The 111,924-nt window shown below is 68.3% G+C and carries 103 protein-coding genes and 1 pseudogene (1 of these 104 cut by a window edge); 55 read left to right on the forward strand and 49 right to left on the reverse strand.

Annotated features, from left to right (window positions below):
- From AC07PZ_RS06480 to AC07PZ_RS06490, 3 genes are all read right to left on the reverse strand, one after another.
- A protein-coding gene (locus AC07PZ_RS06480) for an MFS transporter (protein WP_495294225.1) crosses the window boundary here: on the reverse strand, window positions 1-748 show its 5' portion. It extends 497 nt beyond the left edge of the window; 748 of the gene's 1,245 nt are visible here — the first part of the coding sequence; it begins with the start codon at window positions 746-748; the stop codon falls past the left edge of the window.
- Between the two features lie 147 nt (window positions 749-895).
- A complete protein-coding gene (locus tag AC07PZ_RS06485) occupies window positions 896-1,999 on the reverse strand; it encodes a pirin family protein (protein ID WP_495294226.1) in 1,104 nt (367 codons plus the stop codon).
- Window positions 2,000-2,166: 167 nt separating this feature from the next.
- On the reverse strand, window positions 2,167-2,634 hold the full coding sequence (locus AC07PZ_RS06490; protein ID WP_495294227.1) for a winged helix-turn-helix transcriptional regulator: 468 nt from the start codon (window positions 2,632-2,634) through the stop codon (window positions 2,167-2,169).
- A 130-nt stretch (window positions 2,635-2,764) separates the two neighbouring features.
- On the opposite strand from AC07PZ_RS06490, the gene AC07PZ_RS06495 reads away from it, so the two are divergent.
- The 3 genes from AC07PZ_RS06495 (at window position 2,765) to AC07PZ_RS06505 (ending at window position 6,413) form a co-directional block, all read left to right on the forward strand.
- Complete coding sequence (locus AC07PZ_RS06495; RefSeq protein WP_495294228.1) at window positions 2,765-4,063, forward strand: D-amino acid dehydrogenase; 1,299 nt, start codon at window positions 2,765-2,767, stop codon at window positions 4,061-4,063.
- A gap of 17 nt (window positions 4,064-4,080) precedes the next feature.
- Entirely contained in the window at window positions 4,081-5,157 is a 1,077-nt protein-coding gene (alr, locus tag AC07PZ_RS06500; protein WP_495294229.1) for an alanine racemase, read from the forward strand.
- 164 nt (window positions 5,158-5,321) lie between these two features.
- On the forward strand, window positions 5,322-6,413 hold the full coding sequence (locus AC07PZ_RS06505; protein WP_495294230.1) for an alpha/beta hydrolase: 1,092 nt from the start codon (window positions 5,322-5,324) through the stop codon (window positions 6,411-6,413).
- Window positions 6,414-6,472: 59 nt separating this feature from the next.
- Here the strand turns inward: AC07PZ_RS06505 and AC07PZ_RS06510 are convergent, their stop codons facing one another.
- On the reverse strand, window positions 6,473-7,783 hold the full coding sequence (locus AC07PZ_RS06510; protein ID WP_495294231.1) for an FAD-dependent oxidoreductase: 1,311 nt from the start codon (window positions 7,781-7,783) through the stop codon (window positions 6,473-6,475).
- Between the two features lie 4 nt (window positions 7,784-7,787).
- On the reverse strand, window positions 7,788-8,819 hold the full coding sequence (locus AC07PZ_RS06515) for a Bug family tripartite tricarboxylate transporter substrate binding protein (RefSeq protein ID WP_495294232.1): 1,032 nt from the start codon (window positions 8,817-8,819) through the stop codon (window positions 7,788-7,790).
- Window positions 8,820-8,939: 120 nt separating this feature from the next.
- Between AC07PZ_RS06515 and AC07PZ_RS06520 the strand changes: the two genes are divergently transcribed.
- Window positions 8,940-9,836: a LysR family transcriptional regulator gene (locus AC07PZ_RS06520; RefSeq protein WP_495294233.1), complete on the forward strand. Its 897-nt coding sequence runs from the start codon at window positions 8,940-8,942 to the stop codon at window positions 9,834-9,836.
- Between the two features lie 37 nt (window positions 9,837-9,873).
- Here the strand turns inward: AC07PZ_RS06520 and AC07PZ_RS06525 are convergent, their stop codons facing one another.
- Window positions 9,874-10,791 (reverse strand): LysR family transcriptional regulator, encoded by a 918-nt coding sequence (locus AC07PZ_RS06525; RefSeq protein WP_495294234.1) that lies wholly within the window; start codon window positions 10,789-10,791, stop codon window positions 9,874-9,876.
- Between the two features lie 114 nt (window positions 10,792-10,905).
- Between AC07PZ_RS06525 and AC07PZ_RS06530 the strand changes: the two genes are divergently transcribed.
- Genes AC07PZ_RS06530 through AC07PZ_RS06540 form a run of 3 tightly spaced genes read left to right on the forward strand, consistent with a single transcriptional unit; the run spans window position 10,906 to window position 14,545 of the window.
- Complete coding sequence (locus AC07PZ_RS06530; RefSeq protein ID WP_495294235.1) at window positions 10,906-11,808, forward strand: shikimate dehydrogenase family protein; 903 nt, start codon at window positions 10,906-10,908, stop codon at window positions 11,806-11,808.
- Between the two features lie 36 nt (window positions 11,809-11,844).
- Window positions 11,845-12,828: a tripartite tricarboxylate transporter substrate binding protein gene (locus AC07PZ_RS06535; protein ID WP_495294236.1), complete on the forward strand. Its 984-nt coding sequence runs from the start codon at window positions 11,845-11,847 to the stop codon at window positions 12,826-12,828.
- Between the two features lie 52 nt (window positions 12,829-12,880).
- Window positions 12,881-14,545 (forward strand): FAD-dependent oxidoreductase, encoded by a 1,665-nt coding sequence (locus tag AC07PZ_RS06540; RefSeq protein WP_495294237.1) that lies wholly within the window; start codon window positions 12,881-12,883, stop codon window positions 14,543-14,545.
- Window positions 14,546-14,569: 24 nt separating this feature from the next.
- Here AC07PZ_RS06540 and AC07PZ_RS06545 read toward each other — a convergent pair whose 3' ends face one another.
- The 5 genes from AC07PZ_RS06545 to AC07PZ_RS06565 all read right to left on the reverse strand — a co-directional run bounded on the left by AC07PZ_RS06545 (window position 14,570) and on the right by AC07PZ_RS06565 (window position 24,041).
- Entirely contained in the window at window positions 14,570-16,240 is a 1,671-nt protein-coding gene (locus AC07PZ_RS06545) for a Na+/H+ antiporter (RefSeq protein ID WP_495294238.1), read from the reverse strand.
- A 179-nt stretch (window positions 16,241-16,419) separates the two neighbouring features.
- Entirely contained in the window at window positions 16,420-17,934 is a 1,515-nt protein-coding gene (locus tag AC07PZ_RS06550; protein WP_495294239.1) for an efflux transporter outer membrane subunit, read from the reverse strand.
- Between the two features lie 29 nt (window positions 17,935-17,963).
- Entirely contained in the window at window positions 17,964-21,152 is a 3,189-nt protein-coding gene (locus tag AC07PZ_RS06555) for an efflux RND transporter permease subunit (protein WP_495294240.1), read from the reverse strand.
- Between the two features lie 9 nt (window positions 21,153-21,161).
- Window positions 21,162-22,430, reverse strand: a complete 1,269-nt coding sequence (locus AC07PZ_RS06560) for an efflux RND transporter periplasmic adaptor subunit (protein ID WP_495294241.1) — start codon at window positions 22,428-22,430, stop codon at window positions 21,162-21,164.
- Window positions 22,431-22,802: 372 nt separating this feature from the next.
- On the reverse strand, window positions 22,803-24,041 hold the full coding sequence (locus AC07PZ_RS06565) for a dienelactone hydrolase family protein (protein ID WP_495294242.1): 1,239 nt from the start codon (window positions 24,039-24,041) through the stop codon (window positions 22,803-22,805).
- A gap of 383 nt (window positions 24,042-24,424) precedes the next feature.
- On the opposite strand from AC07PZ_RS06565, the gene AC07PZ_RS06570 reads away from it, so the two are divergent.
- Both AC07PZ_RS06570 and AC07PZ_RS06575 read left to right on the forward strand, forming a co-directional pair.
- On the forward strand, window positions 24,425-25,540 hold the full coding sequence (locus tag AC07PZ_RS06570; RefSeq protein ID WP_495294243.1) for an AraC family transcriptional regulator: 1,116 nt from the start codon (window positions 24,425-24,427) through the stop codon (window positions 25,538-25,540).
- A gap of 162 nt (window positions 25,541-25,702) precedes the next feature.
- Window positions 25,703-25,936, forward strand: a complete 234-nt coding sequence (locus AC07PZ_RS06575) for a DUF2789 domain-containing protein (RefSeq protein WP_495294244.1) — start codon at window positions 25,703-25,705, stop codon at window positions 25,934-25,936.
- Window positions 25,937-26,080: 144 nt separating this feature from the next.
- Here AC07PZ_RS06575 and AC07PZ_RS06580 read toward each other — a convergent pair whose 3' ends face one another.
- From AC07PZ_RS06580 to AC07PZ_RS06620, 9 genes are all read right to left on the reverse strand, one after another.
- Window positions 26,081-26,722: a hypothetical protein gene (locus tag AC07PZ_RS06580; protein ID WP_495294245.1), complete on the reverse strand. Its 642-nt coding sequence runs from the start codon at window positions 26,720-26,722 to the stop codon at window positions 26,081-26,083.
- Window positions 26,719-27,288, reverse strand: a complete 570-nt coding sequence (locus AC07PZ_RS06585) for a hypothetical protein (protein WP_495294246.1) — start codon at window positions 27,286-27,288, stop codon at window positions 26,719-26,721. Before AC07PZ_RS06585 ends, AC07PZ_RS06580 begins: the two co-directional genes overlap by 4 nt.
- A gap of 115 nt (window positions 27,289-27,403) precedes the next feature.
- Window positions 27,404-27,997, reverse strand: coding sequence for an Lcl C-terminal domain-containing protein (locus tag AC07PZ_RS06590; RefSeq protein ID WP_495294247.1), 594 nt, complete (start codon window positions 27,995-27,997; stop codon window positions 27,404-27,406).
- Window positions 27,942-28,649: a hypothetical protein gene (locus tag AC07PZ_RS06595; RefSeq protein ID WP_495294248.1), complete on the reverse strand. Its 708-nt coding sequence runs from the start codon at window positions 28,647-28,649 to the stop codon at window positions 27,942-27,944. The genes AC07PZ_RS06590 and AC07PZ_RS06595 overlap by 56 nt, the downstream gene beginning before the upstream one ends.
- Window positions 28,591-29,160 (reverse strand): PAAR domain-containing protein, encoded by a 570-nt coding sequence (locus AC07PZ_RS06600; protein ID WP_495294249.1) that lies wholly within the window; start codon window positions 29,158-29,160, stop codon window positions 28,591-28,593. The genes AC07PZ_RS06595 and AC07PZ_RS06600 overlap by 59 nt, the downstream gene beginning before the upstream one ends.
- A 276-nt stretch (window positions 29,161-29,436) precedes the next feature.
- The gene (locus AC07PZ_RS06605; RefSeq protein ID WP_495294250.1) at window positions 29,437-30,231 is read right to left on the reverse strand and encodes an SDR family oxidoreductase; all 795 of its coding nucleotides are present in this window, start codon (window positions 30,229-30,231) and stop codon (window positions 29,437-29,439) included.
- Window positions 30,228-30,818 carry a cysteine hydrolase family protein gene (locus AC07PZ_RS06610; protein WP_495294552.1) on the reverse strand — a complete coding sequence of 197 codons (591 nt, stop codon included), beginning with the start codon at window positions 30,816-30,818 and terminating at the stop codon, window positions 30,228-30,230. Before AC07PZ_RS06610 ends, AC07PZ_RS06605 begins: the two co-directional genes overlap by 4 nt.
- A gap of 32 nt (window positions 30,819-30,850) precedes the next feature.
- Window positions 30,851-31,387, reverse strand: coding sequence for an aromatic-ring-hydroxylating dioxygenase subunit beta (locus AC07PZ_RS06615; RefSeq protein WP_495294251.1), 537 nt, complete (start codon window positions 31,385-31,387; stop codon window positions 30,851-30,853).
- A complete protein-coding gene (locus AC07PZ_RS06620) occupies window positions 31,374-32,738 on the reverse strand; it encodes an aromatic ring-hydroxylating dioxygenase subunit alpha (RefSeq protein WP_495294252.1) in 1,365 nt (454 codons plus the stop codon). Before AC07PZ_RS06620 ends, AC07PZ_RS06615 begins: the two co-directional genes overlap by 14 nt.
- 252 nt (window positions 32,739-32,990) lie before the next feature.
- On the opposite strand from AC07PZ_RS06620, the gene AC07PZ_RS06625 reads away from it, so the two are divergent.
- Window positions 32,991-34,190, forward strand: coding sequence for an ABC transporter substrate-binding protein (locus AC07PZ_RS06625; protein ID WP_495294253.1), 1,200 nt, complete (start codon window positions 32,991-32,993; stop codon window positions 34,188-34,190).
- A gap of 36 nt (window positions 34,191-34,226) precedes the next feature.
- On the opposite strand, the gene AC07PZ_RS06630 is transcribed toward AC07PZ_RS06625, so the two are convergent.
- Both AC07PZ_RS06630 and AC07PZ_RS06635 read right to left on the reverse strand, forming a co-directional pair.
- The gene (locus AC07PZ_RS06630; protein ID WP_495294254.1) at window positions 34,227-34,478 is read right to left on the reverse strand and encodes a hypothetical protein; all 252 of its coding nucleotides are present in this window, start codon (window positions 34,476-34,478) and stop codon (window positions 34,227-34,229) included.
- A gap of 13 nt (window positions 34,479-34,491) precedes the next feature.
- Window positions 34,492-34,968, reverse strand: coding sequence for an FKBP-type peptidyl-prolyl cis-trans isomerase (locus AC07PZ_RS06635; protein WP_495294255.1), 477 nt, complete (start codon window positions 34,966-34,968; stop codon window positions 34,492-34,494).
- A 111-nt stretch (window positions 34,969-35,079) separates the two neighbouring features.
- Between AC07PZ_RS06635 and AC07PZ_RS06640 the strand changes: the two genes are divergently transcribed.
- From AC07PZ_RS06640 to AC07PZ_RS06665, 6 genes are read left to right on the forward strand one after another with little or no spacing between them, the layout of a single operon-like run.
- On the forward strand, window positions 35,080-35,865 hold the full coding sequence (locus AC07PZ_RS06640; protein ID WP_495294553.1) for an amino acid ABC transporter ATP-binding protein: 786 nt from the start codon (window positions 35,080-35,082) through the stop codon (window positions 35,863-35,865).
- Window positions 35,866-35,890: 25 nt separating this feature from the next.
- The gene (locus tag AC07PZ_RS06645) at window positions 35,891-36,844 is read left to right on the forward strand and encodes an aminotransferase class IV (RefSeq protein WP_495294256.1); all 954 of its coding nucleotides are present in this window, start codon (window positions 35,891-35,893) and stop codon (window positions 36,842-36,844) included.
- A 46-nt stretch (window positions 36,845-36,890) separates the two neighbouring features.
- Window positions 36,891-37,730, forward strand: coding sequence for a transporter substrate-binding domain-containing protein (locus AC07PZ_RS06650; RefSeq protein ID WP_495294257.1), 840 nt, complete (start codon window positions 36,891-36,893; stop codon window positions 37,728-37,730).
- A gap of 22 nt (window positions 37,731-37,752) precedes the next feature.
- The gene (locus AC07PZ_RS06655; protein ID WP_495294258.1) at window positions 37,753-38,433 is read left to right on the forward strand and encodes an amino acid ABC transporter permease; all 681 of its coding nucleotides are present in this window, start codon (window positions 37,753-37,755) and stop codon (window positions 38,431-38,433) included.
- Between the two features lie 6 nt (window positions 38,434-38,439).
- The gene (locus AC07PZ_RS06660) at window positions 38,440-39,108 is read left to right on the forward strand and encodes an amino acid ABC transporter permease (protein WP_495294259.1); all 669 of its coding nucleotides are present in this window, start codon (window positions 38,440-38,442) and stop codon (window positions 39,106-39,108) included.
- Window positions 39,109-39,136: 28 nt separating this feature from the next.
- Window positions 39,137-39,826, forward strand: coding sequence for a GntR family transcriptional regulator (locus AC07PZ_RS06665; protein WP_495294260.1), 690 nt, complete (start codon window positions 39,137-39,139; stop codon window positions 39,824-39,826).
- Window position 39,827: 1 nt separating this feature from the next.
- Here AC07PZ_RS06665 and AC07PZ_RS06670 read toward each other — a convergent pair whose 3' ends face one another.
- Both AC07PZ_RS06670 and AC07PZ_RS06675 read right to left on the reverse strand, forming a co-directional pair.
- Window positions 39,828-40,838 carry a virulence RhuM family protein gene (locus tag AC07PZ_RS06670; protein WP_495294261.1) on the reverse strand — a complete coding sequence of 337 codons (1,011 nt, stop codon included), beginning with the start codon at window positions 40,836-40,838 and terminating at the stop codon, window positions 39,828-39,830.
- 150 nt (window positions 40,839-40,988) lie between these two features.
- Window positions 40,989-42,224, reverse strand: coding sequence for an MFS transporter (locus AC07PZ_RS06675; RefSeq protein ID WP_495294262.1), 1,236 nt, complete (start codon window positions 42,222-42,224; stop codon window positions 40,989-40,991).
- A gap of 172 nt (window positions 42,225-42,396) precedes the next feature.
- Between AC07PZ_RS06675 and AC07PZ_RS06680 the strand changes: the two genes are divergently transcribed.
- The 14 genes from AC07PZ_RS06680 (at window position 42,397) to AC07PZ_RS06745 (ending at window position 58,193) form a co-directional block, all read left to right on the forward strand.
- Window positions 42,397-43,305: a helix-turn-helix transcriptional regulator gene (locus AC07PZ_RS06680; RefSeq protein WP_495294263.1), complete on the forward strand. Its 909-nt coding sequence runs from the start codon at window positions 42,397-42,399 to the stop codon at window positions 43,303-43,305.
- 274 nt (window positions 43,306-43,579) lie between these two features.
- Window positions 43,580-44,368, forward strand: a complete 789-nt coding sequence (locus AC07PZ_RS06685; RefSeq protein ID WP_495294264.1) for a class II aldolase/adducin family protein — start codon at window positions 43,580-43,582, stop codon at window positions 44,366-44,368.
- Window positions 44,369-44,484: 116 nt separating this feature from the next.
- Complete coding sequence (locus tag AC07PZ_RS06690) at window positions 44,485-46,053, forward strand: ABC transporter substrate-binding protein (RefSeq protein ID WP_495294265.1); 1,569 nt, start codon at window positions 44,485-44,487, stop codon at window positions 46,051-46,053.
- Window position 46,054: 1 nt separating this feature from the next.
- Window positions 46,055-47,026 (forward strand): ABC transporter permease, encoded by a 972-nt coding sequence (locus AC07PZ_RS06695; protein WP_495294266.1) that lies wholly within the window; start codon window positions 46,055-46,057, stop codon window positions 47,024-47,026.
- Window positions 47,027-47,140: 114 nt separating this feature from the next.
- On the forward strand, window positions 47,141-47,989 hold the full coding sequence (locus AC07PZ_RS06700) for an ABC transporter permease (protein ID WP_495294267.1): 849 nt from the start codon (window positions 47,141-47,143) through the stop codon (window positions 47,987-47,989).
- A 35-nt stretch (window positions 47,990-48,024) separates the two neighbouring features.
- Entirely contained in the window at window positions 48,025-49,665 is a 1,641-nt protein-coding gene (locus AC07PZ_RS06705) for an ABC transporter ATP-binding protein (protein ID WP_495294268.1), read from the forward strand.
- Between the two features lie 10 nt (window positions 49,666-49,675).
- Window positions 49,676-50,629 (forward strand): 2-hydroxyacid dehydrogenase, encoded by a 954-nt coding sequence (locus AC07PZ_RS06710; RefSeq protein ID WP_495294269.1) that lies wholly within the window; start codon window positions 49,676-49,678, stop codon window positions 50,627-50,629.
- A 38-nt stretch (window positions 50,630-50,667) separates the two neighbouring features.
- On the forward strand, window positions 50,668-52,038 hold the full coding sequence (locus tag AC07PZ_RS06715) for an aminotransferase (RefSeq protein ID WP_495294270.1): 1,371 nt from the start codon (window positions 50,668-50,670) through the stop codon (window positions 52,036-52,038).
- Window positions 52,035-53,093 (forward strand): histone deacetylase family protein, encoded by a 1,059-nt coding sequence (locus AC07PZ_RS06720; RefSeq protein WP_495294271.1) that lies wholly within the window; start codon window positions 52,035-52,037, stop codon window positions 53,091-53,093. The genes AC07PZ_RS06715 and AC07PZ_RS06720 overlap by 4 nt, the downstream gene beginning before the upstream one ends.
- Window positions 53,090-53,998, forward strand: coding sequence for a DMT family transporter (locus tag AC07PZ_RS06725; RefSeq protein WP_495294272.1), 909 nt, complete (start codon window positions 53,090-53,092; stop codon window positions 53,996-53,998). The genes AC07PZ_RS06720 and AC07PZ_RS06725 overlap by 4 nt, the downstream gene beginning before the upstream one ends.
- Window positions 53,999-54,037: 39 nt before the next feature.
- The gene (locus tag AC07PZ_RS06730; RefSeq protein ID WP_495294273.1) at window positions 54,038-54,766 is read left to right on the forward strand and encodes a GntR family transcriptional regulator; all 729 of its coding nucleotides are present in this window, start codon (window positions 54,038-54,040) and stop codon (window positions 54,764-54,766) included.
- A 22-nt stretch (window positions 54,767-54,788) separates the two neighbouring features.
- Complete coding sequence (locus tag AC07PZ_RS06735) at window positions 54,789-55,817, forward strand: histone deacetylase family protein (RefSeq protein ID WP_495294274.1); 1,029 nt, start codon at window positions 54,789-54,791, stop codon at window positions 55,815-55,817.
- Window positions 55,814-56,872 (forward strand): phosphotransferase, encoded by a 1,059-nt coding sequence (locus tag AC07PZ_RS06740; protein WP_495294275.1) that lies wholly within the window; start codon window positions 55,814-55,816, stop codon window positions 56,870-56,872. Before AC07PZ_RS06735 ends, AC07PZ_RS06740 begins: the two co-directional genes overlap by 4 nt.
- A gap of 22 nt (window positions 56,873-56,894) precedes the next feature.
- Complete coding sequence (locus AC07PZ_RS06745; protein WP_495294276.1) at window positions 56,895-58,193, forward strand: aspartate aminotransferase family protein; 1,299 nt, start codon at window positions 56,895-56,897, stop codon at window positions 58,191-58,193.
- Between the two features lie 26 nt (window positions 58,194-58,219).
- Here AC07PZ_RS06745 and AC07PZ_RS06750 read toward each other — a convergent pair whose 3' ends face one another.
- The 3 genes from AC07PZ_RS06750 to AC07PZ_RS06760 are packed head-to-tail and all read right to left on the reverse strand — an operon-like array spanning window position 58,220 to window position 60,193.
- Window positions 58,220-58,507, reverse strand: coding sequence for a cupin domain-containing protein (locus AC07PZ_RS06750; RefSeq protein WP_495294277.1), 288 nt, complete (start codon window positions 58,505-58,507; stop codon window positions 58,220-58,222).
- Window positions 58,504-59,820 carry an ArgE/DapE family deacylase gene (locus tag AC07PZ_RS06755; protein ID WP_495294278.1) on the reverse strand — a complete coding sequence of 439 codons (1,317 nt, stop codon included), beginning with the start codon at window positions 59,818-59,820 and terminating at the stop codon, window positions 58,504-58,506. The genes AC07PZ_RS06750 and AC07PZ_RS06755 overlap by 4 nt, the downstream gene beginning before the upstream one ends.
- Window positions 59,821-59,854: 34 nt before the next feature.
- A complete protein-coding gene (locus AC07PZ_RS06760) occupies window positions 59,855-60,193 on the reverse strand; it encodes a hypothetical protein (RefSeq protein WP_495294279.1) in 339 nt (112 codons plus the stop codon).
- 259 nt (window positions 60,194-60,452) lie between these two features.
- Between AC07PZ_RS06760 and AC07PZ_RS06765 the strand changes: the two genes are divergently transcribed.
- On the forward strand, window positions 60,453-64,211 hold the full coding sequence (locus tag AC07PZ_RS06765; RefSeq protein WP_495294280.1) for a PAS domain S-box protein: 3,759 nt from the start codon (window positions 60,453-60,455) through the stop codon (window positions 64,209-64,211).
- Window positions 64,208-65,236 carry a response regulator gene (locus AC07PZ_RS06770; protein WP_495294281.1) on the forward strand — a complete coding sequence of 343 codons (1,029 nt, stop codon included), beginning with the start codon at window positions 64,208-64,210 and terminating at the stop codon, window positions 65,234-65,236. Before AC07PZ_RS06765 ends, AC07PZ_RS06770 begins: the two co-directional genes overlap by 4 nt.
- Here AC07PZ_RS06770 and AC07PZ_RS06775 read toward each other — a convergent pair.
- The gene (locus AC07PZ_RS06775; protein ID WP_495294282.1) at window positions 65,233-65,811 is read right to left on the reverse strand and encodes a nucleotidyltransferase family protein; all 579 of its coding nucleotides are present in this window, start codon (window positions 65,809-65,811) and stop codon (window positions 65,233-65,235) included. The two genes, AC07PZ_RS06770 and AC07PZ_RS06775, sit on opposite strands and share 4 nt — an antisense overlap.
- 111 nt (window positions 65,812-65,922) lie before the next feature.
- Here AC07PZ_RS06775 and AC07PZ_RS06780 point away from each other — a divergent pair, with 111 nt between their 5' ends.
- Entirely contained in the window at window positions 65,923-67,086 is a 1,164-nt protein-coding gene (locus tag AC07PZ_RS06780; protein ID WP_495294283.1) for a YihY/virulence factor BrkB family protein, read from the forward strand.
- Here the strand turns inward: AC07PZ_RS06780 and AC07PZ_RS06785 are convergent.
- On the reverse strand, window positions 67,083-67,868 hold the full coding sequence (locus AC07PZ_RS06785; RefSeq protein ID WP_495294284.1) for a transglutaminase-like domain-containing protein: 786 nt from the start codon (window positions 67,866-67,868) through the stop codon (window positions 67,083-67,085). The two genes, AC07PZ_RS06780 and AC07PZ_RS06785, sit on opposite strands and share 4 nt — an antisense overlap.
- Window positions 67,869-68,041: 173 nt before the next feature.
- Here AC07PZ_RS06785 and AC07PZ_RS06790 point away from each other — a divergent pair, with 173 nt between their 5' ends.
- Window positions 68,042-69,367, forward strand: a complete 1,326-nt coding sequence (locus tag AC07PZ_RS06790; RefSeq protein ID WP_495294285.1) for an Nramp family divalent metal transporter — start codon at window positions 68,042-68,044, stop codon at window positions 69,365-69,367.
- 10 nt (window positions 69,368-69,377) lie between these two features.
- On the opposite strand, the gene AC07PZ_RS06795 is transcribed toward AC07PZ_RS06790, so the two are convergent.
- A complete protein-coding gene (locus AC07PZ_RS06795; RefSeq protein ID WP_495294286.1) occupies window positions 69,378-70,241 on the reverse strand; it encodes an SDR family oxidoreductase in 864 nt (287 codons plus the stop codon).
- Between the two features lie 86 nt (window positions 70,242-70,327).
- Between AC07PZ_RS06795 and AC07PZ_RS06800 the strand changes: the two genes are divergently transcribed.
- Window positions 70,328-70,786 (forward strand): winged helix-turn-helix transcriptional regulator, encoded by a 459-nt coding sequence (locus tag AC07PZ_RS06800; RefSeq protein WP_495294287.1) that lies wholly within the window; start codon window positions 70,328-70,330, stop codon window positions 70,784-70,786.
- 97 nt (window positions 70,787-70,883) lie between these two features.
- The gene (locus AC07PZ_RS06805; protein WP_495294288.1) at window positions 70,884-72,185 is read left to right on the forward strand and encodes a UDP-N-acetylglucosamine 1-carboxyvinyltransferase; all 1,302 of its coding nucleotides are present in this window, start codon (window positions 70,884-70,886) and stop codon (window positions 72,183-72,185) included.
- Between the two features lie 28 nt (window positions 72,186-72,213).
- Here AC07PZ_RS06805 and AC07PZ_RS06810 read toward each other — a convergent pair whose 3' ends face one another.
- The 9 genes from AC07PZ_RS06810 to infA all read right to left on the reverse strand — a co-directional run bounded on the left by AC07PZ_RS06810 (window position 72,214) and on the right by infA (window position 80,047).
- Window positions 72,214-73,233 (reverse strand): phosphotransferase enzyme family protein, encoded by a 1,020-nt coding sequence (locus AC07PZ_RS06810; RefSeq protein ID WP_495294289.1) that lies wholly within the window; start codon window positions 73,231-73,233, stop codon window positions 72,214-72,216.
- 62 nt (window positions 73,234-73,295) lie between these two features.
- Window positions 73,296-74,483 (reverse strand): ABC transporter substrate-binding protein, encoded by a 1,188-nt coding sequence (locus AC07PZ_RS06815; protein ID WP_495294290.1) that lies wholly within the window; start codon window positions 74,481-74,483, stop codon window positions 73,296-73,298.
- Between the two features lie 71 nt (window positions 74,484-74,554).
- Window positions 74,555-75,262, reverse strand: a complete 708-nt coding sequence (locus AC07PZ_RS06820) for an ABC transporter ATP-binding protein (protein WP_495294291.1) — start codon at window positions 75,260-75,262, stop codon at window positions 74,555-74,557.
- Window positions 75,249-76,025, reverse strand: coding sequence for an ABC transporter ATP-binding protein (locus tag AC07PZ_RS06825; protein WP_495294292.1), 777 nt, complete (start codon window positions 76,023-76,025; stop codon window positions 75,249-75,251). The genes AC07PZ_RS06820 and AC07PZ_RS06825 overlap by 14 nt, the downstream gene beginning before the upstream one ends.
- Window positions 76,018-77,058 carry a branched-chain amino acid ABC transporter permease gene (locus AC07PZ_RS06830; RefSeq protein ID WP_495294293.1) on the reverse strand — a complete coding sequence of 347 codons (1,041 nt, stop codon included), beginning with the start codon at window positions 77,056-77,058 and terminating at the stop codon, window positions 76,018-76,020. Before AC07PZ_RS06830 ends, AC07PZ_RS06825 begins: the two co-directional genes overlap by 8 nt.
- Window positions 77,055-77,924: a branched-chain amino acid ABC transporter permease gene (locus tag AC07PZ_RS06835; protein ID WP_495294294.1), complete on the reverse strand. Its 870-nt coding sequence runs from the start codon at window positions 77,922-77,924 to the stop codon at window positions 77,055-77,057. The genes AC07PZ_RS06830 and AC07PZ_RS06835 overlap by 4 nt, the downstream gene beginning before the upstream one ends.
- A gap of 243 nt (window positions 77,925-78,167) precedes the next feature.
- Window positions 78,168-78,338: a hypothetical protein gene (locus AC07PZ_RS06840; RefSeq protein ID WP_495294295.1), complete on the reverse strand. Its 171-nt coding sequence runs from the start codon at window positions 78,336-78,338 to the stop codon at window positions 78,168-78,170.
- A 36-nt stretch (window positions 78,339-78,374) separates the two neighbouring features.
- The gene (dbpA, locus tag AC07PZ_RS06845) at window positions 78,375-79,781 is read right to left on the reverse strand and encodes an ATP-dependent RNA helicase DbpA (RefSeq protein ID WP_495294554.1); all 1,407 of its coding nucleotides are present in this window, start codon (window positions 79,779-79,781) and stop codon (window positions 78,375-78,377) included.
- Window positions 79,781-80,047: a translation initiation factor IF-1 gene (gene infA, locus AC07PZ_RS06850; protein ID WP_495294296.1), complete on the reverse strand. Its 267-nt coding sequence runs from the start codon at window positions 80,045-80,047 to the stop codon at window positions 79,781-79,783. The genes dbpA and infA overlap by 1 nt, the downstream gene beginning before the upstream one ends.
- A gap of 407 nt (window positions 80,048-80,454) precedes the next feature.
- Between infA and AC07PZ_RS06855 the strand changes: the two genes are divergently transcribed.
- Complete coding sequence (locus tag AC07PZ_RS06855) at window positions 80,455-81,363, forward strand: gamma-glutamyl-gamma-aminobutyrate hydrolase family protein (RefSeq protein ID WP_495294297.1); 909 nt, start codon at window positions 80,455-80,457, stop codon at window positions 81,361-81,363.
- Window positions 81,364-81,414: 51 nt separating this feature from the next.
- Here the strand turns inward: AC07PZ_RS06855 and AC07PZ_RS06860 are convergent, their stop codons facing one another.
- The 3 genes from AC07PZ_RS06860 to AC07PZ_RS06870 form a co-directional block, all read right to left on the reverse strand.
- On the reverse strand, window positions 81,415-81,585 hold the full coding sequence (locus AC07PZ_RS06860) for a hypothetical protein (RefSeq protein ID WP_495294298.1): 171 nt from the start codon (window positions 81,583-81,585) through the stop codon (window positions 81,415-81,417).
- Between the two features lie 81 nt (window positions 81,586-81,666).
- Window positions 81,667-83,301, reverse strand: coding sequence for an acyl-CoA dehydrogenase family protein (locus tag AC07PZ_RS06865; RefSeq protein WP_495294299.1), 1,635 nt, complete (start codon window positions 83,299-83,301; stop codon window positions 81,667-81,669).
- A gap of 82 nt (window positions 83,302-83,383) precedes the next feature.
- Complete coding sequence (locus AC07PZ_RS06870) at window positions 83,384-86,323, reverse strand: DNA topoisomerase III (RefSeq protein WP_495294300.1); 2,940 nt, start codon at window positions 86,321-86,323, stop codon at window positions 83,384-83,386.
- A 141-nt stretch (window positions 86,324-86,464) separates the two neighbouring features.
- Here AC07PZ_RS06870 and AC07PZ_RS06875 point away from each other — a divergent pair.
- The 3 genes and pseudogenes from AC07PZ_RS06875 to AC07PZ_RS06885 form a co-directional block, all read left to right on the forward strand.
- Window positions 86,465-87,091: pseudogene (locus tag AC07PZ_RS06875) on the forward strand (SET domain-containing protein); the annotation flags it as partial.
- Window positions 87,092-87,234: 143 nt separating this feature from the next.
- Window positions 87,235-88,044, forward strand: a complete 810-nt coding sequence (locus AC07PZ_RS06880) for a biotin--[acetyl-CoA-carboxylase] ligase (protein WP_495294301.1) — start codon at window positions 87,235-87,237, stop codon at window positions 88,042-88,044.
- A 2-nt stretch (window positions 88,045-88,046) separates the two neighbouring features.
- A complete protein-coding gene (locus AC07PZ_RS06885) occupies window positions 88,047-88,229 on the forward strand; it encodes a sporulation protein (protein ID WP_495294302.1) in 183 nt (60 codons plus the stop codon).
- A gap of 443 nt (window positions 88,230-88,672) precedes the next feature.
- On the opposite strand, the gene AC07PZ_RS06890 is transcribed toward AC07PZ_RS06885, so the two are convergent.
- From AC07PZ_RS06890 to AC07PZ_RS06900, 3 genes are all read right to left on the reverse strand, one after another.
- Window positions 88,673-90,127 carry a sensor histidine kinase gene (locus tag AC07PZ_RS06890; RefSeq protein ID WP_495294303.1) on the reverse strand — a complete coding sequence of 485 codons (1,455 nt, stop codon included), beginning with the start codon at window positions 90,125-90,127 and terminating at the stop codon, window positions 88,673-88,675.
- Window positions 90,128-90,161: 34 nt separating this feature from the next.
- The gene (locus tag AC07PZ_RS06895) at window positions 90,162-90,836 is read right to left on the reverse strand and encodes a response regulator (RefSeq protein ID WP_495294304.1); all 675 of its coding nucleotides are present in this window, start codon (window positions 90,834-90,836) and stop codon (window positions 90,162-90,164) included.
- Between the two features lie 129 nt (window positions 90,837-90,965).
- Window positions 90,966-91,460, reverse strand: coding sequence for an Lrp/AsnC family transcriptional regulator (locus AC07PZ_RS06900; RefSeq protein ID WP_495294305.1), 495 nt, complete (start codon window positions 91,458-91,460; stop codon window positions 90,966-90,968).
- Window positions 91,461-91,524: 64 nt separating this feature from the next.
- Between AC07PZ_RS06900 and ilvB the strand changes: the two genes are divergently transcribed.
- The gene (gene ilvB, locus AC07PZ_RS06905; protein WP_495294306.1) at window positions 91,525-93,351 is read left to right on the forward strand and encodes a biosynthetic-type acetolactate synthase large subunit; all 1,827 of its coding nucleotides are present in this window, start codon (window positions 91,525-91,527) and stop codon (window positions 93,349-93,351) included.
- Between the two features lie 15 nt (window positions 93,352-93,366).
- On the opposite strand, the gene AC07PZ_RS06910 is transcribed toward ilvB, so the two are convergent.
- A complete protein-coding gene (locus AC07PZ_RS06910) occupies window positions 93,367-94,788 on the reverse strand; it encodes an amidase (RefSeq protein ID WP_495294307.1) in 1,422 nt (473 codons plus the stop codon).
- A gap of 128 nt (window positions 94,789-94,916) precedes the next feature.
- Between AC07PZ_RS06910 and AC07PZ_RS06915 the strand changes: the two genes are divergently transcribed.
- Entirely contained in the window at window positions 94,917-96,407 is a 1,491-nt protein-coding gene (locus AC07PZ_RS06915) for an ABC transporter substrate-binding protein (protein WP_495294308.1), read from the forward strand.
- Window positions 96,408-96,445: 38 nt separating this feature from the next.
- Here AC07PZ_RS06915 and AC07PZ_RS06920 read toward each other — a convergent pair whose 3' ends face one another.
- On the reverse strand, window positions 96,446-96,994 hold the full coding sequence (locus AC07PZ_RS06920; protein ID WP_495294309.1) for a MarR family winged helix-turn-helix transcriptional regulator: 549 nt from the start codon (window positions 96,992-96,994) through the stop codon (window positions 96,446-96,448).
- Between the two features lie 223 nt (window positions 96,995-97,217).
- On the opposite strand from AC07PZ_RS06920, the gene AC07PZ_RS06925 reads away from it, so the two are divergent.
- Genes AC07PZ_RS06925 through AC07PZ_RS06960 form a run of 8 tightly spaced genes read left to right on the forward strand, consistent with a single transcriptional unit; the run spans window position 97,218 to window position 104,807 of the window.
- Complete coding sequence (locus AC07PZ_RS06925) at window positions 97,218-98,243, forward strand: ABC transporter substrate-binding protein (RefSeq protein ID WP_495294310.1); 1,026 nt, start codon at window positions 97,218-97,220, stop codon at window positions 98,241-98,243.
- A 24-nt stretch (window positions 98,244-98,267) separates the two neighbouring features.
- Complete coding sequence (locus tag AC07PZ_RS06930) at window positions 98,268-99,350, forward strand: ABC transporter ATP-binding protein (protein ID WP_495294311.1); 1,083 nt, start codon at window positions 98,268-98,270, stop codon at window positions 99,348-99,350.
- Window positions 99,347-100,207: an ABC transporter permease gene (locus AC07PZ_RS06935; RefSeq protein ID WP_495294312.1), complete on the forward strand. Its 861-nt coding sequence runs from the start codon at window positions 99,347-99,349 to the stop codon at window positions 100,205-100,207. The genes AC07PZ_RS06930 and AC07PZ_RS06935 overlap by 4 nt, the downstream gene beginning before the upstream one ends.
- Window positions 100,204-100,995, forward strand: a complete 792-nt coding sequence (locus AC07PZ_RS06940; protein WP_495294313.1) for an ABC transporter permease — start codon at window positions 100,204-100,206, stop codon at window positions 100,993-100,995. Before AC07PZ_RS06935 ends, AC07PZ_RS06940 begins: the two co-directional genes overlap by 4 nt.
- A 28-nt stretch (window positions 100,996-101,023) precedes the next feature.
- Window positions 101,024-101,860: a polysaccharide deacetylase family protein gene (locus AC07PZ_RS06945; protein WP_495294314.1), complete on the forward strand. Its 837-nt coding sequence runs from the start codon at window positions 101,024-101,026 to the stop codon at window positions 101,858-101,860.
- Window positions 101,857-102,627 carry an SDR family NAD(P)-dependent oxidoreductase gene (locus AC07PZ_RS06950; RefSeq protein ID WP_495294315.1) on the forward strand — a complete coding sequence of 257 codons (771 nt, stop codon included), beginning with the start codon at window positions 101,857-101,859 and terminating at the stop codon, window positions 102,625-102,627. Before AC07PZ_RS06945 ends, AC07PZ_RS06950 begins: the two co-directional genes overlap by 4 nt.
- Window positions 102,628-102,658: 31 nt before the next feature.
- Window positions 102,659-103,411 (forward strand): SDR family NAD(P)-dependent oxidoreductase, encoded by a 753-nt coding sequence (locus AC07PZ_RS06955; protein WP_495294316.1) that lies wholly within the window; start codon window positions 102,659-102,661, stop codon window positions 103,409-103,411.
- A gap of 19 nt (window positions 103,412-103,430) precedes the next feature.
- Window positions 103,431-104,807 (forward strand): amidase, encoded by a 1,377-nt coding sequence (locus AC07PZ_RS06960; protein ID WP_495294317.1) that lies wholly within the window; start codon window positions 103,431-103,433, stop codon window positions 104,805-104,807.
- A 12-nt stretch (window positions 104,808-104,819) separates the two neighbouring features.
- Here the strand turns inward: AC07PZ_RS06960 and AC07PZ_RS06965 are convergent, their stop codons facing one another.
- Window positions 104,820-105,302: a MarR family winged helix-turn-helix transcriptional regulator gene (locus tag AC07PZ_RS06965; RefSeq protein ID WP_495294318.1), complete on the reverse strand. Its 483-nt coding sequence runs from the start codon at window positions 105,300-105,302 to the stop codon at window positions 104,820-104,822.
- Window positions 105,303-105,445: 143 nt separating this feature from the next.
- Between AC07PZ_RS06965 and recA the strand changes: the two genes are divergently transcribed.
- The 4 genes from recA to scpC all read left to right on the forward strand — a co-directional run bounded on the left by recA (window position 105,446) and on the right by scpC (window position 109,604).
- Complete coding sequence (recA, locus tag AC07PZ_RS06970) at window positions 105,446-106,570, forward strand: recombinase RecA (protein WP_495294319.1); 1,125 nt, start codon at window positions 105,446-105,448, stop codon at window positions 106,568-106,570.
- Window positions 106,571-107,029, forward strand: coding sequence for a recombination regulator RecX (recX, locus tag AC07PZ_RS06975; protein ID WP_495294320.1), 459 nt, complete (start codon window positions 106,571-106,573; stop codon window positions 107,027-107,029). It begins immediately after the preceding gene.
- An 80-nt stretch (window positions 107,030-107,109) separates the two neighbouring features.
- Window positions 107,110-108,051 carry a bestrophin family protein gene (locus AC07PZ_RS06980; protein ID WP_495294321.1) on the forward strand — a complete coding sequence of 314 codons (942 nt, stop codon included), beginning with the start codon at window positions 107,110-107,112 and terminating at the stop codon, window positions 108,049-108,051.
- Between the two features lie 56 nt (window positions 108,052-108,107).
- Window positions 108,108-109,604: a succinyl-CoA:acetate CoA-transferase ScpC gene (scpC, locus tag AC07PZ_RS06985; RefSeq protein ID WP_495294322.1), complete on the forward strand. Its 1,497-nt coding sequence runs from the start codon at window positions 108,108-108,110 to the stop codon at window positions 109,602-109,604.
- A 56-nt stretch (window positions 109,605-109,660) separates the two neighbouring features.
- On the opposite strand, the gene argC is transcribed toward scpC, so the two are convergent.
- Window positions 109,661-110,584: an N-acetyl-gamma-glutamyl-phosphate reductase gene (gene argC, locus AC07PZ_RS06990; RefSeq protein WP_495294323.1), complete on the reverse strand. Its 924-nt coding sequence runs from the start codon at window positions 110,582-110,584 to the stop codon at window positions 109,661-109,663.
- A 179-nt stretch (window positions 110,585-110,763) separates the two neighbouring features.
- Between argC and sucC the strand changes: the two genes are divergently transcribed.
- Window positions 110,764-111,924, forward strand: coding sequence for an ADP-forming succinate--CoA ligase subunit beta (gene sucC, locus AC07PZ_RS06995; protein WP_495294324.1), 1,161 nt, complete (start codon window positions 110,764-110,766; stop codon window positions 111,922-111,924).

Below are 111,924 nucleotides of genomic sequence, written 5' to 3' on the forward strand. Positions count from 1 at the left end.
GCCCGAGCCACAGCCCGCGCAGCGTGATGAAGGCGGCGTAGGTGACCGACGCGAGCGCGAGGATGCCCAGCGTGTGCGGCAGCGCGAACAGCGCGCCGTAGCTGCGCAACGCGCCGAGCACCGTCGGGCGCGCCGCACCGGGCGCGGCATCGGCCTTGGCCAGCACCGGCATCGGCGGTTCCTTCACCAGCCGGAGGATCGCCAGCCACGACAGCGCCGAGCAGGCGCCCAGCACCCAGAAGCCGGTGCGCCATGAGCTGGCATGCACCAGCCACGCGAGCGGCGTGCCGGTCAGCAGCATGCCTAACGAGCCGATGCCCAGCGTCACACCCGAAACCTGCGCGAATCGTTCCGGCGGAAACTGCCGCGCGATGAACACCGTGCAGACCAGGAAGGCCGGCGCGCAGCCGATGCCGATCAGCACCTGGCCGAGCACCAGCAGCGGGAAGTTCGGTGCCAGCGCCGACAGCACCGAGCCCACGATCGCCATCGGGAAAGCGGCCAGCACCGTGCGCCGCAGGCCCTGCAGGTCGATGCCGATGCCCATGAAGAGCTGCAGCGCACCGAACGAGAAATGGAAGGCGCCTGCAAACACCCCGAGCGCCTGTGCCGACAGGCCGAATTCGGCCTGCAGCGGCGGCGCGAGGATGGCGGCGATGGTGCGGTAGGCCTGGCTCAGCATGAAGGCGCTGGCCAGCACCGCCAGCATGGGCCAGGCGGCGGGAGGATGGGCGGAAGGCTGTCTCATCGTTCTTGGAAGGTGGCGCTGGCGCAGCGATGCGCGGATGCAGAGCCTACCTGCGTTGTCGCCATCCCGCCTGGCACCGGGGCGACGCCTGCGCGACCGCACGCGGCCGGTCGCGGCCGGTCGCGCAGTCGATGCCGGCGCGGCGGATCAGCCGGCGACGTCTTCAGCCGCGACGGGCCGTTCTTCGCGACCGCCCGGATGCCGCGCGAAGCGCGCCGGATCCCGGCCATGCACCGGCGCCTCGTCCGGCCACGGCCAGCCGCCGAACTGGGTGCGGCGGTAGTCCTGCATCGCCTGCATGATCTCGGCCTGCGTGTTCATCACGAACGGGCCGTACTGCGCCACGGTCTCGCCGATCGGGCGGCCCTGCAGCATGAGGAACTCCACGACCTCGTCGCCCGCGACCAGTTCGATCGCCTGGTCGGCCCGCACTTCGATGGCCGCATGGCTGCGCACGTCCTGCCCGCCGACGCGCACCGATGCGCCCTTGAAGAAGTACAGGTTGCGGCGCGTGCCCTGGCCGCGCGCGACCGGCAGCGTCCAGCGGGCGCCGGGCGCCATGCGGATCGTCCAGATCGCGACGTCGGCGTCGGCCTGCGCGGCCCACGAATCGGGCGGCGGTGCCAGCGGCGCGCCGACCGTGGCCGCCGCGCCTGCGGTGCCCTCGGGCGCGAGCCGACCTGCGACGACCGCGACGTCGGTCGTGCGGCCGGCATCGTCCGTGGCGCTGAGGCGCGGAATGTCCTCGGCCCAGAACATCGTGAAGTGCGGCGCGACCATCTTGTTGCGCGCCGGCAGGTTCAGCCAGATCTGGAACAGCTCCAGCGGGTTCGGTGCGCCGGTGTCGAGCAGCGGGAACATTTCCGAATGCACGATGCCCTTGCCGGCCGTCACCCATTGCACGTCGCCGCCGCCGAAGCGTGCAGCCGCGCCGAGCGAATCGGAATGGTCGATCAGGCCCTTGCGCACGATCGTCACGGTCTCGAAGCCGCGGTGCGGATGGCCGGGAAAGCCGGGCACGGTTTCGCCGTGGTACATGCTCCAGCCGTCCTTGCGGCTGAAGTCCTGGCCGATCTGGCGGCCGGCGAGCAGGGCGTCGTCCACGCCCATCGCGGCCGTGCCGGCCGGGTAGGCGTCGTCGTGGTACGCGCAGAACAGGAAGGGGTCCATCGTCACCCACGGAAAGCCGAGCGGCTTGATCTGGAGAACGGCGCAGGAGGCTGTCGTGGTGGTTGCGGAGGTCACGGTCATGGGGTTCTTTCTGCTGTGGGCGCCGGCCGGCCGAAGACTCGCCGGGCGCCGAAGTTGATACCGAGCATATGGGGACGACCGGCGCACCGCAAAGCGCGGCGCGGGCGACAGTCCGATCCACCAGCAGGACAATCGCACGCCGGCAGCGCGTCATGCCAGGAAGGGCGTTACAGCCCGACCGGCATCGCCAGCGTCTCCTTCACCTCTTCCATCACGATGTAGCTGTGCGATTCGGCGGCCACCGGCAGCTTCTTCAGGATGTCGCCGAGCAGCCGCCGGTATTCGCCCATGCCGCCCAGTCGGGCCTTCACCAGGTAGTCGAAGCTGCCCGACACCAGGTGGCATTCCTGCACGTCGGGCACGTGCAGGAGCTCCTTGCGCACCTTGTCGAACACCTCGCCGGACTTGGACGCGAGCTTGATCTCGACGAACACCAGCAGCGTCTTGCCCAGCGCCTCGGGCGACAGCCGCGCGTGGTAGCCGGTGATCACGCCCTCGCGCTCCATGCGCTTCACGCGCTCCGAGCAGGGCGAGGTCGACAGGCCGATCTGCTCGGCCAGTTCGGTCATCGAAATGCGGCCCTGGCGCTGCAGGATGTCGAGGATTTTCCGGTCGGTCCGGTCGAGGTCGGTCATGTCACTTTTCAGAGGCGGGATGCACCAAAAAATCAGCAAATTCCACTGCGATGCACCACAATTTCAGTCGAATTTACTGGATCGTTGCGCATAAATTTGCGGAAATCTACTTCACTCGGTGGTTTTCCCCATGAAAGTCATTGTCCTCGGCGGCGGCGTCATCGGCACCAGCACGGCCTACTACCTCGCGCGCTCCGGCGCCCAGGTCACCCTGCTCGATCGGCAGGACGGCCCGGCCCTCGAAACCAGCTTCGCCAACGCCGGCCAGGTGTCGCCCGGCTACTCCACGCCCTGGGCCGCACCGGGCATTCCGCTCAAGGCCGTGAAGTGGATGTTCCAGAAGCACGCGCCGCTCGCGATCCGGCTCGACGGCAGCCTCGCGCAACTGCAGTGGATGGCGCAGATGCTGCGCAACTGCACGCCCGAGCGCTATGCGGTCAACAAGGAACGGATGATGCGCGTGGCCGAATACAGCCGCGCCTGCCTGCAGCAGCTGCGCGCCGACACCGGCATCCAGTACGAGCAGCGCACCGGCGGCACGCTGCAGCTGTTCCGCACGCAGGCGCAGCTCGACGCCGTGCAGCGCGACATCGAAGTGCTGCGCGAATGCAACGTGCCCTATGAACTGCTCACGCGCGACCAGCTCGCGCAGGTCGAGCCCAGCCTGGCCCAGGCGCGCGACCGGCTCACCGGCGGCCTGCGCCTGCCGAAGGACGAGACCGGCGACTGCCACATGTTCACCAACCAGCTCGCCGCCATCGCCAAGGGCATGGGCGTGGACTTCCGCTTCGGCCAGACGGTCGACGGCCTGGTGGTCGAAGGCGGGCGCATCACGGGCGTGCGCTCGGGCGGCCAGGTGCTCACCGCCGACCGCTACGTGCTGGCCTTCGGCAGCTACTCGCGCGGCGCGCTGGCGCCGCTGGGCATCGACCTGCCGGTGTACCCGGTCAAGGGCTACTCGTTGACCGTGCCGCTGGTCGACCCGGCCTTCGCGCCGCAGTCGACCGTGCTCGACGAGACCTACAAGATCGCCGTCACCCGCTTCGACGACCGCATCCGTGTCGGCGGCATGGCCGAGCTCGGCGGCTACGACCTGCGACTCGATCCGCGCCGCCGTGCCACGCTCGAACTCGTCGTCAAGGACCTGTTCCCGGGCGGCGACGTGGCCCGCGCCAGCTTCTGGACCGGCCTGCGCCCGATGACGCCCGACAGCACGCCGATCGTCGGCGCCACGCGCTTCCCGAACCTGTTCCTGAACACCGGTCACGGCACGCTCGGCTGGACCATGGCCTGCGGCTCCGGCAAGCTGATCGCCGATCTGGTGACCGGCCAGCGCCCGGAGATCAGCACCGAAGGCCTGGCGATCGACCGCTATGCGCGCGGTGCCGGCCGCGCCGGCGCGCACGCCTCGGCACCCGCCGCGGCCTGAGCCGGAGCGAGCGCGACATGGCCCGCCCGTCCCGCGCGCGCATCGACCTCGACGCGCTGCGCCACAACTACCGCCTGGCCCGCCAGCTGCACGGCGGCCGTGCGCTGGCCGTGCTCAAGGCCAATGCCTACGGCCACGGCGCGGTGCGCTGCGCGCAGGCGCTCGCCGGCATCGCCGACGGCTTCGCGGTGGCTTTCACCGACGAGGCGGTGGCCCTGCGCGCCGCGGGCGTGACGGCGCCGATCCTGGTGCTCGAAGGCGCCTTCGACGCCGACGACCTCGCCAACATCCAGGCCCACGGACTCTGGACGGCCGTGCACCAGGAAGCCCAGTTGCGGCTCATCGAGCAGAACGCGCAGGCCGATGGGCTGCACGTCTGGCTCAAGGCCGATTCCGGCATGCGCCGGGTCGGCTTCGCGCTGGCGGAAATCGCCGCGGTCCACGCGCGGCTGGTTGCCAGCGGCAAGGCGTCGCGCATCACGCTGATGACGCACTTCGCGCGCGCCGACGAGCCCGACCAGGACACGACCGCGCGCCAGATCGCGGCCTTCGATGCCGCCACCGCCGGCCTGCCGGGCGAGCGCAGCGTGAGCAACTCGGCCGGCGTGCTCGGCTGGGCCGACGCCCGCCGCGACTGGGCGCGGCCCGGCATCCTGCTCTACGGCGCCGACCCGATGCCCGAGCCCGTGCACGGGCTCCAGGCGGTGATGACGCTGGAAAGCCAGGTCTTCGCCGTGCGCACGCTGCAGCCCGGCGACGCGCTGGGCTACGGCGGTCGTTTCGTCGCCGAACGGCCGGTGCACATCGGCCTGGTCGCGGTCGGTTACGCCGACGGCTATCCGCGCGTCGCACCGACCGGCACGCCGGTCGCGATCGACGGCCGGCTGTCGCGGCTGGTCGGGCGCGTGTCGATGGACATGCTCACGGTCGACCTCAGCGACCTGCCCGAAGCCGGCATCGGCAGCCGCGTCGAGCTGTGGGGCAAGCAGATCAGCGTGAACGACGTGGCGCATGCCGCGGGCACCTTGTCCTATGAGCTGCTCTGCAACGTGAAGCGCGTGCCGCTCGTGTACGAAGGCGCCGACGCGGCCTGACGGCGCAACGCGCAACGGGACCGCCGGTTGCGTTTCGTCACGCGCGGTGGCCGTCGACCCGCCGGACCGGCAGTCGGCCGCCTGTCCGACAAAAGTTCTTCATGGGTCTCGCAAGCCTGATCTTTTCGAATTCACCAATGAATTCACCAACGAAAGGATTCCAGATGAGCGAAGAAGATTTCGACCGCCAGTACGCCAACGACCGCAACACCGACCGCACGACCGACCGCACCAGGGGCGACGGTGAACCCAATCCGGTGCTCAATGCGTTGTCGAACGCCGTGGCCAAGGTCCGCGCCGACGACGACATGCTCGAACTCGCCAAGGCGCATGAATCGCTGAACCCGCGTGCCATCGAGAAGCTCAGCGTGGCCGATGCGCGGCGCGAGCCGACGATGGCCGATGCGGTGCGCAAGCTGCTCACGCAGCAGGGCCGCTCGACGCGCCCTGAAGATCTCGTGCCCGGCGTGCGCAGCGCCGCGGCGTCGGTCGACGGCGCCACCGGCCCGCTGCCGGCCACGGTCTACACGCCTGCGGGCACCGGCCCGTTCCCGGTGATCCTCTACTTCCACGGTGGTGGCTGGGTGATCGCCGACAAGGAGGTCTACGACGCCGGCGCACGCGGCCTGGCAGCCGAGGCGAACGCGATCGTGGTGTCGGTCGACTACCGCCAGGCACCGGAGCACAAGTTCCCTGCGGCCTGGGACGATGCCTTGGCGGCCTACCGCTGGCTCACCAGGAACGCGAGCTTCATCGGCGGCGACCCTGCGCGTCTGGCGCTGGCCGGCGAGAGCGCCGGTGGCAACCTGGCCATTGCGACCGCCATCGCCGCACGCGACGCCGGCCTGGCCGCGCCGCGCCATGTGCTCGCGGTGTATCCGGTCGCGCAGACCAGCCTGAACACCGAGTCGTACCTCGAGAACGCGATCGCCAAGCCGCTGAATCGCGCGATGGTCCAGTGGTTCGTCGACCATCTGATCCGCAGCGAAGCCGACCTGAAGGACACGCGCCTGCAACTGATCGATGCCGATCTGGCCGGCCTGCCGCCGGTGACCATCGTCAACGCGCGGCTCGACCCGCTGCGCAGCGACGGCGCCAAGCTGGAAGACGCGCTGCGCGATGCGGGTGTGCCGGTGGAGCGCCGCGACTACGAAGGCGTGCCGCACGAGTTCTTCGGCGCGGCGGCCGTGCTGCACAAGGCCAGGCAGGCGCAGGCCTTTGCGGGTCAACGGCTGGGTACGGCGCTGGCTGCCTGAGCACCGAAGCGCTTCGGCGCTCCAGCCATCGCTACCCAAGCCGTCGATGCCTTGGCGCCTCAGCGCAGGACGGCGCCGTCCTGCAGCAGCGCGGCACGCAGCGCATCGGTGTCGACGGCGCGCACGGTGCCGGGTGCGGCGCTCTGCTTCAGCGCCAGCGCTGCGGCGGTGCCTGCCGCCTGACCGACCGCCATCGAGATCGTCATGACGCGGATCGCCGCCAGCGCCTGGTGCGTGGCGGAGATTCCGCGGCCGACGACCAGTGCGTTGTCCAGCCCGAGCGGCAGCAGCGAGCGGTAAGGGATCTGGTAGGCGTGGTCGTCGCCCATCGGCACGTAGTGCAGTGCACCGCCGGACGCCGGATGGATGTCGATCGGGTATGCGCCGGCCGCGATGGCATCCGGAAAATCGACCGGCTGCATCAGTTCTTCGGCCGTGAGCACATGGTCGCCTTCGACACGCCGCGTCTCGCGAATGCCGACCTGCGTCGCAAAGGCGCGCAGCTGGCCGCCTTCGCAGCCGGGCACCGAGGCGGCGAGGAACTGCGCCGCCTTCCAGGCCTGCCGACGGCCTTCCATCTCCGCGGCGCCGAGCGCCATCGGATCGGTCGCGTCGATGCCGAGCCGGCTGATGTTGAACCAGCCGTCGTCCGAATACGGGTCACGGCTCGAATGCAGCGCCGCACGCGCCAGGTGGCCTTCGGCGTGCCCGCGTTTCGCCAACGCACCGATCTCGGCTTTCGAGAGTGCGTCGAAGCGCGTGAAGTCGATCGGCCCGAAGCGGAAGATCATCGTGGCCGGCTGCAATTGCTCGCCGGCATCGAGTTCGAGAAAGCGCGCGCCCGCGCGGTCCAGTGCGTCGATGTCGCCCGAGGCGTCGATCAGCACGCCGGCCTTCACGGTCAGCACGCCGCCCTTGGTCAGCACCCGGACGGCCGTGATGCGGCCGCCTTCGCAGTCGACATCGAGCAGGTTCGCATGCAGCAGCGGCTGCACGCCGGCCGCCGTCACCATGTCGTCGAGCACCAGCTTCAGCGCTTCGGGCGAGTATTCGACGCGGTCCATGTGGTGGCCGGTCGACATCACGAAGCTCTCGTGCGGCCGTGCGCCGCCATAGGCGCGCAACCGTGCCACGACCTCGTCGGCCAGGCCGGCGACCACCGTGCGGCCCTTGCCGGTCTGCCAGCTGTTGAACTGCGCGACGGCGCCAGCGGTCGCGTTGCCGCCGAGAAAGCCGTAGCGCTCGATCAGCACCACCGACGCGCCGTGCCGCGCCGCCGCCACCGCGGCCATGGTGCCCGCGACGCCGCCGCCGCAGACCACCACGTCGGCGTCCAGAACCTTGCCATCGATGCGTCGTGCCGTGCCCATCGGATCAGTTCTCCACGTGAATGCCGCGGGTCTTGATCACCTGCTCCCAGCGGCTGCCTTCGGTGCGCAGGTACTGCGTGGTCGCCTGCCGGTTGCTCGGGAAGGGCGCGAGGCTCAGCGCGGCGAAGCGCTTCTTTACGGCGTCCGATTCAAGTGCGGCGACGAGCAGGCCGTCGAGGCGCGCGAGCCCTGCGGCCGGGATGGTGCCCTTGGGCGCGACCAGCGTCGCCCAGCCCTGCACTTCGAGCGCCTGCAGTCCGACGCTGCGCAAGGTCGGCACGCCCGGCAGGTCGGGCGAAGGCTGCGCCGACGACACCGCCAGCGCGCGCAGCCGGCCCGAGCGGATGTGGACGATCACGCTCGGCAGGTTCAGGAAGCCCATCGACACGAGGCCCGAGATCAGGTCGGGCATCAGCGCGCTTTCACCCTTGTAGGGCACGCTGACCAGCGAGGTTGACGTCTGCAGCGAGAACAGCTCGGCCGTCAGATGCGCCAGCGTGCCGGTGCCGCTGTTGCCGGCGCTCAGCTGGCCGGGCTGTGCCTTCGCCTGCGCGATCAGGTCGGCCACCGACTTGGCCGGCGATGCGGCCGGCACGACCAGCACCAGCGGCTGCTCCGACACCATGCCGATCGCGTCGAAGTCGCGCGCCACGTCGTAGCCCAGCTTCGGGTTCAGCGACGGGTTGATCACCATGCTGTTGCTGCCCATCAGCAGCGTGTGGCCGTCGCGCGCCTGCGCCGCGGCCATCACGCCGATGGCGCTGCCTGCGCCCGGCTTGTTGTCGACGATCACCGACTGGCCGAGTTGCGGCGCCAGCACTTCCGCCAGCACGCGCGCCGAACCGTCGGCACCGCCGCCGGGTGCGAAGGGCACGATGATGCGCACCGTCTTCGACGGCCAGGCGTCCGCCGCCATGGCACGGCCATGCAGGCCGGCCAGTCCGCCGCCGAGTGCGACGGCGAGCGTGGAGAGTGCGCCGCGGCGCGTGAGGCCGGACGCGGCCGGGCCGGCGTCGGCGAGAGGTCGATGGACCATGTCTTGTCTGCCTTTGTTCTATGGAGGCGCCGATCGTAGGCAGCGCGGCGCAGACCTTCCAATACCAAGATCTGGGAGACTCATAACATCGCGTTATCGAGCGACAGCCACCGGACCGCCATGAACCTGAGACAGATCGAAGTTTTCCGTGCCGTCATGCTGGCCGGCTCCGTCACCGACGCCGCGCGCCAGCTGCACGTGTCGCAGCCCGGCATCAGCCGCATGCTGTCGCACATCGAGCTGCAACTCGGGCTGCGGCTGTTCGAGCGCCGCAAGGGCAAGCTGCTGCCGACGCCGGAGGCGCAGGCGCTTTTCGCCGAGGTGGAGCAGGTCTACCGCGGCGTGGCGCGCATCGACGAGCGCGCGCTGGCGCTCAAGAGCGGCCACATGCTCACGCTGCGCGTGCTGGCCAGCCCGAGCACCGGCCTGGAGATGGTGCCGCGCGCCATCGCCGCGCTCGGCCAGCGTTTTCCGGCGGCGCGCATCTACCTGGAGATCCTGGCTGCGCGCGACATGGTCAAGCGGCTGCTGAGCCACGAGGCCGACGTCGCGATCTCCACCTTGCCGGTCGACGACCCGCTGCTGCAGCCGCGCGCGATCGGGCAGTGGACGCTGGCCTGCGTGTTCCCCAAGGGCCATGCGCTGGCTGAAAGACGCACGCTGCGGCCGGCCGACATCCTGAAGGAGCGCTTGATCTCCTTCAGCGCCGACACGCCGCAGGGCCGCATCATTGCCGACTGGTGCATCCGCCATCGCTGCGAGCCGAACGCGCAGATCGAGGTCCGCGCGGGCCAGACCGCCTGCGCCATGGCGGCGGCCGGCGCGGGCATCGCCATCGTCGACGACCTGACGGCGCGCGGCTGCATGACGGATGCGCTGGCGTTCCGCCCGATCGTCGCTGCGCCGTCCTTCGACGTGTTCGCCCTGACCCACCGGAACGTGGCCGCGTCGCAGCTGTCCGAGGCCTTCGTCGCGCAGGCCGAGGACGAACTGAAGCGCCTGAAGCAGCCGGCCTGAAGGCGGCTCGCCCGCGCCGGCCGCCTTCGGCCGGCGTTCAGCCGTGGCCTTCCCAGGTCAGCGGCAGCGCCTGCAGCGCAGCCAGTTCCTCGGCCGCGAGCGACAGGAAGTTCAGGCCCAGTTGCGACAGCGGCCGGTTCACGTTGCTGACGCTGTAGATCGAGAACTGCGGCGCATCGGGCACCTCGACGAAGGCCAGGTTCTCCGGCCGGTGCGCACGTGCCGACAGGTCGTCGACGAAGGCGATGCCCGCGCCGGTCGCCGCCATCGCGCAGGCGGCGTAGCCCGAGCGCACCTCCACGCCGATCTGCGGCGCGATGCCGTGCGCTTCCAGCCAGCGGTCGATCGGCTGGCTCTGCGGCGCCTCGGGGCTGTAGACGATCAGCCGCTCGCGCAGCGCAGCCACCAGGTCGAGGGGCTGGATCGCCAGCAGCGGATGGTCGTGCGGCAGGGCGCAGAGCAACGTCCAGCGGCCGATCTCGCGCACTTCCAGCGCGGGATGGTCGAGCGGCGCGCTCGAGATGGCGACGTCGGCGTCTTCCGAAACCAGCAGCTTGACGATCTCGCGCGTCGGCAGCGCCTCGAAGAACACCTTCGACTGGGCAAAGCGCGCCAGCAGTCGCGCCGTGGCGCGCGGCACCAGCTGCAGCGCGGTGTTGGCGCTGGACAGCACGCGCAGCGTCGCGTGGTCGCCGAAGCGCAGCCGCGACGCCACGTCCTGCACGTGCGACACGCCGCGGTAGACCTTCTCGATCTCGGCGAACAGCGTGTGCGCCTCGGGCGTGGCGACCAGCCGGCTGTTGCGGCGCTCGAACAGCGCGACGCCCAGCTGCAGCTCGAAGTGGCGGATCAGCCGGCTCACGCCGGGCTGCGACACGTGCAGCAGCCGCGCCGCATGGGTGGTCGAGCCGGTGGTCATCACGGCGCGGAAGACTTCTATCTGGCGCAGGTTCATGGCGTCACCTAGTACAAGAACGTCGGGGATAACCCTATGAGATAACGCCATGTTATTGGAATCGCAGGCATTGGTATTGGCCCGAATCGACCGCGATCCCTAGCATCCGGGCCCATGACTTCCTCTCTTCCGCCGGCCGTCCGCGAGACATCGGCCTCGACCTCGGCCGTGATCTCCGGCAGCACGCTGCTGTTTCCGGTCGTCGGCAGCCCGATCGCCCAGGTCAAGGCGCCGCTGACCTTCAATGCGCTGTTCGAGCGGGCCGGCGTCGACGCGCGCGTGGTGCCGCTCGAACTGCCGCCCGATACCGTCGTGGCCACCTGCCGCGCGCTGCTGGCGTCGCGCAGCATCGGCGGCCTGCTGGTCACCGTGCCGTACAAGAAGACGCTGTTCGCGCTGCTCGACGATCCGGGCGCCACCGCGCAGGCCGTGGGTGCGGTCAACGCGATCCGGCGCACCGCCGATGGCCGCATCGCAGGCGACCTGTTCGACGGCACCGGCTTCCTGGCCGGCCTGCGCGCGGGCGGACACGAGCCGGCCGGGCGCCGCGTGCTGGTGCTCGGCGCGGGCGGTGCGGGTTCGGCCGTCGCCGCGGCGCTGGCGCTCGCAGGCACGGCATGGATCGGCCTGTTCGACCCCGACCAGGCCCTGGCTGCGGCGCTGGCCGCACGGCTGCAGCCGCGCTTTCCGAACTGCGCCTTCGTGCCGATGCGCACGCCCGACGGCGCAGCCTGCGACATCGTGGTCAACGCGACGCCGCTCGGCATGAAGCCGGGCGACGCCTTGCCGATCGATCCGGCCACGCTGGCCGCCGGCACGCTGGTGGTCGACGTGATCATGCAGCCGGCCGTCACGCCGCTGCTGCGTCTTGCCGCGGAGCGCGGCCATCCGACCCATCCGGGCCGGCCGATGCTCGACCACCAGATGCCGGCGTACCTCGACTTCTTCGGCCTGCCGACCGTGGCCGCGCTCGCCGCGGCCGAGCTGCGCGAGCGGGCCGCCGCCGGCGCCGCCTGACAACGCGTTCCCTTTCATTTCCCGACGGAGACATTCATGAAGAACATCGTTCATCCCCTGATCCGCGGCCTCGTTGCCGGCGCTGCCGCGATGGCGTTCGCCGCGACCGCGCTGGCCCAGGCCTATCCGGCCAAGCCGGTGACCATGGTGGTCGGCTTCGCGCCCGGCGGCTCGGGCGACATCCTGGCGCGCCTGGTGTCGCAGAAGCTGGCGCTCACGCTGGCGCAGCCGGTGATCATCGACAACCGGCCCGGCGCCGGCGCGACCATCGCCACGTCCTTCGTGGCCGCCGCGCCGGCCGACGGCTACACGCTGCTGTTCGTCACCAGCGGCTTTCCGGGCAGCACCGCGCTGTATTCCAAGCTCAGCTACGACACGGTGAAGAGCTTCGCGCCGGTCGCCAAGGTCGGCGCCTCGCCGGTGGTGCTGGTCGCGCCGGCCGATTCGCCCCTGCGCCGCTTCGACGACGTGCTGGCTGCCGCCCGCAAGGCGCCCGGCAAGCTCAACTACGCGGCCGGCGGCGGCGGTGCCACCACCACCAGCCTGGCGGCCGAGTTCCTGAAGAGCGAGGCCAGGATCGACATGCAGATGATTCCGTACAAGGGCTCCGGCCCGGCACTGACCGCGCTGCTGTCGAACGAGGTCGACCTGGGCTTCGACATTCCGTCGAGCGCGCTGCCGCACATCCGCAGCGGCAAGCTGCGCGCGCTGGCCGTGACGACCAAGAGCCGCTCGTCGGTGCTGCCCGAGGTGCCGACCGTGGCCGAACTCGCGCTGCCCGGCTTCGAGGTCACCGGCTGGTTCGGCATCCTCGCGCCGGCCGGCACGCCGCCGGCCGTCGTGGCGCGCCTCAACAAGGAAGTGAACGCCGTGCTGGCCCAGCCCGACGTGAAGGAACGCCTGGAGAGCCTGGGCGTCGAGCCCGCCACCGGCAGCCCGGCCGACTTCGGCAAGCTGATCGCCAGCGAGACCGCGCGCTACGGCGACGCGATCCGCCGGCTCGGCCTGAAGGCCGACTGAGCGCCGATCGCCTCCATCCGTTGACCCCGCCATCGAAAGAGAAAGCGATTCCGTGACCGCTCACCCCGCACACCCCGCACCCCTCGCCGCCGAACTCGAAGCCGATCTCGTCGTGATCGGCGGCGGCCTGGGCGGCATCGCCGCCACGCTGGCGGCGGCGCGGCTGGGCTCGCGTGTCGTGCTGGCCGAGGAACTCGACTGGCTCGGCGGCCAGCTCACGGCGCAGGGCGTGCCGCCCGACGAGCATCCGTGGATCGAGAGCGTGAGCGGCTCGCAGAGCTACGCGATGCTGCGGCACGCGATCCGCGAGCACTACCGCCGCCACCTGCCGCTGACCGACGCCGCACGCCAGAGCCTGCGGCTCAACCCCGGCCAGGGCAACGTCAGCACGCTGTGCCACGAACCCTGGGTCGCGGTGAAGGCCATCGACGAACTGCTGGCACCGCACGTCGCCGCCGGCCGCGTTACGGTGCTGCGCCGGCATCGCCTGCTCGACGTGCAGACCGACGGCGACCGCGTTCGCGCCGTGCGCGTGCACGACCTCGACGCCGGCCGCACCCGCGTGCTGCACGCGCCGATGTTCATCGACGCCACCGAGACCGGCGACATGCTCCCGCTCGCGCAGGTCGAGCACGTGTTCGGCGCCGAGGCCCAGTCGCAGACGCAGGAGCTGCACGCGCTGGCCGAGGCCGACCCGTTCGACCAGCAGTCCATCACCTGGTGCCTGGCCTGCGACTACCTGCCCGGCGAGGACCACACCATCGCCAGGCCGGCCGCCTACGACCGGCTCAAGACGCTGCAGCTCGACTGCTGGCCCGGCCCGCAGTTCAGCTGGACGCTGAGCGACTTCGTCACGCACCAGCCGCGCGAGCGGCCGCTGTTCGTCGGCCCGACCGATGCCGAATCGCTCTACGACCTGTGGCATGCGCGGCGCATCGCGTGGCGTAAGAACTTCACGCCCGGCGCCTATGCGAGCGACATCACGCTGGCCAACTGGCCGCAGATGGACTACTGGGAAAAGCCGGTGATCGGCGTGTCGCCCGAAGCGCAGGCCGAGGCGCTGGAGGAAGCCCGGCAGTTCAGCCTGTCGTTCTTCTACTGGATGCAGACCGACGCGCCGCGCCACGACGGTGGCTACGGCTACCGCGGCCTGCGCCTGCGCAGCGATGTGCTCGGCACCGCCGACGGCCTGGCCAAGCAGGCCTACTACCGCGAAGGCCGGCGCATCCAGGCCGAATTCAGCGTGCTGGAGCAGCACATCGGCGTGGCGGCGCGGCCCGGCCAGGCGGGCGCGGAACGCTTCCACGACAGCGTGGGCATCGGCGCCTACCGCATCGACCTGCATCCGAGCACGCGCGGGCGCAACACGGTCGACATCGACTCGTTCCCGTTCCAGATACCGCTCGGCGCGCTGCTGCCGGTGCGCGTCGACAACCTGCTGCCGGCCTGCAAGAACCTGGGCACCACGCGCATCACCAACGGCGCCTACCGCGAGCACGCGACCGAATGGAGCATCGGCGAAGCGGCCGGCACGCTGGCCGCCTTCGCGCTGGAGCGCAAGCAGCCGCCGCGCGCGGTGCGGGCCGACGCCACGCTGCTGACCGACTTCCAGCGCCTGCTGGAGCGCCAGGGCGTGCTGCTGGCCTGGCCCGAGTTCGGTGCGCTCACGCCCACGCGGCGCGTCGGCTATCAGCACGCCGCGCCGCAGCGCACCTAGCGCACGCCATGCGCGGCCGGCCGCTCAGCCGCCGGGCCGGCTGCGGATCACCATCTCCACGAGGTCGATCTCGTGGATCAGCGCACGCAGCGTTTCGTCGTTGATGCGGTGCGCCAGCCGCAGGCGATGCAGCTCGTCGCGCTCGGCCTGCAGCGCGTCGAGCCGCAACTGGCGTTCGAGTGCCAGCGCCTGCTGCACCTGCGCGGCCGAGTCGCCGGGCTGGCCCGGCTGATGGGGCCGCAGCCGGTGGCGGTAGCTGTGGTCGATGCGCGCGCGCACCAGCGCGCGCATCGGGTCGGGCGGCGTGGCGTCACCGGCTGCGGCGTCGGTTGATTCCAGCGTGCGCAAGGCGGCGCGTGCCGCGCGGTCGCGCGCCCAGGCCGCTTCGCGCGCATGCGGATTGCCGGTGCGCAGCGCCAGCCGGCGCAGCAGCCAGGGCAGGCCGAAGCTGGCGATCAGCAGCGACAGCACGATCACCATCGTGGCCTGGAACACCAGCAGTTCGCGCGCCGGGAAGTCGCTGCCGTCGGGCATCAGAAAGGGCACGCCGAGCACCGCGGCCAGCGTGATGCCGCCGCGCGTGCCGCCCAGCGTCGCGATGCCCGACCAGGCCAGCAGCGGCAGCTCGGCGCGCGCACCCGTTGCGCGGCGCTTCCCGAAACCGCGTGCCAGCCAGCCGCCGCCGGCCAGCCCGACGAAGCGCACCGCCAGCACGCCCAGCGCGATCAGCAGCGCCGTGCTGAGCAGCGCAAAACCCATGTGCGCGGCGGTCGGCAGGTCGGGATGCGGCAGCGGCAGGTGCTGCACCAGCTGCGGCACCTGCAGGCCGACCAGCGTGAAGATCAGCCCGTTGAAGACGAACAGGATCACGCTCCACACGTTCTGCGTCTGCAGGTGGAAGGCGTTGAAGCGGCTGCTGCGCGCGTCGAAGGCACTGGTCGTCATGCCGGCGGTGACCGCGGCCAGCACGCCGGACAACCCGAGGTGCTCGGCGATCAGATAGGGCGCGAAGGGCACCAGCAACAGCAGCAGCACGGTCGGCGCGGCGGCACGTTCCTCGCGCCAGAACAGCAGCCGGTCGTGCAGCAGCTTGAAGCACCAGGCGAAGCCGATGCCGACCGCCACGCCGCCGCACGCGACCCAGACGAAGTCGGCCAGCGCCTGCGGCAGCGAGAAGCTCCGCGTCAGCACCGCGGCCACCGCGAACTTGACGGCCACCAGCGCGGCGGCGTCGTTCATCAGCGCCTCGCCCTCGATCAGGTGGCGCAGCTTGGTCGGCACCGGGTGCCGCTGCAGGATGGCCGACACCGCGACCGCGTCGGTCGGCGACAGCACGGCGGCCAGCAGAAAGGCCTCGGCCGTCGGCAGGCCGGGCAGCAGCACGTGGATCAGCCAGCCGAGCGCGCCGACGGTGAACAGCACCAGCAGCGTCGACGACAGCAGGATCGGCCACTTGTACGCGCCGAACTCGCGTTGCGGCATCTGCCAGCCGTCCGCGAACAGCATCGGCGGGATGAACAGCAGCATGAAGATCTGCGGATGGAAGCTGACATGCAGCCCGCCGGCCGGCCAGCCGGCCAGCGCGCCGATGGCGATCTGCAGCAGCGGCAATGGAATGCGCGGCACGGCGCGCGCCAGCAGGCCGGAGCCGGCGACGAGCGCCAGCATGGCCAGGATCGGAAGAAGTGTGTGCATTCGGTACGGTGCGGTGCGAAGCCATCGGCCGCCTCGGCGCGCGGCCGAAGGTCAGAGCACGCGCAGTCTGGCGCGGTTCCGCGGGGTCGGCGTCGCTTGCGGGTAAACGCAGCGCAAAGGCGGCGCAAAGCGGATGCAACGGCGCGGCGGCGCCCACGCCCGCCCGCACCGTTCCGGCGTCAGCCCCCGCTGGCGCGCGACATCGCCGACGTGGCCGGCGCGTTCGCCGCAGCCTCCACCGTGCGCTCGCTCCAGCCGCCGCCCAGCACCTTGTAGAGCGTCAGCCGGTTGGCCTGCTCCGTCAGCTGCAGCGTGATCAGCGTCTGCTGCGCCGCGTACTGCGTGCGCTGAGCGTCCAGCACGCTCAGGTAGGTGCCGCTGCCGGCGCGGAACAGCGCCTGCGACAGCTCGAAGCTGCGCGACGTGGCGGCCAGCAGCGCCTGCTGCGCCGACAGCCGCTCGCCCAGCGTGCGGCGCGCGGCCAGCGCATCGGCCACCTCGCGGAAGGCGGTCTGCAGCGTCTTCTCGTAATTGGCCAGCTGGATCTCGCGCTGCGTCTCGGCCACGCGCAGGCTCGCACTGTTGGCGCCGTTGTTGAAGATCGGCAGCGTGATCGACGGCGCAAAGGTCCAGGCCGAACTGCCGCTGTCGAACAGCCCCGACAGGCTGCTGCTCGCCGAGCCGGCCGAGCCGGTCAGCGTGATGCGCGGATAGAAGGCCGCGCGCGCCGCGCCGATGTCGGCGTTGCTGGCCTGCAGCGCGTGTTCGGCCGCGAGCACGTCCGGCCGTTGCTGCAGCACGCTCGAAGGCAGCTCGGCCGGCGGTGCCAGCAGCTGCGTGACCGGTGCGGACGCGGCGAGCGGCGCGTCCAGCGGCGGCAGCAGCGCCGCGGGCGGCGTCGTGCCGACCAGCAGCGCGAGCGCATTGCGGTCCTGCTCGACCAGCGCGTCGTAGTTGGCGGCGTCGGCGCGCGCACTCTCGACCGTGGTCTGCGCTTGCGACAGCGACAGGCCTGACTGCGCACCCAGCGCATGGCTGCGCTCGATCAGGTCGTAGGACTTCTGCTGGCTGGCCAGCGTGTTGCGCGCGAGCTGCAACCGCTGCTGGTCGGCGGCCAGCTGCAGCCAGGCGGTCGCGACCGACGCGACCAGGCTGATCTGCGTGCTGCGCCGCGTCTCTTCAACCTGGAAGTAGCTCTGCAGCGCCGATTCGCTCAGGTTGCGCACGCGGCCGAAGAAGTCCAGCTCGTAGCTCGTCATCGCCAGGTTGGCGCTGAACTGCGACGCGATGCGCGACTGCCCGCTGGTCGACACGCTGCCCGGCGTGCGCGTGCGGGTGCCGCCGCCGGTGCCCGCGATGGTGGGCAGCGTGGCCGCGCTCACCACGCCGTACTGCGCATTGGCGCGCTCGATGTTGAGCGCCGCCACGCGCAGGTCGCGGTTGTTGGCGAGTGCCAGTTCGACGGTGCCGCGCAGGCGCTCGTCGACCAGGAAGTCGCGCCAGCCGGTGTTCATCGGCGCCGTGGCCGTGGCGCTCGCGGGCACCGCGCCGGCGCTCTGCCAGGCGGCCGGCACGGGTGCCGCGGGCTGGGTGTACGAGGGCGCGAGGTTCATGCAGCCGGACAGCACGGCCAGGGGCAGCGCGGCGGCCGTCAGCGTGCGCAGCAGGCGTGTCGGGCGGAGCTTGCGATTCATCGGGGTCGGGTTCGAAAGAGCGTGCCGCATCAGTGCGCTCCCTGTTCGGTGGGGCCGCCGAGGGGCGCGTGCGGTGCTGCGGGCTGGTCGCCCGCCTTCGGCTTGCGCGCGAGCATCGAGCGGATCGTCGCGAAGAACAGCGGCACGAAGAAGATGCCGAGCGCGGTGCCGACCACCATGCCGCCGAGCACCGCGGTGCCGATCGCCTGGCGGCCGCCCGCGCCGGCCCCGGTGCCGATGGCCAGCGGCAGCACGCCGAAGCCGAAGGCCAGCGAGGTCATCAGGATCGGGCGCAGCCGCAACCGCACCGCCATCAGCGTGGCGTCGAGCACGCTCTTGCCCTGTTCCTGCAACTGCTTGGCGAACTCGACGATCAGGATCGCGTTCTTCGACGACAGCCCCACGGTGGTCAGCAGGCCGACCTGGAAGTACACGTCGTTGTTCAGCCCGCGCAGCCCGGTGAAGAGCAGCGCGCCGACCACGCCCAGCGGCACCACGAGGATGACCGAGAAGGGCACCGACCAGCTCTCGTACAGCGCGGCCAGGCAGAGGAACACGAACAGGATCGAGATCGCGTAGAGCATCGGCGCCTGCGCGCCCGACAGGCGTTCCTGGTAGGACGCGCCGGTCCATTCGTAGCCGATGCCGGGCGGCATCTGGCGCATCACGTCTTCCACCGCGGCCATCGCCGCGCCCGAACTCACGCCCGGTGCCGCGTCGCCGACGAACTCGTAGGCCGGGCTGCCGTTGTAGCGGATGAGCTGCGGCGAGCCGTAGCCCCAGCGGCTGCTGGAGAAGGCCGCGAAAGGCACCATCTGGCCCAGCGTGTTGCGCACGCTCCAGCGGTCGATGTCGCTCGGCAGCATGCGGAAATCGGTGTCGCCCTGGATGTACACGCGCTTCACGCGGCCGCTGTTCAGGAAGTCGTTGACGTAGGTGCCGCCCATCGCGCTCGACAGCGTGCTGTCGATGGCGGTGGTCGTCAGGCTCAGCGCACCGGCCCGCGCGTCGTCGATGTTCACCACGAACTCCGGCGTGTCCTCGAGGTTGTTGCTGCGCACGTTCGACACTTCCTTGTGCTCGCCCATCAGCCGCAGCGCCTGGTCGCGCGCCTTCACGAGCGCGTCGTGGCCGAGTGCGTTCAGGTCCTTCAAGTAGAAGTTGAAGCCGGCGTTGGAACCCAGGCCGCGCACCGCGGGCGGCAGCACCACGAAGATGCGCGCATCGCGGATGCGCGACAGCTCGCGCGTGGCGCGCCGCGCGATGGCCGCGGCCGACTGGTCGGCGCCCGGACGCTCGGCCCAGTCCTTCAGCTTCACGAAGGCGCGCGCCGAACTCTGGTCGCCGTTCTGGCCGGTGATCGAGTTGATGCTCTCCACCTCGGGCTGCTTCATGAAGTAGTCCTGCACCTGCGTCACCACCGGCTGCAGCCGCGCGTTGGACGCACCCGGCGGCAGCGTGACCTGCACCGACACGAAGCCCTGGTCTTCATCCGGCAGGAACGAGGTCGGCAGCCGCAGGAACATCACCGCCATCGCCACGCAGATCAGCACGTAGACGAGCAGCGTGCGCTTGCCGCGCTTCACGATGCCGGCCACCACGCCCTGGTAGCGGTCGGCGCCCTTGTCGAAGCCGCGGTTGAAGCCGGCGAAGAAGCGGTCGACATAGCCGAACGGCCCCTTGCGCGGCGCGCCGTGCGGCGAATGCGCGCCCTTGGCCACCGGCTTGAGCAGCGTTGCGCACAGCGCGGGCGTGAGCGTCAGCGCCACCAGCACCGACAGCACCATCGCCGAGACGATCGTGATGGAGAACTGGCGGTAGATCACGCCGGTCGAGCCGCCGAAGAAGGCCATCGGGATGAACACCGCCGACAGCACCATCGCGATGCCGACCAGCGCGGGCGTGATTTCCGCCATCGACTTCTTGGTCGCCTCCTTGGGCGACAGGCCTTCCTCGCTCATCACGCGCTCGACGTTCTCGACCACCACGATGGCATCGTCAACCAGCAGGCCGATGGCCAGCACCATGCCGAACATGGTCAGCGTGTTGATCGAGAAGCCGGTGACCGACAGCACGCCGAAGGTGCCCAGCAGCACCACCGGCACCGCGATCGCGGGGATCAGCGTGGCGCGGAAGTTCTGCAGGAAGATGTACATCACCACGACCACCAGGATCATGGCTTCGACCAGCGCCTTGATCACCTCCTCGATCGACGCGCTCACGAAGGGCGTGGTGTCGTAGCTGACGAAGGTCTCGATCTGGTTCGGGAAGAAGGGCTTGAGCTCGGCCACCTTGGCATTCACCGCTTCGGCCACCGCCACCGCGTTGGCGCCGTCGGCCAGCACGATGCCCATGCCGGCGCCCGGCTTGCCGTTGAGCTGCGAGCGCACCGTCAGGCTCTCGGCGCCGAGCTCCACGCGCGCCACGTCGCGCAGTCGCACGACGGCGCCGTCGGCCGTGGCGCGCAGCACCACCGCCTCGAACTGCTCCACGGTCTGCAGCTTGCTGCGCGCCGTGATGGTCGCGTTGAGCTGCTGCGACGACGTGGCCGGCAGCGCGCCCAGCTGGCCGGCCGACACCTGCGCGTTCTGCGCGGTCAGCGCGCTGGTCACGTCCGACGGCATCAGCGCGTACTTGCGCAGCTTGTCAGGGTCGAGCCAGATGCGCATCGCGTAGCCGGTGCCCAGCGTCTGCACTTCGCCCACGCCGTCGATCCGGCTGATCACGTCGACCAGGTTGCTGGTGATGTAGTCGCCCACGTCGACCGCGTCCGCGCTGTTGTCGCCCGAGTACATCGAGACGATCATCAGGAAGTCGTTGCCGCCCTTGGTCACCGTCACGCCGCGGCTCTGCACCGCCTGCGGCAGCCGCGACATCGCCTGCTGCAGCTTGTTCTGCACCTGCATCTGCGCGACGTCGTTGTTGGTGCCGGCGTTGAAGGTCAGCTGGATGCGCGAGATGCCCGACGAGTTGCTGGTGCCCGTCATGTAGAGCAGGTTGTCCAGGCCCTTGAGCTGCTGCTCGATCACCTGCGTGACCGAGTCCTCGACCGTCTTGGCCGAGGCGCCGGTGTAGGTCGCGTTGATCGACACGCGCGGCGGCGCGATGTCCGGGTACTGCTCCAGCGGCAGCGTGCGGATCGACATCAGGCCCGCGAGCATGACGATGATGGACAGGACCCACGCGAAGATGGGCCGGTCGATGAAGAACTGCGCCATGCGGGGCTCCTAGCGGACGGCCGTCGGCGGCACGGCGTTCGGGGCCGCGCTGGCGACCGGCACCGGCGCGGTACCGGTCGGCGTCACGCCCGTGCCGGCGGCCGGCACGTCGACCGGCTTGACCGTGTCACCCACGCGCACGCGCTGCACGCCGTCGAACACCACACGCTCGCCCGCGGCCAGGCCCTTGAGCACCTGCCAGCGGTTGCCGATGGCGCGGCCGACCGTGATCGGCCGCTTCACCACCTTGTTCTCGGCCGTGACGACCAGTGTCGACGCGCTGCCGTCCGGCGCGCGCGTGACTGACTGCTGCGGCACCAGCAGCGCCGCCTCGTCGATGCCTTCCTGCAGCACCGCGCGCACGTACATGCCGGGCATCAGCAGGCGGTCGGGGTTGGGCACCACGGCGCGCAGCGTGACGCTGCCGGTGCCGGCATCGACCGTCACGCCGCTGAAGGTCAGCTTGCCGGCGTGGGGGTAGGTGCTGCTGTCTTCCAGCAGCAGCTTGATCGGCGCCTCGTCCGAATCGCCGCGCTGCATGCGGCCGGCGGCCAGCTCGCGCTTCAGGCGCAGCAGCTCCGCGCTGGACTGCGTGACGTGCACGTGCACCGGGTCGAGCTGCTGCACGGTGGTCAGCGCGGTCGCCTGGTTGGCGGTGACCAGCGCACCGGGCGTGACGGTGGAAAGCGCCGCCCAGCCCGAGATCGGCGACACGATGCGCGTGTAGCCCAGGTTGATGCGCGCGGCCTGGGCGCTGGCCTGCGCCACGGCGAGGTCGGCCTCGGCCTGCGCCGCGAGCGCCTGCGAGTCGTCGTTGACCTGCTGGCTGATCGCGTCGATCTTGACCAGCTCGGCATTGCGCTTGGCCGTGTTGCGCGTGGTCGCGACCGTGGTCTGCGCCTTGCGCACGCTGGCCTGCGCGCTGGCGTGGGCGGCCTCGAAGGTGGCCGGGTCGAGCTGGTACAGCACCTGGCCGGCCTTGACCAGCGAGCCTTCGGTGAACAGCCGCTTCTGCACGATGCCGCCCACCTGCGGGCGGATTTCGGCGATGACGGGCGCCACGGTGCGGCCCGACAGCTCGGTCTGGAACGCCATGCGCTCGGGCTTGATGCTGACGACGCCGACTTCGCGCGGCTGGGTGGACGCGGCGGTTTTCGGCGCTTCGGTCTTGGAACAGCCCGCCGCGAGCAGGCCGGCAGCCGCAAGGCTCAGCGCCCAGCCGATGCGAAGGCCCCGGAAACGATCGACGAAAGACGCATGGCGGGCAGAGGGCGGCATAGGTTCTCTAGGGACGGAGACGGAATCCAGCTCGGATGGCAGGACAACGATGAAACAGCGAAGTCTGAACGAGTTCAGTGTCGATAGCGTCTCAAAGGGCTGCTTTACCGAGTGGAAATACTTGCTGGGCGTGGGTTGGAGCCAAGCAAGCACGGTGCCAAGGCGGGTGAACCTGGGGGCGCTGGGAATATACGGGGCAGCGCAGGCCGAGGCAACTAGGGAGTTTGCACCGTGCATATATGAAAGGCATCTGTTGCACCCCTGGCGCCCCGGGCGCCATGGCCCTGCCGTCACCATGCGAGGGTCCTGGCGCTGGCGCCGCCCGGTGGCGCCTCGGGGCGTTCGCCGGCCTGGCGCGTCAGTCCCAGCCCCTCACAACCCTTCGCTACTCGCCCACCGCGCCATCAGCCCATTCGACGGCACCGTCTCGTCGATCAGCTTCTTGGCGGTCTCCACGCCCGCCACCGGCAGGCCGGTCGGGTCGAGCAGGCCGATCTGCACCAGCGCGCTGGCCTGGTCCCAGTAGATGTGTTCGTGGCACAGCTTGTCGCCGCGGAAACGGATCACGCCCAGCATCGGGATCTCGACGTATCGGCCCGTGGGCGCCACGCCGGGGAGCATCCAGTCGATCTCGGTCGTGTGGGTGAAGGTCATCACGAACTCGTCCACGATCTGGTTCGCGCCGATGGTGCGCGACAGCGGCCGCAGCGCCATGTCGGGCGGGTTGCCGTGCACGAAGTGGTGCTTGTAGAAGCGGTATAGCTGCTTGTAGCCCACGCCGCCGGTCATGGTCGGGATGTGGTTGACGTAGGGCTCGGCGACCATGGTCGACATGGTGTCCTCCACGTTGCGGGTGCCGAATTCGTATTCGCAATGTTTCTCCCACAGCGCAGACAGGTCGAAGTCCGGGCCGATCTCGCGCTTGAGCGTGGCGATGGTGCGCTGCTGCGCCATCATGGTCGCGAGCTTGTCGTAATGCATGCCGCCGATGCGCGCGAAGGCGTGTTCGACGCCGGGGTAGGTGTAGACCTCGATGCGCTTGTTGGCCTTCGTGGCGGCCACGATGGCGTCGCGCGCGGCGGCGTCGCAGTAGCCGTCGAGTTCGGCGAAGTGCAGCACCAGGCGGCCCTTGATCTTCGACACCTCGTCCAGCGCATGCTCGATGCCCATGCCGTAGTAGCCGACGGCCACCGACACGTCGGTGCGGCAGGCCGCGAAGTACGCGAGCCGGCCACCCAGGCAGAAGCCGACCAGGCCCTGGCCGACCGAAGTCTCGACTTCGGGCAACGTGCGCAGCGTGTTCAGCGTGGCCTGGATGTCGTCGATGCCCTTGTCCAGGTCGAAGCCCTGGAAGTAGCCGATGGCCTGCTCGAAGTCGGCCGGCGTGTAGCCGAGTTCGACGTTCGGCTTCTGGCGCCAGAACAGGTCGGGAACGATCGCCACGTAGCCTTCCTCCGCATACAGGTCGGCGGTGGCGCGCATGTTGGCGTTCACGCCGAAGATCTCCTGCGCGATGACGATGCCGGGGCCCTTGCCGCCGGCCGGTAGCGCGAGGTAGGCCGAGAAGCTGCCGCTGCCGTCGAGGGCGGGCACGGTGATGGTTCTGCTCATGGTGGCGGCCCGCGGTGGCAGGCGTGGGGGAGTTGTAGACATCGCATCACACCGCAAAAGAGGGGCGGCAGCTATCCGGAAAACGCAGGCCATTCGCGCTCGGCGACGGCATTCGCCGCCGTTTCCGGACAGTGGCCGTCGCGCAGCGACGAATGGCCCGGCACGCCGCTGACGGACGGGCATAGCTCTTGCACGACACGAAGGCCTGCCGGCCGGGTTAGCGCTGCGGCGCGGCCGAGAGAACCGGCTCCACCCACGAGCGCTTCCGGCGCTGCGAACGAGGTACCGCCCATGTCACGCACCGTTCCGCTTCATCCGTCCCGGGCGCAGGCCTGTGCCGTTCATTGCGCCTGCGCCGCCGTCGTGCCACCGGAGCGGCTGCAATGAGCCCCGCGCTGCAGACCATGGACCTGTCGCGGCTCTACCGCCGCCCGATCTTCTCGTCGAACGACATCGAACCGTCGAAGGAATACCTGAGCCACGCGCTGGTGGAGCACGGCGTGCGCTGCGGCGCGGGCTCGGTCGATTCGTCGCTCTACAGCGCGGGCTCACGGCGGCTGCAGATGTTCATCCTGCGCTACGGGCCCGAGGTCGAGATCAACCCGAAGCCCTTCGACGGCTTTGCGTTGGTGCAGATGCCGCTGCGCGGCAGCGCCGAGATCGAGAGCGACGGCCATTGCGTTTCCATTGCGGCCGGCCAGGCCGCGGTGATCGCGCCGCGCCGCAACGTGCGCCTGCGCTGGAGCCGCGATTGCGAGCAACTGCTGCTGCGCGTGCCGCTCGCGCTGGTGCATGACGCGGCCGTGCGCAGTGCCTGGCCCGCGCAGCCGCTGTCGGCCGGCAGCAGCGCGCCGCTGCATCCGGCGACGGTGCTCGAAGGTGGCGCGTCGGCGCAATGGGCCGGCCTGGTGCAGTCGCTGATGGAGCTGGCGCTGCCGGCCGTGGCCGCCGGCGCGACGGACGCCGATGCGGCCGCGGCCTGCAACCCGGCGTGGCTGGACCATGTGGAGCAGAGCCTCGCCTACTTCCTGCTGACGCAGCAGCGCCCGGCTGCTGGCGCTTCAACGGCGGATGACCAAGATGCCGATCACGCCGATCACGCCGATCACCTTGATCACCTTGATCACCACAGCCGGGCCCTGATCGCCAACGCCGCGCTGCCGAGCGCCGACGAGCTGGAGCCGCCGCTGGCCGCCGCCGAGCGCTACATGCGCAGCCGCCTCTACGCGCCGCTGTCGCTCGACGACCTCGCCCGCGCCGCGGGCGTGAGCGCGCGCACGCTGCACATGTACTGCAAGCGCCGCTTCGGCGTCGGCCCGATGGTGTGGCTGCGGCACGTCCGCCTGGAAGCCGCGCGCCAGATGCTGGCGCGCGACCCGGACTGCCTCGTCACCCATGCGGCGATGGAGTTCGGCTTCGGGCATCTGGGGCGCTTCTCGGCGTATTACCGGGAGCGCTTCGGAGAGCTGCCGCGGCAGACGGCGTTGGGCAAGCGGTAGGCCGCGACGGGAACTTCGTTCCGCCTTCCTTCTGTCTTCGCCGGCCGTCTGCCGACGTCCAGGGCGGCGTGACGGCCGACGCTGCGGCGATGCGCTTCGCTCGTACAACAGGGCAACCACGTTGCGCCCTCCTGGCGCATCGACATGCACAAGGATTGCTTCATGAACCTCGGCCCCCACACCTTCCACGCGCTCTTCGAACAACTCGGCCTCCCCAGCGACGAGGCCGATGTCCAGGGCTTCATTGCGAAGCATCGGCCGCTGCCGGACACGGTGCGGCTCGCCGACGCGCCCTGGTGGACGGCCGCCCAGGCGCAATTCCTGCGCGAGGAGATCCTTGAGGATGCGGACTGGGCGGAGGCCGTGGATCAACTGAATCTGGCGTTGCGGGATTAGCCGGCGGCGGCCAACCGGCGCTTGCCACCGCACTTGTACCGTCGCCCTGCCCACTTGGGGTAAGTGAACGGCTGATTTACGGCGATTTCATAGCCCCTTGGCACGCGCCAAGCCTCTTCCGGTTTGCGCTATGCAAAACCAACCCTAGTTTCCGACAATGCTGGATGATGGTTTAGGCGATGGAGTGACAACACCTTCACAGATCGGTTCGCCTGCTACGTCATTCAAGTCGATCTCATACCCCAAGTAGTAATAAAGATTCTTGACAGGAAATGAGGCGGTGGTCGTGAGGTCGACGCCCTCCCTCTCCAAACACTTTTCTATCAATACGATCGACCCGTCTCCGGCTTTGGCGGTCATTGATGCGGCGCTCGATTGGATGTGGCCATGTACATTGATCAATGCCATGCCGATAAACGGAAAGTTAAATTTTGGAAAGGGCGGCCGTGGCCTGATCTCGTGCCGGAAATAAGATGTAGGCGTGTCGTACGTTGAGCCTTCCCCACCCGGCAGCACATCCTTTGAACTCACTCGAATGCAACAGGCAGACTTATTTTTCTCGTCAGCATACTGCAAGGCGGCGCTTCGAATGGATGCGCGGGAGCTGGGTGTGTGGAGATAAATTTTATCCCCTTGAAACTCAACAAAACCGAACGACGCAGACTCGGCGAATGCGCTCGTCATGAAAGCCAGAAGTCCGCCTAAAATCAGTGTTTTAATTACCATTATTCGGCTCTGATGTGAATTCATGGCGAGCATGTGAGTTTGCGGGAGTGCGGTATTCATCGGGTCTGCTGTACCGTTGAAGGACTTAGAAAGTCAATTCCATTCAACAGCCGCATGAGTTCATTGTTTTTGACATACTTGCCGCGCAGGGATAACAAGGTGCTGTCCTGTGAGGTCAAGCATATGCTGTCAAAAATATTCGCTAAAGAATCACGCTTTGCCGAATTCTTCGAAGAGGTTGAGTCAAATTCCCTCTTCAAGGACTCGCACCTTGATCTATCGTAGGCGTAGTTGCGAACATCTTCTGGCACGCTGTTGCCGCCAAGTTTGAGCAGATCTTCGTACATCCGCAGCTTGGCCGTGACTTGCGAGTTTCGGGCGTAGCGCCTTTTAAGCATGGCTAACCTTTTATCGAGGCCGATGCATATGCGTGCACCTTTCTCAATTTCTTTTCTCCGGTCTGCGTCATACGGCTCTTCACCAGCAAAGTGGTTGCAGAGTTCGCGGTCGCCCATTAGACGCAGCACATCTTTAGGGTAAGTGAATGGCTGATTTGCGGAAAGTGGTGCAGCCGATGCAGCAACGGCGAAGATTGCAAACAACGGCGCCAACGGCATTATTTTCATAATTGACGATGCTCTGTAGAATTGACAAGCACTCTGCACGAGTTGAACCCATGTGCGAAACGAGTGGCTGCTTCCAATCAACTCGACCTCGGGTAGAACCTGTTCATGATGAAGGTTAGCCACCATCTCCGAAGTTTCCCGTGTGCATCAATCTGACCGGGAATTTCTGATGTAAAAAACCGTAGTCGCCATAGACAAAATCGACGTCGCCATTGTTGAAATCAGCGAACCATGCATTTGTGGAGCTCGTTGTCTCGTTGGTCCAATACACGAGTTGGGATGGGTCCATGTCGGGAAAGGCTTGGGTATTGATCTTTGGCATCCCCGTTGTTTCGTTTGTGGGAGGGGTTTTAAGCTGCCCGCGAAACAACGTTGCAAATTCGAATGGGGATGGAACGCGCCATGCAAAGTTTTTCTTGGGCAACCGCTGTGCCTCGTAGAACGTAAATCCTTTGGGCGTTCCAATACACCTGTCGGGAGCTCGCCATTGCTGGCCCACACTGCATCTCATCCAGGATAGATCGGTCTGTTTGTCGTACACACGATTGCCGTGAAATTCGTAGCGCGTAGCATCATTGGTGGTAGCAACCATCTGCGCGCAGGCGGATTGGCTAGCTAAGGCAGTCATTGCAGCCAGAAAAATGATTGGTAATTTATCGGCCATTATCTGACCAATGAGGTTTGTCTCGCACCAGTTTTTGTATGCCATAGCTTTTTCCGACAGCCTGCAATGTTTCATTGTAGCAGGCGGTATCATGGTCAACATTTTGCATGCTTGTTGAAATGATCACATCTTCATTTTTCCCATTTTTCATCGTTATCTCAAAATGAGGTGCTGGCTTTTCAACAGCGGTTCCGGTCCACGTAATCCACATGTCAACTGCCAGTCGCGCGGTGTGCTTTGATGGATAGGCAGGAGGAAAAACTGTCTGATATCCACGTTGCATGGCGTCGGCAGCTTGAATGGATTTCGCAAGATCGCCATGATCCCATTCGATCTCGAAATTGATGGCAAATTCGCCCTGATCTTGCGGGGCGATGTAAGTTGTAACTTTATGCGCGGCATAGGTGGGAACATCTTTGGGTGCGATTTCTCCGCTTGCCACTCTTCCGCTGTAATGCATCAGAAACGCGCGTTTATCTGGTCGAAAGGTTGCGTTGACTTGTACTGTCATTCCTGCAGCCCTCATGGCCGCAATAAATTTACCAAGATCGGTCTTGAACGGTTCGTTCAGGTCACTTTCCTGGAGACTGCCCGGAAAGCGACTGCACCACTGCTTTCCGCTCAACTCCTTGGTGACTTCAGCAACCGCAGGCGTCTGATCCGTGTGCGGGGTGAGTGGTGCTGTTGTTGTTGCCATAATAGGGAGCCTCCAATTTTGCTGTTGTTGCTTGGTCTGAATACACTTTTTGGGTGTGCCCGCCTGCATCGGTCACGCCTTCAATCACATCGCCATTGCCGAGCGTGATTCGGTATGGGATATCGGGTTTGCCTTTTTCGGTTGCCTTGTCCTTGACCAGGAAAAATCGGTCAAAAGTGATGCCGTGGTCTGCTGGCTTGCCGCCGCTGGCAGCAATTGCAGCGCCCATCAGCGATGGCGGCGCGGTCTGCGCAATCAGTTTGGCCCCGCAAGTTGTCAAATGCCCATCACCTGCCATTTCTGCACCACGGTCGATGCAATTGGACAAGCCCTCCTCGATTTTGAAAAAATGCGGCTTGCACTTCGGGCAGTAAACGCCGTCGCCTTTGCGAGCGATGGGAATGCCGTACCAATCGGAAGTGGCGCTCCCTGACAAAACGACACCGCTGTGCGATGTCATGTCGCCCTTGAGGACTTGGGCCCTTCCATAGAGATTTGTTCTCGCCGCCATTGCGACCTCCACTTGTTTGTATACAGAACGGAGGGGATCTTAGCGCGCAAGTCCGCTATTGCGATCTCTGAATTTCGCAGATTCAGCGTTGAATGCGGTGCGCGGATAAATTAGTTCGCATGCATTGTAAAAAATAAAATTCGTGTCCTTTGAACAGGCAGCGAATTGTCAGTTTTCTACGTATTGAAAAGTACAAATGCTTTGATATCGATTGCTGGCCAATGGATGACCATGGCGATCCGCTGAGCGCATCGATTGGTGTCTAACCTAGAACGCCTACTTCCCTCGCTCTTCCGCGAACCAGTCGCGAGGGGAGCGGCCCTGATCCGGCCCCAGGCTCGAGAACCCGCCGTCGACCGGCAAATCCACCCCCGTAATCCACGACGCCGCGGGGGAACACGCGAACACCACCGCCGCCGCGACTTCCTCGCCGCGCCCCACGCGACCGAGCGGATGCACCCGCGCGCCGACCGCATCCGCCTTCTCGATCGATCCGCCGCTCATGCGTTCCATCGCGGGCGACCAGGTCCAGGCCGGCGACACGCTCACGCAACGGATGCCTTGCGGCGCCAGCGTCACGGCCAGGTTGCGCGTGAGCTGCAGCATGCCGGCCTTCGACGCCGGATAGGTCGCGCGGCCGGCCGCGCCGAACTTGCCGCCGGTGCTGCCCAGGTTGATCACCACCGAGCCACGCGGCATCACTGCCGCCGCCTGCTGCGCAAAGATCGCGGCCGACACCAGGTTGACGTTGAGCGTGTTCAGCCACTGGGCGCGCGTCGACGCGACGCCCGCGTCGTCGTACACGCAGGCGCTGTTCACCAGCAGGTCGAGACCGCCGAAGCGGGCGCGCGTGCGTGCGATGCAGCGCGCGATCTGCGCGTCGTCGGTGATGTCGGTGTCGAGGTAGATCGCGGCGTCGCCGAGCGACCTGGCCGCCGCGAGGCCGGCCGGGTCGTCGATGCCCGCGAGCATCACGCGCGCGCCGGCCGCCACCAGACCGCGCGCCACGTCCAGCCCCAAGCCCTGCGTGGCGCCGGTGACGATGGCGACCTTGCCGTCGAGCCGCGTCATGCCGCCACCTCCAGCGTCGCGAAGCCGTCGGCAACCGTCGTGATCGTTGCAACCAACGCCATGCTCGCGAGCGCGGCGTCGTGCACCGCGCGGTCGGCGGCGGCGCAGGCGTCGGCCGCGACGAACACGTCGAAGCCTCGGTCGGCCGCGTCGCGCACCGTGCCTTCGACCACCGAATGCGTCGCCACGCCGGCCACCAGCAGGCGCTGCGTGTTGAACAGTCGCATCAGCTGCTCGACCGGCGTGCCCGCGAAGGCGCTGATGCGCGTGTGCGTCACCACGTGTTCGGTGGCGCTCGCCCGGGGCGCGAGTTCGGGCAGGAAGTCGGCGCCCCATTCGCCGTCGCGCACCGCACCGAGTTCGACGGTCTTGCGGAAGATCGGCGTGTTGCGTGGGCAGTCGGCGTAGTCGGGCCGGAAGGCGATGCGCACGTGCACGATCGGCCAGCCGCGCTGGCGCGCACCCGCGAGCAAGGCGGATGCCGCCGCGACCACCTGCTCGCGCACCGGGTCGCCCGCCGCGAGGCCGACGCGGATGCGGCCGTCGGGGTGCAGCGTCTCGTTCTGGTAGTGCAGCGCCAGCACCATCGGCGGTATGGCGCGCAGGTCGGTCTGCGCGCTCACACGAAGACCTCCAGGTTGCCGAACACGCTGTCGCAGTTGATCAGGTCGACGCGCTTGAGCTGCATGCGGAAGCCGCCGCCGTCATCCACCGCCAGCTTGTGGAAGACCTGGCCCGCGAGCTGGCGCGGCTCCAGCCGGTACTCGGCGTAATGCAGGTTCGAACAGACGATCAGGTGGCCGTCGGCGTCGAGCCCGTCGATGTGCACGTTGCCGACCAGCCGGTTGCTGCGCGTCGGCGGCTGCTGCGACCAGTTGCGCGGATGCAGCAGCCGGCGCACGCGGGTCTCGCGCAGCATGCGGTCTTCCCAGAACAGCGAGATCTGGGTGAACGGATCGCGCTGGCCGTGGTGGCGCGGCATCCAGTAGCGGCCGGCGTCGGTCCACAGCGCGAGCCAGTCGTCGAAGCGGCGCTCGTCGAGCAGCCGCGCTTCGTGCCACAGGAAGGCTTCGACGCGTGCGCGCAATGCCGCATCGGCCGGCGCGGGAGAAACGGGCTGGGTCGAGACGTCGAAGGCGCGGTCAAGCAGCTGCATGGCAGCCTCCTTCGCAGGCGGTTGCAGCCATGGGCGCCGAAGTCGATGCGGGCGGATTCAGCATGTACTCGCGCCAGGCCGCGAACTGGTTGCGCATCGGCAGCTCGCTGGTGCCGTTGGTCGACACCGCGCCGTCGGGCAGTGTGCGGTCGGTGCCGACGTAGCGGTGCAGGCTCACCCACTCGCCGCCACGGTTCTGGTTGCCCTGCTGGCAGCGGCGGTACAGCTCGACGTCGTCGGGCATCACGTTCGAAGATGGCGAGTTGATCAGGTTGGCGTAGGTCAGCGCACGGTCGAACACGGCGTCGGGCGCGCCCTTGCAGCGGAACAGCTGGATTTCGACCAGCGTGCGGTCGACCGTCACCGGCCGGATCACGCGGAACTGCTGGAACACGTTGTGCGGCGAGCCGCTGCCGTACAGGATGGTGTTGTGCCGTGCCATGCCGAGGATCTCGCGGGCGCGCGCTTCGCCGTAGGCCTCTTGCAGGCAGTCGAAGTGCGCGCGCGACACCGGGTCGCGCGTGGCGGCGCCGGGGTCGAAGATGCCTTCCATGTAGCCATGGCCGCGGTGGTAGGCGCGCAGTTCCAGCTTTTCCCAGAAGGCATAGGGCTCGCCGTTGCCGTCCTGGATCAGCAGCTCGAAGGGCATCTCGCCGATGGCTTCGGCCTCGGCGCGCGCGGCCTCCACCGACGACTCGTGCGTCACTCGCGCGTGCATGGTGTCGTGCAGGTTCTCGTAGAACACCTTCCAGTTCGACTCCTGCATCACGCGGAACACGCCGCCCGCCACCTCGACCTCGCCGGTCGGCGAGCGGTCGCACAGGTTGTCGATCGAACTCGCCACGCCGCCGAGGAACTCGACCAGCCCCGGCCCATCGGCGCTCTGGCTCGCGAAGACGAAGCCGCGGTAGCTGTCGACCCGCGCCAGCGGCGCCATCGAGAACTGCGGGTCGGCCGGGTCATAGGCCGTGCCCTCGAAGCCGTTGCGCATCGGCGCCCCGAGGTGCGTGCCGTCGAGCTTGAAGGTCCACGCGTGGTACGGACAGCGGAAGAACTTGCCGGCGCAGCCGTCGCCTTCGGGCACCAGCTTCGCGCCCTTGTGCGGGCAGCGGTTGTAGAGCACCTTGGCCGCGCCGTCCTGCGCACGCACCAGCACCACGTCCTGGTCGCCGATGCGGGTGGTGTGGAAGTCGCCGGTGGCCAGCACCTGGCTCTCGTGGCCGACGTAGATCCAGGCCTGGCCGTAGATGCGTTCCATCTCCAGCTGGAAGATGGCCGGGTCGGTGTAGACGCGCTTGTGCACGCTGTCGGGGCGGACCAGGCGGTCCAGCTCATCGTGGTCGATCGTCATCGGGGTCTCCTGTGGGGCGAGCGGGGTCGGGTCGATCGGGCCAGTGTCGGCATGCGGGCCGGCGTGCACTAGCCGCGATCCGCAAGCGCGCTATCCGGAATCGGCAACGGCGCCGCCGGGCCGCCGGCTGATGCACTGCCGAAATCGGACAGGCCGCCATCCGCCGCTTGCGGTTTACGGATAGCTGCGCGCGGAGTGCCTTCCCATACTTCGCGGCAACCCCAACCCGTTGAGCCCCACCGGAGCTTTCGCATGCCACGACCCACCCTGATGAAACAGCTGACCCTTGCCTCCACGCTCGCGCTTGCCATCGCGGCCATGGCCGCCACCACGGCGAGCCATGCGGCGGACGCCGTGAAGATCGGCTTTCTGACCACGCTCTCGGGCCCCGGCGCCGTGATCGGCCAGGAGGTGCGCGACGGTTTCAACCTCGGCATCCAGCATGGCGGCGGCAAGCTCGGCGGCTTGCCGGTGGAGATGACCATCGTCGACGACCAGCAGAACGCCGACAGCGCACGCCAGACGGTCGAGCGCTTCCTCAAGCGCGACAAGGTCGACGTGATGACCGGCATGGTGTTCAGCAACGTGCTGCTGCCGGTGCTGCCGACCATCCTGTCGAACGACACGATCTACCTGAGCCCCAACACCGGCCCGAGCGACTACGCCGGCGCCAAGTGCGACCGCAATTTCTTCTCGGTCGCCTGGCACAACGAGGACATCCCGCAGGCCGTCGGCAAGTACGCGACCGACCGCAAGTTCGCGCGGGTCGCGCTGATCGCGCCCAACTACCCGGGCGGCCGCGAATCGCTGACCGGCTTCAAGCGCCAGTACAAGGGCGAGGTGGTCGAAGAGATCTACACCAAGATGGGCCAGCTCGACTACGCGGCCGAACTGGCGACGATGCGCGCCGCCAAGCCGGACGCGATCTTCTTCTTCCTGCCGGGCGGCATGGGCGTGAACTTCATCAAGCAGTTCGGCGCCTCGGGGCTCGGCAGGCAGGTCGCGCTGCTGGCGCCGGGTTTCTCGGCCGACGAGGACACCATCGCGGCGATCGGCGAGCCGATCGCCGGGCTTTACAACAGCTCGCAGTGGGCGGCCGACCTGCCGAACGCGGCCAACCAGAAGTTCGTGGCCGACTTCCGCAAGGTCTACGGCCGCACGCCGACGCTGTATGCATCGCAGGCCTACGACACGGCGCTGCTGCTCGACAGCGCGGTGCGCGCGGTCGGCGGCAAGATCGAAGACCACGAGGCGCTGCGCAAGGCCTTGCGCAAGGCCGACTTCCAGTCGGTGCGCGGGCCGTTCCGCTTCAACACCAACCAGTACCCGATCCACAACCTCTACACCCGCGTGGTCGAGAAGGACGCGCAGGGCAAGCTGACGAACCGCCTGGTCGGCACCACCATGACGGACCACGTGGATCCGTCGGTGGAGGCGTGTGCGATGAAGTGAGTGTTTGAATCGGCCTGAGAAGGAAGGTCGGCGACGTCAGCCGCCGACCACCGACCAGCCCGCATGCAGGTTGGCCTTGTCGTTCTCGTATTCCCAGGCGGTGCCGCAGCGGTCGCAGCGGTAGCGCGTGATGTTCACCGTGCCGGTCTCGCGCTCTTCCTTGCGGCTCTGGCCTTGCACCAGTTCCGCATGCCCCGGCGCGCGGCGCCAGTTGCGCTGGATGCCGGTGCAGGGCTCGCACAGCGCCATCTTCTTCAGTTCGTTCTGGCGGGCTGCGTCTCTGGTCATGATGTGATGCCGTTCAATGGTGGTGGCCGTGGGCGCCGTGCACGTGGCGGTGCGCGATCTCTTCTTCGGTCGCCGCCTGGACGTCGACCACCGTGATGCTGAAGCGCAGTTGCTTGCCGGCCCAGGGATGGTTGCCGTCGAGCAGCACCACCGGGCCCTTGATCTTCGTCACGGTGAACACGTGCTCGGTGCCGTCGTCGAGCCGGCCCTGCAGCTGGCCGCCGACCTTCACGCCCGGCGGGAATTCCGACTTGGGGATGGTGCGCACCAGCGACTCGTCGCGCACGCCGAAACCGTCTTCGGGCGACAGGTCGAGCGTGACCTTGTAGCCCTTGGCCTGGCCGTCGAGCGCCGCCTCGATCTTGGGCAGCGTGTTGTCGTAGCCGCCATGCAGATAAGCCATGGGCTCCGGGCTGGCTTCGATCAGCTTGCCCTGCGCGTCGGCGACTTTGTAGGTGAGGGTGACGACAGTGTCTTTTTGGATTTGCATGGGGGGATTTTCGCCTGCTGCGTCATGGCCTGCTCAGCGGTCTGGCATATGTCTTGCTAAAGTCGTACAACTACCGATTGTCGATTGTTCGACAATCAGCAGAATCCAGACATCATGACTCCGACACCGTCCATCCTCCAGATTCAAGGGCTGCACAAGCGCTTCGGCGCGCACCATGTGTTGCGCGGCATCGACCTCGACGTGCAGCCGGGCGACCGCATCGCGGTCATCGGGTCGAGCGGCTCGGGCAAGAGCACGCTGCTGCGCTGCCTGAACTTCATGGAGATGCCGTCCGCCGGTCGCGTGGTGCTCAAGGGCCGCGCCATCGGCACGCCGGCCCGCGACGGTGGCGAGATCCGCTACGGCCGGACCGAACTGAGCGCGGTGCGCAAGCAGGTCGGCATGGTGTTCCAGCAGTTCAACCTGTTCCCGCACATGACGGTGCTGCAGAACGTCATGGAGGGGCTTGTCACCGTCAAGCGCGAGTCGACAAGCGACGCACGTGAGCGCGCACTGCGCGAATTGACCAAGGTCGGGCTCGCCGAGAAAGCCGGCGCCTACCCCGGTCACCTGTCCGGCGGCCAGCAGCAGCGGGTGGCCATCGCCCGCGCGCTGGCGATGGAGCCCGAGGTTCTGCTGTTCGACGAGCCCACGTCCTCGCTCGACCCCGAGCTGGTCGGCGAGGTGCTCTCGACCATCCTCGCGCTCGCCAACGAAGGCCGGACCATGCTGCTGGTGACCCACGAACTCGGCTTTGCCTATCACTTCGCCACCAAGGTGGTGTTCCTCGCCGACGGCCAGTTGCACGAGACGGGCACGCCCGACGAGGTGCTCAAGCACCCAAAGCAGGAACGCACGCAGCGCTTCCTCGAGCGCTTCACCGCCTTTCATTTCTGAACCGAATCACCGAACCCCACGACCCATGTCCGCCGACAGCGCTCTCTCCAAGACCAGTTCCCAGGCCTACACCCCCGACGATCGCAACGACGCGGTGCTCGTCCATGTCAACGGCCAGTTCGTGCCGCGTCACCAGGCCACCGTGTCGGTGTTCGACGCCGGCTATGTCTGCGGCGACGGCGTGTGGGAAGGCGTGCGGCTGGTCGACGGCCGCATCGTGTCCTTCGACGCGCACATCGACCGCATGTGGGAAGGCGCCAGGTCGATCTCGCTCGACATCGGCATGAGCAAGGACCAGATCAAGAAGGTCGTGACCGACACCTTCCTGCGCAACGGCATGCGAGACGGCGCGCACGCACGGCTGATGGTCACCCGCGGCGTGAAGAAGACGCCCAACCAGGATCCGCGCTTCATCATCGGCGGCGCCACCATCGTGTGCGTGGCCGAGCACAAGGTCGTCACGCCCGAGGCCAAGCGGAAAGGGCTGAAGCTCTTCACCTCCACCTACCGCTGCAGCGGGCCCGACGTGTTCGACCTGCGGCTCAATTCGCACAGCCGCCTGAACCTGATCCAGGCGCTGATCCAGGCGATCCAGGCCGGGGCCGACGAGGCCGTGATGCTCGACCCGCACGGTTTCGTCTCCAGCTGCAACTCGACCAACTTCTTCGTGGTGCGCAACGGCGCGCTGTGGACGTCGTCGGGCCGCTACTGCTTCAACGGCATCACGCGCGGCACCCTCGTGCGGCTCGCGCGCGAAGCGGGCATCCCGGTGTTCGAAGGCGATTTCACGCTGGCTGAGGTGTACGCCGCCGACGAGGCCTTCGTCACCGGCACGCTGGCCGGTATCACGCCGGTGCAGTCGGTCGACGGCCGCGCCATGGTGCCGGGCGGCCCGGTCACGCAGCGTCTCGACGCCCTCTACCGCGCCTACATCGCGAGTGCCAGCGACGCGCACGGCACGCTGCCGGCCGCCGATTGATTTCTTCTCCAACCCTCGTCCCTCAACCCGTCACCGGAATCAACCCATGAACGCCAACACCTCGTTCCTGCGCCGTGCCCTCGCCGTCACGCTCGCCGCCACCCTGTCGCTCGGCAGCCTTGCCGTGTCCGCGCAGACCCTGCAAAAGGTCAAGTCGGCCGGCGAGCTGCGCATCGGCGTCGCGCCCGGCGACCCGTGGTACTTCCGCGATCCGGCGACGGACAAGTGGACCGGCCTGGGCGTGCTGCTGGGCGAGCAGGTCGCCAAGGAGATGGGCGTGAAGATGACGCCGGTCGAAACCACCTGGGGCAACAGCGTGGCTGCGCTGCAGGCCGGCCAGATCGACGCGATGTTCGTGCTGGACGCGACCGAGGAGCGCAAGAAGGCGCTCGACTTCCCGGCCAATCCGCTGCTCTGGTATGCGCAGGGCGTGCTCACCAAGGACGGCCTGGTCGCCAGGAACTGGGCCGACCTCGACAAGCCCGAGGTGCGCATCGGCGTGGCGCTGGGCACCGCCACCGACCGCGACCTGACCGTGCGCCTGCCCAAGGCCAAGATCGAGCGCTTCACCAACACCGACGAGACCGTGGCCGCCTTCATGTCGGGCCGCGTCGACGCCATCGGCTTCTATCACCCGGCGCTGGTCATCGCGTACTCGAAGATCCGCAAGGGCAAGGTGCAGGTGCCGCAACCGGTCGTCGCGCTGCCGACCAGCGTGGGCATCCGCCGCGAGACCGACACCGCCTTCCGCGACCAGCTCGACGCCATCATCGGCAAGCTCTACGCCTCGGGCCAGACGCAGGCGCTGTACGCGCAGTACCTGAAGACCAAGAACATCGACGCGGCCACCGTGCCCGGCGTGATGAAGGAAACGCTGGGCCAGTAACCGGCGCAAGGCGGCGAAGAACATGAACTACGCATGGGACTTCAGCGGCGTCTGGGCGCACCGCGACATGCTGCTGGCCGGCTTCGTCGGCACGATCAAGATCGCCGCCGTCGCCATCGCGGTGGGCGTCGTGGTCGGCATCGTGCTCGCGGCGCTGCGGCTGTCGGGCAAGCGCTGGCTGGCGCTGCCCGCGCTGTGGTTCATCGAGTTCTATCGCAACACGCCGCCGCTGGTGCACTTCTTCTGGGCGTTCTATGCGCTGCCGGTGCTCATCGGCGTGAGCCTCGACCCGTACGTGGCAGCCGTCATCGCGTTGTCGACGCAGTCGGGCGCCTTCTTCGCCGAGGTGTTCCGCGGCGGCGTGGTGTCGGTTGAGCGCGGCCAGTGGGAAGGCGCGCGCGCCATCGGCATGCAGCCGCACCAGGCGCTGCGCCGCGTGGTGCTGCCGCAGGCCATGGCGCGCATGGTGCCGCCCTTCATCGAGCGCGCGTTCGAACTCATCAAGACCACCGCGCTGGCGTCGACGCTGGCCTATTCCGACCTGCTGTACCAGGCCATGCAGGTCAACTCCATCACCTTCCGGCCGCTCGAGGTCTACACCGTGATCGCGGGCATCTTCTTCCTCACGCTGCTGGTGTTGAGCATCGGTGCCCGCGCGCTCGAGCACCGGCTGAGCGTGTCGACCCGCACGCAGGGAGCCTGACGCGCCATGGATTTCACCTGGGACTTCTCGGCCGTGCTGCAGAACTGGCCGGTGCTGCTCAAGGGCGTCGGCGTCACGGCCTGGCTGTGGGCCGTGGCCTTTCCGGCGGCGATGCTGCTCGGCGTGCTGATCGCGCTGGCGGCACGGTCGAACAGCCGGCTGCTCGGTGCCGCCGCGCGCGGCTACATGGAACTGTTCCGCAACATCCCCATCCTCATCCAGCTGGTGTGGTTCTTCTACGCGTTCCCGATCGTCACCGGCGTGCAGCTGAGCCCCTACGTGGCGGCGCTGCTGGCGCTCACGCTCAATGCGTCGGCTTACTGCTCGGAGATCTTCCGCGGCGGCATCGCGTCGTTGCCCAAGGGACAGTGGGAAGGCGCGCTCGCCATCGGCATGGAGCGCGCGCAGGTGCTGCGCCGCGTGGTGCTGCCGCAGGTGCTCAAGCGCATGCTGCCCGCCTTCACCAACCGCGGCATCGAGCTGGCCAAGAACACGTCGGTCGCCTCGGTGATCGCCGTGCACGAGCTGATGTACCAGGGCCGCGCGCTCAGTGCGGTGTCGTACCGGCCGCTGGAAATGCTCACCGCCGTGGCCGTGATTTACTTCGTGCTCATCTACCCCGGTGCCTGGGCTGCGAGCCGGCTCGAGAAGCGGCTGGCGCTGCGCGGCGCCTGAGCACACCACGAACGAGAAACTCACAGCGATGGCGACCCACACCCTTCCCGACTTCGCGCCTGCGCCGTCCGCCACCCGCCGCGACTACGTGGCCCAGACGCTGCGCACGGCCATCCTCACCGGCCAGATCGCGCCCGGCACACAACTGGTCGAAAGCCACTTCGCGACCCAGTTCGGCGTCAGCCGCGGCCTGTTGCGCGAAGCCATTCGCGAGCTGATCGAAACCGGCCTGGTCGTGAACCGGCCCTACGCCGGCACCTATGTCGCCGACATCGACGAAGAGACGATGAGCGATGTGTACGAGGTTCGCCGCATCATGGAGAAGCAGGCCTTCATCCGCCTCTGGCCGCAACGCGACGCGGCGTTTCGCGCAGAGATGACGGCGCGCTACGACGCGCTGGCCGAAGCCGTCGCCAGCCGAGAACTGAACCGCGAGAGTGCTGCCGAGGCGCACTTTCATGGGCTGGTCTATGAACGCTGCGGCAACCATTTGCTGCTCGACGTGTGGCAACAGATGACGCAGAAGATCCAGCTCGGCTTCGCCGTCTGCCGGCTCACGCACACGCCGAAGCCGGACTATGCGGAGAACCACAAGCTTTTCCTGACACTGGCGATCGGGGACGACCTGAATGCGATGCTGGAAGAGCTGGATGCGCATTTGCTGCGGGGGTTGGGGACGATTCGGGCGGCGCTCCAGCGGACAGCAGCGCGCGACTGAATCAGCCCTGATCGTTTTTCGGGCGGTGCTTGATGGCGTTCTCCAGCGCCTTCAGGTCCGCGTCGTCTTGCTGGTCGGCATGCAGTGCGTCTTGCTGCTTGCGACGCTGGTCGTAGTCGAGGTAGAGCGCACTCGTCTTGGATTCCATCTGCGCATGGCTCACCGCGCCGGTGTGCGTGAGTACAGGAAAACCGTTGAAGCTCACGATCTGGTCCACGTTCTGCTTCCAAAAAGCCATGCGAATTTCTTGGCGGCTCTTGGTGCGCAGCTCCGCTGTTTCCAGGAAGATCACCACCAGCCTGTTCAGGGTGTCTATCTCGTCTTCGGTCAGGTAATTCTTGGCCACCAGGATGTCTTGCTTGCGCACTTGGGCGCCCTTCCAATGCATCAGGCCAAAGTTGGGGTCATCGCGATTGGCCCGAGCTGTGATGAGTTCGGCCGCCGTCTTCTGCGTCACGGCGTAAAGCAGCAGGTTTTGTACCGCGGCGAAAAAACCCTGCGTTGCCTGGTCCGTCTTGTCGTAGTCGCTGGCCAGCGCCAACAGATCGCGCACCTTTTGGTAAAAGCGCTTTTCCGAAGCCCGGATGTCCCGGATGCGCGCCAGCATCTCGTCGAAGTAGTCCAGGCGGCCATCAGGGTTCTTCAGCCGCTCGTCGTCTATCGCGAAGCCTTTGACCAGGTACTCCTTCAGCACGGTGGACGCCCAGCGGCGGAACTGTACGCCGCGCGGTGAGCGCACGCGGTAGCCCACGGCGAGGATGGCGTCGAGGTTGTAGTGCGACACGCGGTAGTTCTTGCCGTCAGCGGCAGTTGTCAACCGTTGGTTGACAACTGAATCTTGACTCAACTCCTGCTCAGAAAAGATGGCTTTGAGGTGCTTGGCGATGTTCTGCTTGCTGGTCTGGAACAACTCCGCCATTTCAAGCTGGGTCAGCCAAACCGTACCCAAATCAGCCCGAAGTTGAATCTGGCTTTTTCCATCTTCGGTGGTGTAAAGAATCAATTCATTCATGCTGCAGGCGCTCCAGCTCTTCTCTTTGCAGGTGGTTCAGAGATTTCAGGCAGCACGAACTCATAGCGTTCCAAGAAGCATCAAGAACCTGCCGGTGACGGCGCATATTAGGCCGGCCTTGAGCTCCGCGATGGAATGCGCGACCCCTCGTCACCCCCGCTCCGGCAACCCCACCAACCCCCGCAACGCCCCCGACCCAAAGATCAACCCCGCCTGCGCCACGAATCCCGCCAGCGCAGCCCACAGACACATGGCCTCGCCCCCATACACCCCGATCAACCCGCCCAGCGCCGCGCCGACCGGCCGCGCGCCCGCATTCACCGCCAGGAACAGTGCCGACACACGCCCCAGCATGCCGTCCGGCGTGACGCTCTGGCGCAGCGTGGCGGACGTGATCACCCAGATGATCGGCCCGGCGCCGAGCAGGAAGAACGACAGCCCAGCCAGCGCGCCGTTGGGCCAGGCGAGCGTCGCGACCATCAGCGCGGCGGCCAGCACCGACACGGCCGGGCCGAGCTGGACGGCGCGGCCGAAGGGCAGGGCGGCGATCACGCGTGGCGCCAGCAGCGCGCCGGCCACCATGCCCGCGCCGTTGGCCGCCAGCGTCAGGCCGACGCCATCGGCGCCGAGCCCGAGCGCCCGGACCGCGTAGGACACATAGGCCGCCTGCAGCACGAACCACGACAGGTTCCACACGGCGGCAGTCAGCAGCATCGGCCGAAGCAAGGGGTGGTCCCAGACCAGCCGCGCGCCGTCCTTCAACTCGGCCCAAGGGTGCCGCGGCGCCGCAGCGGCCGAGGACGCTGCGGTCGGCGACTCCGGCAGCCGCAGCAGCAACCCGGCCGCCACGACCGACAGCATCGTCGCCAGCTCGAAGGCGGCCGATGCGCCGGCCCACGACACCAGCGCGCCGGCGAGGGCCGGGCCGGCCGTGAAGGCGGCACTGCGCGCCAGTTCGAGCCGGCCATTGGCCTGTGCCAGCGCACCGCGCGGCACCAGCGCGGGGACCAGCGCCGGCGCGGCAACACTGAAGGCGACGGTGCCGACCGCGCCGAGAAATCCGAGCGCGCCCAGCCATCCGATCGACAGCCGGCCCCACAGCACCGCCGCGAGCAAGCCGACCAGCGACAGCGCACGCAATGCTTCGGCCCCGATCATCAACCGCCGTTTCGACACGCGGTCCGCGGCCAGGCCGAACGGAATCGACAACAGCAGGAAGGGCAGCGTCTGCACGGCAGCAAGTGCGCCGATGTCGCCCGGGCCGGCGCCAAGCATCAGGACGGCAACCAGCGGAACGGCCGAAAGACTGAGTTGTTCGGCCGACTGGGCCGCCAGATTGGCCCAGCCCAGGAATATGAAAGAGATCGGAAACGGTCTTGAATTCATTTCATTTGTAATCAATAAGTCTTCATCTTGCGTGAATTAACCTTTAATTTCAGTCGAATTCGGACATGTGACCAATTGCAAGGGCAGAATGTAAAAAACTGTAGCCCTCCCGATGCTCTCTGCATTCAGCCATCTGCTCCTGACCGCATACCGGCGGGCCCAGGAATTGGATGTGCAAAGTTTTCAGGACCAGATCCTGACCGATCTGAAGGCGGCGCTTCACTTCGATTCGTCGGTGTGGGGCACGGCGACGATGACGAGGGCCGGCATCGAGATCCACAGCGCCCACCTCTACAACGTGTCGCCCCGGATGCTGCAGGCCTACGAGAAGATCAAGCATCTCGACCCGGCGGCGATGCAGGTCACGCGTCAGCCGCGCGCCACCATGGGTTTCAATGTCGCGCGCGATTTCGCCGGGCCGGCCCACGGGGCGATGCGGGATTTCTGCGACGAGTTCGGGCACCGCAATTTCTTCGTCACTTCCGACCTGAATCCGCGCACGCAGTTCGTGCACTGGATCTCGCTGTTTCGCACCGACCCGGATCGGGTCTGCAAACCGGCCGAGATCGAATTGCTGTCGCACCTGGCGCCGCATCTCATGCAGGCGCTGGCGCTGAACCGGCTGGTGCATCTCGACCGCCTCGGCGGCGACAACACGCGCGACACCTGGGCCGTCGCCATCGCCGATGCGCGCGGGGTGATCTATCACGCCGATCCCCGTTTCCGTGAACTGATGCATCTGGAATGGAACGGAAACGCGGAAGACCAACTGCCCGAAGCGCTCTCTGCGCTGCTGGCCGGCGGCGACAGCCAGGTCGTCGGCCAGCGCGTGGTGGTGGAACGCACGCTCGAGCATGAAGTGCTGTTCTTGCGAGCGCGCCGCCGCCACGCCGTGGACAGCCTGAGCACGCGCGAACTGATGGTCGCGCGCCTGCTGGCCGACGGGCTGACGCAGAAGCAGGTTGCGGCGCAGCTGGACCGGTCGCTCGAGACCATCCGCACGCAGGCGCGGACGGTGTTCGACAAGCTGGACATCAAGACGGTGGTGATGCTGGCGCCGCACCTCGCGTTGCGCGACTGACCCCCCAGGCTTCGCGCACTGCGTGTCGCTTTCGCCAACCCCCTTGCAGGGGGCGCACCTGCAGCCCTGCGGCGCCGGTTCTGCGGTGTCTATGGAATTTCTCCGTACCTGATTGAAGTTGCTGTGCGCGCACCAGCGCGGGGATGGACTGCGCCGGATTTCTGGCCTGCATATTGCTTTGGACCTGTTGAGCGTTGACTGTCGACAGTTTGCATGAGGCAATCAAGACGGTGCGCGCCACACCGTGCCAGCGAAATCACCAGGAAGAAAAGCCATGTCCTTGCATGTCGTGGGCAGCCGCCCGTCCATGTCCGATGCCGAGCGCCAGGTGCGCGAGGACCTCGCTGCCGCGTACCGGCTGGTCGCCTACTACGGCATGGACGACAGCATCTACACGCACATCTCGGCGCGCGTGCCGGGTGCGGACGACCAGTTCCTGATCAACCCCTACGGGATGCTGTTCAAGGACATCACGGCCTCGTCGCTCGTGAAGATCGACCTCGAAGGCCGCATCCTCGACGACTCGCCCTACGACGTGAACCCGGCCGGCTTCACGATCCACAGCGCGGTGCATTCGGCGCGGCACGACGCGGCCTGCGTGCTGCACACGCACACGGTGGCGGGCGTCGGCGTGTCGTCGCTGGCCGGCGGGCTGCAGCCCTGCAACCAGTGGGCGCTGCAGTTCTACAACCGCGTGGTCTATCACGCGTTCGAAGGCATCGCGCTCGACTTCGAGGAGCGCGAGCGGCTGATCGCCGACCTCGGCCCGACGTCGCGCGCCATGATCCTGCGCAACCACGGCCTGCTCACGCTGGGCCGCACGGTGTCCGAAGCCTTCATCCTCATGCTGAACCTGGAGCGCGCCTGCCGCGTGCAGATGGCGATCCAGGCGAGCGGCCAGCCGATCCACCCGGTGCCGGCCGACGTCTGCGAGAAGACCGCGCGGCAGTACGAGAGCGGTGACAGCTCGCGCAAGCCGGGCGACCCCGATCCGAACGGCCGCGAATGGGCCGCGATGCTGCAGCGCATCGAGCCGCTGCCGCCGACCTCATACAAGGCCTGACAAGGCTTGACTCGAAAGCCTGACCCGCCCCCAGGCCTCCGCGCACTTCGTGCGGCCTTGCCTTGTCTCCCGCTCATTCGTCCTCTCTTCAACTTAGCAATCAGGAGTCCGTGTCCATGAAACGTCGCAATCTCATCCAGATGGGTGCCGCCGCTGCCGCAGGTTTCACGCTTGCCGGCGTTCCGATGCATGTGCTGGCCGCTGGAAAGAAGGGCGGCGTGATCAACGCCGTCGTGCAGCCGGAGCCGCCCGGGCTGATGCTGGGCATCACGCAGAACGGCCCGACGCAGATGATCGCGGGCAACATCTACGAAGGCCTGCTGCGCTACGACGAGAAGATCAATCCGCTGCCCTCGCTGGCCACCTCGTGGACGCAGAACAAGGAAGGCACGGTCTTCACCTTCAAGCTGAAGCCGGGCGTCAAGTGGCATGACGGCAAGCCCTTCACCGCCGACGACGTGGTGTTCTCGGCCGACGTCTTCCTGCGCAAGACGCATGCGCGGCTGCGCGCCAACCTGGCCTCGGTCGAGAGCATCAAGGCGATTGATCCGCTGACGGTCGAGTTCAAGCTCAAGTACCCCTTCGGTCCCTTCATCGGCATCTTCGAAGTCGGCAGCATGCCGATGGTGCCCAAGCACATCTACGAAGGCACCGACTTCCTCACGAACCCGGCCAACGCGACGCCGATCGGCACCGGCCCGCTGAAGTTCAAGGAATGGGTCAAGGGCAGCTACATCCAGCTGGTCGCCAACACCGACTACCACGTGCCCGACATGCCGCTGGTCGAGAGCGTCTACTTCCACGTGATCCCGGACGCGGCCTCGCGCGCGGCGGCTTTCGAATCCGGCAAGGTCGACCTGGTGCCCGGCGGCGCGGTCGAGTTCTTCGACGTGCAGCGCCTGTCCAAGCTGCCCGGCGTTGCCGTCACGACCAAGGGCTGGGAGTTCTTCGCGCCGCACGCATGGCTGTGGATCAACAACCGCAAGGCGCCGATGGACAACGTCAAGTTCCGCCAGGCCATGATGCATGCGATCGACCGCGAGGCGATCTGCAAGGTGGCCTGGCAGGGCTTCGCCAAGCCGGCGACCGGCCCCTTCAACAGCAACATCAAGTTCTACAGCACCGACGTCGCCAAGTACCCGCGCAACGTCGACACCGCCAAGAAGCTGCTGGCCGAGGCCGGCTACAAGGGCGAAACGCTGCGCCTGCTGCCGCTGCCCTACGGCGAGACCTGGACGCGCTCGGCCGAGATCCTGCGGCAGAACCTGGCGCAGGCCGGCGTGAAGATCGAGATGGTCGCGACCGACGTGGCCGGCTGGAACCAGAAGCTCAACGAGTGGGACTACGACCTCGCCTTCACCTACGTGTACCAGTACGGCGACCCGGCACTCGGCGTGGCGCGCAACTACACCACGGCCAACATCGCGAAGGGCTCGCCCTTCAACAACGTCGAGGGCTACTCCAACCCGAAGATCGACGCGCTGTTCGAAGCCGGCGGCAAGGAAGCGGACCCCGAGAAGCGCAAGGCCATCTACCTCGAGGCGCAGAAGATCCTGCTCGACGAAGTGCCGGTGGCGTGGCTCTACGAGATCAACTTTCCGACGCTGTACCGCACCAAGCTCAACAACTTGATCACGTCAGGCATCGGCCTCAACGACAGCCTCGGCGGTGCGAGCGTCGGCTGACATGAAGCGCACGCAGTTCATGCTGACCCGCGTGCTGCAGGGTCTGGTGGCGATCCTGCTGATCGCGACGGTCAACTTCATGCTGGTGCGCGCGGCGCCGGGCGATCCGGTGTCGGTGATGGCCGGCGAGGCCGGCGCGTCGGACGCGCAGTTCGTCGCGCAGCTGCGTGCGCAGTTCGGGCTCGACAAGCCGATCACGACCCAGCTCGCGACCTACCTCGGCAAGGTGGTGCAGCTGGACCTGGGCTATTCGTACCGGCAGCAGCAGCCGGTGCTGAAGCTGATCGCCGACCGGCTGCCGGCCACGTTGCTGCTGACCGGCAGCGCCTTCGCGCTGTCGCTGCTCCTGGGCATCACGCTGGGTGCGCTGTCGGCACGTCGGGCGGGCACCTGGGTCGACAGCTCGATCAGCATGGTCGCGCTGCTGTTCTATGCCACGCCGCTGTACTGGCTCGCGCTGATGGCGGTGCTGGTCTTCACCGTGCAGCTCGACTGGTTGCCGGGCTTCGGCTTCAGCACCGTCGGCTCGGGTGCGACCGGCCTTGCGCTGGCGTGGGACGTCGCGCAGCACCTGGTGCTGCCGGTGCTCACGCTCGCGCTGTTCTACATGGCGGTGTATGCGCGCATGACGCGTGCCGCGATGCTCGAGGTCGCGCAGATGGACTTCGTGAAGACCGCGCGCGCCAAGGGCGTGCGGCCCGGCCGCATCCTGCGCGCGCACGTGCTGCGCAACGCGCTGCTGCCGGTGGTCACGCTGGCCGGCATCCAGGCCGGCGGCCTGATCGGCGGCGCCGTGCTGACCGAGACCGTGTTCGCCTGGCCCGGCCTCGGCCGCCTGATGTTCGACGCGCTGCTGCAGCGCGACTACAGCCTGCTGCTCGGCAGCTTCCTGGTGACCGCCGCGATGGCCGTGCTGTTCAACCTGATCACCGACCTGGTCTACACCCTGGTCGACCCGCGAATCGAACTATGACTCTCCCCCAGGCTTCGCGCACTTCGTGTCGCTTTCGCCAACCCCCTTCCGGGGGCAACACCTGCGGCCCGGCAAAGCCGGTTCCGCGGTGTTCCTCGAACTGGAGCTACTGACATGACGTTGAGCAGTCCTTTCTGGCGGCGCTACATGCGCAACAAGGGCGCCGTGGCCGGCATGGTGGTGCTGGTGGTGGTGGCGCTCGTCGCGCTGTTCGGGCCGTGGCTGGCCACCAACGATCCGTGGGGCATGGTGCAGCAGCCCTTTCTGCGGCCCTGGACCGAACCCGGCTTCGCGATGGGCACCGACACGCTGGGCCGCGACATCCTGTCGGGCGTGATCTACGGCGCGCGCATCTCGCTGCTGATCGGCGTGGTGTCGACCGTCGTCGCGCTGCTCATCGGTGTCACGCTGGGTGCGGTCGCCGGCTACTTCGGCGGCTGGATCGACGCGGCGCTGATGCGCTTCACCGAGCTGTTCCAGGCGGTGCCGAGCTTCGCGCTGGCGATCGTGCTGGTCGCGATCTTCCAGCCCTCGGTGGGCTCGATCGTCGCGGCCATCGCCATCGTGTCGTGGCCGCCGGTCGCGCGGCTGGTGCGCAGCGAATTCCTCACGCTGCGCCAGCGCGACTTCGTTCAGGCCGCGCTGCTGGCCGGCCAGTCGACGCCACGCATCATCCTCACGCAGATCCTGCCCAACGCCATGTCGCCGATCATCGTGATGGGTTCGCTGATGGTCGCCACCGCGATCCTGCTGGAGTCCAGCCTGAGCTTCCTCGGCCTGGGCGACCCGAACCAGATGAGCTGGGGCTACATGGTCGGCTCGGCGCGCACCGTGCTGCGCCAGGCCTGGTGGATGGCGCTGTTCCCGGGGCTGGCCATCGTGCTGACCGTGCTGGCGCTGAACCTCGTGGGCGAAGGCCTCAACGACGGCCTCAACACGCGGCTCGACGGGAGAACGAAATGAGGTCACCCCCGGTCGTTGCGCCTGGAGAGCCTGCCATGAAGCCCGTGCTCGACGTCGTCGGCCTGAGCATCCGCCTGCCGCGGGGCGCCGACCGCACGCTAGCCGTCGACACCGCCACGCTGTCGGTGCTGCCTGGCCAGACGCTGTGCATCGTCGGCGAGTCGGGCTCGGGCAAGTCGATGATCGCCAACGCCGTGATGGGCCTGCTGCCGGTGCCGAACGTCGCACCGGTCGCCGGCCAGATCCTGTTCGAGGGCGTCGACCTGCTGAAGCTCGACGAGGCGCAGATGCGCGAGCTGCGCGGCCGGCGCATCGGCATGGTGTTCCAGGAGCCGATGACGGCGCTGAATCCGGTGATGCGCATCGGCGACCAGATCGGCGAGGTGTTCGACGCGCACGGCCATGTGCCCGCCGCCGAGAAGCGCCGCCGCATCCTCGCCGCGCTGGCCGACGTCGGCCTGCCCGACCCCGAGCTCACGATCGACAGCTACCCGTTCCGCCTGTCGGGCGGCCAGCGCCAGCGCGTGATGATCGCCTGCGCGCTGGTGCTGGAGCCGGTGCTGCTGATCTGCGACGAGCCGACCACCGCGCTGGACGTGACCACGCAGGCGCAGATCCTCACGCTGGTGCGCGAGCTGCAGCGGCGCCGCGGCACCGCGGTGCTCTTCATCACGCACGACTTCGGCGTGGTCTCGGAAATCGCCGACCAGGTGGTGGTGATGCAGACCGGCCAGGTGGTCGAGTCCGGCCCGGCGCGCCAGGTGCTCGACGCGCCCGCGCACGCCTACACCCGCAAGCTGATCGACGCCATTCCGACCGGCACCGCCGGACGCCCGACGCCGACCGACGACGCGCTGCGCGTGCTGCAGGTGCAGGACCTGTGCAAGACCTACAGGTCGGGCAACGGCCTGTTCAAGCGCGGCCGATCGGTGCAGGCGGCCAAGGACATCAGCTTCGAGCTGCGCCGCGGCGAGACGCTGGGGCTGGTCGGCGAGTCCGGCTCGGGCAAGTCGAGCGTCGGCCGCTGCCTGGTCGGGCTCGCGCCCTTCGACAGCGGGCGCATCCTGTTCAAGGGCCGCAACCTCGCGCAGAACGGCAACTTCCGCCAGGAGGCCGGCGGCAAGATCCAGATGGTGTTCCAGGACCCGTATGCGTCGCTGAACCCGCGTCACCGCATCGGTGCAGCGATCGCCGGCGGGCCGATCGCGCAGGGCGTCGGCAAGGACGAGGCGATGGCGCGTGCGCTCGAACTGCTGAAGCTGGTCGGCCTGGGCCCGGACGCGGCCATGCGCTATCCGCACGAGTTCTCCGGCGGCCAGCGCCAGCGCATCGGCATCGCGCGCGCCCTGGCGATGCAGCCGGAGCTGCTGGTGGCCGACGAGCCGGTGTCGGCGCTCGACGTGTCGGTGCAGGCGCAGGTGCTCGATCTCTTCGCGCAGGTGCGCGAGCAGTTCAAGCTGGCGATGGTGTTCATCACCCACGACCTGCGCGTGGCCGGCCAGATGTGCGACCACATCGCCGTCATGCAGCGCGGCGAGGTGGTGGAATACGGGCCGACGCACGAGGTGCTGGGCAACCCGCAGCATCCGTACACACGCAAACTCATCGATGCCGTGCCGCGGCTTGCGTCGCCCGCGGCCGCATCGGCCGACGCGCCCGCCGTGGCGCATGGATGACCGCACCGGAATGACAACGAAGAAGAAGCCCACCATCGCGCTGATCAGCGCGGTGATCAACATGCAGTACCTCGCCGATGCCTTCGAGCAGGTCGCGCCCGGCACCGACGTGCGCCACGGCGCCGATCTCGGCGCGCTGGAGGACATCGACGTGGCCGTCTGCTGGTTCCCGCCGCACGGCCTGCTTGCGCAACTGCCGCGGCTGCAGCTCACGCAGTCGCTGGCCGCCGGCATCGACCACCTGCTGGCCGACCCCGACCTGCCGCGCGGCACGCCGCTGTGCCGCATCGTCGACAGCACGATGGCCGCCGGCATGAAGGCCTATGTGAGCTGGGCGGTGGTGCAGCAGCACCGCGGCATGCGCGCCTATGTCGCCAGCTCCGCCGCGGGCCGGTGGGAAGAGCAGCCGGTGGTGTCGCCGCGCAGCCATCGCGTGGGCATCGCCGGACTCGGCACGCTCGGGCTGGCCTGCGCCGAGGCGCTCGCCACCATCGGCTACCAGGTGCGCGGCTGGAGCCGCACCGCCAAGAGCGACCTGCCCGAGGGCGTGGCCGGCTTCCACGGCGCCGACCAGCTCGATGAATTCCTCTCCGGCTGCGACACGCTGGTCTGCCTGCTGCCGCTCACGCCCGAGACGAAGGGCTTCCTCAACGCCAGCCTGTTCGCCAGGCTGCCGCGTGGCGCGCACCTGGTGAACGTCGGCCGCGGCGACCACCTGGTCGAAGCCGACCTGCAGCCCGCGCTCGACAGCGGCCAGTTGTCGGCCGCCACGCTCGACGCGTTCTCGCAGGAGCCGCTGCCGGCCGCGCATCCGTTCTGGGCCGACCCGCGCATCCTCGTCACGCCGCACATCGCGACCCGCACCGACAGCCGCGTGATCGCGCGGCAGACGCTGGAGAACCTGGCGCTGCTGCAGCAGGGCGACCGGCCGGCGCAACTGGTCGACCTGGCCCGCGGCTACTGAGGCTGCGGCCTTCCTTCGACATCCCAACGGACCCGCTCATGACCGCCAATCTTCATGCAGAACATGCCGCCGCCGACATCGCGGCGCACCTGCATTCCTTCACCAACCTGGCCGCGCATGCGCAGTCCGACCCGCTGGTGATCCAGCGCGGCGACGGCATCTACGTGGAGGACGACCAGGGCCGCCGCTATCTCGAAGGCATGGCGGGCCTGTGGTGCGCGTCGCTGGGCTTCAGCAACGCGCGCCTGGCCCGGGCCGGCAGCGACGCGCTGCATGGCCTGCCGTACTACCACACGTTCAACGGCCGCTCGAACCCGGCCGCCATCGCGCTGGCCGAGAAGCTGCTCGCCATGGCGCCGGTGCCGATGTCGAAGGTGTTCTTCGCCAACAGCGGCTCGGAGGCCAACGACTCGGCCGTCAAGCTGGTCTGGTACTACCACAACGCCATCGGCCAGCCGGCCAAGAAGAAGATCATCGCGCGTGCCAACGCGTACCACGGCGTCACCGTCGCGGCCGCCAGCCTGAGCGGGCTGATGACCAACCACCGCGACTTCGACCTGCCGATCGATCGCATCCTGCGCGTCGACTGCCCGCATCATTACCGCCTCGCCGAGGCCGGCGAGAGCGAGGAGGACTTCGCGACGCGGCTGGCCGACGCGCTGGAGCAGCGCATCCTGGCCGAAGGCCCGGAGACGGTCGGCGCCTTCATCGCCGAACCGGTGATGGGCGCGGGAGGCGTGCTGGTGCCGCCGGCCACCTACTTCGAGAAGGTGCAGAAGGTGCTCGCGAAGTACGACGTGCTGCTGATCGCCGACGAGGTGATCTGCGGTTTCGGCCGCACCGGCGAGATGTTCGGCTCGACCACCTTCGGCCTGAAGCCAGACATCCTCACGGCGGCCAAGGCGCTGTCATCGGGCTATGCGCCGATCTCGGCCGTGCTGGTCAACGAGAAGGTGCACGCGGCCGTGGCCGCCAACAGCGGCAAGATCGGCACCTTCGGCCACGGCTTCACCTACTCGGGCCATCCGGTATCGAGCGCCATCGCGCTGGAGACGCTGCGGGTCTACGAGGACGAGCACATCCTCGCGCACGTGCAGTCGGTGGCGCCGCTCTTCCAGCAACGGCTGCGTGCCTACGCCGGGCATCCTCACGTGGGCGAGGTCCGCGGCGTCGGCCTGATCGGTGCGATCGAACTCGCGGCCGACCCCGCGAAGCGCGTGCCCTTCTACCCGGCGCTGAAGGCCGGCTACCGCGTGGCGGAGTTCGCGCTGGCCGAGGGACTGATCATCCGTGCGATGGGCGACGCGCTCGCCTTCTGCCCGCCGCTGATCATCACGGCCGCGCAGATCGACGAACTGTTCGCGCGCTTCGATCGCGCGATGCAACGCTTCGAGGCATCGCTCCCATGAAAGCCTTCTTCACCGACGAACAGCTGCTGCACGATCCGCAGCAGTTCATGCGGCTCGGCCGCATCAGCAAGCCGACCGACCTGCCGAGCCGCGCGCACGCACTGCGCGACGCGCTGGCGCAGCGCGGCATCGCGCTGGCCGAGCCGGCGGACTATGGCCGTGCGCCGCTCGAGGCCGTGCACAGCGCGGACTACCTCGACTATCTCGAGAGCGCCTACCGCCTGTGGCGCGAGCTGAAGATGCCTGGCGTGGAACCCGGCATCGAGGTGCTGCCCAACCTCTCGCCCTACACCAGCGGCACGCCCGGCGTGGCGCGCGCGCCCTGCCCGTCGCCCTCGCTGGTGGCGCGCACCGGTTACTACATCGGCGACCTCTCGTGCCCGGTCGGCCCCGACACCTGGCGCTCGGTGCTGCGCTCGGCCCACACGGCCGTGGCCGCGGCCGACGCGGTGCTCGAAAGCGGTGGCGCCGCGTATGCGCTGTGCCGGCCTTCGGGCCACCACGCGCACCGCGACCGCGCCAGCGGCTTCTGCTATATCAACAACAGCGCCATCGCGGCGCAGCGCCTGTGCGAGCGCCATGGCCGCGTCGCGGTGTTCGACGTCGACGCGCACCACGGCGACGGCACGCAGAACATCTTCTATGCGCGCGACGACGTGCTCACCGTGTCGACCCATGCCGACCCGTCGACCTACTACCCGTTCTACACCGGCTATGCGCACGAGCGCGGCGCGGGTGCGGGCGAAGGCTTCAACCTGAACATCCCGGTCGCGCACGGCGCGGGCAACGACGCGTTCCTGCAGGCGGTCGACCAGGGCGCCGCCGCGCTGCGCGCCTTCGCGCCGAAGGCGCTGGTGCTGGCGCTCGGTTTCGACACCTACAAGGACGACCCGATCAGCGTGCTGAAGCTCGACCTGGACGCCTACCGCCACATCGGCGAACGCGTCGGTGCGCTCGGCCTGCCGACGGTGGTGGTGCAGGAAGGCGGCTACATGGTCGAGGCGATCGGGCCGGCGCTGGACAACTTCATCCAGGGTTTCCTGGCAGGTAGATGAGCGCCGCGACCATCGCCCTGCGCCCACCCGGCTCGCGCGGCGCGGGCGTCGCGCTGTTCTTCTGCGCGCTGCTCGCCTTCGCGTCGTACGACGCGTTCTGCAAGTTCATGCTGCAGTTCTATCCGCCGCCCTTCGTGAACATCATGCGGTACGTGTCGGTCGGCGGCATCGCGTTCTCGATGCTGCTGCGCCATGGCGACTTGCGCTTCTGGCGCGCGCCGCAGAAGAAGCTGTTGCTGCTGCGCGGCCTGATGCTGGCCACCGTCGCGACCTGCTTCATGACGGCACTGCTCTGGATGCCGCTGGCCGAGGCCACGGCCATCTACTTCACCGCGCCGCTGCTGATGGTCGCGCTGTCACCCTGGCTGCTCGGCGAGCACGTGCAGCGCAGCCGCTGGCTGGCCGTGATCTTCGGCTTCGGCGGCATGCTGCTGATCGTGCGGCCCGGCGGCAACCTGCCGCTGCTCGGCACGCTGCTGATGGCGGTGTCGGCGGTCTGCTATGCGGTCTTCCAGCTGCTCACACGCCGGCTCGCGGGCCTGGTGCCGGGGCCGATGCAGTACGCGTGGACCGCGCTCGTCTGCTTCGTCGTCACGCTGTTGCCCGCACCCTTCTTCCTGCCCGCGCACGTGCCGCCGATCGCCGACGTGCTGCTGCTGCTCGCGGGCGGCGCCTGCAGCGCCGCGGCGCAATGGCTGCTGCTGGCCGCGTTCGAGCGGGTCGAGGCGTCGATCCTCGCGCCGCTCAACTACTTCCAGCTGCTGCTGGCGGTCGGCTTCAGCACCTTCTGGTTCCACAAGCCGCCCGATGGGCTGGCGATGGCGGGCATCGCGCTGATCATGGCCGCCGGCATCTACCTGGCGCGTGCGGGCACGGGCCGCGGTCGCGACGCCGCTGCGCGCTGAGAACGACGAACGACAGACACAACGAGACAAGAACGAACCATGGCATTCCCTTCTTCCCCTTCCGCGCCGCCGGCGTCGGACGATGCGATCTTCGAATCGGTCGAGGCGACCGACCTGGTCGGCCTGGTCGAGGCGCAGCTCACGCGCGCCATCGTCGAAGGCCGGCTGCCGCCGGGCAGCCGCATCGTCGAGGCCGACATCGCGCGCCGCATGGGCATCAGCCGCGCGCCGGTGCGCGAGGCCGCACGCCGGCTCGAGCGCCAGGGCGTGCTGGTGGCCCGGCCGCGGCACGGCTTCGCGGTGCGGACCATCAGCGTGCAGGAGATCGACGACCTGTACGAGGTGCGCCTGAGCCTGGAGCTGACCTCGATCGAACTCGCCTGCCGCAAGGCCAGCGACGCCGGCCTGGCCCGCGTGCAGGCGCTGGTCGAGGCGATGGTGCTGCAGGCCCCCACGCTGCCGCAGCACGAGCGCATCGGCAGCGACCTGGCGCTGCACATGCTGATCTGCGAACTCTCCGGCAACGCGCACCTGCTGCGCATCTACCAGAACACGCAGACCGAGATGCGCATGGTCATCGCGCTGATCGATGCGGTCTACCACGACCCGGCGTCGGTCGCCGCCTTCCACCGGCCGATCGTCGACGCGCTGCTGCGGCGCGACGCGCCGGCCGCCCAGGCCGCGATGCGCGTGCATCTCGAAGATGCCTGGCGCAACGTGCGCGCGCTGTTCGTCGAGCAGCACGGCACGCCGGCCGCCGCCGACTGATTTCCTCCGAAGGACCCGCCCGATGAAAGTCGTCTACACCGACACCCACAAGGACCACGACCCGCAGCTCTTCATGGTGCGCGGCAAGCTCAAGCGCAGCAACGAGCAGCCCGAGCGTGCGTTCCGCCTGCTGAAGGCGGTGCGGCAGGACGGCCACGAGATCGTCGCGGGCCAGGACTTCGGCGCCGCGCCGCGCGCCGCCATCCACACGCCCGAGTACCTGCGCTTCCTGGAGACGGCGCATGCGCGCTGGCAACTGCTGGACGATCCGTCGCCCGAGGTCATGCCCAACATCCATCCGTTCCCCGGCCAGCCCTGCAGCTATCCGGAGAGCGTGGTCGGCCAGGCCGGCTTCCACATGGGCGACGCGGCCTGTTCCATCGGCGCCCACACCTGGGCCGCGGCCACCGCGTCGGCGCACATGGCCACGCATGCGGCGCAGCTGGTGCTGGACGGCGAGCGCGCGGCCTATGCGCTGTGCCGCCCGCCCGGCCACCATGCCTACGTCGACCGGGCCAACGGCTTCTGCTACCTGAACAACGTGGCCATCGCGGCGCAGCATCTGCGTCAGGCGCACGCGCGCGTGGCCATCCTCGACATCGACGTGCACCACGGCAATGGCACGCAAGGCATCTTCTATCGCCGCAGCGACGTGCTGACGATCTCGCTGCACGGCGATCCGCGCAACTTCACGCCCTTCTTCACCGGCCATGCGCACGAGCGCGGCGAGGCCGAAGGCCTGGGCTACAACATCAACAAGCCGCTGGCGCTCGGCACCGACGTCGACGGCTACCTGCCCGCGCTGCGCGACGCCTGCGACAGCATCCGCGCCTTCGCGCCCGGCGCGCTCGTGGTGGCGCTCGGCCTCGACGCGCACGAACACGATCCGTACAAGGGCATGAAGATCCGCACGCCCGACTTCGCGTTGCTGCTCGGCGAGATCGCGCACCTGGGCCTGCCCACCGTGCTGGTGCAGGAGGGCGGCTACCTGTCGGACGACCTCGGGCCGAACATCGCGAGCGCGCTGCGCGGCTTCGCGGCGGCCGCATGACGGACGCCGCCGGATTCGACGACGCCCAGGTGTTGATCCAGGGCGCGCCCGAACTCGACGATGCCTGGGTGCGCACGCTGGCGCGCGAGCGCTTCGGCATCGACGGCGAGATGAAGCCGCTGACCGGCGAGCGCGACCGCAACTACCGCCTGGCCACCGCCGACGGCGCGCGCTACATGCTGAAGGTCTCGCATCCGGCCGAGACCGCGCTGGTGGCCGACTTCCAGACGCAGGCGCTGCTGCATCTGGCGCGCGTCGACCCGTCGCTGCCGGTGCAGCGCATCGTGCCCGCGCTGGACGGTGCGCCGTCGCTGCTGTGCGACCCCGGCGACGGCCGGCAGCGCGTGGTGCGCGTCTTCACCTACCTGCCCGGCCTGCCGCTGCCCGAGGCGCCGCGCACGCCGCTGCAGCAGCAGAACCTGGCGCGCATGCTGGCGCGGCTCGACCTCGCGCTGCAGGGCTTCGACCATCCGGCCGGCGACCTGCCGCTGCCCTGGGACGTGCAGCGTGCCGACAGCGTGCGCGGCCTGCTCGCGCACATCGCCGAGCCTGCACGCCGCGCGCTGGCCGAGCGTGCGCTCGACCGCTTCGTGCTGCAAGGCAAGCCGGTGCTGCGCATGCTGCCGGCGCAGCCGATCCACAACGACTTCAACATCTACAACGTGCTGGTCGACGCGGCCGACACCGACCGCATCGCCGCCATCCTCGACTTCGGCGACATGGTGCGCGCGCCGGCCATCGACGACCTGGCCGTCGCGGCGGCCTACCAGATGGGCACCGGCGACGATCCGCTGGCCGACATCGTGCCCTTCGTCGCGGCATACCACGCGGTGCGTCCGCTGGCCGATGCCGAGCTCGGCGTGCTGTTCACGCTGGTCGCCGCGCGGCTCGCGATGGTGGTCGCCATCAGCGGCTGGCGCGCCGCGCGCCATCCAGAAAACGCGGCCTACCTGCTGCGCAACAACCCGCTGTCGTGGGCCCGGCTGGAGGCTTGCGAACGCGTCGGCGCCCCTGCCGCGACGGCGCGTTTCCGCGCCGCCTGCGCGTTGAACTGAAGCCGTACGAAGAGCCATCCCCATGCATGACATCGATCCCGCCACCGAAGCCCTGATGGCGCGCCGCGCACGCGTGCTCGGCCCCGCCTACCGCCTGTTCTACGAACGGCCGCTGCATCCGGTGCGCGGCGAGGGCGTGTGGCTGTACGACGCCGACGGCCGGCGCTATCTCGACGCCTACAACAACGTCGCCTCGGTCGGCCACTGCCATCCGCACGTGGTCGAGGCCATCGCGCGGCAGGCGAGCGTGCTCAACACGCACACGCGCTACCTGCACGAGGGCGTGCTCGACTATGCGGAGCGGCTGCTCGCCACGCTGCCGGGCGAACTCGCGCACGCGATGTTCACCTGCACCGGCAGCGAGGCCAACGACCTGGCGATGCGCATCGCGCGCGCCCACACGAAGGCCGAGGGGCTGATCGTCACGCGCTTCGCGTACCACGGCGTCACCGCATCGATCGCCGAGGCCTCGCCATCGCTCGGCAAGTTCGTGCGGCTCGGCGACGCGGTGCGCACCGTGGCCGCACCCGACAGCTACCGCATCGCGCCGGCCGACCTGGGTGCCGCCTTTGCCGCGGGCGTGGGCGAGGCCATCGCCGACCTGAAGGCGCACGGCCTGCGGCCCGCGGCGCTGATGGTCGACACCGTGTTCTCCAGCGACGGCATCTTCACCGACCCGCCGGGCTTCATGGCCGAGGCGGTGGACGCCGTGCGCGAGGCCGGCGGCGTGTTCATCGCCGACGAGGTCCAGCCCGGGCTCGGCCGCACCGGCGACAGCTTCTGGGGTTTCCAGCGGCATGGCGTGGTGCCCGACATCGTGACCATGGGCAAGCCGCTCGGCGCCGGCCATCCGCTGGCCGGCCTCGCGGTGAGGCCCGAGGTGCTGGCCGCCTTCGGCCGCGAGTGCCGCTACTTCAACACCTTCGGCGGCAACCCCGTGTCGATGGCCGCCGGCATGGCGGTGCTGGACGTGATCGAGCGCGAGGGCCTGGTCGCGAACGCGCAGCGCGTCGGCGCCCATCTGCGCGACGGGCTGCGCACACTGGCCGTGCGGCATCCGTTGATCGGCGACGTGCGCGGCGCGGGCCTGTTCACCGGCGTGGAGATGGTGAGCGACCGCGATGCGAAGACATCGATGAAAACGCCCGCCACGGCCGAGACCGCGCGCATCGTCAACGGCCTGCGCGAGCGCGGCGTGCTGCTGAGCGCGACCGGCGAGCATGCCAACACGCTGAAGATCCGTCCGCCGATGGTGTTCAAGGAAGCGGATGCGGATGTGCTGCTGGCGGCGCTGGATGCGGTGCTGACGCTGACGGGTTGAACCGCAGCGGCACGTCGCTGCGCACGTTACTTCAACTCGATTTCCACGAACACGAACTCGAAGTCGTTCGCGTTGATCACGTCGTGCTCCACACCCGTGAGCCGCGTGTACGACACGCCCGCGGTCAGCGGGCTCTGGATCTGGCCGTTCGGCGTGTCGAGCGTCAGTGCGCCGGTGGTCATCGGCACGACCACGTAGTCCATGCCGTGGCGGTGCCAGCCGGTGTGGGCGCCGGGCGGAAAGCGCCACTCGGTGACCTTGACGCGTTCGTTGTCGATCTGCACGGTGGGGATGGCGGAAGGGCGGTCGGTCATGCGCGGTACTCCTCGACGCCGCACCAGTCGGCGATGAACTGGACCATCGTGGCGGTCACGCGTTTCATGCTGTCGATCGACACGCTTTCGTCGATGCCATGGATGTTGCGGGCGGTCGGGCCGTAGTTGGTCACGGGGATGTCGGTCGCCAGTGCGAAGTGGCGGCCGTCGGTGGTGGCGGTGCAGGCGAGCCGCTCGGGCGGCGCGCCGGTGATCTTCTCGTGGGCCTGCGCCAGCACCCGCATCGCGGGCGCGTCGAGGTCGTATTCGCAGCCCGGCGAGTAGTGGCCGCGCGAGCTGATCTCGACCGTGAGGTCGGGGTTCAGGCTTGTCGCGCAGGCGCGGATGCGTTCGGTCACGGCGCGCGTCGCGTCTTCCGCCGTCACGCCGGGGAAGAAGCCGAAGCGGATGCCCATGGTGCAGGTGCAGGGCACCGACGAATTCCATTCGCCGCCGTCGATCCGGCCGAGGTTGAAGTTGAGCGGATGCGCCACGTCCTTGAAGGCCGGGTGCCGCACCTCGGGCGCGTTCCATTCGGCTTCGAGACCCTTCAGGTCGGCCATGATCGCGATGCCGGCCTCGATCGGGTTCACGCCCTTGTTCATGTACGCGACGTGCGCGGGCTTGCCGGTGATCTCGATGAACATCCAGCACACGCCGACCTGGGCGCTCATCACCGTCTCGCCGAAGGGCTCGGGAATGATCACGGCGTCGAAGTCGGTGAGCTTCGCCTTGCCCATCGCGTGCTGCAGCGCATGCACGGTGGCGAGCGTGCCGTTGCCGGTGTTCTCCTCGTCGAGCACCGCGTTGAAGCCGACGATGCCGGCCGGCTGCAGGCCCATCTCGCGCAGCGCGCGCAAGGCGATCAGCGCGCAGACAATGCCGCCCTTCATGTCGCCGGCGCCGCGGCCGTAGAGCCAGCCGTCCTGCATCCACGGCTCGTGCGGGTCGCGTGCCCAGAGCGCTTCGGGGCCGGTCGGCACGGTGTCGAGATGGCCGTTGAACAGCACCGAACGGCCGCCTTCGCTGCGCGGCAGATGGCGTGCCAGCAGGTTGAAGCGGCCGTTGTCGGGGTCGCAGGGGCAGGAGAACAGCGGGTTGCTTTCGAGCAGGCTGCTGTCGAGCACGATGCGCTCGGGCTCGAGGCCCAGGTCGATGAGCGTGCGCTCGATGAATTCGGCCGCCGGTTGTTCGGCGCCGGAAGGGCTGCGCGCGGCGACGAAGTCGCTGAGCATGTCGATCATCTCGGGCGTGAGCCGGTCGATGGTGGTCCGCAGCGTGGCGGTGTCCAGAGGGGAAGAAGAAATGGTCATGGTGAGCCGGTGATGGGTGCAAGCTTCGTGCCGCTCAGGCGGCCGGCGCGTCGCCGGGCGTGGGCCCGAGCGACGGTGCCGGCCAGCCGAGCAGCTCGGCCAGCCGCAGCACGATCCACTGCGCCTCGTCGGCCGATACGCCCGACTCGGGCGAACGCAGGCCGTCGTGGATGCGCTGCAGCACCTCGTCTTCGGACGGCACCTCGACGTGCGCCAGGATGCGCGCGTGCTCGATCAGATGCGTGGCCAGGTCTTCGCAGACCTCGTAGCGGGCGCGCACCGTGCCGATGGGTTCGCGCAGGCGTTGCCGGCGAGCGTCGGTGTAGAGCGCGAAGAAGGACTGCGGGATATCGATCTGGTAATCGTCGGACATGGCGGAAAGAATGCGGTGGGCCCGATGTTCTCACCCCGATGCGCCGCTACGCGGTTGCGACTGGATGCGTAACGTAACGAATGGGTACATCGGCGCCCGAATCCGCCAGCGTGTGTTGCGTGCGCGAGGGCGGGCTCCGATAAAAACGTTACCGATCAAGCACTTGGCGCTGTCGTCACGGCAGGCCGGGCGCATGCACCCGATCGGCACGCAAGTTGCGCAGTACCTGCTTTGATCGCCTCGCAGCGACCCGTCCGCCATGCCGCCGCTCGACATCGCCGCTCTCGCCGCCGGCCACCCCGCGCTGTGGCTGGTGCTTGCCTGCAGCCTCGTGTTCGCGACCTTCCTGTCCGCCTGGAACGTGGCCGGGCTGGGCGAGCACGATGGCCGCCGTCCGGTGCGCATCACCGGCTGGACGGTGACCGGCCTGCTCTGGGGCAGCGGGCTCTGGGCCTCGCAGCAACTCGGCATCGCCGCGGTCACGCCGCGCGCCGGCATCGTGATCGGCTTGCCGCTGTGGCCGATGCTCGCGGCCGGCATGGTCGCAGCCGCCGGCAACGCGCTGCCCATGTCGGCGATCTGGCGCTCGGCCTGGGCCGGGATGATCGCGCTGGCCGGCATCGCGGGCAGCATCGTGGGCGCGCTCGCGCCGATGGACCGCGCGCTGTTCGGGCTGCTGTGCGTGCTGGCGGCACTGGTCTGGCTGCGCGTGTGCATGCGCGCGGCGCTCCGGCCGGCCGGCAGCCAGGGCGGCTGGCCGACCTGGGGCCGCGCCGCCACCGGCGCGCTGATCGCCATGCTGCTGTCCGCCGCCGCGGGCTGGGGCATCCAGCGCAATGCCGGGCGCATGCCGATGCCCGACGAGGACGCGCAGTGGTCGCTGCTGATGGCCATCGTCCTGCCGGTGATCTCGCTGGCGCTCGCCACGGCCTTTGCGATGCGCTGCTACCGCGTGCTGGGCGCGCGCGCGCAGCGCGAGGCCACGCGGCTCGGCGCCTTCGTCGAGAACGCGCCCGACGGCTTGATCACGGCGGACCGCGAAGGCCGCATCCTCACCATCAACCCCGCGGCGCTGGCGGTGCTGGAGCGCCGGCTGGACGACGTGCTGGGCCAGAACGCCGGCGGCGTGCTCGCGCCCGACGACGCGTCCTTCGCCGACTGGCTGCACCGTGATCCGGGCGCCGACACCGCCGGCCCGCACGACTTCGAAACCGCGACCGAGCTGCCGGACGGCAGCCCGCTGGCGCTTCGGCTCGCCGTGAGCCGGGTGACGCCGGACGCGACCCTGGACGGCGCCGGCCCCTGCTTCGTGATCATGCTGTCCGACCTGGGCCGCCGCAAGGCGATCGAGAACGCCTTGCGCGTGAGCGAGCAGCAGGCCCGCTCGCTGGCCAGCAACATCCCCGGCGTGTCGTTTCGCAGCCGGGTCGACGCGCGGCTCAGCACGCTGTTCGTGAGCCCGGCCATCGTCGAGCTCATCGGGTGGCCGGCGGAAGACTTCACGAGCGGACGCCGCGCACTCGGCGAGCTGATCCATCCGGCCGACCACGAGCGCGTGGTCGACGAGATGCGTGCCGCCATCGCCACCGGTCCCAGCTACGTCACCGAATTCCGCCTGATGCACCGTGACGGCGGCGAGTGCTGGGTCTGGCAGAGCGGCAGCGCGCTGCAGGGCGCGCCGGGCGATGCGCCCTGCATCGACGGCGTGATGTTCGACATCACCGAGATGCGGCTGCGCCACGCGGCCTTCGAGGGCACGGTGGACGCGGTGCACCGCGTCATGGGCGTGATCGAGTTCGACATGCAGGGGCGGGTGCTGTCGGCCAACGAACGCATGCTCGGCTGGATGGGCTACCGCCTCGATGAGCTGCGCGGCGTGCACCACAGCACATTGCTCGGCGACACGCCGGCCGGCCGCACCGCCTTCGAGGCGCTCTGGCAGCGGCTGCGCCGCGGCGAGTACGAAACGGGCGAATACCGGCGCACCACCCGCGAAGGCGCCGAGTTCTGGATCCAGGCCTCGTACAACCCGATCTTCGACACCGACGGCACGCCCTTCAAGGTGCTGCTGCTCGCCACCGACATCAACGCACGCCGCCAGATGGAGCGCGCGCTGCGCGAGGCCAAGGCGCGCGCCGAGCAGGCCGCCGCCGCCAAGACCATGTTCCTCGCGAACATGAGCCACGAGATCCGGACCCCGATGAACGCGATCCTGGGTTTCACCGACGTGCTGCTGGGCGGCCCGCTGGCGGAGGAGCAGCGCCGGCATCTGCAGACGGTGCGGCAGTCGGGGCGCGCGCTGCTCGCGCTGCTCAACGGCATCCTCGACACCGCCAAGCTCGAGAAGGGCGCACTGGAACTGGAGCTGGCCGACTTCTCGCTGCGCGAGCTCGTGCAGCACACCGCGGACTCGCTGCGGCTCGGCGCGCAGGCCAAGGGGCTGGCCTTCGACGTGCAATGGGCGCCCGACGTCGGCGACCATTTCTTCGGCGACGCGTCGCGCATCCGCCAGGTGCTGATCAACCTGCTGGGCAACGCCATCAAGTTCACCGAGCGCGGCGGCGTTCGGCTCGCGGTGCAGCGCGACGGCGACGCCGTGCATCTCGCGGTGAACGACACCGGCATCGGCATTCCGGCGGACCGGATCGCCGCGATCTTCGATCCCTTCTCGCAGGCCGATGCATCGACCAGCCGGCGCTTCGGCGGCACCGGGCTCGGCACCACCATCGCGCGCCAGCTGGTCGAGCTGATGGGCGGGCGCATCGACGTGGAGAGCACGCCGGACGTCGGCAGCACCTTCCATGTCCGGTTGCCGCTGCAACCCGCGCAGGCGCCGGTCGCGGTGCAGGGTGAAGCCGACACGCCGGCCATCGTGCCGCCGCCGCTCGATGTGCTCGCCGTGGACGACGTGGCCGAGAACCGCGAGCTGGTGGCGATCGCGCTCGGCCGTGCCGGCCACCGCGTGACCACGGCCGCCAGCGCGGCGGAGGCGCTGACCCTGTTCGGCCGGTCGCGCTTCGACCTCGTGCTGATGGACCTGCACATGCCCGGCACCGACGGGCTCGAGGCTGCGCGCAGCATCCGCTGGCTGGAGACGGCCGGCGCGCGGGCACCGACGCCGATCGTCGCCCTGACCGCCAGCGTGCTGGCGGAGGACCGGCTGGCCGCGCAGCAGGCCGGCATGGAGGGCTTCTCGCCCAAGCCGATCGAGTTGCCCGTGCTGCTGGCCGAGATGGCCCGCGTGACCGGGCGCGTGGCGGCGCCGGGCACGGTGCCGGTACCGATCGCGCCTGCGATGTCCAGCCCGGGCCCGGACGCGGGCGCGGCAACGCCGGCCGCGATGTCGGCTGCAACGCCGGTCGTCGTCGACTGGGCGCGCGGTGTGCGGCTCTGGACCTCGGAGGCCGAGCTGCTGCGCAACCTGGGCACCTTTCTCGACAGCCAGTCGGACGCGCCGCAGGCGCTTGCCCGGCTGCTGCGCGTGCCCGATCTCGACGGCGCACGCCAGCTCGCGCACCGGCTGCGCGGCGTCAGCGCGAACCTGTGCTGCGATGCATTGCAGGCGGTGGCGGGCCTGATCGAAACCGCATTGGCGGTGCGCGACGCCGAGGCCGCGCTGGCACGCCTTCCCGGATTGGCCACGGCGCTGGCCGCCGTGGCCGAGGCCGTGCGCGAGCGCAGTGCCGCGGCCGGCCCCGACCCGCGCTCGCTGGCCGCGCCGGCCGAGTCCGCCGCTTCCGCCGCGCCGCCGCTGGCGGTCGATCGTCAGGCCGCCGCCGCGCTGGCGTCGGCCTTGCTCGACACGGTCGGCCGCAGCGAGCTCGACGACGCAGGCTTTCGCCGGCTCGAAGCGGCGCTCGCCCACGGCGGCGAGGCGCCGCGCGCCGCCGCCATCGGCCGCGCGCTGGACGACTTCGACTTTTCCACCGCGCTGGACCTGTTGCGCACGCTGGTCGACCAGCTGGGACAACCCCCTGCGCACGCGCGCCGCACCCCGGAGACAACGGAGTTGACATGAGCGAGACACCGACCACCCCGCACCGCCCGACCATCCTGGTGGTCGACGACGAACCGCTGAACCTGCAACTGGTGCGCAACGTGCTGCACGGCGACTACCGTCTGGTCTTCGCGAAGGACGGCCGCAGCGCGCTCACGCTGGCGACCACCGTCGCACCCGACCTGATCCTGCTCGACGTGATGATGCCCGGCATGACCGGCTACGAGGTCTGCCGCACGCTGAAAGCCGACGAGCGCACGCGCCACGTGCCGGTGATCTTCGTGACCGCGCTGGCCGACGAAGCCGACGAGGCGCTCGGCCTGGAGTGCGGCGCGGTCGACTACATCACCAAGCCGATCAGCGCGGCCATCATGAAGGCGCGCGTGCGCACGCACCTGTCGCTGGTGCGCATCGAGGAGCTGCAGGCCACCCGCATGGAGGCGATCCGCTGCCTCGGCACTGCGGCCGAATACAAGGACAACGAGACCGGCCTGCACGTGATCCGCATGAGCCAGTACGCGCACGTGCTCGCGCTCGCGGCCGGCTACGGCGCCGCGCAGGCCGACGACGTGCTGCATGCCGCGCCCATGCACGACATCGGCAAGATCGGCATCCCCGACGCGATCCTGCAGAAGCCCGGCAAGCTGACCGAGGCCGAACGCGACGTGATGAAGGAGCATCCGCGCATCGGTGCGGAAATCATCGGCAACCATCCGTCGAGCCTGTTCCGCACGGCGCGCACCATCGCGCTGACGCACCACGAGAAATGGGACGGCAGCGGCTATCCCAACGGCCTGGCGGGCGCCGACATTCCGCATGTCGGGCGCATCGTCGCGCTGGCCGACGTGTTCGACGCGCTCACCAGCGCACGTCCCTACAAGCCGGCCTGGCCGGTGGAGGACGCGCTGGAGTTCATCCGCAGCGAGAGCGGCACCCACTTCGACCCCGCGCTGGTCGACCTGCTGACGCAGTGCCTGCCGCAGATGCTGGAGATCAAGGCGCGCTGGGCGGAGCGGGACGAGAAGGCCGACGGCGACGCGGCTTAGGCGACCCGCAACCACGGCCACCGCGCCCGATAGTCCTGCGCTTTCCGCAGGAACAGTTCGGGCAGCGCATGCCGCGGGTTCATCCGCAGGATGCCGGCAGTGAGCTCATCGAGCCCGTCGGGTGCATACAGCATGCCGGTCGCGACCTCGATCCCGACGCAGGTGCAGGCGACCAGGTAGCGGTCGATGCCGTCGCGCGCCGACCGCAGCTGCGGGTAGTCCGCGCCGAAGCGCTGCCGGTACCAGAGATGCACGCGCGCTTGGTTCTTCACCTCGACGTTCGCGCCGAGGTCGCTCGTGGCCGCCCGGACCCGGCGGATCACCCTGTCTTCCGCCTCCCAGGACAGGTCGTTGCCGTCGAAGTAGAAGACGTCGTAGTCCTTCACGCCCCAGTCGGCCTGCCGGCCCGAACGCCGATTCCAGATGGCCTGGAACAGGCAGCCGGCCGTGAGAAAGCAGTCGTTCAACCCGAGGTCGGCCAGGCGAAGGATCAAGGCGGCATTGACGGGGTTGCGCATCGCTTCGGCGATGAAGGCGTCCGGCGTGCCGGCCGGTTCCGGGTGGGCGAGTGGCATGGTGCGGGAGGGTCTGGCGGCGGCGAGCGGGGCGGCACGGTGTTTGGCCTACTCGATGATGCTGCGTTGGCGGATATGGCGCCATGCCGTCCGGCGGGAAGGTCGGTTTCCATGAAGCCCAAGTTCCTGTTCGATCTCTGCCGCAAATCCGTGATGGCCTGGATCGATGATTTCGCGCCGAGCATGGGCGCGTCGATCTCGTACTACACGATGTTCTCGCTGGCGCCGCTGCTGGTCATCGTGATCGCCGTGGCCGGCGCGATCTTCGGCCGCGAGGCGGTGCAGGGCGAGATCGTCGGGCAGCTCCAGGGGCTGATCGGCCACGACGGCGCGGTCGCGGTGCAGGGGCTCATCAAGAGCGCGGACGCGCCGTCGAAAGGCCTGTGGGCCGGCGCGATCAGCGTCGTCGTGCTGGTGGTCGGCGCCACCACGGTGTTCGCCGAACTGCAGAGCGCGCTCGACCGCATCTGGCATGTGCCGGAAGCCGACAAGCCGTCCGGCGTCTGGGCCGTGCTGCGCGCGCGGCTGCTGTCCTTCGGGCTGATCCTCACGCTGGCCTTCCTGCTGATGGTGTCGCTGATGGTGAGCACCGTCGTCGGTGCCCTCGGCAGCTGGGCCGGCGGCCTGCTGCCGGGCACCGAGCTGCTGCTGCAGGCCGTCAACCTGCTGTTCTCGATGAGCGTGACCTGCGTGCTCTTCGCGATGATCTTCAAGTACATGCCGAGCGCGCCGATCGCGTGGCGCGACGTCTGGGTCGGCGCGGCCGTGACCTCGGTGCTGTTCGAGGTCGGCAAGTTCGCCATCGGCCTCTACCTGGGCAAGAGCGGCGTGAACGAATCCTTTGCCGCGGCCGGCTCGCTGGTGGTGGTGCTGGCCTGGGTGTATTACGCGGCGCAGATCTTCCTGCTGGGCGCGGAGTTCACCAAGGTCTATGCCAACGAGCACGGCTCGGTGGCGGGCGCCAAGGCCATCGCCAGTACGCAGGCGATGGCCGCTGCGGCCGATGCCGGTACCGATGCGGCGCCGGCTGCCGTGGCGGCGGGCGCGGTGGCGCGGCCCGCCGACGCCCACGCACTCGATGTGCGGCTCGCACGCACCGACGCGGCCAGCCGCGAGGTCGACCGTCGGCTGGCGCAGGCCACCGCCACGCTCACGCGCAACGTGATCCTGCTCGCGGCCGCCAGCCTGGCGAGTGGCGCGGTGTCGAACTGGCGCCGCAAGCAGCGCCGTGCCGAGCGGCGCGATCGGGCGCTGATGCGGTCGTCGAAGGGCTAACCGTCGAGCCGCTCCACGCTGACGTGCATGTCGCCCATCTCCAGCGGGCCGTAGTTCGACACGAAGGCCACGTCCGCGGCGTCGCGCCCGTAGGCGACGACGATGCGCGCACCGCGCGGGTGGGCCTGGGTGGCGTCGAAGGTGTACCAGCGGCCGTCGATGAAGGCCTCGAACCAGGCGTGCATGTCCATCGGGTCGAGCTGGTACAGGTAGCCGACCACCACGCGCGCCGGGATCTTCAGGCTGCGCGTCAGCGCCACGCCGACGTGCGAGAAGTCGCGGCACACGCCCGCGCCGTGGTCGAGCGTGTCGAGCGCGTCGGTGGTGGCGTCGCTCACGCCGTAGCGGTATTCGAGGTTCTCGTGGATCCAGCGCCGGATCGTCTCGACCTGGTCGTAGCCCGGCAGCGCGTCGCCGACGATCTCGCGGGCTTTCGACTCCATCTTGTCCGACGGGCAGTAGCGGCTCTGCAGCAGGTAGAGCAAGGCGTCGTCGGGCAGCCATTCGACCGGCGTCGGCGGTGCGCCGGGCGTGACGCGGATGTATTCCTCGGTCTCCATCACCATCTCGACCTCGATGCGCATCTCGCCCTGCGGGATCTTCAGGCGCTGGCAGAGGTTGCCGTAGCTGTCGACGTACTCGGTGGTGCGCACCCAGGGCGAGAGCTCGTAGCGCTCGCTGATCATCCATTGCGCCTGGCCGCTGCGCGGGCGCAGCATCGCCACCACCGGGCAGTCGGCGGCGGCTTTCACGGTCATGGTGCAGTTGGCTTTGAGCTTCATTCGGTGTTCCGGTCGGGTGGGGCTGTTCGCCAAAGTCGGTTCGTCGGTTCGCAAAAGTCAGGGCCTGCATTGCAACCGGTCCGGGTGTCCGCGCCATGACGCCGCCGCGCCGTCGCCGTGCAGGACGATGCCGTCGATGCCACCCCGACCGCCCGGCCACCTATGATTTGCCGATGTTTCCCCTGCCCCGCATCGCCACCGCGCCGTTCTGCCCATCGGAGGTCAAGGGCAGCATCGGCATCGATCCCTCGCTGCCCTTCCACAAGAAGCTGCTGCGCTACGCCGGCCCCGGCCTGCTGGTGTCGGTCGGCTACATGGACCCGGGCAACTGGGCGACCGACATCGAGGCCGGTTCGAAGTTCGGCTACGGGCTGCTCTTCGTGGTCCTGCTGGCCAGCCTGGCCGCGATGCTGCTGCAGACGCTGTGCGTGCGGCTCGGCCTGGTCGCGCAGAAAGACCTGGCGCGTGCCTGCCGCGAGCGCTATCCGCCCGCGGTCAATCGCTTTCTCTGGATCGGCGCCGAGCTGGCCATCGTCGCCTGCGACCTGGCCGAGGTGCTCGGCAGTGCGCTGGCGCTGCACCTGCTGTTCGGCGTGTCGGTGCCGGTCGGCATCGCGATCACCGCGTTCGACACCATCCTGGTGCTCGGCCTGCAGGGCGCCGGCTTCCGGCGGGTCGAGGCGATCGTGCTCGGGCTGGTCGCCACCATCGCCGGCTGCTTCGTGGTGGAGCTCGCGATGTCCCAGCCCAACTGGTTCGGTGTGGCGATCGGCTTCGTGCCCAGCCTGGAGCGGCTGCAGCAGCCGGGCGCGCTGTACCTCGCGATCGGCGTGGTCGGCGCCACGGTCATGCCGCACAACCTCTATCTGCACTCGTCCATCGTGCAGACCCGGCTGGTGGTCGACAGCGACGAGGGCCGGCGCGAGGCGGTGCGCTTCTGCACCTGGGACGCGATCGTGTCGCTGTCGCTCGCGCTGCTGGTCAACGCCGCGATCATGGTGCTCGCCGCGAGCGCCTTCAACGCCAGCGGCCATCGCGAGGTCAGCGACATCGAGGACGCCTACCACCTGATCGAACCGATCGTCGGCAGCGCACTCGCGGCGAGCCTGTTCGGCATCGCGCTGCTGGCCTCGGGCCAGAGCTCGACCTTCACCGGCACCATCGCGGGCCAGATCGTGATGGAGGGCTTCCTCGACCTGAAGATCCCGTGCTGGCAGCGCCGGCTGATCACGCGTGCGCTGGCATTGGTGCCGGCCTTCGTCGGCGTCTGGTGGCTGGGCGACGGTGCCATCGGCAAGATGCTGGTGCTCAGCCAGGTGGTGCTGAGCTTCCAGTTGCCGTTCGCGATGTGGCCGCTGATCCGCCTGACCGGCGACCGCGCGCTGATGGGCGGTTATGCCAACGGCCCGTTCCTGAAGATCACGGCCTGGGGCCTGTTCGCGGTGATCAGCGCCGCCAACGTGTGGCTGGTGGCCGCCGTGATCGGCGGCCAGGGCTGATCACGGCCGATCAGCCCGCCAGTGCGGCGGTGACGCTCGCGGCCAGCGGCGTGGTCGGGCGGCCGATCAGGCGGCTCAGCGTGCGGCCGTCGTCGAACAGCGCGCCCTTCGCGGCGCCGGCATCCGAGTCGGACAGCAGGCCGGCGATGGCTTCCGGCAAGCCGAAGCCCACCAGCGCCGCCTTGTACTGGGCTTCCGGCATGTCGTTGTAGACCACCGGCTTGCCCGACTGCTTCGCGACCTCCGCGGCCAGGTCGGCCAGCGTGTAGGCGGCGTCGCCCGCGAGTTCGTAGACCTGGCCGGCCTGGCCAATCTGCGCGTCCTGCGTGAGCACGGCAGCGGCTGCGTCCGCATAGTCGGCGCGCGCGGCGGACGCGATGCGCCCGGCACCGGCGCTGCCCAGCAGCGCACCGTGGGCCAGCGCCGTGGGCACCGACGCGGTGTAGTTCTCGGTGTACCAGCCGTTGCGCAGCAGCACGAAGGGCAGGCCCGAGTCCTTCAGCATCGCCTCGGTCTCGCGATGCTCGCCGGCCAGGCCGAGCACCGACGTGTCGGCATGCAGCACGCTGGTGTAGGCGATCAGCTTCACGCCGGCTTCCTTGGCGGCGTCGATGGCCGCGCGGTGCTGGGCGGCGCGCTGGCCGAGTTCGTTCGACGAGATCAGCAGCAGCTTGTCCGCGCCCGCGAAGGCGGCGCGCAGGGTGGCCGGCCGGGTGTAGTCGGCCTGGCGCACGACGACGCCGAGCGCGCTCAGGTCCTGTGCCTTTTCCGGGCTGCGCACGGCGGCGACGATCTGGCTGGCGGGCACGCTGCGCAGCAGCGACTGGATGACGAGGCGGCCGAGCTGGCCGGTGGCGCCGGTGATGACGATCATGGTTTTTTCCTGGTTCCGTTGGATGAGAGCGGGCAGAATATCGCCTTGACTTACTTTTTGTAAGTACGTACCTGAAGGTTAGCTTCATGCCCGATTCCTCCACGACGATCCGATCTCTCCCGGTGCCCGACACCGCCAACGCAGCCACCGGCCTGGCCGCCGCGTTGCAGCGCGGCGAGCTGCTGTCGCCCGACTGCCCCTCGCGCGAGGTGCTCAAGCACGTGACCAGCCGCTGGGGCGTGCTGCTGCTGGTGGTGCTGCTGGGCGGCATGCACCGCTTCAGCGAGCTGCACCGCAAGGTCGGCGGCGTGAGCGAGAAGATGCTCGCGCAGACGCTGCGCTGGCTGGAAGCCGACGGGCTGGTGCACCGGCACTCGCTGCCGACCGTGCCGCCGCACGTCGAATACACGCTCACGCCGCTCGGCATGGAAGCGGGCAAGCGGGTCGAGGCGCTGGCCGACTGGATCGAGTCCAGCCTGCCGCACATCATGGCGGCGCGCCGGCTGCGGGGCGACGAGGCCGCCAATCCGCCGGATGCGGATTAGGGCCTGCATTCCGGCACGCCGTCCGCGGCGTGGGTAGAGTACCGGTCCCGATGCGGCCTCGCGCGTCACTCCCATTTCTCTTCCAGAGCTTTCGTCCATGTCCAATCTCGTCGTCCACGGCGGCACGCCGCTGCGCGGCCGCATCACGCCGTCCGCCAACAAGAACGCAGTGCTGCCGGTGCTGTGCGCCACGCTGCTCACCAGCGCGCCGCTGGTGCTGCAGGGCGTGCCCGACATCACCGATGTGCGCAAGATCCTCGAGATCTTCCGCACGCTCGGCAGCGACGTCCGCATGGACCACGACACCGGCACGCTGGCGCTGCACCACCACGAGACGCTGTTCGACGCGGCCCTGCACCGCCTGCCCGAGGAGATGCGTTCGTCGATCATGCTGGTGCCACCGCTGCTGGCGCGCTTCGGCGTCGCGCGGCTCGAGGACAACGTCAAGGGCTGCACGCTGGGCGTGCGCGAGATCGATCCGCACGTCGAGGTGTTCCGCCAGTTCGGCGGCACGGTCGAGCGGGCCGAAGGCTCGCTGCTGGTGCGCAGCGCCGGCCGGCTGCGCGCCACGCAGCACTGGCTCGACTACGCCTCGGTCACGACCACCGAGAACTTCGTGCTCTGCGCGGCCACGGCCGAAGGCACGTCGGTGCTGACCAACGCGGCCTGCGAACCGCATGTGCAGGAGTTCTGCCGCTTCATGGTGATGCTGGGCGTGCGCATCGAGGGCATCGGCACCTCGCGGCTCACGGTGCATGGCGGCAGCGGACTCGGCGGCGGCGAGTTCCGCTTCGATGAGGACTTCCACGAGATCACGACCTTCCTCGCGCTCGGCGCGATCACCGGCGGCGACGTGATCGTGCGCAACAGCGCGCCCGACAACTTCCCGCTGATCGACCGCACCTTCGCCAAGTTCGGCGTGCAGATCACGCACGAGAACGGCTGGTCGCGTGCCAGCACGCCGGGCAAGCTGCAGGTGCAGACGCCGTTCACGAGCAACGTGCTGACCAAGGTCGAGGCAGCGCCCTGGCCCTACTTCCCGGTCGACCTGCTGCCGATCTTCATCGCGCTGGGCGTGCGCGCGCAGGGCAACGCGATGTTCTGGAACAAGGTCTACGACGGCGCGCTCGGCTGGTCCGGCGAGCTGTCGAAGTTCGGTGCGCACGTGTTCCAGTCCGACCCGCACCGGCTCGTGACCTTCGGCGGCGGCACGCTCACGCCGGCGGTGGTCGAGAGCCCGTACATCATCCGCGTGGCGATCGCGCTCTTCATGGTCGCGGCCAGCATCGAGGGCCGCTCCGAGATCCGCAACGCGACGCCGATCCGCCGCGCACATCCGCGCTTCGTCGAGAACCTGCGCAGCCTGGGCGTGCAGGTGGAGTGGACCAGCGAGGAGTGAGCGGGCCGCCGGCCGCGGCGCTGCAGCCTTACAGCCCCGGCGTGGCGAGCGTCTCCCACGACTGCATCGCGGCCGCCTGCCGCACCAGCCAGGCGCGCGGCATCGACTGCGTGCCCCATTGGTCGACCCGGTCCGCGAACTCGCCCATCAGCCAGAACTGCCGCACGATCGCGAAGGGCGCGATCGCCTGGAAGTCCGCCTCGGGAATCTCGCGGCCCTGCAGGTAGCCCTTCAGGAAATGCTTCCATCGGGCGTTGGTCCCGATGTCGGCGAAGGGCGTCGCCAGCAGCATGTTCCACAGGTAGACCGACAGGTCGTACGCGAGGAAGCCGGGGCCGCCGTCGTCGAAGTCGAAGAAGGACGCCAGCCGGGTGCCGTCGGGGCCGTCCGTCATGACGTTGTTGCCGCCGTGCACGTCGCCGTGGCAGTGGACGCGCTGCAGGCCGGGCATGTCGCCGATGCGCTGCGCGACGCGGTCGGCCAGCGACGCGAATTGCGTGCGCATCGCGTCGTCCAGCGTCGGCAATGGCAGCAGCGCGGCCAGCGAGCGTTGCAGCAGGTGCGGAAGCTCCAGCGCGTAGCGGCTGGCCGGCCCGCGGTAGTCCTGCGCGGCCGCATGCAGGCGGGCCAGGCCGAGCCCGGTGGCCTGCACGTCGACCAGGTTGTCGCCGGGCGGCTCGCCGTCGAGGAAATCGAACACCGCCAGCGTGCGCTCGCCCTCGGCGGTCGGTAGCGTGATGCAGGTGGCGCCGTCCGACGTGCGCCAGGGCGCCGCCACGCGTGCGCCCGCCGCCTTGAGGTGCAGCAGCAGCGCCGTCTCGTAGTCGACGTTGGCGTCGCCGCGCCGGCGCAGGCCGCTCAGGCGCGCCACGCAGCGGCCGCCGTCGCCGAGCCGGAGTTCGTAGACATCGTTGAAGCCGCGCCGCAGCAGGCTCCAGGCCGCAATGCGGCCGACGGGATACGTGGCTTCGACGGTCTGCGCGATCGTCTCGGCCGCCAGGGTCGAGTACACGACGCGCGCGGGCGTCTTCGAGTGATGGGGGTTCATGCGGCGAAGTGTCGCGGCTTTTCGGGATCGCCCGACCCCGCGACGATCACTCGCACGCCGCCCTACTTCATCAGCTCGCTCAGGCTGACCGGCTTGATCTTGCCGCCGTCGACCGTCGCAACCACCGGGTCGACCACCGTGCCGCCGACCGCGTCGACGCCCTTGAAGTCGCCGGCGTTGGTTTCCTTGGGCAGCTGCAGCAATGCGTCGCCGATCTTGGCGCGGATCGCGGCGGCATCGGTGGTCGTGCCGGCCAGCTTCATCGCGCCTGCGAAGGCGTGCGTCAGCGTGTAGTTGTAGGAGGACTCGGTGGTCGGGTCCTTGTCGGCACCGTAGGCCTTGCGGTAGGCCACGCTGAAGGTCTTGGCACCGACGCGTTCGTCGTAGGCGACCGGCAGCACGCCGATCGAACCTTCGAGCGGCGCGAGGCCGCCGGTGACCTTCGCCATCTCGTCGAGCTTGGCCTGGTCCATGATCAGGAAGCCGCCCTTGAAGCCCAGCTCGCGCGCCTGCTTGGCGACCAGCGCGGTCGGCTCGGACGGGCCGCCGATGAAGAGCACGTCGGGCTTCTCGGCCAGCACGCGGCTCACGCCGCTGTAGAAGTCGGCCGAGCGGTTGTAGGACATCGGGTTGTTCGACGCGATGGTGCCGCCCGCCTTGATCCAGGCCGGCTCGAACAGCGCGCTCCAGTTCTTCGCGTACTCGTGGTCGCCCGGCAGCATGCCGACCTTCTTGCCGTACTTCTTCATCTCGTAGGCGGTGAAGGGCTCGATGTAGGAGTTGAAGGTCGGCGGAATGCGGATCGTGAGCTTGTTGCCGGTCTCGGTGATCTTCGGCGTGCTGGAGTACGCCATCACGATGAACTTCTCCTGCTCATTGAAGGCCTGCATCGCATAGATGCCGCCCGAGTGCGGCACGAACACGGCCGGCGTCTGGTGCTGCTGCACCAGGCGGCGTGCGTTGATCGCGGCTTCGGCCGGCGAGTACTTGTCGTCGAGCGACACCAGTTCCAGCTTGACCTTCTTGCCCGCCACTTCGAGGCCGGTCGCGTTGATCTCCTTGATCGCCATCTCGATGCCGTTGACCACGTTCTTGCCGTACAGGGCTGCGCCGCCGCTGAGCGGGCCGGTGAAGCCGATCTTCACGGTGGTTTCCTGGGCCAGCACGGCGCCCGGGCCGAAGGCGGCGGCGAGCGCTGCGGCCAGCGGCAGGGCGGCCAGTCGGCGGCGGGGGAAGGCGATCTTCTTCATGGGTTTGTCTCCTGAGGATCTGTGGGTTGGAAGAAACGGAAAACGCGAGACGAAAAGGGAGGCGCAGGGCGTCAGGCGCCGATGTAGGCGGCCCGCACGGCTTCGTTGTTCAGCAGTGATTCGCGGTCGCCCTCGAGCGTGATGTGGCCGCGCTCGATGACGTAGGCGCGGTGCGCGATGGCCAGCGCCGAATACGCGTTCTGCTCGGCCAGCAGCACCGTGGTGCCGGCCTTGTTGATGCGCTGGATGACCTCGAAGACCTGCTTCACGACCAGCGGCGCCAGGCCGAGCGAGGGCTCGTCGAGCAGCAGCACCTTGGGCCGGCCCAGCATCGCGCGGCCGATCGCCACCATCTGCTGCTGGCCGCCCGACAGCGAACCGGCGGGGTCGTCCTGCTTCTTCTCGAGGATCGGGAACAGGCCGAAGACCTCGTCGATGGACCGCTGGATGCCCGCCTTGTCGCCGCGGTGCACGTAGGCGCCGAGCTGCAGGTTCTTCTTCACCGACATCATCGGGAACAGCTTGCGGCCCTCGGGGCAATGCACCAGTCCCGAGCTCACGATCTGTGCGGGCCGCATGCCGGTGATGTCGTTGTCGCCCAGGCGGATGCGCCCGGCGCTCGGCTTCTGGATGCCGCTGGCCGCCATGAAGATCGAGGTCTTGCCGGCGCCGTTGGCGCCCAGCAGCACGACCAGTTCGCCGGCCTCGGCATGCAGCGTCACGCCGCTGAGCGCGCGGAAGCTGCCGTAGTGCAGGTCGACGCCTTCAAACCGCAGCATGCTCGGCTCCGTGGTCCGCACCGAGGTAGGCCTCGATCACCTGCGGATCGCGCCGGATCTCGGCCGGCGTGCCCTCGGCGATCTTGCATCCGTTGTTGAGCACGACGATCTTGTCGGCCAGCCGCATGATCATGTCCATCTTGTGTTCGATCAGGCACACGGTCTTGCCGTGGTTGACCAGCTTGCGGATCAGCGCCGCGAGGCCGACCGTCTCTTCGGGGTTCACGCCGCCGGCGGGTTCGTCGAGCAGCAGCAGCTCGGGGTCGGTGGCCAGCGCCAGCGCAAAGGCCACGCGCTTGCGTTCCTCCTGCGTGATGTCGGCCGCGATGCGGTTCGACACGTGCGACAGGCCGACGAAGTCGAGCGCCTCGCGCGCCTTGTCGCGGCACAGGCGTTCTTCCTCCCGCAGCCGCTGCGAATTGGCCAGCACGTCCCACAGGTTCGACGTGGTGCGCAGCCGGTGGCCGACGATCAGGTTGTCGAGCACGGTCGCGTTGTCGAACAGGTGCGTGGTCTGGAAGGTCCGCGCGATGCCGAGCTTGGCCACATGGTCCGGCCGCAGGCCGGTCACGTCCTGGCCCTTGAACACGATGCGGCCCGAGCTCGGCTTGTGCGTGCCCGCCACCAGGTTGAAGAAGGTGGTCTTGCCTGCGCCGTTCGGGCCGATGATGGCGCTCACCTCGCCGCGTGCGAAGCGCGTCGTGATGTGGTCGACGGCGGTCAGGCCGAAGAACTGCTTGGTCAGGTCGTGGATCTCAAGCATGGCTTCGCGCCTTCTGGACGGTGGCAGGCGCGGCGACCTGGGTGGCGACCTGGGCGGGTGTTGCGGCCGGCTGCTTCGCCGGGCCGGCCGCTGCCTCGCGCCGCGCGCGGCGCTTGAGCCAGGTGCCGACGATGCCGTCGGGCAGGAAGATGATCAGCGCGATCAGCACCGGACCGAACACCACCATCCGGTAGTCCTGCAGGAACTGCAGACTCTGCGTCAGCCAGGTCACGAGGAAGGTGCCGACCAGCGGCCCGAGCAGCGTGCCGGTGCCGCCGACCAGCATGAACATCACGAGGTCGAAGGTCACGCCTTCGCTCGCCAGGTCGGGCCCGAGAAAGCGCACCTGGCCCGCATACAGCGCGCCCGCAAAGCCGGCGTAGACCACCGACAGCACGAAGGCCAGCGTCTTGGTGCGCATCAGGTCGATGCCCAGCGCCTCGGCCAGCTCGTCGCTGTTGCGCACCGCGATGAAGCTGCGGCCCAGCAGCGAGCGCACGATGCGCGCCATCACCCAGAGGCCGAGCGCGAGGAAGGCCAGCACCAGGTAGTACTGCGACAGCGGCGTGCCGAACTGCATCGGCCCGACGCCGGTCGGTGCCGGTATGCCCATGATGCCCACCGTGCCGTGCGTCAGGCTTTCCCATTTCTCGATCAGCAGGAACAGGATGTAGCTCACGCACAGCGTGAAGATCGAGAAGTAGTGGCCGCGCAGCCGCAGCGACAGCAGGCCGATGAAGTAGCCCATCACCGCGGTCACCACGCCGGCCATGGCGAAGGCGATCCAGAAGGGCACGTGGTGGTCGACCGTGAGGATGCCGACCGTGTAGGCGCCGATCGCCATGAAGGCGCCGTGCGCCAGGTTGAACTGCCCCGTGTAGCCGGTGATCAGGTTCAGCCCGAGCGCCGCGATCGCCATGATGAAGGCCTGCGTCGCGACCGAGATCAGGTAGTTGTTCTGCGCGAACATCGGAAACGCCAGCGCCACGATCGCCAGCAGCGCCCAGCCGGTCTTGCCCTGCAGCAGCTTCATGCGCGTGCTCCCTTCACGGTGAACAGGCCCTGCGGCCGGAACGACAGGATCACCACCAGCAGCACGAAGGCGATGATGTCCTTGTAGTCGGTCGAGAAGTAGAAGCCGCCGAAGCTCTCGGCCATGCCGATGATCAGCCCGCCGACGATCGCCCCCGGAAAGCTGCCCATGCCGCCGAGGATGATGATCACGAAGGCCTTGGTGATCACCAGGTTGCCCATCGCCGGGTACACGAGGTTGATCGGCGCATAGAGCACCGCCGCGATGCCGGCCAGCGCGCCGGAGATCGCGAACACCAGCAGCGTGACGCGCGTCGCGTCGATGCCGACCAGCGCGGCGCCGTCGCGGTTCTGCGCCATCGCGATGATGGTCGAGCCCAGCGTCGTGTGGTTCAGGAACAGGTGCAGCAGCACCATCAGCCCGAAGGCGCCCGCGATGATCAGCAGGCGCTGCAGCGGCGCCGTGAGGCCGAAGATCTCGACGATCTGCCCGTAGGGCGTGGGCATGCGATGGAAGTCGGCGCCGAACATCGCCTGCGCGCCGGCTTCGAGGAACAGCAGGATGCCGATCGCCGCGATCATGTCGTGCAGCTCGGGCGCGTTGCGCAGCGGATGGAACACCAGCCGTTCGGCCAGCATCGCGAGCACCGCGACGACGGCGGCCGCGCCGGCCATCGCGATCCAGTAGTTCAGGCCGAGCGACGCCATCAGGTAGTAGCCCGCGAAGGCGCCCGCCATGTAGAAGGCGCCGTGCGCGAAGTTCGGCACGTGCAGGATGCCGTAGACCAGCGTGAGGCCGAGCGCCACCAGGCTGTAGACGCCGCCGACCGTGAGGCCATTCAGAAGTTGCTGGAAGAAGAGTTCCACATCGATCCTTGCGAAAGCGCCGGGCCACGCCGCCAAGCGGCATCGGGGGTTGCAAGGGGCGGATTGTGGGGAGCAGCGCTGCAAGCGTCGACTGAGGTTTGCCCGCATCCTGCGTCGCGTCGGCGACTTGGGTGGCTACCCTGCGGTAGGTCGATCGCGGGTCGTGAGCGTCTTGCCGCGGCCCCAATGAAAAACGCGCCCATCGGGCGCGTTTTTCATTGGGTGAGCACGAAGCCCGGCGTTTCAGCCGCCCTTCTTGGGGCGCTTGCCGGGGTTCTTCTTGCTGCGCGTCGCGGTGCCGCGCTCGAGGCTGACCTTCTGGCCGCCACCCGAACGGGGGATGTTGTAGCCAGCGACGGGCGTGGGAGCGGGAGTGGCAAGACGGTCTGCCTCGGTGCGGATTTTCTTGGGCATGGGTAGCTCGTAAAAAGTGAAGGTTTCGAAACGTGATTAGGCCACATCGTCGAGCAGGCGAACCTTGACGGTCTTGCCCTTGACGCGGCCGGTGGAGAGCTTGCGAACGGCTTCCTGCGCGATGCGGCGGTCGACCGCCACATAGGTGGAGAACTCGTTGACGTTGATCTTGCCGACCTGCTCTTTGCTGAAACCGGCGTCGCCGGTCAACGCGCCGAGCACATCGCCGGCGCGAATCTTTTCCTTGCGGCCGCCCACGATCTGAATCGTGGACATCGGTGCGCGCAGCGGTCCGCCGGTGCCGGGCGTGAGCTCGGCCAGCGGATGCCATTCGGACTCGCGGCCCTGCAACTGCTCGATCTTGCCGACGCTGCCCATCTCGTCCATGCTGGCCAGGTTGAGCACGATGCCTTCGGCATCGCCGCGGCCGGTGCGGCCGATGCGGTGGATGTGCACTTCCGAATCGGGCGTCACGTCGACGTTGATCACGGCCGCCAGCTGGGCGATGTCCAGTCCGCGGGCCGCCACGTCGGTCGCCACGAGCACCGAGCAGCTGCGGTTGGCGAACTGCACCAGGACCTGGTCGCGCTCGCGCTGCTCGAGTTCGCCGAACAGCGCCATCGCGCTGAAGCCCTGCGCCTGCAGCACGGCGACCAGGTCGCGGCACTGCTGCTTGGTGTTGCAGAGGGCCAGCGTGCTAGCCGGACGGAAATGGTCGAGCAGCAGCGACACCGTGTGCAGGCGCCGGTCGTTCGTGACCTGGTACCAGCGCTGGCGGATCTTGTTTTCTTCGTGCTGCGCCTGCACCGTGATCTGCTGCGGCGCCTTCATGAACTGGGCGCTGAGCTTGGCGATGCCCTCGGGATAGGTGGCCGAGAACAGCAGCGTCTGACGCGTCGGCGGGCATTGCCGCGCGACCTTGGCGATGTCGTCGAAGAAGCCCATGTCCAGCATGCGGTCGGCTTCGTCGAGCACCAGCGTGTTGAGCGCGTCGAGCACGAGATTGCCGCGCTCGAGGTGGTCCATGATCCGGCCGGGCGTGCCGACCACGATGTGGGCGCCGTGTTCGAGGCTGGCGGTCTGGCCGCGCAGTGCGACGCCGCCGCAGAGCGTGACGACCTTGACGTTTTCTTCCGCGCGGGCCAGCCGGCGGATCTCGGTCGTCACCTGGTCGGCGAGTTCGCGTGTCGGGCACAGCACCAGGGCCTGCACCGCGAACCGGCGGGCGTTGAGATTGGCCAGTAGCGCGAGGCCGAAGGCGGCGGTCTTGCCGCTGCCGGTCTTGGCCTGGGCGATCAGGTCCTTGCCGAGCAGCGCCACCGGCAGACTGGCCGCCTGGATGGGCGTCATCTGCGTGTAGCCGAGCTGCGCGAGGTTGGCGAGCATCTGCGGCGCGAGCGGCAGCGTGCCGAAACCGTTGGCGGAACCTGTCACTGGGAGGATCAGCGGCGCTGCGAGTTGTTCGGCGTGGTCGGCGGCGGTCCGCGGCGTTCCAGGTGGCGGAACGTGATGCGGCCCTTCGTCAGGTCGTAGGGCGAGAGTTCCAGCGAGACCTTGTCGCCTGCCAGGATGCGGATGTGGTGCTTGCGCATCTTGCCGCCGCTGTAGGCGATCAGTTGGTGCCCGTTGTCGAGCGTGACACGGTAGCGCGAGTCGGGCAGGACTTCGGTCACCGCGCCGTTCATTTCGATCAGTTCTTCCTTGGCCATGTATGTATTACCCTTGTGCAGTTGTCGTTGAAAGCCATCGGCGTCCGCTCTGTGCGAGGCGCCTGAAAATTGAAAGTGGCGTTCGCCGTCCTGAACGGCGCGACGGACGCGCTATTCGCTTCAACAGGAACGAAGGCAGTGGTGGCAATCTGGGCGCCTGAGCCGGAGTGAACCGGCGCCCCAACACACTGTGAAAGCCGGCCTGGCGGTGCGGCGGCAAACGCGACCGGCGGCTCGGCGGCATGACGAAGTGCTGTGGTGCTCTCGTCGTGGCATATCGAAACGAACCATAGATTATAGCCAGCCGGCGCCTCTTGCGTCGGTTTGGCCGTGTTGGCGTCCCGTCCGACCTGGGGCGCGGGCGCCGGCACTGCACAATGAATTCCTGTTCAGCGAGCCCGTTTGCCATGCCCACCACCGTTGCCGGCCGCCTCAAGATCGGCCTTTCCGCCTGTTTCCAGCACGCCGACCCGACGCGGTCGCTGTTCACCAACAAGACGCTGCAATATGTGGAGCAGTCGATCGCCCACTGGCTGATGTCGGCCGGCGCGATGGTCGTCATGGTGCCCTGCCCGACCGGCGAGACGGCGCGCGGCGACACCAAGCTTTCCCACTATGCGGAATGGCTCGATGGCGTGGTGATGCACGGCGGCGCCGACGTCTGGCCCGGCAGCTACGGCGAGGAGCCGCTGCGCGAGGCCTGGGTCGGCGACCGGATCCGCGATCTGTACGACCTCGCGCTGGTCGAGGCCTTCGAGCAGGCCGGCAAGCCGATCTTCGGCGTCTGCCGCGGGCTGCAGCTGATCAACGTGGCCTTCGGCGGCACGCTGTTCCAGGACATCGAGACGCAGCACCCGAATGCGCTTCAGCACCGCGATCCGGTGAGCTACGACCAGAACTTCCACGACATCGTGCTGGTCGAGGGCACGAAGCTCTCGCAGATGTACCCCGGCGTGCAGCACGCGCGGGTCAACAGCATCCATCACCAGGGCATCAAGGACCTGGCACCGGGTTTCGAGGTCGAGGCCTGGAGCTATCCGGACCGCGTGCCGGAAGCGATCCGCCGCGTGCACGGCGACGGACATGGCGTGGAAAGCCGTGCGGGCCACGGCTACATCGCCGCCACCCAGTGGCATCCGGAGTTCCATCGCCGCGGCAGCACGATCAGCACGGTCGACGACACGGCGATCCTCGACGACTTCCTGCAGGCCTGCACGATGGCGCGCGTGCAGCCCGCGCGGCCGCACCGCGGCACGCCGGGCAAGATCCGCGACCGCGCGGCGCGGATGCTGCGGCAGGCGCTGCTGCGGCGCTGACGGCCGGCCCCGTCGCACGCGAGCGCAGGCTGTTGCGCGATCTCCCGTTTTTTATTTCTTCTCGTAGCGGCTGACGCCGGCGTCGATGGTGCCGAACACCGTGACGCCGCTGCCGCGCTGGATGGTGCCGTCGTTCGCTGCGGTCGATGACGAAGGCGACGACGCGCAGCCCGCGAACAAGCCGGCGGCAACGGCGAACAAGGCGGTGATGGCGATCTTCATGGTGTCTGCTCCTGGCTCTGTGGGAGCGCGCTCATCCGCATGAGTTCCGCCGCAGGGGCCCGCATCGCTCGCCTTTCGGGCTCAGGCCCAGGCCGCGCGCAACAGCGCCGCCGGGTCGGCCGTGCCCGACGTGATGCCGCCGACGGCGCCCCAGTCGGGGTCGAAACGGCTCGCGATGAAGGCGTCCGACGCTGCGGCGCTGGCGTGCGCCAGCATCAGGCAGGCCTGCGTTGTGAGTGCCAGCTTCTGCGTGAAGCGGCGTGCCTGGCGCTCCAGCTCGACGGGTGGCAGGTCGGCCATGCGGCTCAACTGCTGGAGCTGCGCCATGACGCGCGCGTCCTGCGAGGCCGTCTGCTGCAGCTCGCCGAACACCAGGCGGGCGTCGTCTGGATTGCGGGCGATGGCGCGCAGCACGTCCAGGCACATCACGTTGCCCGAGCCCTCCCAGATCGAATTCACGGGCGCTTCGCGGTAGAGCCGGCCCATCGGCGACTCCTCGACGTAGCCGTTGCCGCCGAAGACTTCCATCGCCTCGCCGGAGATCGACACCGCGCGCTTGCAGTTCCAGAACTTGGCGGCCGGCGTGATCAGCCGGCGCCAGGCGGTGTCGAGCGGCGCGTCGGAGCCGAAGCGCGTGGCGAGTTCCATGGCCAGCAGGGTTGCGCTCTCGGATTCGAGCGCGAGATCGGCCAGCAGTTCGGTCATCAGCGGCTGGTCGGCCAGCAGCCGGCCGAAGGCCTGGCGGTTGCGCGCGTAGTGCAGCGCCTGCGCGAAGGCCTGGCGGATGAAGCCCGCGCTGGACAGGGCGCAGTCGAGCCGCGTGTATGTCGCCATCTCGATGATGGTCGGGATGCCGCGGCCCTCGTCGCCCACGCGCACGCCCCAGGCCTCGTGGAACTCGACCTCGCTGCTGGCGTTGGAACGGTTGCCGACCTTGTCCTTGAGCCGCTGGATGTGGATCGGGTTCTTGCTGCCGTCCGGCCGCCAGCGCGGCACGTAGAAGCACGACGGGCCGCGCTCGTCGGTGCGTGCCAGCACGAGGTGCGCGTCGCACATCGGCGCCGAGAAGAACCACTTGTGGCCGGTCAGCAGGTACTCGTCGCCCCAGGGGCCGCTGCCGGCCGGCACGGCCAGCGTGGTGTTGGTGCGCACGTCGCTGCCGCCCTGCTTCTCGGTCATGCCCATGCCGACCGTCATCGAGGCCTTGCGTTCGAGCGGCAGGTCGCGCGGGTCGTGCACGTTCGATGCGAGCTTGCCCGCCACCGCCGCGTACAGCGCCGGGTTGCGCCGCAGCACCGGAATGCAGGCCTTCGTCATCGTCGTCGGGCAGCTCGAACCCGACTCGATCTGGCAGTGCATGTAGTGCGAGGCCGCATGCGCCACCCAGGCCGACGGCCGCTCGTCGAAGAAGGGCAGGTTGGCGATGCCGTTGCCGCGCGCCATGGCCATCATCGTGTGCCAGGCCGGATGGAAGCCGACGGCGTCGATGCGCTCGCCGATGCGCGAATGGGTGTGCAGCTCGGGCTCGTGGCGGTTCGCGTCCTCGGCGGCGCGCAGCGTGGCCTCGGCACCGTAGACCGCACCCTGGCGCACCAGCTCGGCGTCGTGCCAGTCGGCGCCGCCACGCGCCACGGCCCGGCGCAGCACCGGGTCGCTGGTGTAGACGTTGTAGTCCGCGAGTTCGGGAACCTGGTTGTCGGGATGAATGCCGATCATGGGATGTCTCCTGGGATCGAAAATTCTAGGCACAACGCCGTCGCCCTGTGCGAGCGACGACGCTGCCCGACTGCCGACCCGATCAACTGCTCAGGTGCTTGCCTGCGATCCCGGCGAGTTCGAACATCGTCACCTGGTCCTTGCCGAACACCGCGCGCAGCTTGGCGTCGGCATTGATCGCGCGCTTGTTGGTCGCGTCCTGCAGGCCGTTGGCCTTGATGTAGTCCCACAGCTTCTTGATGACCTCGGTGCGGGCCACCGGTTCGGCGCCGATCACCGCGGCCAGTTCCGCGCTGGGCTTCAGGCCGGCGCCGGCCTTGCGCGGTGCCTTCGGTGCAGCCGCCTTCTTCGCGGCTGCCGTCTTCTTCGCCGCCGGGCTCTTGGCCGCGGCCGTCTTCTTGGCGGCGGGTGCGGCCTTGCCGAAGGTCTTGCGCGGCGGGAACTTGCTTCCGCCTTCGCGCGGCGCGAACTCGAAGGTCACCTTGCCTTCGTCCTTGTTCCACACCAGGAAGGCCTTGAAGGCACGCCGCGTGCGCATCGACACGAACTTGTCGAGCAGGTCGGTCTTGCCGGTGGCGAGCAGCTTTTCCATCTGGTCGCGCTCGACCGGCTGCTGCAGGATGATCTTGCCGGTCTTGAAGGTGCAGCTCGGCGTCGGCTGGCCATCGGTCGGGACCGACTTCTCGCAGACGTAGTTGGCGCCGTGCTCGAACACCGGCGCACCGCAGATCGGGCAGGGGCCGACGGTGTCGTCCTTGCTGAAATCGACGATCTCGCCGCTCTCCTCGTTCTTGTCGTCGCCGAAGTCGAACTCCAGCTTCCAGTTCTTCGCTTCCTCGTCGTACTTGATCACGATCTCGGAAGTGAAGGGCCAGCCGGCCTTGGAGCGGAAGCCTTCCAGCGGGCCGATGTGCTTGTCGCGCAGCAGGGCCTCGGCCTCGGCCACCTCGAAGGTGCGGCCGGCCGGCGACTTGCCGAACGAGAAGCCGCAGGGTTCCTGGCCCGGCTTGCCGGTGCAGGTGTAGCGGCGGTAGTTTTCCTTCACCACGCCACCGCAGTTGGGGCAGGGCGCGGCCAGCGTCGCGTAGTCGCCGGGCACGGTGTCGCGGTCGTATTCCTTCGCCTTCTTCACGATGTGCTCGGTCATCGCGGCGATCTCGCGCATGAAGGCGTCGCGGCTCAGCGCGCCCTTCTCCATCTGCGCGAGCTTGTATTCCCATTCGCCGGTGAGCTCGGCCTTGGAGAGTTCTTCCACACCCAGGCCACGCAGCAGCGTCATGAGCTGGAAGGCCTTGGCGGTCGGGATCAGCTCGCGGCCTTCGCGCAGCATGTACTTCTCGGCGATCAGGCCTTCGATGGTGGCCGCGCGCGTGGCGGGCGTGCCCAGGCCCTTCTCCTGCATGGCTTCGCGCAGCTCGTCGTCGTCGATGGTCTTGCCAGCGCCTTCCATCGCGCCGAGCAGCGTGGCTTCGGAGTAGCGTGCGGGCGGGCGCGTCTTCAGGGCCTTGGTGTCGACCGACTCGGCCTTCACGATCTCGCCGGGCTTCACGACGACCAGGTTCTTGCCGTCCTTCTCGTCCTCGTCGTTCACGGCTTCCTTGCCGTAGATCGCGAGCCAGCCCGGCTTGACCAGCACCTTGCCGTCGCTGCGGAACGGGTACTTCTTGCCGTTCTGCTCGACCGTGCTGATGCGGGTCGTCACCTGGAATTCGGCGCTCGGGAAGAACACCGACAGGAAGCGCCGCACGACGAAGTCGTAGAGCTTCTGTTCGGCTTCCGACAGGCCGCTGGGCGCCTGCAGCGTGGGGATGATCGCGAAGTGATCCGACACCTTCGCGTTGTCGAAGATGCGCTTGCTCGGCTTCACGTAGCTGCCGTCGATCGCCTGCTGCGCGAAGGGTGCGAGATGCCGCATGCCGCTGTTGGCCAGCATGCCCATGGTCTGCTTGACGACGGGCAGGTAGTCCTCCGGCAGCGCGCGCGAGTCGGTCCGTGGATAGGTCAGCGCCTTGTGGCGTTCGTACAGGCTCTGCGCCAGCGCCAGCGTGGTCTTGGCCGAGAAGCCGAAGCGGCTGTTGGCCTCGCGCTGCAGCGAGGTCAGGTCGAACAGCGCGGGCGAGGCCTGCGTGGTGGGCTTGCTTTCTTCGGTGACGGTGGCGGGCTTGCCGCGCGCCGCGTCGGCGATCTCGCGTGCATCGCGCTCGTTCCACACGCGGTCGGCGCGCTGCTCGGCGTCGGGCTCGCCGTTGGCCAGCGTGGGCGCGGTGGACTTCTTCCAGTTCGCATCGAACCACTTGCCCGGGTACTGGCCGGCCTCGGCCTGGAAGGTGCCGTGGATTTCCCAGTAGTTGCGCGAGACGAACTTGCGGATCTGCTCCTCACGCTCGACCACCACCGACAGCGTGGGCGTCTGCACGCGGCCGACGGTGGTCAGGAAGAAGCCGCCGTCGCGCGAGTTGAAAGCCGTCATCGCGCGCGTGCCGTTGATGCCGACCAGCCAGTCGGCCTCGGAGCGCGAGCGCGCCGCGTCGGCCAGCCCCTGCATCTGCTTCTCGGTGCGCAGCGATTCGAAGCCGTCGCGGATCGCCTGCGGCGTCATCGACTGCAGCCAGAGGCGACGTACCGGCTTGCCCAGCGGCGCCTTGCCGCCTGCATATTGTTCGATCAGCCGGAAGATCAGCTCGCCCTCGCGGCCCGCGTCGCAGGCATTGATGAGCTGGGTGACGTCCTTGCGCTTGGCCTGCTTGACCACGGCGTTCAGGCGCGTCTTCGTCTTGTCGACCGGCTTCAGGTCGAAGTGCGGCGGAATCACCGGCAGGTTGGCGAAGCTCCACTTGCCGCGCTTCACGTCGAATTCCTCCGGTGCCTGGATCTCCACCAGGTGACCGACGGCGCTGGTGACGACGTACTGTTCGTTCTCGAAGTGCTCGTCGTGCTTGTCGAATTTCCCTGCGATCGGCGTCAGCGCGCGGACGATGTCCTGCGCGACCGACGGCTTTTCTGCAATTACCAAGGTTTTCATCAACGTTCTTCCATATCGGGTTCGAGGCCATCGCATGCGCTGCATGCCGATTCCTCATGGGCCAGTGCCTATACTCGGCGCCTGTCGCGTGCGTACGCGCACGCGCACATGTGTGCACATTCAAACTATCAGACTTCGGCGATGCCTTCAAAAATCCCCTCCGCTCCAGGCCGCCGCATCCAGACCCGCCGCTCGGGCGTTCACGGCAAGGGCGTATTCGCCATCCAGGACATCGCCGAAGGCGAGACCGTCATCGAATACCGCGGCGAAGTGATCAGCTGGAAAGAGGCGCTCCGCCGCCATCCGCACGACCCCGCGCAGCCCAACCACACTTTCTACTTCCACATCGATGACAAGAACGTCATCGACGGCAAGGTGACCGGCAATGCCGCCAAGTGGATCAACCACTCGTGCGAGCCGAACTGCGAGGCCGACGAAGTCGATGGCCGCATATTCATCATCGCGCGGCGCAACATCGCCGCCGGCGAGGAACTCAATTACGACTACGGGCTGATCATCGACTTGCCCTATACGAAGTCGCTGAAGGCCGAGTTCCCGTGCTGGTGCGGTTCGGCCGACTGCCGCGGCACGCTGCTGTCGCCCAAGCCGCGCAAGAAGAAGGACAAGAAGAAGTCCAAGTCCGAGGCGAAGAAGAAGGTCGAGAAGGTCAAGGTCAAGCCGAGCGCCAGGCCGGAGCCGAAGGCGGCTGGCAAGAAGGCCGCCGACAAAGCCGTGAAGGCTGTGAAGAAGACGAAGAAGGCGCCGGACGCCGAGGCTTCGGTGAAGACCGTGGCGGAGACGGCCGTGAAGACGGCCAGGAAGGCCGCGAAGAAGGCCTCTGGCAAGGCCGTGGCGCCGATCGCGAAGCAGCCGTCCGGCAAGGCCGCCAAGAAAGCCGCCAAGCGTTGACCATGGCCGACCACTGGTTCCAGCAAGAGATCACCGACGCCGTGGCGCCGCTGCTGCCGGGCTTCGGTGTCGAGGTGGTCGACGAGATCGATTCGACCAACACCGAGTTGATGCGCCGCGCCCGCAGCGGCCAGGACGCACCGGTGCTGCTGGTGGCGTTGCGGCAGACGGCCGGCCGCGGCCGGATGGGCCGACCCTGGCAGAGCGCGCAGCAAGCGGCGCAGCCGGCCTCGCTGACTTTCTCATTGGGGTTGCCGCTGGCGCCGCGCGACTGGTCCGGCTTGTCGCTGGCCGTCGGCGTGACCGTGGCCGAGAGCCTGGATCCGGCGCGCACCGCCGGGCTGGCGCTCAAGTGGCCGAACGACCTCTGGGTGCACGACCGCAAGCTCGGTGGCATCCTGATCGAGACGGCCACGCCGCAATCGACGCCGTCGAACGCGGCAGCCGCGCGTTATCTGGTGATCGGCATCGGACTCAATCTCGACGCCCGGCCGTCCGACGGCATGAGCATGCCGCCGGCCTGGCTGCGTGAATGGCGGCCCGACACGGGTGCGGGCGAGACGCTGCGCGACGTGGTGCCGCCGTTGGTGCGCACGGTGCAGGCTTTTGCTCAGCAAGGGTTTGTCGCTTTCGCGGAGCGCTTTGCGGCGCGCGACACGCTGCGCGGCCGCGACGTGCAGCTCAGCGACGGCATCGCCGGCCATTGCGAAGGCGTGGGCTGGGGCGGTGAGTTGCTGGTGCGCACGCCCGAGGGCCTGAAGTCGATCCACAGTTCCGAAGTCAGCGTGCGCCCGCGGCGCGCCGACGCCTGACCATGTTGCGCGCGCTGGTGGTCGTGCTCGTGCTGGCGAACATCGGCTACTACGCTTGGTCGAATGGCGCGCTGGCTGCTTTCGGGCTTGTGCCGTCACGCACGGGGGAACGGGAGCCTCAGCGGCTGCAACGGCAGATTCGACCGGATGCACTGCAGATCCGGCCTGCGGCTTCGGGGGACTGACGGCTTTTTGTGGTGCGCTGCTGGGACTGGTTTGCTCTCTGGCGTTTGTTTGTTGAGTTCGTTGGCGTTGACGTTGACGTTGGTGGGACGCGCCCGGTACGCGGTGTGGGCCAGGCGACCCGCTGCACCGGCCCTTCGGGCTTCCTTGCGGTGCTCGCTTCAGGCGGGGTCCGCAGAACTCGCTCCGGCTTCGCCTCCACTCAAACAGCTGCGGCCCTGATCCGCCTGAGGCTGCGCTCCTCAGCGGCGCAGAAGGGAATCGCCTGACCCACACCGCATACCGGGCGCTTGGGGGTGTTCGACGGTTGTGTGCACCTCAACGAAAACAGCACAGGTCGCGCGTCTTGGCTGGGCCGCGGTTTGCGAAAGCTCATCGTTGGAAGCGAACGCCGACGCCTCCCCAACCGAAGCACGCTCACCGCAACCAACAACCGACCTCAACCTCAACTCTCCGACGCCCCATCCTCGTCAAGCTCGAAGCGCACACTGAAGCGCGTGCCCGGTGGATGCTGCCCCGGATGCGCATCCTCGTGCCGCACCGTGGCGCGATGCTGACGCGCAATCTCGCGCACGATCGGCAATCCCAGTCCGGAGCCGTCGACCTCGGTGCCCAGCACGCGGTAGAAGGGCTCGAACACCCGCTCGCGGTCGACTTCGGCAATGCCCGGGCCGTTGTCCTCCAGCTGCAGCACTGCGACGCGGCCGAACGGATCGGCCAGCAGCCGGGCCGTGATCACGCCGGGGCGATTCGGCGTCGATGGCGTGTAGTTGATCGCGTTGTCGACCAGGTTGCGCACCAGCTCCTTCAGCAGCGTCGGATTGCCGTGCAGCAGCACGCCCGGTGCGCCGGCCTCGGCGCCGTCGTAGCCGAGGTCGATGCGCTTCTCGATCGCACGCGGCACCGCCTCGCGCACCGCCTCGATCGTGATCTTCGCGAGGTCGCAGGTCTGGCGGCCGATGCCGCTGCCGCTGCCTTCGGCACGTGCCAGCGAGAGCAACTGATTCACCGTGTGGGTCGCGCGCACGCTCGCGCGGCCGATCTGCTTGAGCGATTGCTTCAGTTCCTGTTCGTTCGCGCCTTCGCGCTGCGCCAGGTCGGCCTGCATGCGCAGTCCCGCCAGCGGTGTCTTGAGCTGGTGTGCCGCGTCGGCCAGAAATCGCTTCTGCGTGGCCATCGAGTCGTGCAGCTTGTTCAGCAGTTCGTTCACCGACGACACCAGCGGTGCCACCTCGAGCGGCACTGCCGATTCATCGAGCGGGCTGAGGTCGTCGGGGCGGCGTTCGCGGATGCGCGCCTCGATCGCCGACAGCGGCTTGATGCCGCGCACCAGTGCCAGCCAGATCAGCAGCACCGCCAACGGCAGGATCGCGAACTGCGGCAGCAGCACGCCCTTGATGATCTCGGCCGCGAGGATCGACTGCTTGTTCCGTGTTTCGGCCACCTGCACCAGCACCGGGTGCGCGGCCGGCACGTCGGTGTTGACCCAGAGCGATGCCACGCGCACCGGCCGGCCGCGCATCGCCGCGTCGTGCAGGTAGACCACGCCGGGCATCTGCGGCTCGTCGCTCAGCGGCGCCGGCACGTCGCGTTCGCCGCTCAGCAGCGTGCCCTGGCCGTCGAGCACCTGGTAGTAGACGAGGTCGGCCTCGTCGCCGCGCAGGATCTCGCGCGCGGGCTGCGGCAGCAGGAACTGCTGCTTGCCGTTCTGCACCGTCACCAGCCGGGCCAGCGTCTGCACGTTGTATTCGAGCGCGCGGTCGTACGGCGCGTTCGCAATGCCCTGCGCCACCAGCCAGGTCACGCCGATGCTGACCGGCACCAGCAGCAGCAGGGGCGTGAGCATCCAGTCGAGGATTTCCCCGAACAGCGAGCGCTGCGCGCGCTGAAAGAGCTTCATGCGCGCCACCCCGCGTGCAACACGCGCAGGCGCATCAGGACGCGATCTTCTCGAGGCAATAACCCAGCCCGCGCACGGTGGCGATGCGCACCGGTCCCTTCTCGATCTTCTTGCGCAGCCGATGGATGTAGACCTCGATCGCGTTGATGCTCACTTCCTCGCCCCATTCGCAGAGCCGCTCGACCAGCTGGTCCTTGCTCACCAGGCGGCCGGCGCGCTGCAGCAGCACTTCGAGCAGGCCGAGTTCGCGCGCCGAGAGTTCGATCATCCGGCCGTCGATGGTCGCCACGCGGCCCGCCTGGTCGTACAGCAGCGGGCCGTGCTTGATGGTGTTGCTGGTGCCGCCCATGCCGCGTCGCGTGAGGGCGCGCACCCGGGCCTCGAGTTCCTGCAGCGAGAAGGGCTTGGCCATGTAGTCGTCGGCGCCGTGGTCCAGGCCCTTCACGCGCTCTTCCACGCTGTCGGCGGCTGTGAGCACCAGCACCGGCAACTGCGAGCCGCGTGCGCGCAGCCGCTTGAGGATCTCCAGGCCGTGCATGTTGGGCAGGCCGAGGTCGAGGATCAGCAGGTCGAATTCGCTGTTGGTCATCAGCGCCGCATCGGCCTGCGTGCCGGTGGCAACGCGGTCGACCGCGGCGCCGGAGGTGCGCAGGCTGCGCAGCAGCGCATCGGCCAGCACCTGGTCATCTTCGGCAATCAGGATTCGCATGCCCACTCCTCGAGGTGCTGTGTGTCGGCCGCACCGGTCCGGTCGGGCGGATTCTAGGGACGATGGCGCGGCGCGTCGCTTGTGGAATACGCGCATCGCCGGACCGCTTCGACAGGTCGTCGGCCGGTTCTACAGCAGCGGCACGGTCGCTTCCTTGAGCACGCGCAACACGAAGTGCGACTGGCTGTGCCGGATGCCCGGGATCTTGTAGAGCTTCTCGCGCAGCAGGCGCTCGTAGTCGCGGGTGTCGCGCACGGCGATGCGGATGTAGTAGTCGTAGTCGCCCGACACCAGGTAGGCCTCCTGGATCTCCGGAATGGTGGCGAGCACGCGGCCGAAGTCGTAGAGCGTCTCGTCGGTGTGGCTCTCCAGCGTGACCTGCACGATCACCGAGTCGTGGTAGCCGAGCTTGTCGGCGTCGATGTCGACCGTGTAGCGCTTGATCACGCCCTGCGCCTCCAGCCGCTTGATGCGCGTCCAGCAGGTGGTGGGCGACAGGCCGACCTGCGAACCGATCTCCTGCAGCGTCTGGCGCGAGTCGTTCAGCAGCAGCCGCAGGATCGCCATGTCGGTCTTGTCGAAAGATTCTTCGCGTTCGTCGGCCTTGGAGCGATTGTTTTTCATGTTTGGCGCAGATTTGATTCAAAGAACGAAGCAAATTCTGCTCGCAAACCGAAAGAATTGGTGCATGACCAACGCCCTCGCCCCACTTCCTTCGCTTGCCGCCACACCGTCGGCATCCGTGACACCCGCGCTGCGCCTGCGCAACGGGGCCGAGGCCCTGCTCGACACGCTGATCGAATGCGGTGTCGACACGCTGTTCGGCTACCCCGGCGGTGCCGCGCTGCCGTTGTACGACGCGTTGCACGGCGAACCCCGGCTGCGCCACGTGCTGGTACGCCACGAACAGGCCGCCGTGCATGCGGCCGAAGGGTATGCGCGCAGCACCGGCCGTGTCGGCGTGGTGCTCGTGACCTCGGGGCCGGGCGTCGGCAACACCATCACCGGGCTGCTCGATGCGATCAGCGACTCGGTGCCGGTGCTGTGCATCAGCGGCCAGGTCGCGACCGCGGTGATCGGCACGCAGGCCTTCCAGGAGAGCGATGCGCTCGGCATGTCGCGGCCGGTGACCAAGTGGAACCACCAGCCGCGCGCCGCAGACGACATTCCGGCGGCCGTGCGACGCGCGCTGGAGATCGCCGCCTCGGGCCGGCCCGGTCCGGTGCTGCTCGACGTGCCGAAGGATGTGCAGCTCGCGCCGCTCGGCCGTGCCGCCGAGCCGGCGCGCGCGACGGCGCGCCCGCTGCGCCACACCGGCAGCAAGATGCCGCCGGTCGGCACGCTGCAGCGCGCGGCCGACCTGCTGTCCACCGCACGCCGTCCGGTGCTCTACGGCGGCGGCGGGCTGATCAATGCCGGGCCGGACGCCTGCGCCGCGTTCACGCGGCTGGTGCGACGGCTTAACGCGCCGTGCACGCTCACGCTCATGGGTCTGGGCGCGTTCCCCGCGTCCGACCCGCGCTTCATCGGCATGCTGGGCATGCACGGCACGCTGGAGGCCAACCTCGCCATGCACGAAGCCGACCTCGTCGTGTGCGTCGGTGCCCGCTTCGACGACCGCGTGACCGGCAAGCTCGACGAGTTCTGCCCGCATGCGCGCAAGATCCACATCGACATCGATCCGGGCAGCATCAACAAGGTGGTGAAGGTCGACGTGCCGATGGTCGGCGACTGCGGCCGCGTGCTCGACGCCCTGCTGGCGCTGCCCGAACTCGCGAGCCTCGACGGCCTCGCGCCGGAGCGGCTCGACCCGTGGTGGCAACGCATCGAACGCTGGCGCGCCCAGCGCTGCCTGGACTTCGTGCCGCGCAGCGACGCGATCCTGCCGCAGCAGCTCATGGCGACGTTGCAGCAGCAACTGGCCGGCCGCGACGCCATCGTCTCGACCGATGTCGGCCAGCACCAGATGTGGGCTGCGCAATACCTGCGCTTCGACCAGCCGCGGCGCTGGTTGACCTCGGGCGGCGCGGGTACGATGGGCTACGGCCTGCCCGCGGCGATCGGCGCGCAGATCGGCCATCCCGAGGCGCTCGCGGTCTGCGTGAGCGGCGACGCGTCGGTGCTGATGAACATCCAGGAGCTGTCGACCGCCATGCAGCATCGCGCGCCGGTGAAGCTCGTGCTGTCGAACAACGGCTACATGGGCATGGTGCGCCAATGGCAGGAACTGAACCACGGCAACCGGCTGAGCCACAGCTGGAACGAGGCGTTGCCCGACTTCGTCGCGCTGGCCAAGGCCTTCGGCTGGGGCGCGCGGCGCGTGGCGGACCCGGCGGAACTCGAGGCCGCGCTGGCCGAATGCCTGGCGTACGACGGCCCGTTCTTCCTCGACGTGCAGGTTGCGGCGCAGGAGAACTGCTTTCCGATGATGCCGTCGGGCGTCGGCCACCACCGCGTGATGCTGGCGAAGGACCGCTGGTACGAGGACGACACGGCGCCGCCGCGCGCCGGCTGACCGAGAGAAAAAGCCTCAGTCGGGCCAGTGCGCGAGCAGGTCGCTGGCGGATTCGAACAGCGCCGCCGCGCGCAGCAGCTCGACGTCGCCGCGGAAGCGCCCGACCAGCTGGATGCCGATCGGCAGGCCGTCGCGGTCGAAGCCGCACGGCATGCTCACCGCCGGGTGGCCGGTCATGTTGAAAGGCATGGTCCACGGGAACCAGTTGGCGCGCACGCCTTCCAGCACGCGGCCGTCGATGTCGATGGTGCCGAACAGGTCCTGGTCGATCGGCAATGCGGTGCGCGACAGCGTCGGCATGACCAGCAGGTCGGCGCGTTCGAACAGCGCCTGCACGCGGTGGAAGAGCGCGGTGCGGTCGAACATCGCCCGTTGGTAGTCGACGCCGCTCACGTTCTCGGCCAGCGCCAGCTGCTTCAGGAAGGCGGGGCTGAGCAGGTCGCCGTGGGCGGCGGCGAGCGGGGCGAAGCGGGTGCGCCACACCGTGTGGTTGATGGCGCGCCAGATCGGTTCCACGTCGAAGCCTTCGCCGGGCATCTCCTCCAGCTCGGCACCGAGCGCGGCCAGCTTGTCGAGCCCCGCGCGGAAGGCCACCGCGACATCGGCGGCAACCGGTCGTCCAGGCGGTGTGAGGCAATACAGAACGCGCCGGCCGCGCAGGTCGCCGGTGGCCGCGCCGCCGCCCACGAAGTCGGCGGCAGGCAGGCCGATCGACCACGGATCGCAGGCCGCCTCACCGGCCATCGCCTGCATCATCAGCGCCGTGTCGGCGACGGTGCGGGTGGTCGGCGTCACGTAGGTCTGGTTGCCGAACATGTCCTGCGCCTGGCTGTGGGGGATCACGCCGTTGCTCTGCTTCAGGCCGACCACGCCGTTGCATGCGGCCGGAATGCGCGTGGAGCCGCCGCCGTCCGTGGCGATGGCCAGCGGCGCGATGCCGGAGGCCACGGCGACGGCCGCGCCGCCGCTGGAGCCGCCGCTCGTGCGTTCGGCGCTCCACGCGTTGCGCGTGCGTCCGAACAGCGGTGAATCGGTCAGGCACTTGGAGCCGAACTCGGGCGTCGTGGTCTTGCCCAGCAGGATCGCACCCTGTGCCTTGAGCCGCGCAACCGATACCGCGTCGTGGTTTGGTACGTTGTCGCGGTGCGTGGCCGAACCGAAGGTGGTCGTGACGCCCTGCGTGTTGACGATGTCCTTCACGGTGAACGGGATGCCGTGCAGCAGGCCGAGCGGGCGGCCGGCCATCACGTCCTGTTCGGCCTGGCGGGCGCTGGCCATCGCGGACTCGCCGCACAGCGTGATGAAGCAGTTGAGCTCGGGCTGCAGGCGCTCGGCGCGTGCCAGCACGGCCTGCATGAGTTCGACCGGCGACAGCGCCTTGCGCGCGATGCGCATCCGCAGGTCGGATGCGGGGAGAAAACACAGTTCTTCGTTCATGGGTCGAATGGGTCGAGGTTCCGGCGATGGGGCGCATGGCTGCATGAAGCGTGCCGCACATGGCGCACCGTAGCACGATGCTTGGCACATATCTTGCGGAAAAGATATTTCCAATCAGGAGTGTTCGCATGTTGAAGAAGTTCATGGTGCTCGCGGCCGTCGTCGCGCTCGGCATCGCGCCGCTGGCCGGCCAGGCGCAAGGCAAGAAGGACAGCGTCGTCATGGGCATGACGCTCGAACCGCCCGGACTCGACCCGACCACCGGCGCCGCGGCAGCCATCTCGGAAGTGACGCTCTACAACATCTACGAGACGCTCACGAAGATCCGCGAGGACGGCACCGTCGCACCGCTGCTCGCGGAAAGCTGGGAGGTCGCGCCCGACCTGAAGACCTACACCTTCAAGCTGCGCAAGGGCGTGAAGTTCCAGAACGGCGAGCCATTCAATGCGCAGGCCGTGAAGTTCTCCTTCGAGCGCGCGGCCGCGGCCACGTCGACCAACAAGGACAAGAGCCTGTTCCAGAGCATGGCGCTGGTCGGCGTGACCGACGCGGACACGGTGGTCATCGGGATGAAGAACCCCGAGCCCAACCTGCCCTTCCTGCTCGGGCAGGCGCCATCGTCCATCGTCGAGCCCAGGAGTGCACCGACCAACGCGACCAGGCCGGTCGGCACCGGCCCTTACGTGCTGGGCGCCTGGACCAAGGGTTCGTCGCTCGTCCTCAACAAATGGCCCGAGTACCGCCATGCGTCGGCCATCCACATGGGTAAGGTCACGATCCGCTTCATCAGCGAGCCGGCCTCGCAGGTCGCCGCGCTGCTGTCGGGCGACGTCGATGCCTTCCCGAAGGTGTATGCGGGGCGCAGCATGTCGCAGTTCAAGTCGGACCCGCGCTTCGCGGTGCTGGTGGGTGGTTCCAAGGCCAAGACCATCGTCGGCATCAACAACCGGAAGAAGCCGTTCGACGACGTGCGCGTGCGCCGTGCGATCCTGGCTGCGATCGACCGCAAGGCGATGGTCGAAGGCGCGGTCGACGGCTTCGGCACGCCGATCGGCAGCTTCTACACGCCGGGCTCGCTGGGCTTCGTCGACACCACCGGCATCAACCCGTTCGACATCGAGAAGGCCAAGGCGCTGCTGGCCGAAGCGGGTGTGAAGACGCCGCTGGAAGTGAGCCTCAAGTTGCCGCCGCCACCTTACGCGCGGCAGGGCGGCGAGGTGCTCGCGGCGCAGCTCGCGAAGATCGGCATCGTCGCCAAGATCGAGAACCTCGAATGGGCGCAGTGGCTGTCGTCGGTGTTCGGCGGCCCGCACAACTACGACCTGACCATCGTGTCGCACGTCGAGCCCTTCGACCTCGTGAAGTACACCGAGGACAACTACTACATCGGCTACAAGTCGGCCGCCTTCGACACGCTCTACAAGCAGATCACCGACGCGCCGCGCGAAGCCGATCGGGCCCGCCTGCTCGGCGATGCACAGCGCATGCTGGCGACCGATGCGGCCGCCGGCTTCCTGTTCCAGCCGCAGTGGATCAGCATTTCCAGCAAGCGGCTCAAGGGCATGTGGAAGGAGATCCCGTTGTTCGCGACGGACCTGTCCGCCTGGTCCTGGCAGTAGCCGCGGCAGCCGTCAGCAGGCCGTCGAAGCGGCTTCGCTCAGCCGGGCTCGGGGCCCAGCTCGGGCACGTTGCCCACCATCATCGTGCTGAGCAGTCCGGCCAGTTGCTCGCGCTGCGCGTCGTCGAACATGCGCAGCAGATGAAGCTCGGCGGCCGCGTGTGCGGGCATCGCGTCCTCGGCCAGGCGCAGGCCCTTGGCCGTGAGCTTGACCAGCACGCCGCGGCCGTCCTTCGGGTCGGTCGAGCGTCGCACCAACCCCTGTTGTTCGAGCCGCTTCAGCAGGTTCGACAAGCCGCCCGAGGTGAACAGCAGCGTCGACTGCAGACGTGACGGCGACAGCCGGTACGGCGTGCCCGCCACCCGCAGCGTCGCGAGCACGGCGTACTCCTGGTACTTGAGTCCGAAGGGCTGCAGCACGGTGTTGATCGACTGCAGGATCACGCCTTCGAGCCGCAGCAGACGGCCCACCACGGCCTTGCCGCTGCTGTCGATATCGGGCCGCTCGCTGCGCCATTGGCGGATGCCGCGCCCGACGAGGTCGTCGTCCTGGCCGGCCGTGTTGGGAGGTGCGGTCTCGCGCGTCATGAATGCCTGCCTTTCATTGATGTTCAGTGGCGCCGATCGCTGTCGAGCGCCGCCGGTGATGGCCGCGAGATGCCGGTGCCATCCGATTTCATGCACGCATCTTAAATGCCTTGCATTTATCTTTTTCGAAAGATAAAGTGCCTTCGACGATTGCTCCGGGCGCGGCCCGGCGGCCTCGGTCGCAGCCCTTTGTGTCAGTGCCTTGTCCTCATTCGGAGTCCCCATGAACCACAGGTTTTCACGTTGCATCGCGGCCGGCTTCGCCGCTGTCGCCCTGTCCTGCGCAGCCCAGGCCGAGGAGCTGGTCGTCGGCATCTTCGGCGGCTCCTTCGCTGACGATTCCAAGACCTGCCACATCGCCTCGTTCGAGAAGAAGACCGGCGCCAAGGTGTCGCTGAAGCTCGGCAGCTCGTCGCAATTCGCAGCGGCGATCCGCGCGACCGGCGGCAAGTCGGACTTCGACGTGGTCTACATCGACAACTCGCTCGCGGCGCAGCTCAAGAACGAGAAGCTGCTCGAGGTCATCGACAAGAGCAAGCTGAGCAACGCGGCCGAGACATCGCCGCGCGCCTTCGACAAGGACAACCAGTACGTCGTGTTCATGACCGGCGCCACGGTCATCGTGTACGACACCAAGCAGGTCAAGACGCCGCCGACTTCGTGGGCCGATCTGTCGAAGCCCGAATTCGCCGGCAAGCTGGCCATCGGCGACATCAGCGGTACCTCGGGTTCGCAACTGCTGATGGCGCTGAACCGCATGAAGGGTGGTTCGCTGACGAACATGGACGCGGGCTTCGAGGCGGTCAAGCCGCTCGCGAAGAACTCCGTCACGCTGTACACGCAGGCCGACCAGATCGTGTCGCTGTTCGAGCGCCAGGAGATCTCGGTGGCGGTCTGGTACCCGGACCGCGCCGGCTCGGCGATCGACAAGGGCCTGCCGCTGGGCATCGTGTACCCGAAGGAAGGCGCGGTCGGCATCCTGCCCGCGCTGGTGATCCCGAAGGGCGGCAAGTCGCCCGCGCTCGCTGCGAAGTACATCGACGAGGTGCTGTCGCGCGAAGGCCAGACCTGCTTCGCCGAGCGCAAGTACGCGGGCCCGGTCAACACCCAGGTCAAGCTGAGCGACAAGGCCGCGAAGATCGTTCCGTACAAGGAGACCTTCGACAACATGTGGCTGCCCGATCCCGAGGTCGTGGCCCGCTCGATGCCCGACTGGACCAAGCGCTGGCAGCGCGAAGTCGCTCGCTGATCGCGCACCGGAAGACGTCGCGCCATGCCCGCACTCACGCTCGATCGGCTCGAGAAGCGCTATGCCGAACACACGGCGGCGTCCTCGGTCTCCCTGTCCGTCGCCGACGGTGAATTCATCTCGCTGCTCGGCCCCTCGGGCTGCGGCAAGACGACGGTGCTGCGCATGGTCGCGGGCCTGATCGAGCCGACCGGCGGACGCATCCTGATCGATGGCCGCGACGTCACGCGGCTGCCGACCAACAAGCGCAACATCGGGCTGGTGTTCCAGTCCTATGCGCTGTTCCCGCACATGACGGTGTTCGAGAACGTGGCCTTCGGACTGCGGCGCCAGGGCGTCGACGGCGGTGACCTGAAGCGCCGCGTCGAACAGTCGCTGGCCAGCGTCCGGCTCGGTGGCCTGGGCGACCGCATGCCACGCCAGTTGTCGGGCGGCCAGCAGCAGCGTGTGGCCGTCGCGCGCTCCATCGCGCCGAGGCCGAGCATCCTGCTGTTCGACGAGCCGCTGTCGAACCTCGATGCCTCGCTGCGCGACGAGATGCAGATCGAGCTCAAGCGTCTGCAGCGCGAGGTCGGCATCACCACGCTCTTCGTCACGCACGACCAGGGCGAGGCGATGTCGATGTCCGACCGTGTCTGCGTGCTGGCCCACGGCGTGGTGCAGCAGTTCGACACGCCCGAGGCGATCTACCACCGACCGGCAACCGGCTTCGTCGCCAGCTTCATCGGCCGTCCGAACCGCCTGAAGGGGCGGTTGCTGCGCGCCGGCGTGCAGGTCGATGGCGGCCCGTGGTTGCCGGCCAGCGGCAGCGCGATCGCGGGTCTCGCAGAGCAGTCGATGGTCGATGCCGTGTTGCGGCAGGAAGACATCCGCTTCCTGGCCGATGGCGAGTCGTCCGGCTTCGTGCTCGACGGCCGCATCGTGCTGCGGGCCTTCGTCGGTGCGCGCGTGCAGTACGTGGTGGCGGCCGGCGGCGTCGAGCTCATCGCCGAGGCGCCGACCAATGGTGCGCACGCGGGACTGGATGTGGGCGCCGCCGTGCGTCTTGCGGTCGACCCGCAGCATGTCTATGTCAACGCCACCGAACGCAAGAAGGTCTTCTCATGAGCGCCGGTGCACGCAAGCGATTGCCCGGCTTCCTGTTGGTGTCGCCGCTGCTGCTGGTGCTGCTGTTCGCCTTCGTCGCACCCGTGCTGCTGATGGCGCCGCTGAGCCTGCGCGAGTACGTGCCGGGCAGCGGCATCTCGGCGAACTGGACGCTGGCCAACTACACCAGCATCGTGACCGACGAGTACTTCCGCGAGGTCGTCGTGCGCACGCTGGTGCTGGGCTTCGGCGTGACCGCGATCTGTCTGCTGCTGGGCTATCCGCTCGCCTACTTCATCGCGCATGCGGGGCCGACCATGCGGCTCACGCTGACCATGCTCGTGATATTCCCGATGCTGCTGAACCTGGTGGTGCGTTCCTTCGGCTGGATCGCATTGCTGGCCAACCGCGGGCTCGTCAACAACCTGCTGATCGACATCGGGCTGATCGAGCGGCCGATCCGCATGATGTTCAATCTCTTCGGCCTGCTGATCGGCATGTCGCACATCTTCCTGCCCTTCATGGTGCTGATGCTGGTGCCGGCGATCCAGGCGATACCGAAGGACGTGCAGTCGGCGGCGTACACGCTCGCCGCGAGCCGGCTGCGCGTGTTCTGGTCGGTCACGCTGCCGATGAGCGCGCCGGGCATCCTGTCGGGCTCGATCCTCGTCTTCGTGCTGACCATCAGCGCGCTCGTCACGCCGCGCATGCTCGGCGGGCCGACCTACAAGGTCATGGCGACGCTGATCTACGACGACTTCCTGCAGACGCTCGACTGGCCGGCCGGGGCGGCAATGTCCTTTGCACTCACGGCGTTGACGATGGTGGTCATCGGCCTGTCGAGCCGGCTGCTCAAGCGCTGGAGCGGTTCCGTATGAACGAGTCCGGCCAACGCTTCGGCTTCCTCGGCGTCGCCGCTTTCGCGGTGATCGCCTTTCTGCAGATCCCGGTGCTGGTCGTCGTGCTCGCGGCCTTCAGCAAGACCGCCTACCTGACGATCCCGCCCAAGGGGCTCACGCTGCACTGGTTCGAGGTCGTGCTGCGCGACTCGGAGTACCTGAGCGCCGCCTGGACCAGCCTCTGGCTGGCGACCGCCGCCACCGCTGCGGCATTGGTGCTCGGCCTGGTCGCCGCCTATGCGATCCATCGCCGGATGGTGCCGTTCGCGGCCGCGCTCACCGGGCTGATGATGGCGCCGCTGATCCTGCCGTCGGTCGTGCTCGGCGTCGCGCTGCTGCAGTACTACACGCTCACCGGCCTGCGCGGCAATTCCATCGGGCTGTGGCTCGCGCACGTCGTGATCACCGTGCCGTATGTGGTGCGTGCCTGCCTGTCGAGCCTCTCCGCGGTCGACGAGTCATTGGAGGACGCCGCGCGCGTGCTGGGCGCCGACGGCGCGACCAGCTTCCGCCTGGTCACGCTGCCGCTGGTCAAGCCGGGGCTGGTCGCGGGCGGGCTTTTCGCCTTCATCACCTCGCTCGACAACGTGCCGGTCTCGGTGTTCCTGCTGTCGGCCAGCCAGACCACGCTGCCCGTGAAGATCTTCACGTCGGTCGAGCAGGGCGTCGACCCGAGCGTCGCCGCGGTGTCGACCCTGCTCATCGTCGCCACCGGTGTCGTCCTGCTGCTGGCGGAACGCTGGACCGGTTTCCACAAACACGTCTGACACGTCCAATTTCCCAAGGAGTTCCACGATGCCCACCACGAGCAAAGGCTTTCCGCTCATGCTGACCTTCGATCTCGATGCCGAGACGATGTGGACCGGCCGCGATCCGGCCAACGCGGCGCGGCCGATCCTGATGTCGCAGGGCGCCTACGGCTGGAAGGTCGGCATGCCGCGCGTGCTCGCGCTGCTCGGCCGCTACGACATCAAGGCCACCTTCTTCATCCCCGGCGAGGTCGCGGAGAAACATCCGGACCTGGTCCGCGAGGTGATCGACAAGGGCCACGAGGTGGCGCACCACAGCTACAGCCACCGCTGGATCGTCAACCTCTCGCCGGAGGAAGAGCGCGAGGAAATGCGCCGCGGCATGGAGGTGCTGACCTCGCTCACCGGCAGCCGTCCGCGCGGCTGGCGTTCGCCGGCGGCGGAGTTCAGCGCGATCACGCTGGACCTGATCAAGGAATACGGCTTCGACTACTCGTCGAACTTCTTCGACGACGACTCGCCCTACCTGCTGGAGATCGGCGGCCAGCGCACCGACATCGTCGAACTGCCGTTCCGCTGGGTGCTCGACGATGCGCCGTTCTTCCAGTATTCGATCGTGCTGCCGGGGCGCACGCTGCAGGCGCCGTCGGCCGTGCTGGAAGCCTGGAAGAGCGAGTTCGACGTGCTCTATGCAGAGGACCGGATGATGATGGTCGGCATGCATCCCGAGATCATCGGGCAGCCTTCGCGCATCAAGGTGCTCGAGGGCCTGATCGAGCATGCGCTGGCGCACCCGAACGTCTGGATCGACCGCTGCGACCGGATCTCCGACGACATGCGGCCGCGGCTGAAGGCGGCTGCCGGGACGAAGGGCGGCCAGTGAGCACGCCGCACCGCGGCCAGCGCTTCGTGATCAGCGGCGGTGCGAGCGGCATCGGCCTGGCGGTGGCGCGGCTCGCACTGCAGCGCGGCGCACGCGTCGGCCTGCTGGACCGCGATGCGGACGCGCTCGCTGCCGCCGCGCGCAGCCTGGGCGAGGGCGATGCCAGCAACGTCGTCACGCTGAACTGCGACGTGGCCGATGCCGAAGCGGTCAACCATGCGGTCGCCGAGGCCGCACAGCGCCTGGACGGTATCGACGCGCTCGTGAATTCCGCCGGCATCGACCTGCTGGCGCCGCTGGAAGACATGCAGGACGCCGACTGGTCGCGCGTGCTCGCCGTCAACTTGACCGGCCCGATGCTGCTGTGCCGTGCGGCGCTTCCGCACCTGCGCCGCGCGGGCGGCGGCACCATCGTCAACGTGTCCTCGGGCGCAGGGCTCAGTCCGCTGTCGAACCGCACGGCCTATTGCGCGGCCAAGGCCGGCGTGATCATGTTCGGCAAGGCGCTGGCCATCGAGGCGGCGCCCGACGGCATCCGCGTGAATGCGGTTTGCCCCGGTGCGATCGACACGCCGCTGTTTCGCACCAGCTACGAGAACGCGCCGGACCCGGCCGCCGCGCTGGAGGCGATCCGCCAGCGCTATGCGTTGCGGCGCATCGCCCAGCCGGAGGAAGTCGCCGAGGCGGTGCTCTACCTGAGCAGTGCCGCGTCGAGCTACGTCACCGGCACGGCGCTCGCCGTGGACGGTGGCCGCACCTTTCACTGAATCACCAGAACCCCCTACGCGCGAGGCCTTCATGAAATTCGACAACCGGGTGGCGGTGGTCACCGGCGGCGGGCAGGGCATCGGCGCCGCGTCGGTGCTGGACTTTCTCGCCAACGGCGCACGTGTCGCGGTGCTCGATCTGGACTGCGGGCCGTTGCTGGCGCAGCTCGCAGCACTGCCGGCGTTGGGCGAACGCTGCCTGGCGGTGTCCGGCGACTGCACCGACGCGTCGGTGTTCGGCGCCTTCTTCGATCGCGTCGAGGCCGAGCTGGGCCCGGTCGACCTGCTGTTCAACAACGTCGGGCAGAGCGCCCGCGAGCGTTCGTCGCCCTTCGCCGAATCGGAGGAGTCGACCTGGCGCTTCGTGATCGAGGTGTCCTTGCTCACCACGATGCGTGCCTCGCGCCGCGTGGCACCCGGCATGCGCGACCGCGGCTTCGGACGGATCGTCAACATGAGCACCGATGCCGCCTTCGCCGGCGACCCGGGCCTGGCCGACTACGCCGCGGCCAAGATGGGCGTGGTCGGTTTCACGCGGTCGCTGGCGCGCGAGCTGGCGCCGCACGGCGTGACCGTCAACGTCGTCTGCCCCGGCGCCATCCGCACGCGGGCGCACGACACGCTCAAGCCCGAGATCCTCGCGCGCATCGTGGCCGGCACGCCGGCCGGCTTCATCGGCTCGCCCGCAGACGTGGCGGCAGCCGTCAGCTTCCTGGCGGGCGACGACGCCCGCTTCATCACCGGCCAGACGCTGCTGATCGACGGCGGCCGCTGGATGCTCTGACTCGCCCTGGAGAACAACGATGGACCTGATGAACCACAGCGCGCGCGAACTGGCTGCGCTGATCCGCCGCAAGGAAGTCTCGCCGGTCGAGGCCGTGCAGTCCGCGCTCGACCGCATCGAGGCACGCCGCGAACTCAATGCCTTCATCACCGTGACGGCGGAGCAGGCGCTCGATGCAGCGCGCGTCGCCGAGGCGCAGGTGGTGGCCGGCGCCGACCTGCCGCCGCTGCATGGCCTGCCGTATTCGGTGAAGGACCTGACCGCGACGGCCGGCGTGCGCACCACGATGGGCTCGGCGATCTACGAGAACTTCGTGCCGAAGGAAGACGCCGTTGCGGTGGCGCGCGCCAAGGCGGCCGGCGCGATCCTGATCGGCAAGACCACGACGCCGGAGTTCGGCCACAAGCCGGTGCCGACCGCGCCGATCTTCGGTCGCACGCTGAACCCGGTCGATGCGCGCTTCATTCCCGGGGCCTCGAGCTGCGGTGCAGCCGTGGCGGTGGCGGCCGGCCAGGGCTCGCTCGCGCTGGGCACCGATGGCGGCGGCTCGATCCGCATACCGGCTTCGTGCTGCGGCATCGTCGGCCTCAAGCCCACGCTGGGCGTGGTGCCGCATCTGCAGGCGCCCGACCTGTTCTCCGCGAACTCCTTCACCGGCCCGATGGCGCGCGACGTGGCCGACACCGCGCTGCTGTTCGACGCGATCAAGGGCTTCCACCCGCGCGATCCGTACGGGCTCGCGGGGCCGATGTCGCTGCGTGCGGCGCCGGCCTCGCTGCGCGGGTTGAAGGTCGCGTGGCTGCCGACCGCGGGCAATCCGGTCGACCCCGAGGTGGCCGCGATCACCACCGCCGCGGTCGACGCGATGGCGCGCGAAGGCGCGATCGTCGAGACGGTGCAGCTCGACTTCGTCTCGCTCGAGAAGCATTTCCTCGTCGTGCTGCAGACCTTGCTCGCGGCCCGCATCGGCGACAACCTGGAGCGCTTCGGCGACCGGCTCGATCCGACGCTGGCCGAGCTGGTGCGCAAGGGCCGCGCGCATGGCGCGGTCGCGCTGCACGAGGCGACGTTCGCCAAGACACGCTGCTTCGGTGAACTGCAGGCGCTGTTCGAGCGCTTCGACGTGCTGGTGTCGCCGACCGTGTCGGCACCACCGCTGCCGGTCGACATGGACGTCAGCGGCGAGATCGAGATCGCGGGCCAGCCGGCCGGCACGGTGCGCCGCGCCTGGTATCCGTACACCTACCCGATGAACCTCACCGGACATCCGGCGCTGTCGATGCCCTGCGGCCGCAGCGCGCTGGGCCTGCCGATCGGCCTGCAGCTGGCCGGCCGCTGGTACGACGACAGCTACCTGCTCGGCATCGCTGCGCTGGTCGAGCCGCTGGTCGGCTGAGCGTGGGCTGAATCAGCTCGCGTAGGCTTCCAGGCCGAGCATCACCACCGTCGCGACTTCGCTGCCGACGCTGGCGCGGAATTCGGCCTCGGCTTGCGTCACGGCCTGGTGAAAGGCGTCGAGCCAGGCCAGCCCGTCGGCCGTGAAGCGCACGCGGCGCGCCCGCGCATCCAGCGGGTCGGGCTCGCGCGTGACGAGGTTCCAGGCCTCGCACTGGTCGACCAGCGTGCCCATCGCCTGCTTGGTCATGCCCGCGCGCTCCGCCAGCTCGGTCAGCCGCGATCCGCCGCGCGCCAGGTGGCGCGTGATGTGGATGTGCGCCGCGCTGATCTGCGCGCGCGCCGCCAGGTTCGACAGCGCCAGCGGCACGCCGGGGTCATGCGCCATCAGCGCCAGCACGCGCTCGTCGAAGCGGCGCATCGCATGCCCGAGCAGACGGCCCAGATGGGTCTGGCGCCAGTCGTCGGAGTCGGTCTGAGGGATGAGATCGGCCATCTTCAAATGGTAAATCAAACTGACCAAATAATGGGTTTACTTCAAAGTACCCGTCGCTACACTACTGTTCAAGCATCCAGCCTGTGCTTATGCGCAGCAGGGATGAGGTCACAACAACCCGTTGATATTCAAGGAGTTTTCTCATGGACGCACTCGTCAAGGGCAGCAGCATCTCGGTCGCCGGCAGCGAAAAGGCCAAGGCCCTGCAGGCTGCACTGGCCCAGATCGAAAAGCAATTCGGCAAGGGCACGATCATGCGTCTGGGAGAAGGCGAAGCGCTGGAGGACATCCAGGTGGTGTCGACCGGCTCGCTGGGCCTTGACATTGCACTCGGCGTCGGCGGCCTGCCGCGCGGCCGGGTGATCGAGATCTACGGCCCGGAATCGTCGGGCAAGACGACCCTCACGCTGCAGGTCATTGCCGAGATGCAGCGCCAGGCCGGCACCTGCGCTTTCGTCGATGCCGAACACGCGCTCGACGTGCAGTACGCGCAGAAGCTCGGCGTCAACCTGTCCGACCTGCTGATCAGCCAGCCCGACACCGGTGAGCAGGCGCTCGAAATCGTCGATTCGCTGGTGCGTTCCGGCGCAGTCGACCTGATCGTGGTCGACTCGGTGGCCGCGCTCACGCCCAAGGCCGAAATCGAAGGCGAAATGGGCGACTCCCTGCCCGGCCTGCAGGCCCGCCTGATGAGCCAGGCGCTGCGCAAGCTGACCGCCACGATCAAGAAGACCAACTGCATGGTCATCTTCATCAACCAGATCCGCATGAAGATCGGCGTGATGTTCGGCTCGCCCGAAACCACCACCGGCGGCAACGCGCTGAAGTTCTACGCCTCGGTGCGCCTGGACATCCGTCGCATCGGCACCATCAAGAAAGGCGACGAGGCGATCGGCAACGAGACCAAGGTCAAGGTCGTCAAGAACAAGGTCAGCCCGCCGTTCAAGACGGCCGAGTTCGACATCCTGTTCGGCGAGGGCATCAGCCGCGAGGGCGAGATCATCGACATGGGCGTGACCGCGAAGATCGTCGACAAGTCGGGCGCCTGGTATGCCTACAACGGCGAGAAGATCGGCCAGGGCCGCGACAACGCACGCGAGTTCCTGCGCGAGAACCCCGAGCTGTCGCGCGAGATCGAGAACAAGGTGCGCGAATCGCTGGGCATCCCGCTGCTGGCGGCCAATGCGGGTTCCGAAGAAGCCAAGGCCGAAGCCGACGCCAAGGCGAAGGCAGAGGCCAAGGCGGCCAAGCAGGCCGCCAAGGAATAAATGGGTTTTGCCGCACCGTCGCTCAAGGGCCGCGCGCTGCGGCTGCTGAGCCAGCGCGAGCATTCGCGCAGCGAGCTCGAACGCAAGCTCGCGAAGTACGAAGAAGAGCCCGGCACGCTCGCAGCCGCCCTCGACGAGCTGGCCGCCAAGGACTTCATCAGTGAAGTTCGGGTGGTGCAGTCGGTGGTGCACCAGCGCGCGCCGCGGATGGGCGCCGCGCGTGTGCGGCAGGAGCTGCAGAAGAAGGGCATTGCGCCGCAGGCGATCAGTGAAGCGGTCGCCGCGTTGCGCGACACCGAACTGCCGCGTGCGCGCGAGGTCTGGGCTCGCCGCTTCGGCGCGCTGCCGGCCGATCAGACCGAGCGCGCCAGGCAGGCGCGCTTCCTGATCGCACGTGGTTTCGGCAGCGAAGTCGTCAGACGGGTTTTGTCGGACAAGGGCTTCGGCGAAGACAACTGAGCAGGTGTGCCGCGACAATCGGCGCCCGCACCGCTTTTCGGTGCGTGTGTCGACCGCCATCTCTTGAAACGCCGCCTCCCATGATCGTCCGGAATCGCCCCTCCGGGCTGAAGATCTTCCTTCTCTGGCGCGGTTCGATCCTGCCGCGCATCGGGCCCGCGCTGCTGCTGAACGTGGTGATCGCGGTGCTCGTGACGCTGGCGCATGGCAGCCTCGGCGCGCTCAAGATCCCGATCGGCACCGTGCCTTTCTCGCTGATCGGGTTGCCGCTCGCGATCTTTCTGGGGTTTCGCAACAGCGCCGCCTACGACCGCTTCTGGGAAGCACGCAAGCTCTGGGGCGAAGTGATCCTGCGGGCGCGCGGCCTGGCGCGTCAATGCCAGAGCCTGATCGACGGCGATGGCCCTGCCGACCATCGGCGTCATGGCCTGGACGACCTGCGCGTGCGCATGACGCTGCGCGCCGCCGCCTTCGCCCATGCGCTGCGCCACCAGCTGCGCAACACCGATCCGCAGTCCGATACGCAACCCTACCTGCGCGAGGCCGAATCGACGGCGATGCGGGGGTTTTCCAACAAGCCGCATTTCCTGCTGCTGCGCATGGGTGCCGACCTGCAGGAAGCGGTGAAGGCAGGGCGCATCGAGCCCTGCCTCGCGGCCAACGTCGACGGCACGCTGTCCGCGCTGGGCGGCGCGGCGGCCGCCTGCGAGCGCATCCGCGGCACGCCGATCCCGTTTGCTTACACGCTGCTGCTGCACCGCACGGCCTACCTGTACTGCTACCTGCTGCCCTTCGGGCTGGTCGACTCGATCGGCTTCATGACGCCCTTCGTCGTGCTGATCATTGCCTACACCTTCTTCGGGCTGGACGCGCTCGGCGACGAGATCGAGGAGCCGTTCGGCCTGGAGCCGAACGACCTGCCGCTCGAGGCGCTGTGCCGCGCGCTCGAGATCGACCTGCGCGAGTCGGTCGGCGACGTGGCGCCCCCGCCGCTGCAGCCGGTCGACTACTGCCTGCGCTGAGCCTTTTTCTTTTTTTCATCACCTTCGATCCTTCCGCCGCGAAAGCATCCCGCACCATGTCCTACCAAAGCCGCATCCGCCTGCCTGAACTGATGAACAAGATCACGAGCGCGGAGTCCGCGGCGGCGTGGATCCGCGATGGCATGGTGGTCGGCATGAGCGGCTTCACGCGCGCGGGCGACGCCAAGGCCGTGCCGCTCGCGCTGGCGGAGCGTGCCCGCCACGAGCCGCTGAAGATCACGCTGATGACCGGCGCTTCGCTCGGCAGCGACATCGACCGCACGCTCGCCGAAGCCGGCGCGATTTCGCGGCGCATGCCCTTCCAGGCCGACCCGACGCTGCGCAGCGCGATCAACCGGGGCGAGGTGATGTTCATCGACCATCACCTGTCGGAGACCGTGGAGCTGCTGCGCACGCGCCAGATCGCACCCATCGACGTGGCCGTGATCGAGGCGCTGGCCATCACCGAGACCGGCGCCATCGTGCCGACCACGTCGATCGGCAACAGCGCCAGCTTCGCGATCCTGGCCGACAAGGTCATCGTCGAAATCAACACATCGCAGTCGCCGGCACTCGAAGGGCTGCACGACATCTTCATCCCGCGGCACCGTCCGCAGCGCGAACCGATGCCGCTGATGACGCCGCACGACCGCATCGGCAGCACGGCGATCGAGATCCCGCCCGAGAAGATCGTGGCGATCGTCATCACCGACAAGGCCGACAGCACCTCGACGGTACTGCCCGCAGATGCCGAGACGGCGGCCATCGCCGGGCATCTCGTCGAATTCTTCGAGCGCGAGGTGGCGCTGGGCCGGTTGACCGAGCGCTTGCTGCCGCTGCAGGCGGGCATCGGCACCGTGGCCAATGCGGTCATGTCGGGGCTCGCCGCCGGTCCGTTCCAGCACCTCACCATGTATTCGGAGGTGCTGCAGGACTCGACCTTCGATCTGTTCGACGCGGGCAAGCTCGATTTCGCATCGGGCTCGTCGATCACGCTGTCGCCGGCGCGCGCCGCGCAGGTGTTCGGCAACCTGGGCGCCTACAGGGACCGGCTGGTGCTGCGCACGCAGGAGGTCAGCAACCACCCCGAGATCATCCGCCGGCTCGGCATCATCGCGCTCAACACGGCACTCGAGGCCGACATCTACGGCAACGTCAATTCGACGCATGTGCTGGGCACGCACATGATGAACGGCATCGGCGGCTCGGGCGACTTCGCGCGCAACGCCTACCTGTCGATCTTCGCGACCAAGTCGGTGGCGAAGGGCGGGGCGGTGTCGAGCATCGTTCCGATGGTGTCGCACGTGGACCATGTGCCGCAGGACGTCGACATCCTGGTCACCGAGATCGGCCTGGCCGACCTGCGCGGGCTGGCACCGCGCGAGCGGGCGCGGGCCATCATCGCGAACTGCACGGCCGAACCCTACCGGGGCATGCTGAACGACTATGTCGAGGAAGCCGTCGCCACGCGTGGCGGACAGACGCCGCATGTGCTGGAAAAGGCGCTGTCATGGCATCAGCGGTACCGTGAAACGGGCCGCATGACCGACTGACGCGGGCGAGCGGCGAGCGAGCGCAGCCGGCCGTGCCGACTGCGCCCGAGAGCCTGTCAGAGCCCGAGCATCAGCTCCAGGTTCTGTACCGCGGCGCCACTGGCGCCCTTGCCCAGGTTGTCGAGACGCGCGATCACCACGGCGTGGCGATGGTCCTCGTTCGGGAACACGCGCAGTTCGAGCTTGTTGGTGTCGTTGAGCGCCGTCGGCTCGAGCTTGCCGTCGTCCGTCGGCGGCAGCACCTGCACGTACTGTCCGGGGGTGTTGCTCTTCGCGTAGTGGGCGGCGAGCGCCTCGTGCAGGTCGGTGGCCTTCGGCTTGCCTGGCAGGTCGTCCAGGTGCAGCGGCAATTGGACCAGCATGCCCTGCTTGAAGTTGCCCACCGACGGAATGAAGACAGGGCGGCGCGTGAGGCCGGTGAACTTCATGATTTCGGGGATGTGCTTGTGCTTCAGGCCCAGCGCGTAGGTTTCGAAAGGCGGCGCTTCGCCCTTTTCATAGGCCTCGATCATCGTGCGGCCGCCCCCGGAATAGCCACTGACCGAGGGCAGCGCGATGGGGAAGTCGGCCGACAGGATGCCCGCATCGACCAGCGGACGCACGATCGCGATGGCGCCCGTGGCGTAGCAGCCCGGATTGCCCACGCGGTCGGCTTGCGCCACGGCCTGCCAGTGGCCTTCGACCAATTCGGGGAAGCCGAAGGTCCAGCGTGGATTCGTACGGTGCGCGGTCGATGCGTCGATGATCTTCGGCTTGGCGCCCGGCAACTGGTCGATCAGCGCCACCGACTCGATTGCCGCGTCGTCGTGCAGGCACAGCACGACGATGTTCACGCCGGCCATCAAGTCGCGCTTGGCGTTTGCATTCTTTCGCAATTCGGGCGCGATGCTCACAACTTCGATCTGCGGCATCCGGGCGAGCCGCTCGCGGATCTGGAGGCCGGTGGTGCCGGCCTCGCCATCGATGAAAACCTTGGCCATGGTGTTTGTACTCGGGGGAGGATCTACGTATTGACCGCGTCGGCAACTCGGGCTTGGTGCGGCGCACCATGATACATTCCTGCGTTGTCCCCCGCCCCCGCCCTCCAGGCGCCGTGGCCCGCGGACAGCAAAGCCCAACCAGCTTCCGTTCTCAACCCCCCCGTTCCGAGAGACACCTCATGAAGATTCACGAGTACCAGGGCAAGGAAATCCTTGCCAAGTTCGGCGTGCCTGTGCCGCGTGGCATTCCGGCTTACACGGTCCAGGAGGCCGTCGAAGCCGCCCAGAAACTTGGCGGCCCGGTGTGGGTGGTCAAGGCCCAGATTCACGCGGGTGGCCGCGGCAAGGGTGGCGGCGTCAAGGTCGCCAAGACCATCGAAGACGTGAAGAAGCTCGCCGGAGACATCCTCGGCATGCAGCTCGTCACGCACCAGACCGGCCCCGAAGGCCAGAAGGTCCGCCGCCTCTACATCGAAGACGGCGCCGACATCCAGAAGGAATACTACGTGTCCGCCGTGACCGACCGCGCCACGCAGAAGGTCGCGTTCATCGCCTCGAGCGAAGGCGGCATGGACATCGAGGAAGTGGCCCACTCCTCGCCCGAGAAGATCATCACGGTCTACGCCGACCCAGCGGCCGGCCTGACCGACGCGCAAGCCAAGGAAATCGCCGACGGCATCGGCATTCCGGCCGACTCGACCGCGCAAGCCGTCGACGTCTTCAAGAAGCTCTACACCTGCTACATGGAAACGGATGCCTCGCTGGTCGAGATCAACCCGCTGAACCGTGACAGCAAGGGCAACATCATGGCGCTCGACGCCAAGTTCAATTTCGACCCGAACGCGCTGTTCCGCCATCCCGAACTCGTGGCCCTGCGCGACCTCGACGAAGAAGACGCGGCCGAAGTCGAGGCTTCGAAGTTCGACCTCGCCTACATCTCGCTGGACGGCAACATCGGCTGCCTGGTGAACGGCGCCGGCCTGGCGATGGCCACCATGGACACCATCAAGCTGTTCGGCGGCGAGCCGGCCAACTTCCTGGACGTGGGCGGCGGTGCCACCCCCGAGAAGGTCACGGAAGCCTTCAAGATCATGTTGAAGAACAAGAACGTCAAGGGCATTCTGGTCAACATCTTCGGCGGCATCATGAAGTGCGACACCATCGCCACCGGCGTGATCGCAGCCTGCAAGGCCGTGAACCTGAGCGTTCCGCTGGTCGTGCGCATGAAGGGCACGAACGAAGTCGAAGGCAGGAAGATGCTGGCCGAATCCGGCCTGCCCATCATCAGCGCCGACACGATGGCCGAAGCGGCCCAAAAAGTGGTTGCAGCCGTCAAGTAA

This window comes from Variovorax sp. GW821-FHT10B04, assembly GCF_059415645.1.

Coding starts and splice junctions, on each gene's coding strand:
- AC07PZ_RS06485 (WP_495294226.1), bottom strand. CDS start 1,999: ATGACCGTGACCTCCGCAACCACCACGACAGCCTCCTGCGCCGTTCTC.
- AC07PZ_RS06490 (WP_495294227.1), bottom strand. CDS start 2,634: ATGACCGACCTCGACCGGACCGACCGGAAAATCCTCGACATCCTGCAG.
- AC07PZ_RS06495 (WP_495294228.1), top strand. CDS start 2,765: ATGAAAGTCATTGTCCTCGGCGGCGGCGTCATCGGCACCAGCACGGCC.
- alr (WP_495294229.1), top strand. CDS start 4,081: ATGGCCCGCCCGTCCCGCGCGCGCATCGACCTCGACGCGCTGCGCCAC.
- AC07PZ_RS06505 (WP_495294230.1), top strand. CDS start 5,322: ATGAGCGAAGAAGATTTCGACCGCCAGTACGCCAACGACCGCAACACC.
- AC07PZ_RS06510 (WP_495294231.1), bottom strand. CDS start 7,783: ATGGGCACGGCACGACGCATCGATGGCAAGGTTCTGGACGCCGACGTG.
- AC07PZ_RS06515 (WP_495294232.1), bottom strand. CDS start 8,819: ATGGTCCATCGACCTCTCGCCGACGCCGGCCCGGCCGCGTCCGGCCTC.
- AC07PZ_RS06520 (WP_495294233.1), top strand. CDS start 8,940: ATGAACCTGAGACAGATCGAAGTTTTCCGTGCCGTCATGCTGGCCGGC.
- AC07PZ_RS06525 (WP_495294234.1), bottom strand. CDS start 10,791: ATGAACCTGCGCCAGATAGAAGTCTTCCGCGCCGTGATGACCACCGGC.
- AC07PZ_RS06530 (WP_495294235.1), top strand. CDS start 10,906: ATGACTTCCTCTCTTCCGCCGGCCGTCCGCGAGACATCGGCCTCGACC.
- AC07PZ_RS06535 (WP_495294236.1), top strand. CDS start 11,845: ATGAAGAACATCGTTCATCCCCTGATCCGCGGCCTCGTTGCCGGCGCT.
- AC07PZ_RS06545 (WP_495294238.1), bottom strand. CDS start 16,240: ATGCACACACTTCTTCCGATCCTGGCCATGCTGGCGCTCGTCGCCGGC.
- AC07PZ_RS06550 (WP_495294239.1), bottom strand. CDS start 17,934: ATGAATCGCAAGCTCCGCCCGACACGCCTGCTGCGCACGCTGACGGCC.
- AC07PZ_RS06555 (WP_495294240.1), bottom strand. CDS start 21,152: ATGGCGCAGTTCTTCATCGACCGGCCCATCTTCGCGTGGGTCCTGTCC.
- AC07PZ_RS06560 (WP_495294241.1), bottom strand. CDS start 22,430: ATGCCGCCCTCTGCCCGCCATGCGTCTTTCGTCGATCGTTTCCGGGGC.
- AC07PZ_RS06565 (WP_495294242.1), bottom strand. CDS start 24,041: ATGAGCAGAACCATCACCGTGCCCGCCCTCGACGGCAGCGGCAGCTTC.
- AC07PZ_RS06570 (WP_495294243.1), top strand. CDS start 24,425: ATGAGCCCCGCGCTGCAGACCATGGACCTGTCGCGGCTCTACCGCCGC.
- AC07PZ_RS06575 (WP_495294244.1), top strand. CDS start 25,703: ATGAACCTCGGCCCCCACACCTTCCACGCGCTCTTCGAACAACTCGGC.
- AC07PZ_RS06580 (WP_495294245.1), bottom strand. CDS start 26,722: ATGAATACCGCACTCCCGCAAACTCACATGCTCGCCATGAATTCACAT.
- AC07PZ_RS06585 (WP_495294246.1), bottom strand. CDS start 27,288: ATGAAAATAATGCCGTTGGCGCCGTTGTTTGCAATCTTCGCCGTTGCT.
- AC07PZ_RS06590 (WP_495294247.1), bottom strand. CDS start 27,997: ATGGCATACAAAAACTGGTGCGAGACAAACCTCATTGGTCAGATAATG.
- AC07PZ_RS06595 (WP_495294248.1), bottom strand. CDS start 28,649: ATGGCAACAACAACAGCACCACTCACCCCGCACACGGATCAGACGCCT.
- AC07PZ_RS06600 (WP_495294249.1), bottom strand. CDS start 29,160: ATGGCGGCGAGAACAAATCTCTATGGAAGGGCCCAAGTCCTCAAGGGC.
- AC07PZ_RS06605 (WP_495294250.1), bottom strand. CDS start 30,231: ATGACGCGGCTCGACGGCAAGGTCGCCATCGTCACCGGCGCCACGCAG.
- AC07PZ_RS06610 (WP_495294552.1), bottom strand. CDS start 30,818: ATGGTGCTGGCGCTGCACTACCAGAACGAGACGCTGCACCCCGACGGC.
- AC07PZ_RS06615 (WP_495294251.1), bottom strand. CDS start 31,387: ATGCAGCTGCTTGACCGCGCCTTCGACGTCTCGACCCAGCCCGTTTCT.
- AC07PZ_RS06620 (WP_495294252.1), bottom strand. CDS start 32,738: ATGACGATCGACCACGATGAGCTGGACCGCCTGGTCCGCCCCGACAGC.
- AC07PZ_RS06625 (WP_495294253.1), top strand. CDS start 32,991: ATGCCACGACCCACCCTGATGAAACAGCTGACCCTTGCCTCCACGCTC.
- AC07PZ_RS06630 (WP_495294254.1), bottom strand. CDS start 34,478: ATGACCAGAGACGCAGCCCGCCAGAACGAACTGAAGAAGATGGCGCTG.
- AC07PZ_RS06635 (WP_495294255.1), bottom strand. CDS start 34,968: ATGCAAATCCAAAAAGACACTGTCGTCACCCTCACCTACAAAGTCGCC.
- AC07PZ_RS06645 (WP_495294256.1), top strand. CDS start 35,891: ATGTCCGCCGACAGCGCTCTCTCCAAGACCAGTTCCCAGGCCTACACC.
- AC07PZ_RS06650 (WP_495294257.1), top strand. CDS start 36,891: ATGAACGCCAACACCTCGTTCCTGCGCCGTGCCCTCGCCGTCACGCTC.
- AC07PZ_RS06655 (WP_495294258.1), top strand. CDS start 37,753: ATGAACTACGCATGGGACTTCAGCGGCGTCTGGGCGCACCGCGACATG.
- AC07PZ_RS06660 (WP_495294259.1), top strand. CDS start 38,440: ATGGATTTCACCTGGGACTTCTCGGCCGTGCTGCAGAACTGGCCGGTG.
- AC07PZ_RS06665 (WP_495294260.1), top strand. CDS start 39,137: ATGGCGACCCACACCCTTCCCGACTTCGCGCCTGCGCCGTCCGCCACC.
- AC07PZ_RS06670 (WP_495294261.1), bottom strand. CDS start 40,838: ATGAATGAATTGATTCTTTACACCACCGAAGATGGAAAAAGCCAGATT.
- AC07PZ_RS06675 (WP_495294262.1), bottom strand. CDS start 42,224: ATGAATTCAAGACCGTTTCCGATCTCTTTCATATTCCTGGGCTGGGCC.
- AC07PZ_RS06685 (WP_495294264.1), top strand. CDS start 43,580: ATGTCCTTGCATGTCGTGGGCAGCCGCCCGTCCATGTCCGATGCCGAG.
- AC07PZ_RS06690 (WP_495294265.1), top strand. CDS start 44,485: ATGAAACGTCGCAATCTCATCCAGATGGGTGCCGCCGCTGCCGCAGGT.
- AC07PZ_RS06695 (WP_495294266.1), top strand. CDS start 46,055: ATGAAGCGCACGCAGTTCATGCTGACCCGCGTGCTGCAGGGTCTGGTG.
- AC07PZ_RS06700 (WP_495294267.1), top strand. CDS start 47,141: ATGACGTTGAGCAGTCCTTTCTGGCGGCGCTACATGCGCAACAAGGGC.
- AC07PZ_RS06705 (WP_495294268.1), top strand. CDS start 48,025: ATGAAGCCCGTGCTCGACGTCGTCGGCCTGAGCATCCGCCTGCCGCGG.
- AC07PZ_RS06710 (WP_495294269.1), top strand. CDS start 49,676: ATGACAACGAAGAAGAAGCCCACCATCGCGCTGATCAGCGCGGTGATC.
- AC07PZ_RS06715 (WP_495294270.1), top strand. CDS start 50,668: ATGACCGCCAATCTTCATGCAGAACATGCCGCCGCCGACATCGCGGCG.
- AC07PZ_RS06720 (WP_495294271.1), top strand. CDS start 52,035: ATGAAAGCCTTCTTCACCGACGAACAGCTGCTGCACGATCCGCAGCAG.
- AC07PZ_RS06725 (WP_495294272.1), top strand. CDS start 53,090: ATGAGCGCCGCGACCATCGCCCTGCGCCCACCCGGCTCGCGCGGCGCG.
- AC07PZ_RS06730 (WP_495294273.1), top strand. CDS start 54,038: ATGGCATTCCCTTCTTCCCCTTCCGCGCCGCCGGCGTCGGACGATGCG.
- AC07PZ_RS06735 (WP_495294274.1), top strand. CDS start 54,789: ATGAAAGTCGTCTACACCGACACCCACAAGGACCACGACCCGCAGCTC.
- AC07PZ_RS06740 (WP_495294275.1), top strand. CDS start 55,814: ATGACGGACGCCGCCGGATTCGACGACGCCCAGGTGTTGATCCAGGGC.
- AC07PZ_RS06745 (WP_495294276.1), top strand. CDS start 56,895: ATGCATGACATCGATCCCGCCACCGAAGCCCTGATGGCGCGCCGCGCA.
- AC07PZ_RS06750 (WP_495294277.1), bottom strand. CDS start 58,507: ATGACCGACCGCCCTTCCGCCATCCCCACCGTGCAGATCGACAACGAA.
- AC07PZ_RS06755 (WP_495294278.1), bottom strand. CDS start 59,820: ATGACCATTTCTTCTTCCCCTCTGGACACCGCCACGCTGCGGACCACC.
- AC07PZ_RS06760 (WP_495294279.1), bottom strand. CDS start 60,193: ATGTCCGACGATTACCAGATCGATATCCCGCAGTCCTTCTTCGCGCTC.
- AC07PZ_RS06765 (WP_495294280.1), top strand. CDS start 60,453: ATGCCGCCGCTCGACATCGCCGCTCTCGCCGCCGGCCACCCCGCGCTG.
- AC07PZ_RS06770 (WP_495294281.1), top strand. CDS start 64,208: ATGAGCGAGACACCGACCACCCCGCACCGCCCGACCATCCTGGTGGTC.
- AC07PZ_RS06775 (WP_495294282.1), bottom strand. CDS start 65,811: ATGCCACTCGCCCACCCGGAACCGGCCGGCACGCCGGACGCCTTCATC.
- AC07PZ_RS06780 (WP_495294283.1), top strand. CDS start 65,923: ATGAAGCCCAAGTTCCTGTTCGATCTCTGCCGCAAATCCGTGATGGCC.
- AC07PZ_RS06785 (WP_495294284.1), bottom strand. CDS start 67,868: ATGAAGCTCAAAGCCAACTGCACCATGACCGTGAAAGCCGCCGCCGAC.
- AC07PZ_RS06790 (WP_495294285.1), top strand. CDS start 68,042: ATGTTTCCCCTGCCCCGCATCGCCACCGCGCCGTTCTGCCCATCGGAG.
- AC07PZ_RS06795 (WP_495294286.1), bottom strand. CDS start 70,241: ATGATCGTCATCACCGGCGCCACCGGCCAGCTCGGCCGCCTCGTCATC.
- AC07PZ_RS06800 (WP_495294287.1), top strand. CDS start 70,328: ATGCCCGATTCCTCCACGACGATCCGATCTCTCCCGGTGCCCGACACC.
- AC07PZ_RS06805 (WP_495294288.1), top strand. CDS start 70,884: ATGTCCAATCTCGTCGTCCACGGCGGCACGCCGCTGCGCGGCCGCATC.
- AC07PZ_RS06810 (WP_495294289.1), bottom strand. CDS start 73,233: ATGAACCCCCATCACTCGAAGACGCCCGCGCGCGTCGTGTACTCGACC.
- AC07PZ_RS06815 (WP_495294290.1), bottom strand. CDS start 74,483: ATGAAGAAGATCGCCTTCCCCCGCCGCCGACTGGCCGCCCTGCCGCTG.
- AC07PZ_RS06820 (WP_495294291.1), bottom strand. CDS start 75,262: ATGCTGCGGTTTGAAGGCGTCGACCTGCACTACGGCAGCTTCCGCGCG.
- AC07PZ_RS06825 (WP_495294292.1), bottom strand. CDS start 76,025: ATGCTTGAGATCCACGACCTGACCAAGCAGTTCTTCGGCCTGACCGCC.
- AC07PZ_RS06830 (WP_495294293.1), bottom strand. CDS start 77,058: ATGAAGCTGCTGCAGGGCAAGACCGGCTGGGCGCTGCTGGCGATCGTG.
- AC07PZ_RS06840 (WP_495294295.1), bottom strand. CDS start 78,338: ATGCCCAAGAAAATCCGCACCGAGGCAGACCGTCTTGCCACTCCCGCT.
- infA (WP_495294296.1), bottom strand. CDS start 80,047: ATGGCCAAGGAAGAACTGATCGAAATGAACGGCGCGGTGACCGAAGTC.
- AC07PZ_RS06855 (WP_495294297.1), top strand. CDS start 80,455: ATGCCCACCACCGTTGCCGGCCGCCTCAAGATCGGCCTTTCCGCCTGT.
- AC07PZ_RS06860 (WP_495294298.1), bottom strand. CDS start 81,585: ATGAAGATCGCCATCACCGCCTTGTTCGCCGTTGCCGCCGGCTTGTTC.
- AC07PZ_RS06865 (WP_495294299.1), bottom strand. CDS start 83,301: ATGATCGGCATTCATCCCGACAACCAGGTTCCCGAACTCGCGGACTAC.
- AC07PZ_RS06870 (WP_495294300.1), bottom strand. CDS start 86,323: ATGAAAACCTTGGTAATTGCAGAAAAGCCGTCGGTCGCGCAGGACATC.
- AC07PZ_RS06880 (WP_495294301.1), top strand. CDS start 87,235: ATGGCCGACCACTGGTTCCAGCAAGAGATCACCGACGCCGTGGCGCCG.
- AC07PZ_RS06885 (WP_495294302.1), top strand. CDS start 88,047: ATGTTGCGCGCGCTGGTGGTCGTGCTCGTGCTGGCGAACATCGGCTAC.
- AC07PZ_RS06890 (WP_495294303.1), bottom strand. CDS start 90,127: ATGAAGCTCTTTCAGCGCGCGCAGCGCTCGCTGTTCGGGGAAATCCTC.
- AC07PZ_RS06895 (WP_495294304.1), bottom strand. CDS start 90,836: ATGCGAATCCTGATTGCCGAAGATGACCAGGTGCTGGCCGATGCGCTG.
- AC07PZ_RS06900 (WP_495294305.1), bottom strand. CDS start 91,460: ATGAAAAACAATCGCTCCAAGGCCGACGAACGCGAAGAATCTTTCGAC.
- ilvB (WP_495294306.1), top strand. CDS start 91,525: ATGACCAACGCCCTCGCCCCACTTCCTTCGCTTGCCGCCACACCGTCG.
- AC07PZ_RS06910 (WP_495294307.1), bottom strand. CDS start 94,788: ATGAACGAAGAACTGTGTTTTCTCCCCGCATCCGACCTGCGGATGCGC.
- AC07PZ_RS06915 (WP_495294308.1), top strand. CDS start 94,917: ATGTTGAAGAAGTTCATGGTGCTCGCGGCCGTCGTCGCGCTCGGCATC.
- AC07PZ_RS06920 (WP_495294309.1), bottom strand. CDS start 96,994: ATGACGCGCGAGACCGCACCTCCCAACACGGCCGGCCAGGACGACGAC.
- AC07PZ_RS06925 (WP_495294310.1), top strand. CDS start 97,218: ATGAACCACAGGTTTTCACGTTGCATCGCGGCCGGCTTCGCCGCTGTC.
- AC07PZ_RS06930 (WP_495294311.1), top strand. CDS start 98,268: ATGCCCGCACTCACGCTCGATCGGCTCGAGAAGCGCTATGCCGAACAC.
- AC07PZ_RS06935 (WP_495294312.1), top strand. CDS start 99,347: ATGAGCGCCGGTGCACGCAAGCGATTGCCCGGCTTCCTGTTGGTGTCG.
- AC07PZ_RS06940 (WP_495294313.1), top strand. CDS start 100,204: ATGAACGAGTCCGGCCAACGCTTCGGCTTCCTCGGCGTCGCCGCTTTC.
- AC07PZ_RS06945 (WP_495294314.1), top strand. CDS start 101,024: ATGCCCACCACGAGCAAAGGCTTTCCGCTCATGCTGACCTTCGATCTC.
- AC07PZ_RS06955 (WP_495294316.1), top strand. CDS start 102,659: ATGAAATTCGACAACCGGGTGGCGGTGGTCACCGGCGGCGGGCAGGGC.
- AC07PZ_RS06960 (WP_495294317.1), top strand. CDS start 103,431: ATGGACCTGATGAACCACAGCGCGCGCGAACTGGCTGCGCTGATCCGC.
- AC07PZ_RS06965 (WP_495294318.1), bottom strand. CDS start 105,302: ATGGCCGATCTCATCCCTCAGACCGACTCCGACGACTGGCGCCAGACC.
- recA (WP_495294319.1), top strand. CDS start 105,446: ATGGACGCACTCGTCAAGGGCAGCAGCATCTCGGTCGCCGGCAGCGAA.
- recX (WP_495294320.1), top strand. CDS start 106,571: ATGGGTTTTGCCGCACCGTCGCTCAAGGGCCGCGCGCTGCGGCTGCTG.
- AC07PZ_RS06980 (WP_495294321.1), top strand. CDS start 107,110: ATGATCGTCCGGAATCGCCCCTCCGGGCTGAAGATCTTCCTTCTCTGG.
- scpC (WP_495294322.1), top strand. CDS start 108,108: ATGTCCTACCAAAGCCGCATCCGCCTGCCTGAACTGATGAACAAGATC.
- argC (WP_495294323.1), bottom strand. CDS start 110,584: ATGGCCAAGGTTTTCATCGATGGCGAGGCCGGCACCACCGGCCTCCAG.
- sucC (WP_495294324.1), top strand. CDS start 110,764: ATGAAGATTCACGAGTACCAGGGCAAGGAAATCCTTGCCAAGTTCGGC.